Annotated in this window: 124 protein-coding genes, 1 tRNA gene, 1 pseudogene and 1 riboswitch (2 of these 127 only partly in view); of the genes and pseudogenes, 98 read left to right on the forward strand and 28 right to left on the reverse strand. The window is 44.4% G+C overall.

The window, feature by feature from the left end; all coding sequences use genetic code 11:
• A protein-coding gene (locus BMW45_RS07025) for a cache domain-containing sensor histidine kinase (protein ID WP_092241647.1) crosses the window boundary here: on the reverse strand, positions 1-1,483 show its 5' portion. The gene continues 278 nt to the left of window position 1, outside the view; only the first 1,483 of its 1,761 coding nucleotides appear in the window; it begins with the start codon at positions 1,481-1,483; its stop codon lies off the left edge, out of view.
• 187 nt (positions 1,484-1,670) lie between these two features.
• Here BMW45_RS07025 and BMW45_RS07030 point away from each other — a divergent pair, with 187 nt between their 5' ends.
• From BMW45_RS07030 to BMW45_RS07045, 4 genes are all read left to right on the forward strand, one after another.
• A complete protein-coding gene (locus tag BMW45_RS07030) occupies positions 1,671-2,993 on the forward strand; it encodes an ABC transporter substrate-binding protein (protein WP_092241649.1) in 1,323 nt (440 codons plus the stop codon).
• A 2-nt stretch (positions 2,994-2,995) separates the two neighbouring features.
• Positions 2,996-3,868, forward strand: coding sequence for a carbohydrate ABC transporter permease (locus BMW45_RS07035; protein ID WP_092241651.1), 873 nt, complete (start codon positions 2,996-2,998; stop codon positions 3,866-3,868).
• On the forward strand, positions 3,868-4,689 hold the full coding sequence (locus BMW45_RS07040) for a carbohydrate ABC transporter permease (RefSeq protein ID WP_092241653.1): 822 nt from the start codon (positions 3,868-3,870) through the stop codon (positions 4,687-4,689). The genes BMW45_RS07035 and BMW45_RS07040 overlap by 1 nt, the downstream gene beginning before the upstream one ends.
• Before the next feature lie 96 nt (positions 4,690-4,785).
• Positions 4,786-6,975 (forward strand): alpha-galactosidase, encoded by a 2,190-nt coding sequence (locus tag BMW45_RS07045; RefSeq protein ID WP_092241655.1) that lies wholly within the window; start codon positions 4,786-4,788, stop codon positions 6,973-6,975.
• 136 nt (positions 6,976-7,111) lie between these two features.
• Here the strand turns inward: BMW45_RS07045 and BMW45_RS07050 are convergent, their stop codons facing one another.
• The 16 genes from BMW45_RS07050 to BMW45_RS28825 all read right to left on the reverse strand — a co-directional run bounded on the left by BMW45_RS07050 (position 7,112) and on the right by BMW45_RS28825 (position 21,445).
• Positions 7,112-7,765, reverse strand: a complete 654-nt coding sequence (locus BMW45_RS07050) for a hypothetical protein (RefSeq protein WP_092241657.1) — start codon at positions 7,763-7,765, stop codon at positions 7,112-7,114.
• A 124-nt stretch (positions 7,766-7,889) separates the two neighbouring features.
• The gene (locus tag BMW45_RS07055; RefSeq protein ID WP_092241660.1) at positions 7,890-8,507 is read right to left on the reverse strand and encodes an RNA polymerase sigma factor; all 618 of its coding nucleotides are present in this window, start codon (positions 8,505-8,507) and stop codon (positions 7,890-7,892) included.
• 205 nt (positions 8,508-8,712) lie between these two features.
• Positions 8,713-9,333, reverse strand: coding sequence for a V-type ATP synthase subunit D (locus BMW45_RS07060; protein ID WP_025230567.1), 621 nt, complete (start codon positions 9,331-9,333; stop codon positions 8,713-8,715).
• A gap of 11 nt (positions 9,334-9,344) precedes the next feature.
• Entirely contained in the window at positions 9,345-10,748 is a 1,404-nt protein-coding gene (locus BMW45_RS07065; RefSeq protein ID WP_025230566.1) for a V-type ATP synthase subunit B, read from the reverse strand.
• Between the two features lie 14 nt (positions 10,749-10,762).
• Positions 10,763-12,529, reverse strand: a complete 1,767-nt coding sequence (locus tag BMW45_RS07070; protein WP_092241663.1) for a V-type ATP synthase subunit A — start codon at positions 12,527-12,529, stop codon at positions 10,763-10,765.
• A complete protein-coding gene (locus BMW45_RS07075; protein ID WP_025230564.1) occupies positions 12,522-13,124 on the reverse strand; it encodes a V-type ATP synthase subunit E in 603 nt (200 codons plus the stop codon). Before BMW45_RS07075 ends, BMW45_RS07070 begins: the two co-directional genes overlap by 8 nt.
• A 16-nt stretch (positions 13,125-13,140) precedes the next feature.
• The gene (locus BMW45_RS07080; protein ID WP_025230563.1) at positions 13,141-13,449 is read right to left on the reverse strand and encodes a V-type ATP synthase subunit F; all 309 of its coding nucleotides are present in this window, start codon (positions 13,447-13,449) and stop codon (positions 13,141-13,143) included.
• A 3-nt stretch (positions 13,450-13,452) separates the two neighbouring features.
• On the reverse strand, positions 13,453-13,884 hold the full coding sequence (locus BMW45_RS07085) for an ATP synthase subunit C (protein WP_025230562.1): 432 nt from the start codon (positions 13,882-13,884) through the stop codon (positions 13,453-13,455).
• Positions 13,885-13,906: 22 nt separating this feature from the next.
• Entirely contained in the window at positions 13,907-15,835 is a 1,929-nt protein-coding gene (locus tag BMW45_RS07090) for a V-type ATP synthase subunit I (protein WP_092241665.1), read from the reverse strand.
• Between the two features lie 16 nt (positions 15,836-15,851).
• Positions 15,852-16,898, reverse strand: a complete 1,047-nt coding sequence (locus tag BMW45_RS07095; protein WP_092241667.1) for a V0D/AC39 family V-type ATPase subunit — start codon at positions 16,896-16,898, stop codon at positions 15,852-15,854.
• A 4-nt stretch (positions 16,899-16,902) separates the two neighbouring features.
• The gene (locus tag BMW45_RS07100; protein WP_092241669.1) at positions 16,903-17,214 is read right to left on the reverse strand and encodes an ATPase; all 312 of its coding nucleotides are present in this window, start codon (positions 17,212-17,214) and stop codon (positions 16,903-16,905) included.
• Positions 17,215-17,446: 232 nt separating this feature from the next.
• Positions 17,447-18,577 (reverse strand): SH3 domain-containing protein, encoded by a 1,131-nt coding sequence (locus tag BMW45_RS07105; RefSeq protein WP_092241671.1) that lies wholly within the window; start codon positions 18,575-18,577, stop codon positions 17,447-17,449.
• A gap of 174 nt (positions 18,578-18,751) precedes the next feature.
• Positions 18,752-19,804 (reverse strand): site-specific integrase, encoded by a 1,053-nt coding sequence (locus tag BMW45_RS07110; RefSeq protein ID WP_092241673.1) that lies wholly within the window; start codon positions 19,802-19,804, stop codon positions 18,752-18,754.
• A 175-nt stretch (positions 19,805-19,979) separates the two neighbouring features.
• A complete protein-coding gene (locus BMW45_RS07115) occupies positions 19,980-20,546 on the reverse strand; it encodes an OB-fold protein (RefSeq protein WP_092241675.1) in 567 nt (188 codons plus the stop codon).
• A 69-nt stretch (positions 20,547-20,615) separates the two neighbouring features.
• Positions 20,616-21,095 carry an ImmA/IrrE family metallo-endopeptidase gene (locus BMW45_RS07120; RefSeq protein ID WP_092246258.1) on the reverse strand — a complete coding sequence of 160 codons (480 nt, stop codon included), beginning with the start codon at positions 21,093-21,095 and terminating at the stop codon, positions 20,616-20,618.
• A 23-nt stretch (positions 21,096-21,118) separates the two neighbouring features.
• Entirely contained in the window at positions 21,119-21,445 is a 327-nt protein-coding gene (locus BMW45_RS28825; protein WP_092241677.1) for a helix-turn-helix domain-containing protein, read from the reverse strand.
• A 225-nt stretch (positions 21,446-21,670) separates the two neighbouring features.
• Between BMW45_RS28825 and BMW45_RS07130 the strand changes: the two genes are divergently transcribed.
• From BMW45_RS07130 to BMW45_RS07325, 43 genes are all read left to right on the forward strand, one after another.
• Positions 21,671-21,874, forward strand: coding sequence for a helix-turn-helix domain-containing protein (locus BMW45_RS07130; protein WP_092241679.1), 204 nt, complete (start codon positions 21,671-21,673; stop codon positions 21,872-21,874).
• Between the two features lie 126 nt (positions 21,875-22,000).
• Entirely contained in the window at positions 22,001-22,204 is a 204-nt protein-coding gene (locus tag BMW45_RS07135; RefSeq protein WP_092241681.1) for a hypothetical protein, read from the forward strand.
• Positions 22,188-22,337 carry a hypothetical protein gene (locus BMW45_RS27740; protein ID WP_166433292.1) on the forward strand — a complete coding sequence of 50 codons (150 nt, stop codon included), beginning with the start codon at positions 22,188-22,190 and terminating at the stop codon, positions 22,335-22,337. Before BMW45_RS07135 ends, BMW45_RS27740 begins: the two co-directional genes overlap by 17 nt.
• 14 nt (positions 22,338-22,351) lie before the next feature.
• A complete protein-coding gene (locus BMW45_RS27745) occupies positions 22,352-22,519 on the forward strand; it encodes a hypothetical protein (RefSeq protein WP_166433293.1) in 168 nt (55 codons plus the stop codon).
• A gap of 53 nt (positions 22,520-22,572) precedes the next feature.
• Positions 22,573-23,847: an AAA family ATPase gene (locus tag BMW45_RS07140; protein ID WP_092241683.1), complete on the forward strand. Its 1,275-nt coding sequence runs from the start codon at positions 22,573-22,575 to the stop codon at positions 23,845-23,847.
• A complete protein-coding gene (locus BMW45_RS07145) occupies positions 23,847-24,974 on the forward strand; it encodes an AAA family ATPase (RefSeq protein WP_092241685.1) in 1,128 nt (375 codons plus the stop codon). The genes BMW45_RS07140 and BMW45_RS07145 overlap by 1 nt, the downstream gene beginning before the upstream one ends.
• Before the next feature lie 14 nt (positions 24,975-24,988).
• On the forward strand, positions 24,989-25,441 hold the full coding sequence (locus tag BMW45_RS07150; protein WP_092241687.1) for a DUF669 domain-containing protein: 453 nt from the start codon (positions 24,989-24,991) through the stop codon (positions 25,439-25,441).
• A gap of 2 nt (positions 25,442-25,443) precedes the next feature.
• Positions 25,444-27,027 carry a DEAD/DEAH box helicase gene (locus BMW45_RS07155; RefSeq protein ID WP_092241689.1) on the forward strand — a complete coding sequence of 528 codons (1,584 nt, stop codon included), beginning with the start codon at positions 25,444-25,446 and terminating at the stop codon, positions 27,025-27,027.
• A 13-nt stretch (positions 27,028-27,040) separates the two neighbouring features.
• Positions 27,041-29,257: an AAA family ATPase gene (locus BMW45_RS07160; RefSeq protein ID WP_092241691.1), complete on the forward strand. Its 2,217-nt coding sequence runs from the start codon at positions 27,041-27,043 to the stop codon at positions 29,255-29,257.
• A 314-nt stretch (positions 29,258-29,571) separates the two neighbouring features.
• Positions 29,572-29,733: a hypothetical protein gene (locus BMW45_RS27750; protein WP_166433294.1), complete on the forward strand. Its 162-nt coding sequence runs from the start codon at positions 29,572-29,574 to the stop codon at positions 29,731-29,733.
• Positions 29,723-30,121 (forward strand): RusA family crossover junction endodeoxyribonuclease, encoded by a 399-nt coding sequence (locus BMW45_RS07165; protein ID WP_092241693.1) that lies wholly within the window; start codon positions 29,723-29,725, stop codon positions 30,119-30,121. Before BMW45_RS27750 ends, BMW45_RS07165 begins: the two co-directional genes overlap by 11 nt.
• The gene (locus tag BMW45_RS07170) at positions 30,118-30,333 is read left to right on the forward strand and encodes a hypothetical protein (RefSeq protein WP_092241695.1); all 216 of its coding nucleotides are present in this window, start codon (positions 30,118-30,120) and stop codon (positions 30,331-30,333) included. The genes BMW45_RS07165 and BMW45_RS07170 overlap by 4 nt, the downstream gene beginning before the upstream one ends.
• Before the next feature lie 178 nt (positions 30,334-30,511).
• Positions 30,512-31,009 carry a DNA adenine methylase gene (locus BMW45_RS28380; protein WP_242882937.1) on the forward strand — a complete coding sequence of 166 codons (498 nt, stop codon included), beginning with the start codon at positions 30,512-30,514 and terminating at the stop codon, positions 31,007-31,009.
• Positions 31,010-31,045: 36 nt separating this feature from the next.
• Positions 31,046-31,357 carry a hypothetical protein gene (locus tag BMW45_RS28385; RefSeq protein WP_465220283.1) on the forward strand — a complete coding sequence of 104 codons (312 nt, stop codon included), beginning with the start codon at positions 31,046-31,048 and terminating at the stop codon, positions 31,355-31,357.
• A 23-nt stretch (positions 31,358-31,380) separates the two neighbouring features.
• On the forward strand, positions 31,381-31,647 hold the full coding sequence (locus BMW45_RS07180; protein WP_092241697.1) for a hypothetical protein: 267 nt from the start codon (positions 31,381-31,383) through the stop codon (positions 31,645-31,647).
• A 34-nt stretch (positions 31,648-31,681) separates the two neighbouring features.
• Complete coding sequence (locus BMW45_RS07185; protein ID WP_092241699.1) at positions 31,682-31,927, forward strand: hypothetical protein; 246 nt, start codon at positions 31,682-31,684, stop codon at positions 31,925-31,927.
• A 107-nt stretch (positions 31,928-32,034) separates the two neighbouring features.
• Positions 32,035-33,003, forward strand: coding sequence for a DNA cytosine methyltransferase (locus BMW45_RS07190; protein ID WP_092246261.1), 969 nt, complete (start codon positions 32,035-32,037; stop codon positions 33,001-33,003).
• Positions 33,004-33,224: 221 nt separating this feature from the next.
• Positions 33,225-33,404 (forward strand): hypothetical protein, encoded by a 180-nt coding sequence (locus BMW45_RS07200; RefSeq protein WP_092241703.1) that lies wholly within the window; start codon positions 33,225-33,227, stop codon positions 33,402-33,404.
• Complete coding sequence (locus BMW45_RS07205; protein WP_092241705.1) at positions 33,397-33,894, forward strand: helix-turn-helix domain-containing protein; 498 nt, start codon at positions 33,397-33,399, stop codon at positions 33,892-33,894. The genes BMW45_RS07200 and BMW45_RS07205 overlap by 8 nt, the downstream gene beginning before the upstream one ends.
• Before the next feature lie 270 nt (positions 33,895-34,164).
• Positions 34,165-34,599 (forward strand): hypothetical protein, encoded by a 435-nt coding sequence (locus BMW45_RS07210; protein ID WP_092241707.1) that lies wholly within the window; start codon positions 34,165-34,167, stop codon positions 34,597-34,599.
• A 112-nt stretch (positions 34,600-34,711) separates the two neighbouring features.
• Positions 34,712-35,290 (forward strand): phage tail protein, encoded by a 579-nt coding sequence (locus BMW45_RS07215; RefSeq protein ID WP_092241709.1) that lies wholly within the window; start codon positions 34,712-34,714, stop codon positions 35,288-35,290.
• A 290-nt stretch (positions 35,291-35,580) separates the two neighbouring features.
• Positions 35,581-36,528 (forward strand): hypothetical protein, encoded by a 948-nt coding sequence (locus BMW45_RS07220; protein ID WP_092241711.1) that lies wholly within the window; start codon positions 35,581-35,583, stop codon positions 36,526-36,528.
• A gap of 459 nt (positions 36,529-36,987) precedes the next feature.
• Positions 36,988-37,173: a hypothetical protein gene (locus BMW45_RS07225; protein ID WP_092241713.1), complete on the forward strand. Its 186-nt coding sequence runs from the start codon at positions 36,988-36,990 to the stop codon at positions 37,171-37,173.
• Between the two features lie 91 nt (positions 37,174-37,264).
• Positions 37,265-37,765, forward strand: a complete 501-nt coding sequence (locus BMW45_RS07230) for a terminase small subunit (protein WP_092246264.1) — start codon at positions 37,265-37,267, stop codon at positions 37,763-37,765.
• The gene (locus BMW45_RS07235) at positions 37,746-39,116 is read left to right on the forward strand and encodes a terminase (protein ID WP_416388661.1); all 1,371 of its coding nucleotides are present in this window, start codon (positions 37,746-37,748) and stop codon (positions 39,114-39,116) included. Before BMW45_RS07230 ends, BMW45_RS07235 begins: the two co-directional genes overlap by 20 nt.
• Complete coding sequence (locus tag BMW45_RS07240; RefSeq protein ID WP_092241717.1) at positions 39,113-40,636, forward strand: phage portal protein; 1,524 nt, start codon at positions 39,113-39,115, stop codon at positions 40,634-40,636. Before BMW45_RS07235 ends, BMW45_RS07240 begins: the two co-directional genes overlap by 4 nt.
• Complete coding sequence (locus tag BMW45_RS07245) at positions 40,608-41,861, forward strand: phage minor capsid protein (protein WP_092241719.1); 1,254 nt, start codon at positions 40,608-40,610, stop codon at positions 41,859-41,861. The genes BMW45_RS07240 and BMW45_RS07245 overlap by 29 nt, the downstream gene beginning before the upstream one ends.
• Positions 41,862-42,048: 187 nt before the next feature.
• Positions 42,049-42,678: a hypothetical protein gene (locus tag BMW45_RS07250; protein ID WP_242882941.1), complete on the forward strand. Its 630-nt coding sequence runs from the start codon at positions 42,049-42,051 to the stop codon at positions 42,676-42,678.
• Between the two features lie 20 nt (positions 42,679-42,698).
• Positions 42,699-43,583, forward strand: a complete 885-nt coding sequence (locus BMW45_RS07255; RefSeq protein ID WP_092241721.1) for a capsid protein — start codon at positions 42,699-42,701, stop codon at positions 43,581-43,583.
• 17 nt (positions 43,584-43,600) lie between these two features.
• Positions 43,601-43,924, forward strand: coding sequence for a hypothetical protein (locus tag BMW45_RS07260; RefSeq protein WP_207649060.1), 324 nt, complete (start codon positions 43,601-43,603; stop codon positions 43,922-43,924).
• Between the two features lies 1 nt (position 43,925).
• Complete coding sequence (locus tag BMW45_RS07265) at positions 43,926-44,312, forward strand: head-tail connector protein (protein WP_092241723.1); 387 nt, start codon at positions 43,926-43,928, stop codon at positions 44,310-44,312.
• Positions 44,313-44,316: 4 nt separating this feature from the next.
• Positions 44,317-44,655, forward strand: coding sequence for a hypothetical protein (locus tag BMW45_RS07270; RefSeq protein ID WP_092241725.1), 339 nt, complete (start codon positions 44,317-44,319; stop codon positions 44,653-44,655).
• The gene (locus BMW45_RS07275; RefSeq protein ID WP_092241726.1) at positions 44,655-45,032 is read left to right on the forward strand and encodes a hypothetical protein; all 378 of its coding nucleotides are present in this window, start codon (positions 44,655-44,657) and stop codon (positions 45,030-45,032) included. The genes BMW45_RS07270 and BMW45_RS07275 overlap by 1 nt, the downstream gene beginning before the upstream one ends.
• Positions 45,029-45,418 (forward strand): minor capsid protein, encoded by a 390-nt coding sequence (locus BMW45_RS07280; RefSeq protein WP_092241729.1) that lies wholly within the window; start codon positions 45,029-45,031, stop codon positions 45,416-45,418. Before BMW45_RS07275 ends, BMW45_RS07280 begins: the two co-directional genes overlap by 4 nt.
• A 4-nt stretch (positions 45,419-45,422) precedes the next feature.
• A complete protein-coding gene (locus tag BMW45_RS07285; protein WP_092241731.1) occupies positions 45,423-45,890 on the forward strand; it encodes a phage tail tube protein in 468 nt (155 codons plus the stop codon).
• A gap of 13 nt (positions 45,891-45,903) precedes the next feature.
• Positions 45,904-46,251 (forward strand): hypothetical protein, encoded by a 348-nt coding sequence (locus BMW45_RS07290; RefSeq protein WP_025230473.1) that lies wholly within the window; start codon positions 45,904-45,906, stop codon positions 46,249-46,251.
• 34 nt (positions 46,252-46,285) lie between these two features.
• The gene (locus BMW45_RS07295; RefSeq protein WP_465220284.1) at positions 46,286-46,579 is read left to right on the forward strand and encodes a Gp15 family bacteriophage protein; all 294 of its coding nucleotides are present in this window, start codon (positions 46,286-46,288) and stop codon (positions 46,577-46,579) included.
• 31 nt (positions 46,580-46,610) lie between these two features.
• Entirely contained in the window at positions 46,611-50,519 is a 3,909-nt protein-coding gene (locus tag BMW45_RS07300) for a phage tail family protein (RefSeq protein ID WP_143057015.1), read from the forward strand.
• A 13-nt stretch (positions 50,520-50,532) separates the two neighbouring features.
• Positions 50,533-50,910: a hypothetical protein gene (locus BMW45_RS07305; RefSeq protein ID WP_092241737.1), complete on the forward strand. Its 378-nt coding sequence runs from the start codon at positions 50,533-50,535 to the stop codon at positions 50,908-50,910.
• Positions 50,910-53,153: a hypothetical protein gene (locus tag BMW45_RS07310; RefSeq protein ID WP_092241739.1), complete on the forward strand. Its 2,244-nt coding sequence runs from the start codon at positions 50,910-50,912 to the stop codon at positions 53,151-53,153. Before BMW45_RS07305 ends, BMW45_RS07310 begins: the two co-directional genes overlap by 1 nt.
• Positions 53,131-53,529, forward strand: a complete 399-nt coding sequence (locus BMW45_RS07315) for a hypothetical protein (protein ID WP_092241741.1) — start codon at positions 53,131-53,133, stop codon at positions 53,527-53,529. Before BMW45_RS07310 ends, BMW45_RS07315 begins: the two co-directional genes overlap by 23 nt.
• On the forward strand, positions 53,530-53,979 hold the full coding sequence (locus tag BMW45_RS07320; protein WP_092241743.1) for a hypothetical protein: 450 nt from the start codon (positions 53,530-53,532) through the stop codon (positions 53,977-53,979).
• Positions 53,980-53,982: 3 nt separating this feature from the next.
• Complete coding sequence (locus BMW45_RS07325; RefSeq protein ID WP_092241745.1) at positions 53,983-54,834, forward strand: hypothetical protein; 852 nt, start codon at positions 53,983-53,985, stop codon at positions 54,832-54,834.
• A 36-nt stretch (positions 54,835-54,870) separates the two neighbouring features.
• Here the strand turns inward: BMW45_RS07325 and BMW45_RS07330 are convergent, their stop codons facing one another.
• Complete coding sequence (locus BMW45_RS07330) at positions 54,871-55,887, reverse strand: acyltransferase (RefSeq protein WP_092241747.1); 1,017 nt, start codon at positions 55,885-55,887, stop codon at positions 54,871-54,873.
• A 78-nt stretch (positions 55,888-55,965) separates the two neighbouring features.
• Here BMW45_RS07330 and BMW45_RS07335 point away from each other — a divergent pair, with 78 nt between their 5' ends.
• The 5 genes from BMW45_RS07335 to BMW45_RS27755 all read left to right on the forward strand — a co-directional run bounded on the left by BMW45_RS07335 (position 55,966) and on the right by BMW45_RS27755 (position 58,226).
• Entirely contained in the window at positions 55,966-56,262 is a 297-nt protein-coding gene (locus tag BMW45_RS07335) for a hypothetical protein (protein WP_092241749.1), read from the forward strand.
• A gap of 4 nt (positions 56,263-56,266) precedes the next feature.
• Complete coding sequence (locus BMW45_RS07340; RefSeq protein WP_092241751.1) at positions 56,267-56,404, forward strand: XkdX family protein; 138 nt, start codon at positions 56,267-56,269, stop codon at positions 56,402-56,404.
• 11 nt (positions 56,405-56,415) lie between these two features.
• Positions 56,416-56,838, forward strand: a complete 423-nt coding sequence (locus tag BMW45_RS07345; RefSeq protein WP_416388662.1) for a phage holin family protein — start codon at positions 56,416-56,418, stop codon at positions 56,836-56,838.
• A 69-nt stretch (positions 56,839-56,907) separates the two neighbouring features.
• Positions 56,908-57,741, forward strand: coding sequence for a peptidoglycan recognition protein family protein (locus tag BMW45_RS07350; protein WP_092241755.1), 834 nt, complete (start codon positions 56,908-56,910; stop codon positions 57,739-57,741).
• 344 nt (positions 57,742-58,085) lie between these two features.
• The gene (locus tag BMW45_RS27755; RefSeq protein WP_166433296.1) at positions 58,086-58,226 is read left to right on the forward strand and encodes a hypothetical protein; all 141 of its coding nucleotides are present in this window, start codon (positions 58,086-58,088) and stop codon (positions 58,224-58,226) included.
• A 17-nt stretch (positions 58,227-58,243) separates the two neighbouring features.
• On the opposite strand, the gene BMW45_RS07355 is transcribed toward BMW45_RS27755, so the two are convergent.
• Both BMW45_RS07355 and BMW45_RS07360 read right to left on the reverse strand, forming a co-directional pair.
• Positions 58,244-59,041, reverse strand: a complete 798-nt coding sequence (locus BMW45_RS07355; protein ID WP_092241757.1) for a DUF4760 domain-containing protein — start codon at positions 59,039-59,041, stop codon at positions 58,244-58,246.
• A gap of 655 nt (positions 59,042-59,696) precedes the next feature.
• On the reverse strand, positions 59,697-60,392 hold the full coding sequence (locus tag BMW45_RS07360; RefSeq protein ID WP_092241759.1) for an alpha/beta hydrolase: 696 nt from the start codon (positions 60,390-60,392) through the stop codon (positions 59,697-59,699).
• 896 nt (positions 60,393-61,288) lie between these two features.
• Here BMW45_RS07360 and BMW45_RS07365 point away from each other — a divergent pair.
• The 5 genes from BMW45_RS07365 (at position 61,289) to BMW45_RS07380 (ending at position 64,196) form a co-directional block, all read left to right on the forward strand.
• Positions 61,289-62,134, forward strand: a complete 846-nt coding sequence (locus BMW45_RS07365) for a DUF4886 domain-containing protein (RefSeq protein WP_092241761.1) — start codon at positions 61,289-61,291, stop codon at positions 62,132-62,134.
• 55 nt (positions 62,135-62,189) lie between these two features.
• A complete protein-coding gene (locus BMW45_RS07370) occupies positions 62,190-62,672 on the forward strand; it encodes a hypothetical protein (RefSeq protein ID WP_092241765.1) in 483 nt (160 codons plus the stop codon).
• A 458-nt stretch (positions 62,673-63,130) separates the two neighbouring features.
• Positions 63,131-63,769, forward strand: a complete 639-nt coding sequence (gene trmB, locus BMW45_RS07375; protein WP_092241767.1) for a tRNA (guanosine(46)-N7)-methyltransferase TrmB — start codon at positions 63,131-63,133, stop codon at positions 63,767-63,769.
• 87 nt (positions 63,770-63,856) lie between these two features.
• Complete coding sequence (locus tag BMW45_RS27760) at positions 63,857-64,009, forward strand: hypothetical protein (protein ID WP_166433297.1); 153 nt, start codon at positions 63,857-63,859, stop codon at positions 64,007-64,009.
• Between the two features lie 114 nt (positions 64,010-64,123).
• A tRNA-Lys gene (locus BMW45_RS07380) sits at positions 64,124-64,196 on the forward strand.
• A gap of 420 nt (positions 64,197-64,616) precedes the next feature.
• Here BMW45_RS07380 and BMW45_RS07385 read toward each other — a convergent pair.
• Positions 64,617-65,090, reverse strand: a complete 474-nt coding sequence (locus tag BMW45_RS07385; RefSeq protein ID WP_166433298.1) for a LysE family transporter — start codon at positions 65,088-65,090, stop codon at positions 64,617-64,619.
• Between the two features lie 109 nt (positions 65,091-65,199).
• Between BMW45_RS07385 and BMW45_RS07390 the strand changes: the two genes are divergently transcribed.
• From BMW45_RS07390 to BMW45_RS07400, 3 genes are all read left to right on the forward strand, one after another.
• Positions 65,200-66,099 (forward strand): LysR family transcriptional regulator, encoded by a 900-nt coding sequence (locus BMW45_RS07390; protein ID WP_092241771.1) that lies wholly within the window; start codon positions 65,200-65,202, stop codon positions 66,097-66,099.
• 233 nt (positions 66,100-66,332) lie between these two features.
• On the forward strand, positions 66,333-67,121 hold the full coding sequence (locus BMW45_RS07395) for an AAC(3) family N-acetyltransferase (RefSeq protein ID WP_092241777.1): 789 nt from the start codon (positions 66,333-66,335) through the stop codon (positions 67,119-67,121).
• A gap of 136 nt (positions 67,122-67,257) precedes the next feature.
• Positions 67,258-69,276, forward strand: a complete 2,019-nt coding sequence (locus BMW45_RS07400; protein WP_092241780.1) for an alginate lyase family protein — start codon at positions 67,258-67,260, stop codon at positions 69,274-69,276.
• A 101-nt stretch (positions 69,277-69,377) separates the two neighbouring features.
• On the opposite strand, the gene BMW45_RS07405 is transcribed toward BMW45_RS07400, so the two are convergent.
• Entirely contained in the window at positions 69,378-70,187 is an 810-nt protein-coding gene (locus BMW45_RS07405; protein WP_092241783.1) for an alpha/beta hydrolase, read from the reverse strand.
• Positions 70,188-70,739: 552 nt separating this feature from the next.
• On the opposite strand from BMW45_RS07405, the gene BMW45_RS07410 reads away from it, so the two are divergent.
• The 8 genes from BMW45_RS07410 to atpC all read left to right on the forward strand — a co-directional run bounded on the left by BMW45_RS07410 (position 70,740) and on the right by atpC (position 77,027).
• On the forward strand, positions 70,740-71,435 hold the full coding sequence (locus tag BMW45_RS07410) for a F0F1 ATP synthase subunit A (protein ID WP_025230541.1): 696 nt from the start codon (positions 70,740-70,742) through the stop codon (positions 71,433-71,435).
• 29 nt (positions 71,436-71,464) lie between these two features.
• Positions 71,465-71,683: an ATP synthase F0 subunit C gene (gene atpE / locus BMW45_RS07415; protein WP_025230540.1), complete on the forward strand. Its 219-nt coding sequence runs from the start codon at positions 71,465-71,467 to the stop codon at positions 71,681-71,683.
• Positions 71,684-71,737: 54 nt separating this feature from the next.
• Positions 71,738-72,238, forward strand: a complete 501-nt coding sequence (gene atpF / locus BMW45_RS07420; RefSeq protein WP_092241786.1) for a F0F1 ATP synthase subunit B — start codon at positions 71,738-71,740, stop codon at positions 72,236-72,238.
• The gene (gene atpH, locus BMW45_RS07425) at positions 72,219-72,722 is read left to right on the forward strand and encodes an ATP synthase F1 subunit delta (protein WP_092241789.1); all 504 of its coding nucleotides are present in this window, start codon (positions 72,219-72,221) and stop codon (positions 72,720-72,722) included. Before atpF ends, atpH begins: the two co-directional genes overlap by 20 nt.
• Before the next feature lie 5 nt (positions 72,723-72,727).
• On the forward strand, positions 72,728-74,236 hold the full coding sequence (gene atpA, locus BMW45_RS07430; RefSeq protein WP_207649061.1) for a F0F1 ATP synthase subunit alpha: 1,509 nt from the start codon (positions 72,728-72,730) through the stop codon (positions 74,234-74,236).
• 3 nt (positions 74,237-74,239) lie between these two features.
• Positions 74,240-75,136 (forward strand): ATP synthase F1 subunit gamma, encoded by an 897-nt coding sequence (atpG, locus tag BMW45_RS07435; RefSeq protein ID WP_092241794.1) that lies wholly within the window; start codon positions 74,240-74,242, stop codon positions 75,134-75,136.
• A 63-nt stretch (positions 75,137-75,199) separates the two neighbouring features.
• On the forward strand, positions 75,200-76,594 hold the full coding sequence (atpD, locus tag BMW45_RS07440; RefSeq protein WP_025230535.1) for a F0F1 ATP synthase subunit beta: 1,395 nt from the start codon (positions 75,200-75,202) through the stop codon (positions 76,592-76,594).
• 16 nt (positions 76,595-76,610) lie between these two features.
• Entirely contained in the window at positions 76,611-77,027 is a 417-nt protein-coding gene (gene atpC, locus BMW45_RS07445; RefSeq protein WP_025230534.1) for an ATP synthase F1 subunit epsilon, read from the forward strand.
• Positions 77,028-77,096: 69 nt separating this feature from the next.
• Here atpC and BMW45_RS07450 read toward each other — a convergent pair whose 3' ends face one another.
• A complete protein-coding gene (locus tag BMW45_RS07450; protein WP_029701331.1) occupies positions 77,097-77,903 on the reverse strand; it encodes a ZIP family metal transporter in 807 nt (268 codons plus the stop codon).
• 270 nt (positions 77,904-78,173) lie between these two features.
• Here BMW45_RS07450 and BMW45_RS07455 point away from each other — a divergent pair, with 270 nt between their 5' ends.
• Positions 78,174-79,703 (forward strand): C40 family peptidase, encoded by a 1,530-nt coding sequence (locus BMW45_RS07455; RefSeq protein WP_092241796.1) that lies wholly within the window; start codon positions 78,174-78,176, stop codon positions 79,701-79,703.
• Positions 79,704-79,718: 15 nt separating this feature from the next.
• Entirely contained in the window at positions 79,719-81,080 is a 1,362-nt protein-coding gene (locus tag BMW45_RS07460) for an MATE family efflux transporter (protein WP_092241798.1), read from the forward strand.
• Here BMW45_RS07460 and BMW45_RS07465 read toward each other — a convergent pair.
• Both BMW45_RS07465 and BMW45_RS07470 read right to left on the reverse strand, forming a co-directional pair.
• Positions 81,070-83,337, reverse strand: coding sequence for a sensor histidine kinase (locus tag BMW45_RS07465; protein ID WP_092241803.1), 2,268 nt, complete (start codon positions 83,335-83,337; stop codon positions 81,070-81,072). The genes BMW45_RS07460 and BMW45_RS07465 overlap by 11 nt on opposite strands.
• 8 nt (positions 83,338-83,345) lie before the next feature.
• A complete protein-coding gene (locus tag BMW45_RS07470) occupies positions 83,346-84,041 on the reverse strand; it encodes a response regulator transcription factor (RefSeq protein WP_025230529.1) in 696 nt (231 codons plus the stop codon).
• A gap of 149 nt (positions 84,042-84,190) precedes the next feature.
• Here BMW45_RS07470 and BMW45_RS07475 point away from each other — a divergent pair, with 149 nt between their 5' ends.
• A complete protein-coding gene (locus BMW45_RS07475; RefSeq protein WP_242882944.1) occupies positions 84,191-84,931 on the forward strand; it encodes a LysM peptidoglycan-binding domain-containing protein in 741 nt (246 codons plus the stop codon).
• 27 nt (positions 84,932-84,958) lie between these two features.
• Here the strand turns inward: BMW45_RS07475 and BMW45_RS07480 are convergent, their stop codons facing one another.
• Positions 84,959-86,542: a recombinase family protein gene (locus tag BMW45_RS07480; RefSeq protein WP_092241806.1), complete on the reverse strand. Its 1,584-nt coding sequence runs from the start codon at positions 86,540-86,542 to the stop codon at positions 84,959-84,961.
• A gap of 203 nt (positions 86,543-86,745) precedes the next feature.
• Between BMW45_RS07480 and BMW45_RS27765 the strand changes: the two genes are divergently transcribed.
• Together BMW45_RS27765 and BMW45_RS07485 are read left to right on the forward strand one after the other, a co-directional pair.
• Positions 86,746-86,913 carry a hypothetical protein gene (locus tag BMW45_RS27765; RefSeq protein WP_166433299.1) on the forward strand — a complete coding sequence of 56 codons (168 nt, stop codon included), beginning with the start codon at positions 86,746-86,748 and terminating at the stop codon, positions 86,911-86,913.
• Positions 86,914-87,084: 171 nt separating this feature from the next.
• Complete coding sequence (locus BMW45_RS07485; RefSeq protein WP_092241808.1) at positions 87,085-88,755, forward strand: S8 family peptidase; 1,671 nt, start codon at positions 87,085-87,087, stop codon at positions 88,753-88,755.
• A 312-nt stretch (positions 88,756-89,067) separates the two neighbouring features.
• Here the strand turns inward: BMW45_RS07485 and BMW45_RS07490 are convergent, their stop codons facing one another.
• Positions 89,068-90,351, reverse strand: coding sequence for a LysM peptidoglycan-binding domain-containing protein (locus tag BMW45_RS07490; RefSeq protein ID WP_092241812.1), 1,284 nt, complete (start codon positions 90,349-90,351; stop codon positions 89,068-89,070).
• Between the two features lie 145 nt (positions 90,352-90,496).
• Between BMW45_RS07490 and BMW45_RS07495 the strand changes: the two are divergent.
• The 6 genes and pseudogenes from BMW45_RS07495 to BMW45_RS07520 all read left to right on the forward strand — a co-directional run.
• Positions 90,497-90,931 (forward strand): annotated as a pseudogene (locus BMW45_RS07495) (glycosyl hydrolase family 18 protein); the annotation flags it as partial.
• 89 nt (positions 90,932-91,020) lie between these two features.
• Positions 91,021-92,001, forward strand: a complete 981-nt coding sequence (locus tag BMW45_RS07500; protein ID WP_092241815.1) for a leucine-rich repeat protein — start codon at positions 91,021-91,023, stop codon at positions 91,999-92,001.
• Between the two features lie 62 nt (positions 92,002-92,063).
• Entirely contained in the window at positions 92,064-93,383 is a 1,320-nt protein-coding gene (locus tag BMW45_RS07505) for a vWA domain-containing protein (protein ID WP_092241819.1), read from the forward strand.
• Between the two features lie 14 nt (positions 93,384-93,397).
• Entirely contained in the window at positions 93,398-94,909 is a 1,512-nt protein-coding gene (locus BMW45_RS07510; protein ID WP_092241823.1) for an ATP-binding protein, read from the forward strand.
• Positions 94,910-94,963: 54 nt separating this feature from the next.
• Positions 94,964-95,182 carry a DUF378 domain-containing protein gene (locus BMW45_RS07515; RefSeq protein ID WP_025230450.1) on the forward strand — a complete coding sequence of 73 codons (219 nt, stop codon included), beginning with the start codon at positions 94,964-94,966 and terminating at the stop codon, positions 95,180-95,182.
• Between the two features lie 280 nt (positions 95,183-95,462).
• The gene (locus BMW45_RS07520; protein ID WP_092241826.1) at positions 95,463-95,843 is read left to right on the forward strand and encodes a zinc ribbon domain-containing protein; all 381 of its coding nucleotides are present in this window, start codon (positions 95,463-95,465) and stop codon (positions 95,841-95,843) included.
• A gap of 69 nt (positions 95,844-95,912) precedes the next feature.
• Here BMW45_RS07520 and BMW45_RS07525 read toward each other — a convergent pair whose 3' ends face one another.
• The gene (locus BMW45_RS07525) at positions 95,913-96,482 is read right to left on the reverse strand and encodes a nitroreductase family protein (RefSeq protein WP_092241830.1); all 570 of its coding nucleotides are present in this window, start codon (positions 96,480-96,482) and stop codon (positions 95,913-95,915) included.
• Positions 96,483-96,590: 108 nt separating this feature from the next.
• On the opposite strand from BMW45_RS07525, the gene BMW45_RS07530 reads away from it, so the two are divergent.
• The 19 genes from BMW45_RS07530 to BMW45_RS27770 form a co-directional block, all read left to right on the forward strand.
• Positions 96,591-96,917 (forward strand): MmcQ/YjbR family DNA-binding protein, encoded by a 327-nt coding sequence (locus BMW45_RS07530; RefSeq protein WP_092241836.1) that lies wholly within the window; start codon positions 96,591-96,593, stop codon positions 96,915-96,917.
• A 343-nt stretch (positions 96,918-97,260) separates the two neighbouring features.
• The gene (locus BMW45_RS07535; RefSeq protein WP_025230446.1) at positions 97,261-97,563 is read left to right on the forward strand and encodes a hypothetical protein; all 303 of its coding nucleotides are present in this window, start codon (positions 97,261-97,263) and stop codon (positions 97,561-97,563) included.
• Between the two features lie 147 nt (positions 97,564-97,710).
• Positions 97,711-98,457 carry an MBL fold metallo-hydrolase gene (locus tag BMW45_RS07540; RefSeq protein ID WP_092241838.1) on the forward strand — a complete coding sequence of 249 codons (747 nt, stop codon included), beginning with the start codon at positions 97,711-97,713 and terminating at the stop codon, positions 98,455-98,457.
• A gap of 13 nt (positions 98,458-98,470) precedes the next feature.
• Positions 98,471-99,283 carry a threonine/serine exporter family protein gene (locus BMW45_RS07545; RefSeq protein ID WP_092241841.1) on the forward strand — a complete coding sequence of 271 codons (813 nt, stop codon included), beginning with the start codon at positions 98,471-98,473 and terminating at the stop codon, positions 99,281-99,283.
• Positions 99,280-99,735, forward strand: a complete 456-nt coding sequence (locus BMW45_RS07550; RefSeq protein ID WP_092241844.1) for a threonine/serine exporter family protein — start codon at positions 99,280-99,282, stop codon at positions 99,733-99,735. Before BMW45_RS07545 ends, BMW45_RS07550 begins: the two co-directional genes overlap by 4 nt.
• A gap of 22 nt (positions 99,736-99,757) precedes the next feature.
• The gene (locus BMW45_RS07555; protein WP_092241846.1) at positions 99,758-101,047 is read left to right on the forward strand and encodes a dihydroorotase; all 1,290 of its coding nucleotides are present in this window, start codon (positions 99,758-99,760) and stop codon (positions 101,045-101,047) included.
• A gap of 33 nt (positions 101,048-101,080) precedes the next feature.
• The gene (locus tag BMW45_RS07560; RefSeq protein ID WP_092241849.1) at positions 101,081-102,688 is read left to right on the forward strand and encodes a hypothetical protein; all 1,608 of its coding nucleotides are present in this window, start codon (positions 101,081-101,083) and stop codon (positions 102,686-102,688) included.
• A gap of 91 nt (positions 102,689-102,779) precedes the next feature.
• On the forward strand, positions 102,780-103,622 hold the full coding sequence (locus BMW45_RS07565; RefSeq protein ID WP_092241851.1) for an amino acid ABC transporter substrate-binding protein: 843 nt from the start codon (positions 102,780-102,782) through the stop codon (positions 103,620-103,622).
• 173 nt (positions 103,623-103,795) lie between these two features.
• Positions 103,796-104,446 (forward strand): amino acid ABC transporter permease, encoded by a 651-nt coding sequence (locus tag BMW45_RS07570; RefSeq protein WP_092241853.1) that lies wholly within the window; start codon positions 103,796-103,798, stop codon positions 104,444-104,446.
• Positions 104,447-104,458: 12 nt separating this feature from the next.
• The gene (locus BMW45_RS07575; RefSeq protein WP_025230438.1) at positions 104,459-105,220 is read left to right on the forward strand and encodes an amino acid ABC transporter ATP-binding protein; all 762 of its coding nucleotides are present in this window, start codon (positions 104,459-104,461) and stop codon (positions 105,218-105,220) included.
• A gap of 121 nt (positions 105,221-105,341) precedes the next feature.
• Positions 105,342-105,989: a hypothetical protein gene (locus BMW45_RS07580; RefSeq protein WP_092241856.1), complete on the forward strand. Its 648-nt coding sequence runs from the start codon at positions 105,342-105,344 to the stop codon at positions 105,987-105,989.
• A 218-nt stretch (positions 105,990-106,207) separates the two neighbouring features.
• Positions 106,208-107,848 carry an ABC-F family ATP-binding cassette domain-containing protein gene (locus tag BMW45_RS07585; RefSeq protein WP_092241859.1) on the forward strand — a complete coding sequence of 547 codons (1,641 nt, stop codon included), beginning with the start codon at positions 106,208-106,210 and terminating at the stop codon, positions 107,846-107,848.
• Between the two features lie 103 nt (positions 107,849-107,951).
• Positions 107,952-109,022 (forward strand): LacI family DNA-binding transcriptional regulator, encoded by a 1,071-nt coding sequence (locus BMW45_RS07590; RefSeq protein WP_092241862.1) that lies wholly within the window; start codon positions 107,952-107,954, stop codon positions 109,020-109,022.
• 117 nt (positions 109,023-109,139) lie between these two features.
• Positions 109,140-110,507, forward strand: coding sequence for a PTS transporter subunit EIIC (locus BMW45_RS07595; RefSeq protein ID WP_092241865.1), 1,368 nt, complete (start codon positions 109,140-109,142; stop codon positions 110,505-110,507).
• Positions 110,508-110,530: 23 nt separating this feature from the next.
• Complete coding sequence (locus tag BMW45_RS07600; protein ID WP_092241867.1) at positions 110,531-112,162, forward strand: hypothetical protein; 1,632 nt, start codon at positions 110,531-110,533, stop codon at positions 112,160-112,162.
• Positions 112,163-112,217: 55 nt separating this feature from the next.
• Positions 112,218-113,219, forward strand: a complete 1,002-nt coding sequence (gene yiaK / locus BMW45_RS07605; protein WP_025230432.1) for a 3-dehydro-L-gulonate 2-dehydrogenase — start codon at positions 112,218-112,220, stop codon at positions 113,217-113,219.
• Between the two features lie 128 nt (positions 113,220-113,347).
• Complete coding sequence (gene cbiQ / locus BMW45_RS07610; protein WP_242882946.1) at positions 113,348-114,118, forward strand: cobalt ECF transporter T component CbiQ; 771 nt, start codon at positions 113,348-113,350, stop codon at positions 114,116-114,118.
• Positions 114,119-114,161: 43 nt separating this feature from the next.
• Entirely contained in the window at positions 114,162-114,998 is an 837-nt protein-coding gene (locus BMW45_RS07615; protein ID WP_092241869.1) for an energy-coupling factor ABC transporter ATP-binding protein, read from the forward strand.
• 25 nt (positions 114,999-115,023) lie between these two features.
• Positions 115,024-115,209: riboswitch (cobalamin riboswitch) on the forward strand.
• A 120-nt stretch (positions 115,210-115,329) separates the two neighbouring features.
• On the forward strand, positions 115,330-115,343 hold the beginning of the coding sequence (locus BMW45_RS27770) for a hypothetical protein (RefSeq protein WP_166433300.1). 154 nt of this gene lie beyond the right edge of the window; 14 of the gene's 168 nt are visible here — the first part of the coding sequence; it begins with the start codon at positions 115,330-115,332; its stop codon lies beyond the right edge, outside the window.

Genomic DNA, 115,343 nt, shown 5'->3' on the forward strand with positions numbered 1-115,343 from the left:
CAAGAGGCTGTATGAGAAGTCTTGGAATGGAAATATTCTTTGCATCTTCCTCCATGGAGCTTAGAAAGGTCAGGCGTTCATCATAGCGTATTTTAAGGAGATTGCAGTACTGGATGCAGAATTCAAACTCTTCCTGTACGGTAGTCAGCTTTGCATTGCTGCAGGTATAGCGGAATATTCTGGTCAGCTGAATGATGCTGTCCTCCAGCTCTTTTTTCATCCCGATCCGGTTCATGGACAGGAAGCAGTTTAAGGTATTATAGAGAAAGTGAGGGTTAACCTGGCTTTGAAGGGCACGGTATTCTGCCTCTTGCCGATCAATCTCATATTTATAGGACTGATCAATGTATAGCTGCAGCTTTTGGATCATCTCGTTTAGATTCTCCGCAATCAGGGACAATTCTTCCGTGTTAAAGGAGTCGTTCTGCAACAGGTCTGTGTCAGGAACGGAAGCCTCCAAGTCTCCCTTTGCCACCTTTTTCATGGTATTTAAGATGGAATTTAAAGCAAGGGCAGTCTTCTTTGAATTGGAACGGAAGATTGAGAATGCAGCCAGAATGGAGGAAAGGCTTAAAACAGCAGCCAGACTCCAGACAATGGATACCTCCTTAAATATATCCTTTTGGGAGGATACAAAAATAAGCTGCCATGGCATTCCCGAAATATCACTTTTATACAGGCGGTAAGTATCTGAGTCCGTACGGATCATATTTTCTGCAGAAGAAAGCTTTTTAAGGACACCTTCCTCCACCTTTCCTACCTGGTAGACAGGGGTTCCATCCTGACCCGCGATGACAAAGCCTGAATTTTCACTTAAGGTTACGCTGCTGAAAATATCCTTGATGATTTTATCGGAGGCATCGATCCGGATGACGCCCAGCTTCCGTTTGGTGTACACGTTGCGGACCAAATGAAGGGCAGAGATGACCGTTGTCTCAGTGCGGATATAAGGGGGAGCCTCTGAAACCATAAAGTGATATGGCTCGGCTGTATTTAAAGCCTCCTGATACCAGGGTTCCTTCTGGTAAGGGTAGTCTGTGGTGTTTATGAGGTCGCTGGTTTTTGTTGCAGTAACGATGATGTGGTTGTCCGGGTTTACAGGCATGAAAGAAACGGCCAGGATATCCTCCCTGGCGGTGTTTAATATACGCTGTATGGAAGTGGTATAGTTTTGCCGGTGAAGCTCGATCCGGTAATCGAAAGAACCATTTTTTGTGTATTTCCCATTCTCAACGGCTGCAAAAAAGTTTAGAATATCATCGTAAATATAAGGAGTCAGAGCCAGCCTTTTTAAGTCAGATACATAGGTGCTTAAATTGGTTGAAATGGAGTAAAGGGAGGTTGAAAAGTATTTTTCATTGTCCCTGTAAATTCTTTTTTGGAAGTAAAAGGCAAGTATGGTGGCCATGATAATAATGGGCAAAACAATACTTACGAGAAACAGGGCCAAAAACCGGTTTTGAAAGCTTTGGCGTTTTTTCATATGGGGTCACCTCCTGGGCCTATATTGTATACATATTATATACATTTTTCAATCCCCAAGATGGAAAATGATAGAAAAGAGCCTGAAAGTGTAGATTTGGGTATCTTACGGAACCCAGGGGACTGTGATAGACTAAAGATACAAAATAGCCGGCTAAAAACTAATATAAATGTAAGGGAGAATTATTATGAAGAAGTTAGCACTTGCCTCACTGGCAGGTCTCATTGCGATCAGCGTAATAGGCTGTTCCAAGGCACCCCAGGAACCTGTGGAGACTACCACAGCGACAGAAACGGTAAAAGAGAAAGAAACCAAGGAAAATGCAGTAGCCTCCACAGGCGTTACCATTGAATTTTTATATAACTTAAACGGCGAGTCAGTCAGCGATGCCATTCAGGATGTCTGCAAACAGTTTACAGAAGAAACCGGAATCGGCGTGGAAGCAGTCATGCCAGGCAGCAATTTTTCCGATATCTTGAAAACCAGAATGGCTTCCAATCAGCTTCCGGATGCGTGGACAACCCATGGCTGGGCAGTTGCAAGATATGCGGAGTATTTATCTCCATTAAATGATTTTGAGTTTGCATCTCATATATCCCCAAGCATTAAGGAACAGATCACAGATGGGGAAGGAAACTTATACACACTTCCAATTGATATGGATTTAACCGGAATGATCTATAACGAAAATGTGCTGGAAGAAGCCGGTGTGAATGTAGATGACATCAAAAACTGGGCTGATTTTGAGGCAGCCTGCGAGAAGATCAAGGCAGCAGGACTGACCCCCATCCAGCTTGGCGGAAAAGACAGCTACACCATGGGAAATATGATGGATTTTGTGGCACCTACCCTGATTACAAATGAGGATGAAGCCAATCAGGCAGCCCTTTTAGACGGCAGCTTTGACTGGAGCAAATGGAATACGGTTGTAAATCAGATTGATTCCTGGAGACAAAAGGGATATTTCAATACAGATGCCGTTACAGCAGATTTCATGACCGGTATTAAGGCTCTTGCGGCCGATAAGGCAGCTTTCATGTTTACCGCAGCCAGCGGAATCACAGAAACCTACGTTCAGAATCAGGATACAAAAATGGGCTTTATGCCTCTTCCTGCCAGAGAAGAAGGGTTAAAACAGTCCCTGATGACAGGGGAGCACTTTGCAGTGGGCATGTCAAAGACCACAAAGCATCCCGAGGAAGTAAAACAGTTTATGGAATTCCTTGCCCGTGAGGACATCAGCTCTTACCTTGCAACCAAATGCGGTATGCCTTCCGGACTTGACAATGTGGTAAGTGATACGGGAAGACTGGCTCCTTACTATGATAAATATGCAAATGACAGTTCCATTTTAAATATTCCGTATTTTGACAGAAAATATCTGCCAAGCGGTATGTGGAACGACCTCTGCGTAACAGGAGCAGCCATTGTTTCAGGACAGGCAGATTCCCTTACCGTTGCAGTGGATCAGATGAAAACAAGCTATGAGGAAAAGAAAGCACAGGAGTAAACATGAAGATTCAAAATAAATCAGTAATCAATCTGTTTTATATTCCGGCAGTGATATTGTTTCTTGTTTTTGTGATATATCCGTTTATCCAGGGTATCCGGCTGTCCTTTACCAACTGGAATGGGTATTCCCAGACGATGAAATTTGTTGGAATTAAGAATTACACCAGATTGTTTCAGGATGCAAATGTAAAGACAGCACTGGTCAATACCCTTATTTACGGTGTAATGAGTACCGTGATCCAGAACATCTTAGGCCTTGGCTACGCGTTATTTTTAAATACAAAGTTTAAGGGACGTTCCATTGTCAGAACGATTATCTACATGCCGGTTATGATTGCTCCGCTGATTATGGGTTACATCATGTATTTCTTCTTTCAGTATGACGGAGGCGCGGTCAATGATATTTTGATCGCCCTCCATATGGAGCCGGTGGATTTACTGGTCCATTCAGGAACCGCCATCCGGATCATTGTTTTGGTAAACTCCCTGCAGTTTGTGGGCGTTGCCATGGTCATCTATCTGGCAGGGCTACAGAATGTGCCCACCATGTATTATGAAGCTGCTATGATTGACGGAGCCACCTTCTGGGAGCGGTTTAAGCACATTACCATTCCGCTGCTGATGCCAGCCATTTCTTCCTCTACCATCTTAAACCTGATCGGAGGATTAAAGCTATTTGACCTGGTTATGGCGCTTACAAGCGGCGGACCGGGATTCAGTACCCATTCCCTTTCCACCCTGGTCACAAACCAGTATTTTTCGGCCCAGTCCGCAGGATATGCTTCTGCAATCGGAATTTTCACATTCCTGCTGATTATGATCATCAGCAATGTGGTCATGGGGTATTTTGACAAGAAGGAGGTGGATGTGTAATGAAAGAATCAAGGGTTTCCAATGCCTGGAAATATGTACTGGCTCTCATCATCATTGCAATCCACTTTGTTCCCATTTATATGGTGGTTGCCATTGCGTTTAAATCCCCTTATGATCATTCCTCAAGGTGGGTCTTTCCAGGATACCTTTACTTAAAAAATATTTACACCGCACTGGAGCGGGGAGGAATGCTTTTGGCCCTTAAAAATACTGTGATCATAAGCGGTATGTCAATTCTTTTTATTGTGGTCATCGGAGCTATGGCGGCTTATCCTCTCGCGAGAAATAAGAGCAGGCTTAACAACCTGGTAAAAGGGTTCATTATGGGTGTCATGATGATTCCCCCCTTAAGCATTCTGGTTCCCTTATATTCCTTTATGGCTAAAATTCAGGGAATCAATTCCTACTGGGGCATGATCGTGACTTTGATCACCTTCCAGCTTCCCACCAGCATCTTTTTGTTTTCAAGCTTTATAACCAGCATACCGGTGGCTCTTGAGGAAGCAGCGGCAATTGACGGCTGCGGACCGTTCCAGACATTTTTCAGGATCATTATGCCTCAGCTAAAGCCGGTAACAGCTTCTGTTATCATAATCACCGGTGTGAACTGCTGGAATAATTACCAGTTTGCTTTGTATCTGCTTCAGTCCCCCAGGATTAAGACCATTACACTGGCCATTGCAGGCTTCTTTTCTGCAGACTCAGCCAATGTCAATGGAGCGGCTGCTGCGGCCTTTATTGGAATCCTTCCCATGGTTGCGGTATTCCTGTTTTTACAGAAATACTTTATCCAGGGTATGGTGGACAGCGCGATCAAGTAATTGAAGATTAACTAAATATGGTTCAGATAAGAAAAGCGGGAATCGGATGAGACTTCCGCTTTCTTTCTAAAATTTTTTGAAAGATTGAGGTTTATAATGAGTGTAAAATATATTGAGGACAAAAAGGTATTCTTATTAAATACGAAGAATTCAAGCTACCAGTTCCGGGTGGCGGAATATGGATTTTTAGAGCATCTTTACTATGGAAAAAAGATATCCGATGCAGCGGATTATCTTCCTGTGAGAATCCGTCATGGGTTTGAAGCCAATCCCTATGAGTCGGAAAAGGACAGGACCATCTGCCTGGATGTACTGGAACAGGAATATCCGGGGTTTGGAGTTTCAGACTTCCGGGTTTCTGCAGTCAGCGTGATCAATGGGGATGGCTCTAACTGCATTGATTTAAGGTATGTATCACATAAGGTATCAGAAGGAAAATACCGCTTACATGAAATGCCATCCTTGCGGAATAACGGCGGTACCTGGCAGACTCTGGAGGTTCTGATGAGGGACCCTTATTCCCAGGTGGAGGTGACTCTTGTTTACGGCGTTCTGGAAGAGTATGACATCATTACCAGGTGCGCCAGGATTAAGAATGCAGGAGAAAAGACCGTGTTTGCCAATGCTGCTCATTCCACCTGTATTTCTTTCCCTACGGATCAGATGGATATGATCAGTTTCTATGGAAGTTGGGGCCATGAGCGGTGTGCGGAGAGAACTTCCGTAAGACATGGGAAGATCACAGTGGACAGCGCCAGAGGCATCTCCAGCCATTATCAGAACCCTTCGGCCATTCTCTGCAGCCCTGAGGCAACAGAGGATGGAGGAGATTGTTATGGAGTTGCCCTGGTTTACAGCGGAAACTTTGCAATCACGACAGAGGTCAACGATTTTAAGCAGACCAGACTTGTGGCAGGTATCAACCCGGAAACTTTTTACTGGGAGCTTACAAAAGGCAGCGTATTTGAAACACCGGAAGCAGTCATGACCTATAGTTCCCAGGGCCTGTCCAAAATGAGCCACAATTTCCACCGGGCAGTAAAGCATCATCTGATTCCCGGCCAGTTTGTCAATGAGAGGTGCCCGGTTCTCATCAATAACTGGGAGGCTACCATGATTGATTTTGACGAAGAAATGCTGGTGAACATTGCTGGAAAAGCAAAGGAACTGGGGGTTGAGATGTTTGTCATGGATGACGGCTGGTTTGGAAGAAGGACCGATGAATACAGGGGCCTTGGAGACTGGCAGTGCAACTTAAGTAAGCTGCCAAGCGGAATATCCGGATTTTCTGCAAGAATTCACAATATGGGGTTAAAGTTCGGCATTTGGATCGAACCGGAAATGGTCAATGAGGATTCCAGGCTTTATGAGGAGCATCCGGACTGGTGTATCCGGATTCCAGGAAGAAAACCAACCCGCCAGAGATATCAGCTGATCCTGGATTTCAGCAGGGATGAAGTGGTGGAGGCTATTTTTCATCAGCTTTATGAGGAATTTAAGGATGCACAGATTGACTACATCAAGTGGGATATGAACCGAAGCATGACGGACCGTTTTTCTCAGGCCCTACCGGCACATAGGCAGGGAGAGGTTTGCCACAGGTATGTGCTGGGCCTTTACAAGCTGATGGATAAGATGACAAAGGCTTTTCCAAACGTGCGGTTTGAAGGCTGCAGCGGAGGCGGAGGAAGGTTTGATATGGGAGTTCTTTACTACATGCCCCAGATCTGGTGCTCCGATGATACGGATGCGGTAGAAAGGATTCACATTCAGTACGGAACTTCCATGATCTATCCGCCTTTTGCCATGGGCTCCCATGTTTCAGAGTGTCCCAACCAGCAGACGGGAAGAACGGTTTCCATTGATACTAGAGCGGCTCTTGCCTATTTCGGGACCTTTGGGTATGAGCTGGATTTAAATGACATATCAGAGGAAGAACAGGAAGCGGTCCGCAGACAGGTAAAATACTATCAGGAACACGGACTTGTATCCGCCCATGGAGACTATTACCGGCTGACGAACCCGGAAAGAGAGCGGGAGTATGGGGCGTTTATGTCGGTCTCCCAAGATAAAAAAGAGGCGGTCGTAGGATATGTACAGAGAGTTTCCGGAGCGAATAAGGGAATCATTTACTTAAAGCTGAGGGGGCTTGAAGAACAGACGGTGTATGAAATTCAGGAGCTTGGCATAAAGCTTTCCGGGGCAGCACTGATGTATGCGGGACTGCCTATGCCAGTGATCAAGGCGGACAATGAAGCAAGGGTGTTTACCTTGATGGCGCGGTAGGGAAGTGTTTTGACAGTATTGAAGCTTATCAAAGGGAGTTGGAAAGAAAGGATCGGAGACGGGAAACAACACAGTTGTGTTTCCGTCTCCGATCCTTATGGTTTCTAAGTGCGTTTAATGTACTGGTTGTTACGGGCTACTTTACGTCTATAACTTCCTTCGCCATACCAATTAAATCATCACAGCTCAAATCATCAGAGGAACTGAGAGTATACTTCATACCGTTTTCACTCCAGTTTACATAACGGTATACCTTGCGCTCTTCTTCGCTGCTTCCATAGCTGATCATCAGCTTTCCCTCTTCCTCCAGCTTTGAATCTTCCTCTGATGGTTTTGCATCTGGCGGTAAAAACAGATAGTCATCTTCATGAGCTTCTAATGTGATATCCTGATAAACTTCATGCTTTATCACCGTAGAGGATCCCTGAGGAATCATATCCTGATTTTCATGAATGTCAAGTCCCACGCGATTGTTTTCCCCATAGCCGGCATAGAGTTCCGGGTAGGTAATCAATGGATTCTGATTCTCATCCCTTCCTTCCACCTTAGTAATAGAGCCTTCATTAAAGGAAATACCATTTGAAAAGGTATCTACTATCTTTGGAGTGGTCCCCATCTGGCGTTCAGCTAATTGAATCAGCTCAGCTTTTGAATGGACCATTTCGTCCCGGGAAGTAGAGCTAAACAAGCCTGTAATTTTACCGCCTGCAATCGCCGTGACAGTTCCCATTACCGTTATTGTACACACTGCGGCCAACGCGGCCACCATTCTCTTTTTATTAAATTTCATAATTCTACTCCTCATTTCTATTTTTTTATAAATTTCTCTTAGACAACGATTCTCTGCCTGCGCATCCGGCGTTACCCGATCCAGCTCGGACTTTATTATTTGCTTTAATTTGTCATCCCTAAAGCTATCCATGGCAAATGCCCCTTTCCATTTCTGTTTTTTCAGTGCCGTCAGCTTTCAATAAATCCTTCAGCAGTTTTCGTGCTTTATGCAGACGGGATTTTACCGTCCCTTCGATGGTTCCTGTAATGTGGGCAATCTCTCTGGTGCTCAATTCATTATAATAGTACAGAAGAACCACAGTACGGTATTTTATATCCAGATGGATGAGTGCTGCCTGGATTTCTTTTGCTGTCTCTGCCTCTAAAACGGATTCTAATGGTCCATCTGCTTTCTTGTCTTCCCGGATGTACTCCGCACTCTTTTTCTCCTCCTCATTTTCTAAAATACCTTCATAAGATATTTCAGACCTCCCTTTTTTCCTTCGTTCAAGCCGCCAGGCTGTCCTGACCAGAATTTGATACAGCCACGGCTCAAAGCGCTCCGCTTGTTTCAGTTTTGACTTATGAAGAAAGCATTTAACAAAGGTCTCCTGTAAAATGTCCTCACTGTCACTTTGGTTGCCGGTAATAAAATACGCCATACGGTATAGCTTTCCGGAATAGGAACGGTATAGTTCGTCAAATGCTGCTTCGCTGCCATCTATCATGCTTTCCACCAAAGCCTTTTTTCCTTCCATCATAACCTGTTTCCTTTCCTTTTTTAGATGCATCTGATAATAAGAGTCATAGAATTACCATTTGGTTCATTTTTTATGGTTTTTTTATGAAAAAAATTAAAAATGGATCGGAGACGGGAAACTAACATCTGTTATTCCCGTCTTCGATCCTTATGGCTAATAAAACTTTCTGATTTCAGATACATACCTCGTTCGTTGTAACCAGCCGCTAAATTCCATTCTTATTCCTCTTAATCACCTTAAGCCTGGTAAACTCTTCCCTGTCCTTTTCTTCCAGTGAATTGGTAATATTCCTGGTCAGCGTCTCATACCTGGGAATCGTAATATTCTTTAAGGCGTTGGCCCGTTTCTGGGTCCTTTTGATGCTGTTTGCCAGACGGTAGGCGGAATTCTCTACCATGGAAAGCTTTACCGTCAGCTTCTTCACCTTCTCAAACTGGCAACGGGCTTCGTCCAGAGATTCCCTGGTGTTATAATAGGCATAAGTCAGGTTTAAAGGCATTTCATCATGCTCTACCAGTGGGATTTCCGTTCCCATGATACTCCTGGTCTTAATTCGTACTGAACTGTCCACAGGAACCGCCATGGCAATATCCTGCACATAGTTGATTCCCAGCTCTATGTTGGCCTTTTGCAGGGCCTTGTAAGCGGAAGTGAAGGTGACATCGATTTCCGACTGAATGCCTTTTGCTTCATCAATCAGGCTCATCAATTCCTTGATGAGGATGTTCCGTTTTTTATCCATCAGTTCATAGCCCTGTCTGGCTAACGCCAGGGAGCTTTTCGCAAGGATTAAATTCCCCTTGGTGGGAAATGTATTGGGATTCATGGATATCCCTCCTATTCTTCCGATCCGTCAAGGGTGGTAGGCTTGTAATACTGGTCTAATACCTTGGTGTCGATACGGTCCAGCTCGGCTCTTGGAAGAAGCCCTAAAAGCTCCCAGCCGATGCTCAGGGTTTCGATGATATTCCGGTTGGCATGATTTCCCTGCCCAACAAACCGGCCTTCAAATTCCTTGCCGAAAACCAGATACATTTTATCAATAGGGGATAGTTCATCTTCTCCGATGACCGATGCCAGAGCTCTGGCATCTCCTACTTTAGCATAACAGGAGAATAGCTGGTTTGCCAGGCCCTGATGATCTGCTCTTGTAAAGCCTTCACCAATTCCGTCCTTCATCAGACGGCTTAAGGAAGGAAGGACGTTAATAGGAGGATAAACGGACTGGCCGTACAAACTGCGGTCCAGAACGATCTGCCCTTCCGTAATATATCCCGTAAGGTCTGGGATGGGGTGGGTGATGTCATCGTTTGGCATGGTCAGTATGGGAATCTGGGTCACGGAGCCATGCCGCCCCTTTACGATGCCGGCCCGTTCATAAAGGGATGCCAGCTCGCTGTATAAATATCCGGGATAGCCTTTTCTGGAAGGAATTTCCCCCTTTGAGGAAGAAACCTCACGGAGAGCCTCCGCATAGGCTGTCATATCGGTCAAAATAACAAGTATGTGCATTCCCTTTTCAAAAGCCAGGTATTCCGCCAGTGTAAGAGCCACCTTTGGTGTGATCAGACGTTCCACCACAGGGTCGTTTGCCAGGTTGATGAACATGGCCACGTGGTCGGAAACGCCGCTTTCCTCAAAGGTACGGCGGAAGAAGTCGGCCACATCGTATTTTACACCCATGGCAGCAAATACCACAGCGAATTTTTCGCTGGAAAGTGCGTCATCTCCCAGGGAGGCCTGCTGTACGATCTGGGCTGCCAGTTCGTCATGAGGAAGGCCGTTTCCGGAGAAGATGGGGAGCTTTTGGCCCCGGATCAGAGTCATCAGCCCGTCGATGGCTGAGATTCCGGTACGGATATAATCTCTTGGGTATTCTCTGGTAACAGGATTTAAGGGTTTTCCGTTAATGTCCAGCCAGATATCGGAGTTGATGTCTCCAAGCCCGTCAATAGGCTCTCCGATGCCATTAAAGGTGCGTCCCAGCATGTCTTCGGACACCGCAAGCTCCATAGGGTGTCCGGTGAGGCGGGTGTGAACATTTCTTAAGGCAAGCCCATCGGTTCCTTCAAACACCTGGATGATCGCCTTATCCTCGTAAACCTCAATGATACGTCCCAGCTTCTTTGTCTTTTTTTCTACGGTCATTTCCACGATTTCGTCGAAAGCAGCATTCTGGACGCCTTCTAAAACAACTAATGGACCGTTGATTGCACTAAGTCCTAAATATTCGATTGCCATAGCCTGCCTCCTCCCTATGCATTGCGTTCGATGACGGAATCATAGAAGGCATCTACCTGCTTTTTATAGTCATCAAACATATCAAGTCTGTCGTTAGGTACATCATATTTAATGGAAATGATCTTATCAAAGATCGGATCCTCTTTTAATACGGACATAGGCATTCCCATGGAAACGAGGGAACGGGATTTCTTGTATAAATAAAGAATTAGATCCATCATTTTAAACTGTTTTTCCATTGGGACACAGGTATCGTCCTTATGGAATGCGTTCTGCTGTAAAAATCCGATCCTGATCACCTTTGATATTTCCAGTATGAGCTTCTGGTCATCGGGAAGCATGTCTCCGCCGATCAGCTTTACGATCTCCATCAGGCTGCTTTCCTGGGTCAGCAGGAAGACCAGACGGTTTCTGTAGTCCACGAACTTCTTATCCACGTTTTCCACGTACCAGGGCGCCAGATCAGTCAGATATTCAGAATAACTGCTGAGCCAGTGAATGGCCGGGAAGTGGCGTTCGTTTGCAAGGTTTCTGTCCAGGCCCCAGAAGCAGCGGACAAAACGCTTGGTGTTCTGGGTTACCGGCTCGGAGAAGTCGCCTCCCTGAGGGGATACAGCACCGATGATGGTAACGGAGCCTTCGGTTCCGTTCATGTTCTGAATCATCCCGGCCCTTTCATAGAAGGCTGATAGACGGGAGGCCAAATAAGCCGGGAAACCTTCTTCCGCAGGCATCTCTTCCAGACGACCGGACAACTCTCTTAAGGCCTCGGCCCACCTAGAGGTGGAGTCCGCCATGATTGCCACATGATATCCCATATCCCGGTAGTATTCCGCCAGGGTAAGGCCGGAGTAAAGGCTGGCTTCACGGGCGGCTACGGGCATGTTTGAAGTATTGGCGATCAGTGTGGTCCGGTCCATCAGAGGATTACCGGAACGGGGGTCAACAAGCTCAGAGAACTCCTCAAGCACCTGGGTCATCTCGTTGCCACGTTCCCCGCAGCCAATATATATGATAATATCCGCATCAGACCACTTGGCGATCTGGTGCTGGGTCATGGTTTTTCCTGTACCAAAACCGCCGGGGATACATGCGGTACCTCCCTTAGCAAGAGGAAACAGGGTATCAATGATCCTCTGCCCGGTGATAAGAGGCTTTCCAGCCGGATATCTCTTTAATATAGGCCTTGGTACTCGGATGGGCCACTTCTGGGTCATGGTGATTTTCTTTTCGGACCCGTCTAAAAGCTGTAGGGTCAGCAGGGGATCGGATATGGTATAGGTACCATCCTCCACTACGTCAAGAACATAGCCTTCCAAATCAGGGGGAATCATAACCTTATGGACGATGGCCGGGGTTTCAGGAACTTCGGCAATGATGGTACCTGGTAAGAGATGATCTCCTTTTTTAACTGTTATGTGGGTCTTCCAGAGCTTCTCGCCGTCAAGGGAATCCACATGAATTCCCCGGTCAATATATGCCCCTCCGGTCTTTGCGATCTCGCTTAAAGGGCGCTCAATTCCGTCAAAGATATTATTTAAAATGCCTGGGGCCAGTGTGACGGATACGGGGAAGCCGGAGGAAGTGACCGTCCCTCCCGGTTTTAAGCCGCTGGTTTCCTCATATACCTGGACAATGGTGCGGCGGTCTGTAAGGCCGATGACCTCACCGACTAAGTGGTCTTCGCCTACATAGACCATTTCATTCATTCGGAATCCGGAATCACCCTTTAAATAAATGACAGGGCCGTTAATGCCGGAAATGGTGCCTGTATTAGTCATTAGCCGTACCTCCCATCAGATCCTTTACATCAAAGCGGAAGTCGCGTTTTGCCTCCGCCAGCTTGGTTTGAAATGAATTGTCGATTAAAATGTGCCTGGAAGGGATAACAGCCCGTGTTCCTCCCAGAAAGGAGTATTCGCTCACCTGGATGTCAGAGCTGCCTGAAATTGCCAGTTCATTGATCTTCTCTTCATCTGCAGGATCGATGTAAATGGTGATGAATTCCTTTCCTGCCAGGGCCTTGGCTTCCCGTATCTGCTTTTCCAAAAGCTTTGTATATTCGGGGGATCCCATAAATGTGGCCAGTTTATCCCGAAGCTCCGAAAACAGCTTATCTTTCAGCTCATCCTGTTTTTTTCCAAAAACCCGTTTCATGCCGATCTGTTCCAGGGAAAGCTTTTTGTTGATTTCCCGCTCGATTCGTTCGCTTTCCAAAGCTACCTGGTGTGCAGCCCTTCGCTTTGCATCTTCCTGATGCTCTAAAAAGGTCTGCTCCAAGGCAGCTGTATATTCATCAAGCATCTTTGCACTGCGGGTTCTGGCATCTTCCATGCAAAATCCCAGGAAATGCTGTAATTTTTCCTCAGTCGTCAAGATGACCACCTCTTTCTTATAGTTTTAATCCGATGGCTTCATTAACATAATCTGTGATAAAGTTCGGCTTGCGGCCGGTACCATGGCGGTCAGGGATTTCTATGATCAATGGAAGTTTGCGGTTTAACTTCACATCATTGATGATGTCCGGAAACTCTTTTCCGAACTTTTCCGTCAGGAGAATGATCCCAATCTCCTTATCGGCCAGGACTTTATCCAGTTCACGTTTCAGTTCAGCCTTTTCATGAACGACAGCGCCCTCAACTCCGGCTAATCTCATGCCGGTCCAAGTGTCCACGTTGTCGCTGATCAAATACATTTTCATGGATTAGAGCTTACCTAAGATCATGAAAGATATGATCAAGCCATACAGACAAACGCCTTCGGCAAGCCCTACGAAGATCAGTGATTTACCAAGTATGGAACCATCCTCGCTGATGGCACCGAGAGCGGCGCTGGCAGCAGCGGAAACGGCAATACCGCCGCCGATGCAGGCAAGACCTGTGGAAAGGGCAGCTGCTAAGTAACCCATTCCGGCAATGCTTCCAGTGCTGGCAGCGGCGCTTTCCGCAGCAGCAGCCTGGCCGTTAAACATCAATACACTGGATACGATTAAGGTTCCGAAAAATAAAAGGGTGTTGATACCAAGAGCAGTTTTATAGCGGCCCTTTGTTTTTGCGCCCATGGCAAAGGCTCCGAAGGGCAGGGCGATACTTAAGGTTAATGCAATTGCTAATGTAATTTTTACTAAGGTTGACATAATATTACCTCCGTTTTGGTTTTTAAATTTTCTTCCCGTATGGTTTAAATGCACGGCCGGTTCCACGATAGAAACGGCTGAATAATTCGTAATATTCCAGACGCAGAACCTGGATTCCAACGATCAGGCCTTCCATGCCGCAGACGAATAAGTTGCCAAGAATAACGACCAGCCAGTTAGGGTTTCCTGCTTCCACACCGGACAGCATAAGGACAACCTCCATCATGGCCGCGTGGCTGACAGCAAAAGCCCCTACACGGACAAAGGAAAGGGTGTTGGAAAAATAGCTTAAAAGCACTTCAAACAGTTCAAAGAAACCCTGAACCACAAACATGCCCTTTTCCTTTGGCATGATCTGCGCTTTCTTTTCCACCAGGTTGGTGAGAGGTTCCTTAAAGAACATGACGATCAGCGGGATGCCAAACATGATAACAAGGAGTATGGCAGCCGGAATGGGATTATTTGTCATGTATAGGACGATGGTGAGCACAAGGCTTGCATAGAAGATAAGTCCTGCCGCACCGTTTGTGTCAAACAGAGTCTTTTCCGGATCATGAAAGCGGATGCTGTTTATGATGTTTAGGACCATGGTCAACAAAATAATTCCCATACCAATGGAAACCGCTACGATAAATACGGTATTCAGTCTCCCTATAAACGGCAGGTTAGTCATATGCTCCAGAGGACGGAGCCAGACGGCCTGTATGATATTTTCAAATCCAAAAACACTGCCGAACAGGAAACCAAAAATGGTTGAAAAAATACCGCAACAGGATATAATCGCCGCCAGATTTATCTTTTTCAGCTGGTAGAGGAGCAGCCCTCCAAGCAGAAGGCATATTCCCTGTCCCACATCCCCGAACATAAAGCCAAAGAGGAAGGAATAGGTGATGCCAATCAATATGGTGGGATCGATCTCATTGTATTCCGGCAGGCCGTACATCTGTATAAACATCTCAAAGGGCTTAAAAAGCCTGGGATTATGAAGCTTGGTGGGAGGTTTGCTCAAAATTTTGTTATGATCATCCTCCACGATACAGAAAGTTTTTTCATCGTTAGAGATTTCTTTCTGAAAGGCGGCCGCATCCCGGTTGCTCATCCAGCCGCAAAGGATATAAAAGGTGTTTACTTTCTGTTTGGTGCATGCGGCCAATTTTCTCACGTTAAAGTTGGTAGAAAATACCTCAAGCTTATCCAGTGCCGTCAATAACTCCTCCTGCCTGGATTCCAGCAATTCGGACATCTGCTTTCGTATGCCGTCAATATCAGACTGGAGAGCGCTTATCTTATCTTCCAGAAAATGAATGGCGTCTAAAGGCGTGCCCTTGTATTCGTCTGGTAAAAAGTAGCGTTCAAAACGCATGGAGGCATAAATAGCGTCAATCTGGTTAGAGATGCTTTCCGGCACAAAATAAACCAGCCAGACATATTCGTTATCCTCACGGCATTTATAAAGGACCGTATCAATGGTATCATATACATAGCTTACAAATTTGTTGTAATACTCATGGGATATTCGTCCAAAACGAAATTTAATGTACTTAAACTGAAGGATGGAGCTTAAATCATAGTTAAGTCCGGTAAATGGAAGGATTCGATCCAGGGACTGCTGATAGGAATTTAGCTCGGATATAATGGCCTCTTCCTTTGCCGTAAGCTCCTTTACCTGCTCCCCAATCTCTTTGACAATTCCGGCTGCCTGTTGAATGGGAATCTTTTTTCGGCTGCCAGTCTGACCACCCGGCGGAAGTAATTCCGCCAGTTCTATGGCACATTGGTAGGCGTCTTTGTATGGATTTGTTTCAATATATGGCCTCAAGTCTTTCACCGTTTTTAATTCTGACAGGGCATTTTCCAAATGAATTTCATATTTGGATAAATACGTATCGATGACCCGGTCAATATCGTCCTTAGGTCCGGTGATACTTAAGAATTTCATCTTTTCTATCACGAAAAAACAACCCCCTTTACATTTTTACTACATAGGAGATGATTTCATCCGGGCTTACGCGGTAACGGATGCTCTCTATGAGGGTGATAATCTTTTGAATTTCTTCCTCCTTAAAATAAAGATAAGAATTCAGCGTAGCAATGGAATACGGATTCTGCCGGCTGGAAGAACGGTATATTTTGTCCAGTATTTCCAGTGTAATGTGTTCCAAGTCCGGCATGTCTGCGGCTTCCAGATCTGATTTCCGTCCATAAAAGGTATTCTTTAGTACAGAATAGAACTCTTCCAGTGTAGCTGTTTCTGCCAGTTTACCAATCTGCTCCTTATTCAAATGATAATTGAAGGGGATAAGAAGGGTATAAATATCGGCAGGCTGCAGATGATAATATTTTTTTGATCGGTAAATCCATTGGATATTAAGTAAATCCAGCTTGCAGCCAAAGCAGCGTTTGAGAAGGTCCTGTTCCTTACTTGTAAGATATTTTCCCATGACCTTCCAAATGGTCTTAAAGTACAGAAGATCTAAGTGGACCTCATAATCAAACAAGGTAGGCTGTTCCCTGTCGTCTAAGTGAGACAGCAGGTCATAATAGATCGAACCTTCCAGGTTGGCTATAAACTCTTTTAAGTCCGTGGTTGATGACAGCTTAATTAAATCCAGCCGGGAATGCTTCTCAAAAAAGTCCTGGAATACAGAGAGATCGATATCTAATCGGTTCTTACCCATAGCATTGCGGAAGCATTTCTTCAGGATATCAATTTCAAAGTGCATAAAATACAGGTCAAGGAACTTACGTTGGGTTAAATTGGCGAACCGGTAGAGCTTTGCATAATCCTGGTACAGAGAAAGGATCAGACGCTGTTCGATGGCCCCCCGGTGGAGCACTACACCCTCCAGGTTAGCAAACAGTCCTTCATAGGCCGGAAGACGTCTTAAATATTCCTCTGCATCAGAAACGGTTTCAAGGGCAGCCATTTCGCGGAACTGACTGTCGGTGATCAGATGGCTCTCCATGGCTCTTACTTTGGTTGTAATGCCGCTATAGGATAGTAAGTCTCCCATTGGATCACTCCTTTATCATAGTATTGAATAGTTTCTCCACATATTGAGTATGATGATCTTCGTAACGCTGTTCCATGGCTTTAAGGACCTTTTCGGAATCGCTTCGCTGTTTTTCCAGACGATTATTCATACTGATTTCCATGCCAGCCTGCAGTTCTTCAATCTTTTTACTGGTTTCTTCTTCCAGCTGTGCATCAAATTCAGCGGTCTGTTCTTCCAAATCTTCGGCAAACGCCTTTTTGCGCTCATTGGCATCATTCATAATAGATGCCGCTGCCGATTCAATCTCGGATATCTTCTCGATTACAGTATCCATACCGAGCCCTCCTTTTTGTAATAATTTTTAAAAAAAATATAGTGCTTGATTTATAATGATACTACAATTTTAAAAAAATTCCATAGGATGTTAGTAAAAAACCCAATATTAATATAGTTTTAACATAAATATAGATTACGACAATAGGGCTGTAGCTATGCATGGTCAATAGAAAAAAGCGAAGATCAGGGAAAATTTTCCCTGGTTTCTTCGCTATTTCTTAACGGTTTCTTTACGGGGTTGCGGCTGTTGTTGTTGCTGTATTCTCCGCGGCGGAGGTAGACTCCCCAGCGTCCGTTCCTGTCTCGCTTTCCGATTCGGTCAGGAATTCGGTGGCAACATAAGCCTCTGTTCCTTCAAACATAATAACCGTCCATTTGTCGTCATAAGTTTTGACATATTCCACTACTGTACCGGAAGCAAGGCTTCCAAGCTTGGCACCGTCGGTAGAAGGCTCTGAGCGGACATTAAGCTTGCTTTTGGTGGTATAAATTTTAGGCGCTTCTGTCTCTGGTTCCGTAGGCTCTGCGGAAGTTTCGGCACTTGTCATGGCTTCGGTAGTTACCTCAGCAGTCGTTTCGGTAGTTGTTGGCTCTTTTTTTGAATTCTTTCCTGGGATCACCTTTACGATGATCAGGACAAGTACAAGAAGAACCAAAAAGATGAGGGCTGGTTTCAGCAGTTCGTACGGATCAAAACCTTTCTTCTTGGAACGCCTCCGGCTTCTGCTGTTTGAAGCGGGCCTCTGGCCGCTTCTGGAAACGTTTCTCTGGGCCGGCCTTTGTCCGGGCCTTGTCCCGTCCGGTCTTGATCCAGTGCGCCCGGTGCTGCCAGAATGCTCCTGGGTACTTAAAGGCGCAGTCCTTGCGCCGCTGCTTCTTTGATTTCCTGTTCCCTGGAATTCATTTCTTGGAGCGCTGGTTCGAGGAGGATTATTCCGGGGAGTGGAGGACATGGTCCTAACGTCCGTAGGACGTTTATTGATTGGGGTTCCCCCCTGGCTTCCTCTATTATGAGAGTTTGCAAAGGTATTGACTTCCTGAGACAGAAGCTGAAAGGCCTCGTTGGCATCATAGGGACTGTCATCTCCTTCGTGAACTGCCTTGTTTCCCAGCACGCGGATCCTGTGATAGTGGTCTTTGGCAGACTGAGAAATAAAGCGTCCTTCAAATAGCTGGTCTATGCTGTCCGCCAGATCGCCTTCCACAATCAGAGCCCTTTCTCCAAGATAATTTACCATATATTCCAGGGTTTGCCGGGCTTTGATCATAGCCATGTTATACTGCTTCTGGCTCATGAGCTTTTCCGTTTCCCTTTGACCCTGCTGGATTCTAAGCAAGAAACTGTTGTCTGTAGTTCCCATATATTTCCTCCTTTGCAAAAGCGGTTGTATTCCAATATACAGATATTATACTAGATTAATGCAAATTGTGCACCTGTTATTTTGTCGTTTTTTGATTTGTAAGAGAAAAGTAAAAAACTTATTGGGAATCATTATAAATAAAGGAAAACTTGGACTTATAAATCTTCCGTGATACTAATTTGATACTAAATCCTGCAATTTACTTGCGACCTCACTATGCTTATTAGGGTATAAGTGTCCGTAAATATTGTTTACCATATCGACAGAGTCCCCTATACGCTCTGCTATAAGATAGGGAGAGAATCCCATATCAATTAGTAGGGAAACATGGCTGTGGCGGATGTCGTGAATGCGTATTTGTTTGATACCGGAAGAAGCGCAGGCTTCTTTTAGACAGATCCCTAATTTGTATCTTGTAATTTGAAAAAGCCTATCCTCAGGTCCTATCCCATAATTCTTGTCTATAAATTCCTTCAGGCAATCCGTAAGAAAAGGAGGTATAGTTACAAGTCGGGTACTGCCCGCTGTTTTAGGTGAGGTTATAACATCACTTTGATTATGCCGATGGTAGGTCTTTGATATTGAAATGGTACCTGTTTTTAAGTCTATATCCTTTATGCTTAGAGCTAACAACTCGCCACAACGCATTCCAGTATAGTATAAAGTGTTAAATGCTACCGTGAGTGTAATATCATTGATTTTTGCTATGAATGAGTTAAAATCTTCCGGTGTCCAGAAATCTACTCTGCCGGCCTTCGCTTTACCTATTGAGCCTGTAACTTTGCAAGGATTTTTCGGTAAGTCATAATATTTAACTGCATAATTAAGTATAGCATTTAGCTGATTGTTTATTTGCCGCTGCGATGTTTCCTTCAAACCGGCCTTCATGACTTTGTTTTGCCACTTCCTAATGTCCGCAGGTGTAATTTGATTAATAGGCTTATCCTTGAAGAACGGGACTATATGGTGCATAAATAGATACTGCTTAGGCTTCATTGTGGAAACTTTAAGGCGGTGACCCATATCATCTATATAAATATCATATAATGACTGAAAAGTCATTTCCGGCGTTCCTTGCTGCTTATCTAAAAACTCACGTTCCCAGGCTTTGGCTTCCCTGCTTTTTTCAAATCCCCTTTTAAGTTTCTGGCGGCGCTGACCTGTCCAGTCAGTATAATATAGCTTAACATAATACGTTTTGCGTAATTCATCTTTAAATACTGGCATTATTATATCATTCCTTTCTAAAAATTGGTATAAAAAATACGCCCCTTGCCAGGACGTTTCGAAAATGATATAATTCTACTGACTAGGTAGTTATATCTTTCCGGAATTCCGGTAAGAGAAAATCTATGTGAAGCCGTTCGGTGTTTCCAGCACCGGGCGGTTTTGTATTTCATATTTAATTTATTTCTGTAATTTCAAGTGAATAACCTAATACTTCGCCTACTTGGGTTACCTTTCCTTTTAAAGTAACGGCCTCGCCTTTTGTCATTCCCGCGACCTTACTTTTCTGATCATCATTCTTTATATAACACTGAACGCCGATAATTGCAAAAGTTTCATCTGAAGGTGTTAAAGATATATATTTTCCATCTGAGTCTATATTGCTAAGTTCACCTGTGATTTCCACATACTGGCCCTTATATTTTTCACTTGCATTCAGGGCGTTAGCTTTTAAATCACTCATCATATCGCCCACACTATATGCAGTATATTCAATTGCCGCTTCCGTAACTTCTGCGGTTGTAACTTTAGCCCCCGCTTCTGCGGCAGGTCCGGCTTGGGTCTTATTAGAGCCACCTCCTGATGCCGCGCCAATAATTCCGATCACGACAACAGCAGCTATTGCAATTAAGCCTCCTTTTCCTTTTTGCTTTTTGCGGCACTGCGGACATATTTTTGCACCATAAGGTATCTCTGTTTTGCAATGCTTACAAATTTTTGTTGTTGGTTTTTCTTTTCCCATACTCATTTCCTTCTTTCTTAATAATATTATTAAAAAGCCTATGGCTATTTTAATCTTAATGTAAAACTTCTACTTCGCTACACTCCCCGTCATTCTATAGATATTAAAGGGTTCAAAGAATATTATATATTCACCCTTTTGAAAGCCTAGGCCATACTTTGAATGGTAACAATCTATTGCTTCTTGGAGAAAAGACTCTGTTACGCAAAGATGTTCGGCAATCTCATATCGATTACGGCAACCAGCTTCCTTGGCAGAAATTAATTTTTCTATTGTAACCATTTTATTATAGGCCCACAGCCTTGCAGAATTTTCCTGTTTCTGATTGGCAGCGCTTTCCATATTTAAAATTATACCAGAAGACGTATGATAATGTCCTAATTCTTCTGCAAGTATACATGCCCTTTCAGCACATGTTTCGACGTTACTGTTAATTGCTATAGATCCATCACAATATAATCCTTTTATGCTCTTACACTTAAAAGGAATGTAATCAACATGTATACCGGCGTCTATCGCTTCTTGCTCTTCTTTTTCCAAATCGTTCATCGTGTAGTAAACCCCATACAATATTATTTCTTCCGTCTGCTTTTTACAAACCTGACATAGTTCATGATTTCTTCCATCTCTTCATCCGTGATTTCTTCCCCCTCAAAATGAGCGGCAAGGGTTTCAATCCGAGAAGCTTCTGGAGTGATATCTTTTGCTTCTTCCCCCGTCATTAAGTAATCAACTGTAACGCCGAAATAATCCGCTATCTTTTTCATATTATCCGTTTTTGGTGTGCTTCTGCCACGTTTCCAATCGCTAAGAGTAGATTGAGTGACCCCGGTTTCCTTAGACACTTTGTAGGCTGTGACGCCACACTTTTGTAGAAGTTGCTCAAAAATTTCATACATAATTTGTCCACCTTTCACAAACCGCAGACAGTACTATGCAAAACCGAAAAAAATCTGTTGACTTTATCGAAAATGCGTAGTATGATAAGAGCATACAAAGGAAATGCGTATTACTTTCTTTGTATGCTGCGGAAATGTTATTTACTTCGTCTGATAAACCGAGTATATCACATTTCCGTAGTAATTGCAATATATATTTTATTATAGAAAGGCGGTGAAAATAACTTGTATAAAAAATTTGCGGAGTTGTTAGACGTAAACAACGAAACAGCATATCAAGTCTCAAAAGAAACGGGTATTGCTCAGTCAGTTTTGTCAGATTGGAAGACCGGACGTAGTAAGCCAAAGTTTGACAAGCTCATGACATTGGCAAAGCACTTTGGAGTGCCTGTAGAGTATTTCGCCGAGGAAGACACCCAGGATACATAATAGAACATTGAAAAGAGGAGGTGGACACGGTTACATATTCATGCAAATCATGCCGTTACCGCAACCATTGCTTTGAACGTAGCAGAAGGTACCCGTGCAAATATTATGAAAGGGGGAAGCGTAAAAGTGAGTAATCTGATGATGACAGCTGCAGAAGTAGCAGAGGTTATGGATTGCTGTGAGAGTCTTGGCTACAAAATGATAAGAGAACTTAATGCAGAACTTAAAGCCAAGGGCTACATAACTAGGAATGCAAGGATCCCGCGAAAGTATTTTTTTGAAAGAACCGGATTAGATCCGAAGGAGGAATCCCATGCAAAAGTACTATGAAAACTTAGATGATTACACCGACACTCGCCCATCAAAGCTGATGGAGTTTACCAAGCGGTTTCTGCCGGCCGTGATCTTTGTAGCCAGCATGATCGTGATTTTGGGAACATGCGGGGCGTTGGAAGTGATGTGAGAGGAGGCGAGAAGGTGGCAAAAGTAGATAGAGCTATCGCATTTATTGAGAGTAATCGCTGCATGATGGAAAGCCTAATAAGCCAAGAAGATGATCCGGATATTGTGTCATACGTCCTTAACATCCTTAAGCAGCATAAAAAAGAAACCCCAGGAGCGGCAACTCCCAGGGAATCAAAGTAGCAAGAAAATATTTTACACCCCTATTATAAGGGATTTACAGGAGGATTGCAACAATGTCTATGAAAATCAATCAGTTAGAGATTGAAAATGTAAAGCGTATTAAAGCCGTTAAGATCGAACCATCAGCAAATGGCCTGACGATCATTGGAGGAAGAAATAACCAGGGGAAGACCTCTGTATTGGATTCCATTGCCTGGGTACTGGGTGGGGATAAGTTCCGGCCTTCACAGGCCCAGCGGGAACAGTCCGTGATTCCTCCGAACCTCCGCATCATCATGAGTAACGGTCTTGTGGTGGAACGGAAAGGAAAGAACAGCGCACTTAAGGTCACTGATCCAAACGGAGAGAAGGGAGGCCAGCAGCTCCTTAATGACTTTGTGGAGCAGTTCGCCCTTAACCTTCCCAAGTTCATGGAATCAACCTCAAAGGAAAAGGCTCAGATCCTTCTTAAGATTATTGGTGTAGGGGACACGCTGGTGACACTGGAGAAGGAAGAACAGGAGCATTATAATGAACGGCTTGCCATTGGTCGCATTGCAGATCAGAAAGAAAAGTATGCCAAAGAACAGCCCTATTATAATGATGCTCCGGCGGAACTTGTATCTGCGTCAGAGCTCATTAAGAAACAGCAGGACATTCTGGTACAGAACGGGGAGAACCGGAGAAAACGGGAACGTCTCCATCAGCTGGAACAGGAAGACCAGAGGCTTATGGAGCAGATCCAGGTGTTACTAAAGAAACAGGAAGCGGTGCGGTCCGATCTTGCCATTGCCAGAATGGATGCCAAGGATTTAGAGGATCAATCTACCGCGGAGCTGGAGCAGAACATTTCTGATATTGAAGAGATCAACAGGAAGGTCCGAGCGAACCTTGACAAAGAAAAGGCCGAGGACGACGCCAAAGAGTACCGCAGGCAGTACGACCAGCTTACCAAACAGATTGATAGTACACGTGACGCAAAGAATAAACTTCTTAACTCAGCAGCGCTTCCCCTCCCGGAACTTTCCATCAAAGACGGAGAACTTGTTTATAAGGGTCAGCAGTGGGACAACATGTCTGGATCTGATCGGCTAAAGGTATCCACTGCTATTGTAAGGAAGCTAAATCCAGAGTGTGGTTTCGTTCTTCTGGACAAGCTGGAACAGATGGACCTTGAAATACTTAAGGAGTTTGGGGAGTGGCTGGAAGCAGAGGGCCTGCAGGCCATTGCAACCCGGGTAGGTACCGGGGAAGAATGTTCCATCATTATTGAGGACGGATATGTTGCCGGCCAGGAGCACCCACTCATGGAAGATAAGAAAACAGAATGGAAGAAAGGAGTATTTTAATGCAGATTATCAGAGGAAAATTACCGGGTGCTAAGAAAATTGTTGCGTATGGCCCGGAAGGAATCGGCAAATCAACGTTTGCTGCACAGTTTCCGGATCCGGTATTTATTGATACTGAGGGAAGCACTAAGGATATGGATGTGGCAAGGTTTCCGGAGCCCAGTAGCTGGACCATGATTTTAGAACAGGTTTCAGCGGTAATCCGGACACCAAGCCTTTGTAAGACTTTGATTATTGATACGGCAGACTGGGCGGAAATGCTTTGTATTACTCATGTCTGCGCTACGAATCGCAAGAGCAGCATTGAAGAGTTCGGCTACGGAAAAGGTTATACATACATACAGGAAGAGTTTGGAAAACTTTTGAACCTTCTTACTGATGTAATAAAAGTCGGAATCAATGTTGTACTTACAGCTCATGCAAAAATGAGGAAGTTTGAGCAACCGGATGAGTTAGGTGCTTATGACCGATGGGAAATGAAGCTGAGTAAAGGCGTAGCTCCTATGGTAAAGGAATGGGCGGATATGGTCCTCTTCTGTAATTATAAGACGATGGTTGTCAACGTGGATGGACAAGGCGCCCAGAAGGGCAAGAACAAAGCTCAGGGCGGCAGACGTGTTATGTACACGACCCATCACTCCTGCTGGGATGCTAAGAACCGGTATGGGCTCCCTGATGAAGTTCCATTTGAATATGATGCCATTCGTCACATTGTTGAAGAATCGACAGGTCCGGCAACACCTGCAAAGGAAGAGCGAAAAGCAGCCCCATCCACTTCACAGACGAGGCAGGAAGAATCCGGGAGTACAGTCAGTAAAAGCATTCAGGAGCCTCCAAAGGAAGAGAAGACAGCTCCGCCGGTGGATACAAAGTCAGAACCTATGAATCCCCCAGATGTAAAAGTGGATGAGAAGATTCCTAAAGCCCTCCGGGATCTGATGATACACAATCAGGTTGACGAGTGGGATATCCAAAACGTAGTGGCTGCCAGAGGATACTTCCCCGCAGATATGGCGGTCGCTGATTATCCGCCGGACTTTATCTCTGGTGTGTTGGTAGGAGCCTGGGATCAGGTATATCCCATGATTAAGGAAATGAAAGAAACTGACAGCTTGGTATTTAATTAAGGAGGTAACGATTTATGAGTGAAGAAATTGGAAGAGAAATAGGCTGGGACGATCAGATCGAAAACGAAGGTCAGGAGTACGAGCCCTTACCAGAAGGAATATATGAGTTTACTGTGGCCTCTATGGATCGGGGCAGATTCGCAGGAAGCGCCAAGATGGCAGCCTGCAACATGGCTAACATTGATTTACTGATTAAGGATGCAGATGGCAATGATCGTCATATGTTTGATAGCCTGTATCTTAATTCAAAGGCTGAATGGAAGTTAAGTCAGTTCTTCCTTTGCATTGGCCAGAAGAAGAAAGGGGAACCATTAAAGCCTAACTGGAATACCGTTCCCGGATCCACAGGAAAACTGGAACTGTACATAGATGAGTATAAGGACAAGGAGGGAAAGATCAGGAAGAATAATAAAGTTTCCAAATACCTTCCTTATGAGCCTAAACAATTTAAAGCGGGGACATTTTAACTATGGAACTTAGACCATATCAGTCAGAGGCAAAGGCTGCTATTTTTGAAGAATGGGACAAGGGCGTCAAACGGACGCTCCTGGTCCTCCCTACTGGGTGCGGTAAGACAATCGTATTTGCCAAGGTTACAGAGGATTGTGTCCGTAGGGGGAACCGGGTGTTAATTCTGGCCCATCGTGGAGAACTTCTGGATCAGGCAGCCGATAAGATCGGAAAAGCAACGGGCCTAGGGTGCGCTACCGAGAAGGCAGAGGAAACCTGCTTAGGGAGTTGGTTCCGGGTTGTAGTCGGATCCGTCCAGAGCCTAATGAGAGATAAGAGACTAAAACAATTCCCGGTGGATTATTTCGACACCATCATTATCGACGAAGCACATCATTGTTTATCTGACAGTTACCAAAAGATTCTAGATTATTTCAAAGGGGCCAATATTTTAGGCGTAACAGCAACACCGGACCGTGGTGACATGCGGAACCTGGGTGAATGCTTTGACAGTCTGGCCTATGAATATACGCTTCCCAAAGCAATTAAGGCTGGGTTTTTATCCCCAATCAAAGCCCTCACCATTCCCCTGCAGCTTGATCTTTCAGGAGTTGGTATGCAGTCCGGGGACTTCAAATCCGGAGATCTGGCAACGGCCCTGGATCCATACCTATATCAGATCGCAGATGAAATGGAAAAGCATTGCAGGGATCGGAAGACCGTTGTATTCCTTCCTTTGGTAAAAACAAGCCAGAAATTCCGGGATATCTTGAATGAAAAGGGTTTTAAGGCTGCTGAGGTAAACGGGGATAGTAAGGACCGTTCGGAGGTCCTGGCAGCCTATGAGCGAGGCGATTATAACGTACTCTGCAACTCTATGCTTCTTACGGAAGGCTGGGACTGTCCAAGTGTAGATTGCATTGTGGTCCTACGGCCGACGAAGGTCCGTAGCCTTTACAGCCAGATGGTAGGGCGTGGTACCAGATTATTCCCAGGGAAAGACCATTTATTATTATTAGACTTTCTATGGCACACGGAACGCCATGAACTATGCCATCCTGCAAGCCTGATCTGTCAGGATGAGGAAGTGGCCCGGAAAATGACTGAGAACATCGAAAAGGCCGGCTGCCCTATGGATATTGAAGAGGCAGAAAAACAGGCGGCAGAAGATGTTGTCGCTCAAAGAGAGGAAGCCCTTGCAAAGCAGCTTAAGGAAATGAGAAACCGCAAAAAGAAGCTGGTGGATCCTCTGCAGTTTGAAATGAGTATCCAGGCGGAGGATCTGTCAGGATATGTTCCGGCCTTTGGTTGGGAAATGGCACCACCATCAGATAGCCAGAAAAGAGAGCTTGAAAAGCGTGGGATCCTCCCTGATCAGATCGACAATGCAGGAAAGGCCAGTCTCATCCTGGATCGTTTACACAAGCGTCAGGAAGAAAATTTGAGTACACCAAAGCAGATCCGCTGCCTGGAAAAATACGGATTTCAGCATGTTGGAACGTGGAACTTTGTTTCTGCTAAAAACATGATTGACCGTATAGCAGCGGCAGGTTGGAGGGGCGCACCCTCTGGCGTGAATCCGCAGGAATATATACCGGAATAAGGAGACTTGAAACATGGATAGTACATACGACCTCATGGAGGTCCTAAATCATATAGACCCCTCAGAGCTTTCATATCAGGACTGGATTAATGTCGGCATGGCTCTGCAGCATGAAGGGTATACCGTTGATGTGTGGGACCGTTGGAGCATGAATGACCGGCGCTATCACGCAGGGGAATGTGAGAAGAAATGGCGAGGCTTCCACGGGGCCGGTACTCCGGTTACAGGTGGAACCATTGTCCAGTATGCCAGGGATCAGGGGTGGACACCTCCCTATGATCCCGGCACTGCCCTTGACTGGAACGACACTATTTCCGTTGAAGGTGTTGTTGTTGATAAGAATTGGGTGGAGGGCCGTGAAGTTATAGAACCGAAACAATGGGATCCGGCCAGGGAGCTTATTAAGTACCTGGAAGCCCTCTTTGAAGCAGGGGAAAATGTCGGCTATGTAGTAAAGAGCTGGAAAAAGGAAGAAGAAAACAAATGGGTACCGGCAGACAGTGGAACCTGTGACAGAACCGCAGGGCAGCTTGTTGAACTCTTGTCACAGTGCAATGGGGATATAGGCAGCGTGCTTGGAGACTATGACCCGGAGGGTGGAGCCTGGATCCGATTTAATCCCATGGACGGAAAAGGTGCTAAAAACGAAAACGTAACTGATTTTAAATATGCTTTGGTGGAATCGGATTCCATGGATATTGAGAAGCAGCACGCCATTATAAGGGAATTGGAATTACCGGTCGCCTGTCTGGTGCACAGCGGAGGAAAGAGTCTCCACGCCATTGTAAGGGTTGACGCCGTAGACTACACAGAGTACCGAAAGCGAGTAGATTATCTCTACGATATCTGCAAGAAAAATGGGCTTGCCATTGATCAACAGAACCGGAATCCTTCCAGGTTATCCAGAATGCCCGGTGTCATGCGAGGCGGTCAGAAGCAGTTTATCGTTGATACTAATATAGGTAAAGAGAGCTGGACGGAATGGAAAGAATGGATCGAGTCCATCAACGATGATCTTCCTGATCCGGAAAGCCTTGATGATGTATGGGAGAACCTTCCGGAGCTGGCACCGACCCTGATTGACGGATTGTTACGACAAGGACATAAGATGCTGATTGCTGGCCCATCAAAGGCCGGGAAATCGTTTTTACAGATAGAAATGTGTATTGCTATAGCTGAGGGAAAACATTGGCTTAACTGGGCTTGTACGCAGGGGAAAATCATGTATGTGAATCTGGAGCTTGACCGGGCCAGCTGCCTTCACCGATTCAAAGACGTGTATCAGGCTCTTGGGTGGCAACCTAAGAACCTTAAAAACATAGATATCTGGAACTTAAGAGGTAAGTCACGACCCATGGACAAGCTGGCTCCCATGCTGATCCGTAGAGCTGCGAAAAAGAATTACATAGTTATTGTTATTGATCCGATCTACAAGGTTATCACTGGTGATGAAAACAGCGCGGATCAGATGTCTAATTTCTGCAACCAGTTCGACAAGGTGTGCACAGAGCTTGGCGTGGCAGTGATCTACTGCCACCATCACAGCAAGGGAAGCCAGGGCGGAAAGAAGTCCATGGACCGGGCCAGCGGATCCGGTGTATTCGCCAGGGATCCTGATGCGCTTATTGACCTCATAGAACTAGAAACGACCGAAGAGCTTATGAAGCAACAGGAGAACCGGGCAGTCTGTGACGCCTGCAGGCAGTACCTTGATGCTAATACTAAGTGGGAGGACGACCTCTCCCAGGACGATTTATGTAGTAGCTTCCAGATGATGGAGTACTGTAAAGAGAAGCTGGAAAAGTGGCAGATGGCGGTCCTGGAGCGCAATATCGAAGCAGCCAAGGCCAAGGTAAAAGGAATGACCGCATGGCGTATTGAAGGGACCCTCAGAGAGTTTTCCAAGTTTGAACCGCAGAACCTCTGGTTTAATTATCCGGTACATGAGTTGGATAAGTCCGGAGTCCTGGAAGATATTCAGCCAGAGGCGGATGCACCTTCATGGAAGAAGAATTTCAGCAAAAAGAAGAATCCGGAAGAGGCCAAGAAGGAACGTAAGGAGAGTTTGGAAACTAATTATGAATCTATCCTAAGTTTCAATAATGGTGAAAAAGTGACGGTAAAAGAACTGTGTGAAGCCATGGGGAAATCCGAAGATACGATCAGGAGACACATAAAAGAGCATGGCGGTTTCTGGATTACTGATGGAGAAGTCGGCAAAAAGCAGTAGCCGCAAAGTCGAAGCCGCAAGTGCGGGAGCCGCACGCAAAAAGGAAAAATGCGTCTTGCGTTTTATATACTCAAAATCGAAGTATTTTCGAAAATGCGGGAGACGCACGCAAAGTCGGTAAAAATCGAGTTTGAGGGAGACGCACGCAAACCTATGTATATACATACATAGAAATGCGGCTTGCGCCTCAGTGGTACGGGGGTGTGTGGGAGTGGGCTAAAGCACAGCCCGCTCCACATCCCACCCCTGCCCCGTACAAGTCGCGTGAATGAAAGTGAAAAAATAAAATCAATGCGTTAAAGGAGTGAAGTGAAATGTTTTGTCCGATTTTAAAAGTTGATTGCATGGAAAAATCATGTGCATGGTACAGCGGGAGTTATGAAGCGTGCGCTGTTCAATTGACTGGAGAGAGCTTGTCAGAAATTTCTGTCACAACAGAAGATAAAGGGGTAAAGGTGATTGTGGATGACGATTGATTTCTTTATGCCGATGAAAAAGGTCCCCACTGTGACGCACCAGGAGAAGCAAGTGCATGTGGTAAATGGGAAGCCGATCTTTTATGAACCGGAAGAACTAAAAGCGGCCAGGGCGAAGTTTTTAGCGCACTTGGGGCAGCACGTCCCGGAAAAAAGGTTCACTGGTCCTGTGAGGCTGACAACGTGGTGGTGCTTCCCTGTTACTGGCAAGCATAAGAACGGGGAGTATAAGACCAGCAAGCCTGACACAGACAATCTGGTAAAGCTTCTTAAGGACGTTATGACGGAGCTACACTATTGGAAAGATGATGCACAGGTGGCGTCGGAAGTGATTGAAAAGTACTGGGCGGATCTCCCTGGCATTTACGTAAAGGTGGAAAGCCTATGACGGATCAGGAAGTACAGAAAGCCTTTGATGAGGTGTATAACAAGTTCTGGCTTAATTATCGCAACAAGCCTATTCCGAACGATTCTGAGGAATGGGAACGAGTTCATACATGGGCAGTAGTCCTGATGAAGAAGTATCCCTTCATGGAGCAGCTGGTGGCGGAAATGATGGCAGAGATTGACCAGAGAATGAGAAAAAGAGAAAACGTTTAAAGGAGTGCAATGAAAGAAGATTGTGGAAATTGTAGATATAAAAACCGGGGCAGTTTACGGTACCCGTGCAGTACCGGAGTGTACCAGCTTTATCATTCAAATAGATGTTTCATGTGGAGAAAGAGAACATGGTGGCAGCATTTTGTTGAGAAGATTATGAGTGGAAAAGGGTGAACAAATGAAATCATTATTGCATTATCCCGGAGGTAAGAAACGGATCGCTCCCTGGATAATTGGGAATATGCCTAAACACCACAGTTATTTGGATCCATTCTTTGGGGGAGGGGCTATCCTTTTCGCAAAGCCCCCTTCCAGGATTGAGACGGTGAATGATCTTGACGGTGATGTGGTGAATTTCTTCCGAGTTATTCAGAATCCGGAAAGCTGTCAGAAGTTGCAGGACTGGCTTACATATACGCCGTATTCCAGACAGATCTATGAGGATACCTTTACAAGAGAGCCTCAGTCACCGGTGGAGCGAGCCGGATACTTTGCAGTAAGATCCATGCAGAGTCATGGATTCCGACTAAATGGGAATTGCGGTTGGAAGAAAGATGTTTATGGCAGGGAAGCAGCCTATGCGGTCCGGTATTGGAATCAGCTTCCGGAAGCACTGGCAGAAATGGCCGTCCGGCTGAAAGGCGTACAGATCGAGAACAGACCGGCGCTGGAGTAGATCAGAGCCTTTGACCATGAAAACGTCCTGATCTACCTGGATCCACCTTATGTACTATCCACACGAGGCCGGAAGCAGTACCGGTATGAAATGTCTGATCAGGATCATGAGGAGCTGCTGGACGTAAGTGTCCACAGCCGGGCGAAGATTATGCTTTCCGGATATGACTGTGAGTTGTATGAACGTTATTTGAAGAACTGGTACAAACTGCAGATGCCGGCCAGGGCGCAGAATAATCTTAGACGGGTGGAAACGCTGTGGTTAAACTTTGAGCCGGTGGAGCAGATGAGATTAGAATCAGAGGTAGGCAAGGAAGCGGGAAGATCAGTGATTATGTCAGCTACGTAAACCCGAATTTTCAGGAGGAGAATATGAGCCGTTGCGATGAATGTAAAAAATATGCTGGTTTGCATAAGCCCAGGAAAGTTGACGAACAAAACTATATTTATGGATTTTGCTTTAAGGATTTCCACGGCAGTTATGGCAGCACATATCCGGTGTATATCCCGGATGGAGGAGTATGCAAGGCTTTTGATAAGTCTTCAGAAGAAAAATATGAATATGAAATAGATCCTGCATTTAAGTGTGAGTGTTGCAAGAAAGAGATGTTGGGCAAGATCGCTAAATGCTTAAATTAGGATTTCCCGGAGCACCGGGGGAAAGAATGTAATTATGAAAAAATTGGTTCTTTTTTACGAAAAAGTAGTACATACACATGCGGTTGAGGTGGAAGTAGAAAACGATGAAGAACTTGAGCAATTCATTGAAGATGTAAATGACGGTGATTATGATAATGCCGATGAAGCAATCACTGAATTATCATCATTAGGGAGCGTGAAGGTAAACGGCATTGAAAAGGATTATGACACAGATATTGATGAAGTGGAATGTGATTCTAAGGATGCTGATGAAAACTGATATTTGATTGATTAAGAAAGGAGGCCGGAGCCGTCCGGACGAAAAGGTACCTGGCTCCTTTAAAAATGGGATTTGAAGTATTTGAAAATTATAAATGTGATGGTCAGATGGAATTGACCGATTGCACCGGAAACAGGCAGCTCACGCACTTATCCCTCTTTTCGGGAATCGGAGGTCTTGATTTGGCAGCTGAATGGGCCGGATTTGAAAGTGTAGGGCAGTGTGAATGGGCTGATTATCCGACACAGGTATTAGAAAAGCACTGGCCTGATGTACCACGATGGAGAGATATCAGGACATTGAATGGAGAGAGTTTTTATGAAAGGACAAACAGAAGGACAGTTGACATTATCTCAGGTGGATTCCCGTGTCAGCCTTTCAGTGTTGCCGGGAAGCAAAGAGGCAAGGACGATGACCGTTACCTCTGGCCAGAAATGGTTAGGGTTATCAAAGAATTGCGGCCAGCTTGGGTTGTTGGAGAAAATGTTGCTGGAATCATCAATATGGCACTCGACACGGTGTTATCTGACTTGGAAGCCGCAGGCTACACCGTCAGGACGTTTGTATTACCAGCTTGCGGTGTCAACGCCCCGCACCAGCGATATAGAACCGCCATTGTGGCCTACACCAAAGGCAACAATACGGGGAGATTGTCCATCAGAGAGAGCGAGGAGAAGCCCAGATTTAGCAAGTGTAGTAAAGATGTGGCCGACACCTCAGGCATCAGATACAGCGGAACACAAAGTGATAGGGAACCCGGTAATTACCAAAAACGGAACGATCAGGCATATGAACAGGGAGGGAGGACAAAGCCTGATGCAGTTATCAAAGGTAGTGTTGTATGCAACACCACAAGCCAGGGATTACAGAACGGGTCAGAAAAGTCGCTGGGAAAGCAAAGAGAGAAGCAGGAATCTAAACGATCAGATTGGTGGGCAGCTGAACCCGGAGTGGGTAGAGTGGCTAATGGGGTTCCCCATCGGGTGGACAGAATTAAATGCCTCGGAAATGCAGTAGTACCAGCACAGTTTTACCCAATATTCCAGGCAATAGCTGATATAGAGTTACATAGGTAAACGAATATTTTCATGAGGAGGGTACAGATTGAGAAAATCACCAAAAGAGCGCCGGAATCAGTATGTGCAAGCGCAGAGGATCACCACGGCAGAGGCTGCTATAGCAGTAAAAGGACCGCCGGCCACGACCTTCTCTGCAACACATCCGGCTTATACATATACGAGTTCGTGTTTGGATCCGAGGCGGAGGGAGCCGCCAAGGCTGAGAAAGAAGGTAGAGTGTGAAACTAGAAGATAAAAAGAAAATCGTTGTCCAGGTTTATCCTGGCAGGAAGTTTGGGACTGTGATCGGCAGCAATGATGGCCTGATCGGGATCCTGCAGGACAATGGGGAGTATATGGATGTACCTCAGGAGAGGTTGAGGATTATTTCAGAGGGAGAGGAGGAAGTTAATGAATAAAGAGACAGCAGAGCAGTTAGCAAGGACGGCGGCACTCGAGGCAGTGAAGGAATTTGAAAAATCCCAGAAAAAAAATAAACAGGTCAAGGTGTTTCAGAATGCCAAGAAGCTTATGGAGAATTATAATCGGATTTGTCAGAGCGTCCAGGAGGGTGTGTCGGAGTTGTCGGACGTGGACGATGGGGAAGAGCTGGTGGAGTTATCGGCAGAGGATATTTACATAAACAGCATCATAAAAAGTAAGCTCCGGAGCATTGTTATGATCGCGCATATTGACAAGTGCCTGAAGCTTCTGGAAGAAGAACAGATCAGGAAGGAGTCACCAGAGAAGTATGATGCGTTCAAAAGCTTCTACTTGGACAGAGAAAACCAGGAAGACATTGCGGAAAGATTTGATACTACGGATAGAACCATAAGGCGATGGATTTCTGAATTGACTGACATTCTAAGTGTATATTTATTTGGAGCAGATGCCATCGTACTGGATTAGAGGACTTGACAAGCCGTGTCAAAATCGTGTCCTTGTAAAGTCCACATGGCCGATCTATAATGATAGTATCCAAAATTAGATAAATTAGGAAATCCTCCTTTAGCGGCTTCTGAGCGCATCAGCTCAGGGGCCGTATTGATTAATAGCTGACCGGAAACAATATAAGAACATATGTTCGAAAAAAGGTTGACGTTTCACATTTGGTGCATTATTATAGTTATATCATGATTGTGTTAACGAAACATACGATATCGGTTAATATGTGAAACAATGAAAACAAATGAAAGCGAGGATTTATTTATGACAGATAAAAAATATTGCATTCAACTTGCAGAATGTGATGGTAATTCTAAAGAAGTTTATTCCTTTGATGAGGTTGAGATTGGCACTTGGGTGGATGGTAAGCCAATTTATCGGAAAGTGATTTCTGGGAAGATTGCTAACGAAAGTGGTAATGCCCTTGTCTTTGCAAATGTTTCTGAACTTATGGTTGATCGGGTAATTAATTTTTACGGAAACATGATTGACAAGAATAATAGAGCTCAAATCACGTTGCAGACATCCTATAATGCAACAGCTGGATTAGATGCTGCAGTAAATATGTATTACCGTAATGATGATGGCAATATATACTATCATTTTCATGACAATGGATACTATCCAGGCTGTACAGCCTACGTGGTTTTTGAATACACAAAGAAATAATGCCCCCTACGGCTGTCGGCTGTAAGCTGTGATGGTTGTAATCTTCTGGAATTGGCATTTATATGGATTTTGAAAAGAAGGCTATTAAAAAAACAAAAGCGAGGTAAATTATATGTGCGAAGATAAAAAGAGTTGTATTACAATTAATTGTGGTTGTTGTAGTAATGGTAATGGCAATGATAGCACACCAGTTGGAACCGTAATTTCGTATATGGGAACAACGGCTCCCAAGCATTACTTAATATGCGATGGGACTATATATAATATTGACGATTATAAAGATTTTTCACAATTCATTAAAGTTCAATTTGGTTCTTATAATTATTTTGGAGGAGACGGAACTACAACCTTTGCCGTACCTGATTTGAGAGGTGAATTTTTAAGAGGTACGGGAGCTGGTATTAGAAATACAGGAAGTGGTGCGGCTGTAGGTGTACATCAAAATGCAACAATATCCCCCGGCTGGTATAATAATGATTATGGAACAGGCGTAGCTATCGGATTAAATGATTCAGATATCGATAGAGTAAATAATACCGTTTTAAGTGCGGAAAATACTGACTTTCTAGAAATGGGAAATTACGGGTATATGCAATTAAATGGAACAATAAAAACATCAGCTAAGCCAATAAGGTCATTTACCTCTCGTCCTACAAATACAGCGGTTCTTTATTGTATTAAATACGAATAAAGCATTACTGATAGTGTACCAAGCAAGACATTACAGTAATGGCTTAACTTTGACGGCTGCCAGGTGTAATAGCTTTGCAGTCGATTTGCCCGGTTTATACTCTCCCAAGACATTTTCCGGGTGTTAAGGCTCTTAGCTTATAGCTAGGGGCCTTTTATAATATTTTCTAATTTTACATATACGAACATATGTTCTATGCTGATTATACAAAATGAGCTCTTGTTTTTTGGAATATCTTTCCAATAAACATGTGATATAATATAGAAAAATGTCGAAATGGGGAAAATAGTATGAGATTAAAGCGTATTAATTATATCTGCAAAAGAAATGTTGTTGAACTAGAAGCTACAAAATTAGATGAAACTCAAAATAATATTCAGTATTATAAAATAGATAACTGGATCACATTGAGAGAAAGGTTAGAAAATTTAAAAGAAGTTGATTCACTTAAGCCATATGTCGATTATCTATATGAAATCTCAGGCTTTCTTATGTTTACAGATAATGTTATGTTAGACGAACAGCAAATCCGTATGTTCGAATTAAGATTAGATATTATAAGAACAAGAGCAGATAGCATTGTGGAGTTATGCAAAAGCATAGGATATGATTATAATGATGAAGTTGAATTTGATGTAAAACTTCCAGAGGAAGCAGATATTTGTGATTTTTCAGCAAACATTGATGATCTATCTAAAGTATTGTCGCAATGTCCTTTTTTTCAAATAAAGGACACCCAAATAAAAATACAAAAAATTGATGTTGGTAGCACTTGGCTGGAGATGGCTATAAAAGGAGCTGCTGCTTTGGGGCTTTTGGAAAAATTAACTATTATTGTTGAGAGAACATTGGCTATTTGGTCGTATATAAAGACAAATAAATTACAGGAAGAACAATATAGGAAAGCTAAAATCGATACCGCTCAATTGGATATAATAGCAGAAGCTAATGAAACTGTGATTAAATCTCTAGTAAAGAACTTAGTGAAAGAATTGGATAATGCAAACGAAAAAAAATTAGATCCTGAAGAAGAAAGCAAGGCGGAAATGTGTTTTGATATGCTTATTAAGTTATATGATAAAGGATTGGAATTTCATAATTCAATAAGGGACCAAGAGGAACCCAAGGTTCTATTTCCGACAAGTAGAGAGTGGAAGCAGATATCTGAAAATCCCATAAAACTATTGACCGGAAACGGTAATTTAAAAGAAGACATTGAAGACGATAATGAACAATAAGTGTTTTAGAGGCGCTCTCTCGGTACCTCTTTTCTTCAGAGGCGGTCAACCCCGTCTCTTTTTTATAGCCAAAACAAACGAATGAATGAGAAAAAGCAACAAAATAAAAACTTTCTTGTGGATAGTTATTGACATACGGTGCACCGTATGATATGATAGTAACATAAGGAGGTGAGATACAGATGAGAGGCAGAAGCCGAAAGAAAAAGCCCGATAGCAAACTCAAGACTTGGCTGGTCGGAGTGCTAACGGACTTAATAGTAGGAATAATCCTTCTATTCATTTCAAAGCTACTCAAGTAGCGGAGAGGGGCGAAAGCCCTTCTCTTACAACTATTATAACACACTCATCTGTATAAAATCAATATGTCTGATAATTTAAGATTTTTAGGTATCTTCTTCATCGCCTTGGCATGTGCGAGACTGGCAATAGGCTTGTATTGTATGTGGAGGGATAGCCGTGGAAGAAAAGAAGATTAGGTCACAGGACAAATGGAACGCAAAAGCCGGTCTGATCAGTAAATCCTATAAACTGAAACGGGAATTGACAGAACAGTTCGCAGAGGCCTGTGAGAAGGCAGGAGTTAGCCAGGCAGGACAGATTACCAAAATGATGAAAGAGTTTATTGCTGAACAGAACAAGTAGTGCAGGGAAGCATTCGGGAAACCGGGTGCTTTTTCTATTGCATGAAAATGTTTTGATATCTAAAACAACGAAAGGAGTGAGCCTGATGGCATTGACCAAGAAACAGAAATTTTTTATAGAAGAATACTTGATTGATCTTAATGCCACGCAGGCAGCCATAAGAGCAGGATATTCCTCAGATACGGCAAAAGAAATTGGTTGTGAGAACTTAACAAAACCTAACATTCGTACGCATATAGACAAAGCCATGGCGGAGCGATCCCGTCGCACTGGGGTGAATGCCGATCGGGTAGTTCAGGAGCTTGCAAAGATCGCCTTTGTAAATGCTGTGGACGTAATTGATCCAGACACCGCTACCGTGAAAGAAGATGCTCTTCCGGAAGACACGGCTGCGATCCAGTCCGTAAAGGTTAAGACCTTTGGCGAAGATGGTCTTGAAAGAGAAATCAAGATGGCAGATAAGATTAAGGCTCTAGAGCTGTTGGGCAAGCACATGGGAATGTTCAAGGAAAAAGTGGATTTGACTGTTCAGACTTCTGAGAAGTTGGATGATATCATGTCCCAGATGGGCGGTGAGGGCCTTGAAGAGTAGTAGCTTTCCTCTGTCTCAGAAATACATTGATTTCATAAACACGGTGGACGGAGTAGACGCAGACTTCTTGGAGGGGACTACTGCCAGCGGAAAAACTACCGTAGGGGCTGGTGTTAAGTTCATGCGCATGGTGAGCCGTAGCAATAAGAAACTGCACATCATAGCATCAAAGACAACCGGTACTGCAGAGAAGAACGTTATTCAGCAGGATAATGGGATTCTGGATCTACACCAGAGCGCAAGGTATTACGGCAACGGGGATAAGGATTATAAAATACCTCATATCGTATTTGAGGGAAAGATCATCTTTGTCCTGGGATATGATAACCGTGATAAGTGGGAGCTGGTTCTGGGTTCTCAGTTCGGCTGTGTTTATATTGATGAAATCAACACGGCCAACATTGATTTTGTACGAGAGGTAGCCACCAGAAACGATTATCTCATGGCAACACTCAACCCAGATGATCCTAACCTCCCGATCTACAAGGAATTTATAAACCGATCTCGACCATATAAAAAATACGCTGCAGATGTGCCAGCAGAGATCATGGCAGAGCTTACGGAAGCGCCAGTATCCAAGTGGAGGTACTGGTTTTTTACGTTCAGGGATAATCTCTCCCTGACAGAGGAAGCCATACAGAAAAAGATCCGATCAGCTCCACCAGGCACTAAGCTTTACAAGAATAAGATCCAGGGTCTAAGAGGAAAAGCAACCGGTCTGATTTTTCCGAACTTTGACCGTAAAAAACACGTGGTCAGCAAAACCTGGGTAAAGCAGCAGATCGAATCCGGAAAGATTAAGGTCAAGAAGTTCTCAGCTGCCCTGGACACATCTTATTCCAGCAAAAGCCCGGATACCATTGCAATGATCTTCCAGGCAATTACCATGGACCGGAAGGTGATTGTCCTTGATGAGAAGGTGTACAGCAACGCTGATCTGTCCATTCCTCTGGCTCCATCGGATACTACTCTAAAGTTTGTGGACTTCCTGGAACGGAACCGTAAGGAGTGGGGCCTTGCAAAAGATGTATTTATAGATTGTGCCGATCAGGCAACGATCACGGAACTTAAAAAGTATAAGAGGCTCAAAGGCTGCCTGTATAATTTCCATGACTCATACAAAAAGGTAACGATTCTTGACCGTATCAACCTCATGTTGGGCTGGATCACACAGGGCTGCTATCTGGTCGTGGATACCTGCACAGAGCACATGGGAGAGCTGGACCGGTATTCTTGGCAGGAAGATAAGGACGAACCGGAGGACCGCAACGATCATACAATCAACGCCAGCCAGTATGGGTGGATCCCGTACCGAAATTTGATAGGATTTGAGGAGGAAGAAAAGAAATGAGGTGGGTATCAGCATTGAGTGATAACATAAAACGGGGTATCCGCAGCTGGCTCCAGATACAGCCAAGCGGAGGAACTGCCATACAGATCAATGAGATTATGGACTTTGAACTTCATGCCATCCGCAACCGAATCTGGTACCGTGGTGATGGAAATGAACTGGAGCAGCTTTACCAGCAGACCGCCGAGTTTGCAGATCAGTATAAATTTTGGGCATCCAAGTGCACCCCAGGAATGGAAATGAGAAAGATCCATACCGGCTTGCCTGGCTTAATCGTTCGTGTTTTGACAGGGATTGTCTTATCGGACATGAATGACTTTGACTTTGATAACGAGGCGCAGGCTGGCTTGTGGAAGGATATAGAGAAAAAGAACCGTTTTCGAAAGAAGCTGGAAGGGTGCTTAAAAGAAGTATTGTATATCGGTGATGGTGCATGGAAAGTGACATTCAACACAAAGAAAAGTAAATTTCCTATCCTTCAATGGTATCCAGGGGAACGGGTAGAGTTAGTCTATGATGCCGATGAGCTGGAAGAGGTGGTGTTTAAAACGCCATACACAGAAAAACATAAGCGTTACGTCTTATATGAGCATTACGGCTATGGATACATACGGAATGAGTTGTTTGTGGAAGATCGTCAGGTAGATCTAAAATCTATTGATAAGACGAAGAACCTGTGTGATTACCAGTTTGATAGCAGTACCATACTTGCAGTGCCACTAAAGATATACGAGAGCACGAAATACGAAGGCCGGGGCGGATCCATTTTTGATGGGAAGCTGGATAGTTTCGATGCTTTTGACGAAGCCTGGAGCCAATGGATGGACGCACTGCGGGCCGGCAGGGCCAGAACCTTTATACCGGAATCTTACATACCAAGAAATCCAGAAACGGGTGAGCTGATAAGGCCCAATCCATTCGATAATCGTTTCATTTCCGGTGATGACAACATGGGTGAGGACGGCAAGAATATGATTAACACGGAACAGCCGAATATCCCCCATGAAAGCTATCTTGCCAGTTATGTGACCGCCTTGGATCTCTGCCTGCAGGGAATCATATCACCCAGTACTCTTGGTATTGATATGAAGAAGCTGGATAATGCGGAAGCCCAGCGGGAGAAGGAAAAGGCTACGCTTTATACCCGTAATGCTGTGGTAGAGGCTTTACAGGAATCTTTGCCGGAGATTATCGCCACTTGCATCAACGCCTATCACATCCTTCTTATGCAGCCAGTGGAAGAGGTAAAGGTGCAAATTCCGTTCGGAGAATATGCCAACCCGTCCTTTGAAAGCCAGGTGGAAACAATGTCAAAAGCCCGGCCGGGATCCCCAGTCATGAGTATTGAGGCCCAGGTGGAGGAAATGTGGGGCGATAGCAAGGACGATAAATGGAAGGCGGGGGAGGTGAGCCGACTAAAACATGAGCTTGGGATCATGGAAACAGAGGAACCAAACGTAGCCGGCTATGATGGAATGGAGGGTGCAGCCAATGCGCCAGAAACAGGAATTACCGAGTGATAGTGCCTATAACCTTCGAAAGATCTTTGAGGATATAGAGCTTGACCTTATCAAAAACCTTAAGCGCAACCTCACACGCCATGAGAAGGAAGAAGAGAGAGAAGGATTCCGGTGGGAAATGTGGCAGAAAGCGAAGCTTCGGAACCTTTTCAATTTTAGGAAGGAAAATCTGAATATCGTAAAGGATCGTAGCTCCGAGATTGCGGAAACTGTTGACAGTACACTGCAAGGAAGCTTTGATAAGGCCAAAAAGGCGTTATACCGCATAATAAGATCTGCTGGCAAGTCATTGAGCTTTCCGATTCCGGTAGCCCAAAATGAGTTAGATACTCCAGCGAGGACAGAGGAAAGTTTCTTCGGCATAAACGAAGATAAGGTAAATGCTATGCAGGAAACTGCAGAAGGCACATTCCGGCCAGAAGGGGAAGAAAAGACCTTAACTGGAAAAGATAACGATCAAAAGCTGGCTGATTTAAAGGCACAGGTTACCAAGGATATGCAAAAGGCACAAGGAACTGTTTGGAGATACATGGACGATATCTACAGGCAGACCATCTATAAGACCGGAATGTTCATGGCTGCGGGCACAAAAACGTTAGATCAGGCAATTGATATGGCCACAAAGGATTTCCTAAATGCCGGAATTAATTGTATTGAGTATAAAACCGGAAGGCGGGTAAATATCGCCAGTTATGCGGAAATGGCTCTGCGTACCGCCTCCCAGCGCGCAACATTTCTAGCTGAGGGGAAGTTAAGGGATCAATGGGGGATCCATACCGTAATGGTATCGGCCCACGCCAATACATGCTCTAAGTGTGCACCGTGGCAAGGAAAGGTTCTGGTCGATGATGTGTTCAGCCACGGAACAGCAGAGGAAGCGAAAGAATTAGGAGTCCCCCTCTTGTCAGAAGCGATGAAAGCTGGACTGCTGCACCCGAACTGCCGCCATACCCTGACAACGTATTTCCCGGATATAACGGTACTCCCTGCTGTGCCGGACGAAAAAAAGGCCAAAGAAAACTACGAAGCAGAACAGATGCAGCGTGCGATCGAGAGGAAGATACGAAAATGGAAGCGAATAGCTGAGGGGGCAGCACAAGGGGCCACAGTAAAATTGGCGAACGATAAACTGTTCGAGTTACATAAGATGATGAAAGAACACCTGGAACATCACCCAGAGCTACGGAGGGCACCAGGTCGGGAAAAAACACGTGGATTGACGTAGTATCTTACTCTCAAAATTTCAATACTTCATTAAGGCGGTGATCCAACTATCTCCCTTTGAGGCGCAGGGTTATGCGTCTTATTTTTATGCCCGAAGGCGCTATAAACTACGGTGAGACACACTGTTACCAACTGTTCGTGCATACAGCACATGGAGACACCATTTAACTGTGAAAGGAGATTATAATATGAGATTTGGAAGATTTATGCCTATGTTTGATGCTGATGGAGGACAGAACGGATCTGGTGGAGCTGCCCCCGGAGCGGCCCAGACACCATCGATCGGAACTACCCAGCAGACGTCACAGACCACTGCTCCTGCTATTGATTACGATAAGATCGCTCAGCTGATAGCCGGCAAACAGGCAGCCACCGAGGATAGCGTCCTGAAAGGGTACCTCAAACAACAGGGGCTGAGTCAGGAAGAAATGAGTCAGGCCATAGCAGCATTTAAACAGCAGAAGGCAGCCTCCCAGCCGGATGTGAATGCAATGCAGACGCAGCTTGCACAGGCACAGGCAGCGGCCCAGAAAGCAATGCTTGACAATGTAGCCACAATGGCAGCAATCGGCCTGGGACTGGACGCTAAGACGATCCCCTATGTACTTAAAATTGCCGATCTCAGTCAAGCCATGGGGCAGGACGGAAAGATCAATGAAGAGACAATGAAAAATGCCTTAAACAAGGTTCTGGAAGATGTACCAGCGTTGAAACCACAACCGGCCCAGGCTTCCGGGTTTGTCCAGGTAGGAACTACCGGAATTGGCCAGCAGCAAACAGCAACTGATGATGCCTTAAAACAGGCATTTGGACTTTAATGAAAGAGAGGAATTAACACATGGCAGTATATGATTATGCAACAACCTTCACTCAGCTCCTTCAGCAGAAGTATGCAAAGGAACTTTGTTCTGATGCCCTTGCACAGAGCAATCAGCAGGTGAAATTTTTAAACGCACAAACGATTAAATTACCCAGAATGACAGTATCTGGATATAAGGATCACACCAGGACCCCTGGCTTTAATTCTGGTACGCTTTCCAATGATTGGGAGCCTAAAAAACTGGAACATGACCGGGATATTGAATTTTTCGTGGATCCTATGGATATCGATGAAACGAATCTTACTTTGTCCGTTGCGAATATCCAGAACACCTTTGAAACGGAGCAGGCTATTCCCGAAAAGGATTCTTATCGCTTTTCGAAGCTTCATGCAGAACTGACAAAATACTCCGGTCGTATTGATTCCACAGTGATTACGGCAGCTAATTTCCTGGAGGCATTTGATACTGAAATGGCGATCATGGACGAGGCAGGAGTGCCAGAGGAAGGGCGGGTTCTGTATGTTACCCCTTCTATGCGAAAGATCGTTAAGGAAGCGGAGGGCATTCAGCGAATGATGACCGTTACCACTCCCTCTACCATTAACCGTAAGGTGCACTCCCTCGATGACGTCGCGATCAAGATGGTACCAGCCGCCAGAATGAAAACAAAGTATGATTTTACGGACGGTTGCGTGGCGGCTACTGATGCTAAGCAGATCAACTGGATCCTGATTCATACTTCTTGCGTAGTGGCTAGGGATAAATACAGCTATATTAAATTGTTTACTCCGGGTACTGATAGCAGAACGGCAGATGGATACCTGTATCAAAATCGTAATTACGGGGATCTGTTCCTGCTTGAAAAGAAAGTACCCGGCTGCTCTATAAATGTGACAGCTTAATAAGGAGGGATTAGTGCATGAAAGCATCAAAAGGAAATAAAGAGTATGCCATTGACAAGAGTCAGCAGAAAGCTTATCAGGACAGAGGTTTTGATATCATAGACGATGACGGAAGTATCATTGCTTATGGAAGAGGTAAAATGGTGCCTTATGGGGATTACATGACTCTTAAAGAGGAATTGGAAGAGCTGAAAGCACATGGAGAGAATGCAGATGATCAGGATATCATTGATATTCTGAAAGCATTTGCTCATGAAAAGGGAATTGATCTGGGAAAGGCTGCCACCGTTCCTGGAATCATTAAGAAAATCAAGGAGTTTAATCCGGAAGGCGGTGCCTAAGATGTCTTACGTCCCCTATGTCACACCAGAGTATTACAAAGGAACCTATAAAGGCAGCACAGTACCGGAGGGAGAGCTGGAAAGGCACCTTCGACAAGCCAGCCGTCACATTGATTCCCTGACCTACAATCGCATTGTGGGCCGGGGATTTTCCAATTTGACCGAGTTTCAGCAGGAAGTCATACAGGAAGTGATCTGCCAGCAGGCCGATTTTGAATATGAGAATGCCGATGAGATTGGCACGATCCTATCCAGTTACAGCCTTAATGGTGCATCGGTTCAGTTTGGGAGCTCCTGGAATGTATTTACCGATAAAGGCGTGGCCATGAAGCGAGATGTATACGCCCAGCTGTCCCAGACGGGCTTATGCTGCAGGTTAGCGAGGTGAGCCTATGAAATATCCATGTTTGGTGCCGAAACGGCTGTGTAAGACAGATATTGCGTTAGTCCTATATGAAGAAGGACTATCTGAATCAGGCGGTCCTTTGGAGGCGGCGGAACTGTCTTTAAAATGCAACTACCAGGATTCTGCTAAAATGATTATGGATACAGATCAGAAATTAGTGCAGATATCAGGGATTGCTTTATTTCCCGGTGATATCTGCCCTGTTCTGCCTGTAATTAGCGGGGGAGAAGTTACTATCTTTGGGAAAGAGAGAACTATCATGCAGGCCCTTAAAGCTAGGAACCCGGACGGGACAGTTAATTACACGGAATTAAGGTTGATCTAATGAAGGTGAATGTCACTGTCAAACTGGATCCGGGAAAGCTTAAGGAGATCCAGGAGGCTATTGAACCATCGATTCAACAGGCGGTTGCTGCTGTAAAATCCGACATTGTAAGCAGTCAGGTGGTTCCGAAGGAGACCGGTGAGCTGGAGCGTAGTTCCTTCATGAAAAAGAAGTCCAGGACCAAGTATCAAATTGTTTATGATACCCCTTATGCAAGGCGGCTTTATTGGCACCCGGAATACAACTTTCGGACTGATAAAAATCAGAACGCCGGGGGACTTTGGCTTCAGGAATATATTGATGGTGCTAAGAAAGACTTCTTTAAAAATGCTTTTAAGGCCCGGCTGAAAGCAAATGCGAAAGGGTTGATAACATGACGCTGACAGATGTAAAGGATTTTCTGAAATCCAAAGTAGAGTGTCCCTGCTGGTACATAGGAAAGATCAACGGAAATGATAAACAGTGTATCGGAATATATCCCACGCAGGGGCCAGACCGCCCTATCCCAATAGGTGGTTTAAAAAATAAGTCCTATGATACCAAGGCAGTATCCGTCCTGGTCCATTGGGGAGTAGATGCAGTTTGCGCGGAAGCAAAAGCACAGGAGTTGTATGATCTCTTATATGGGAAATGCGGTATCATAGGTGACAACGAGGTGTTTCTATTCGATATGCGAACAGATTCCCCTGTGAGTGTCGGGACGGATAGCAAAGGTATCTATGAACATGTAATTAATTTTGTAATCTATTACAAGAAAGGATGATATTATGTCAGATTCAAGCTTAGGAGTATTTCCGGTTTATGATTTGGTGTTTAAGATTGGAACGAAAGGAAAAAAGAGCACAGAAAGTGATATGAAAGAAATTGCTGACATGGAAAGTTTTGAGATCAGCATCGATGGGGGTGTCCAGGATTGGACTCCCATGACAACAAAAGGTTGGGCAAGATCCTTGATGACCGCCAAGAAATTCAAGGTTAGCTTAAAGGGAAAACGTAACGTTGGAGACCCGGGAAACGATTATGTGGCGAGCGTTGCATGGAAAGATGGCCTGGATTGTAGTACGAAGGCTTCCGTTGACTTTCCTGATGGTGCAGCTCTGGTATTTGATTGTGTATTAGATGTTAAATCAATTTATGGTGGTGATTCCACCAATGTTGCACCGTTAGAGTTCGACATGGTGGGAGATGGAAGACCAGTTTATACGCCTGCGGGTGGTACTGTGGCGGGAGAATAAGGAGGAGATAGATATGGCAAGAGCTTATGATATTGTTGCAAGACTGCAGAGCGGGAAGGAACGGCCTACGGTCAAAATTGATGCAGACCACGAGTTCAAAATCAACACAAGTAAAAGCGCTGTACTCTTTATCCGGGCATCTACGGAGGATCCGGAAAAGGATGAATTTGACAAGATCGATGATATTATCAAGATCACTTTGGGAGAAGAAGCCTTCGAATACATTATGTCTCAGGATCCCACAATGGATAACCTGAGCCTTATTGTCAATGTTATCATGGCAGCGATTGCCAATGAGGACTTAGAAAAAGTAGAGGCTGAAGCCGGGGAGGAAAGACAGGCAGGGAAGAAAAGAAGTTAGTTCCTGGTATGATATCTTCGAAGATTGGGAGCTGATAGAATCCTCCTTTGCCATGCAATACAATATTCGCCTTGTCGAAGCGGAGGACATGGACTGGAAAGAGTTCTGCACTTTATTGTCCGGGATTATGCCTAAGACCCCGTTAGGACAGATTGTGAGTATCCGCAGTGAAGAGGATAAGGACATGCTGAAACAGTTTACAAAGGCGCAGCATGAGATCCGGAATAGCTGGAGAAGCCGTCATAATCCTACTGAGGGCATGACAGAAGCAGAAAAAGCAAAAGCAGTAAATGAAATACAGGAATTATTCGCGCGGGCGTTCGGGTAGAATGCCCGTTTTTCTATGAAAGGCAGGTGAGATGATGAGCGACAGTATAGGAAGAATCGGGCTAGATTTAGAGGTGCAATCCGATATTGGAAGGCAGATATCAGACGCCGCCCAGAAGATTGGTACCGGGTTAAAGGGTAGTCTTGAGAAAGCAACGGTGGGTGTCAACACTGAAAAAATGTTTAAGGACATGGACGATCAGGTAAAGGGAACAATGCAAAACGTTACCAGCACAATTAACGCCGCCCTGGATAAGTGTTTCGGGAAAGCGGGGGCTGAGATTGATAACTTAGGAGAACGTCTGGGCGCTGCTATTGAAAAGGCGCTTTCCCGGTTTACTGACGTCAATGCTGCCCCTCATGCCGCAGACAACGCAGCTTTATCCGGTAAAAGCGTTAGCCCTGCAAAGCCGAGAGGACCGCCCGTTAAAATGCCTACAATCAAGGTGGATGCCACTTCTGATATTCTTCAAAAACAGGCAGAGCAAACAGAAGCAGTCATCAATAATTTAGGTAAGCAGATTGATGTCCTGGATGAGAAGCTTGCAGGCTTAAAGGAATCGCATGAACGTACCTTTAATGAATCTAAAAAATTAAAGATCCAGGAGCAGATTGTAAAAACAGAAGGAAGTATCATTAATCTTCAGGGGAAAGTCGAGGGCCTGGGCGTACAGTGGGATGCAATCAACGGGAAGATTGATGAAATGGCAACTAAGGCAGCTGAGGCGGCTAAGGCCACTGCGGCTGCAGCCACCAAGGCTGCTAAAAGCCAGCAGGTAAGAAACTCCCCGGGATACAATGTGAAAGTACCACAGGTAAACCTAGCCCCTAAAGTAACCGGCCTGCATGACGTATCCGGCAGCATTGAGGCAGCCAAAGTAAAAACCATGGCATCTGTAGATCAGATCAATCAGATGTTTGCTCTGATTGGCACCAGAAACGCATTAAACGGAGTTAATTTCTTAAAAAGGGGCTTCACTGATCTGTTCAGAATCCTTGGCGGCGGGATTACTGGATCTGCAAGAAAGTTGACAAGTTCTCTTGATAATCTATTCCGAACAGCAGGTAGTGGCGGCATGAAGCTACTAAAGGCTGCGGGGCAGATTACTCTTTTCGGAAGAACTTTAAAAAAGAGTGGCAACGATGCTTCCAGTGCTCAAAGCGGAATGCAGAAGATGCTAAAAACGTTGATGATCTATCGTCTGATTATCCCTATGGTGGTAAGTGCAATCCGCTCCATGGGTAAACATTTGATGGATTCCATGAAGGCCAACGATCAATTTAACAACTCTCTGAAACAGATTCGCTCAAATCTGAATGTGGCGTTTACTCCAATTTTACAGTCAATCATGCCCGCCTTAAATGCACTTATGGCTGCACTGGCACGTGTAACTGGCTATGTAGCAGCATTTGTAAGCCTGTTGTTTGGTAAGACACTAGCGGGGAGCGTAGCGGCCACAAAGAGCCTTGTGGCGGCAAAATCGGCTATGGGGGCTTATGGGAATAGTGCGAAGAAAGCGGCAAAGGACGCACAAGGCGTAAGTACCGGAATTGATGAACTTAATATTCTGAAAGATGATAGCAACGCTGATGGTGGCGGTGGAGCAGGGGCACCTGAAATAACCACTCCTGATATTGATACAAGTCAGATGGATGCCATTGACTCTGTTGCTGAGAAAGTAAAGAGCGTACTAAGCCAGCTATTCAAACCCTTAAAGGATTCATGGGATTTGGAAGGCAAAAGCGTAATGGATGCGGCTGATTATGCTTTTAATAATATCATAGGCCTGGCTAAATCTATGGGAGAGAGCTTCCTGGAAGTATGGACAAACGGAACCGGGGAGCAGTTCTGCACGAATATCCTGCGTTTGGTAGAATTGATTTTAAATATAGTTGGTGATATAGCCGGTGCATTTAAAAACGCCTGGGATGAAAACGAAAGGGGAACTGCCCTTTTGCAAAGCATCTTTGATCGGTTAAATTCCTGGCTGGCTCTGATCCTTACCATCGGAGAATCCTTCCGTACTGTATGGAACAACGGAACCGGAGAGTCCATAATAGGTCATATCCTCGAGATTTTAACGAATATTAACAATATGATTACTAATATTCGCGATAATTTTCGGACGGCGTGGGAACTTGATGGAACCGGAACGGCAGTTATTCAGAACCTAATGGATCTGTTTGACGGTCTATTAGGTTCGATCGATAGAATTACGCAGTCTCTATCGGAATGGAGTAAGAACCTTGATTTCACCCCCCTTATCAAGGCATTTGAGCGCATTACCGCTGCCGTAAAGCCTCTGGGCGATAAATTAGGTTCAGGGCTAGAATGGCTATTTAAAAATATACTGGAGCCACTTGGAAAATGGGCGCTGGAGCAGGCGATTCCCGCAGCACTGGATGTCATAAAGGGCGCATTCGAAGTTTTAAATAGCGTCTTGGATAATTTAAAGCCTGTAGGTGAATGGCTGTGGGATTCATTTTTAAAGCCGATTGCCGATTGGACGGGTGGAGTTATTACCGATGTATTAAACGGCATAGCGGAAGCGTTAGACTGGATAGCGGGGAATGAAATTGCAGTAACAATACTGTCTTCTTTGGCAATAGCAATAGGGTTAGTATCTGCGGCGATAGGAGTTTATAATATTGTTGGAGCAGTGGCAGCCGCTGTTACAACTGGATTTGGTGTTGCAATTGCTGTTTTAACAAGTCCGATTACATTAGTAATTGCGGCGATTGCCGCACTTATTGCAATCGGGGTTTTATTATATAAGCACTGGGATGAGGTTAAGGAAAAAGCCGCAGAAATATGGGAACGTATCAAAACCATAATAACAGATGTCTGGCAGAATGTGAGTGACTTTACCGGTTCTATCTGGGACGGGATTAAAACTTTTGTTTCAGGTCTGTGGAATGGTATAAAAGAAGTGGCTTCTGCTGTTTTTGATGCGATCAAAAACAAACTAAAAGAGATATGGGAATCAATTAAGCAGACCATTGAGACCGTTTGGAATGGTATAAAAACCTTTGTCTCCGATCTGTGGGATAACGTTAAGAATAAGGCGGATGAAAGCTTCTCTGCAATCAGGGATAAGCTATCCGAAATCTGGGACAGTGTAAAGGCCACCATTGAGGAAAAGTGGACTGCCATAAAGGACTGGTTTGGAGAAATTTGGCAGAAGATTAAGGACGTATTCAAGCTGGATGAGATGACTCAGATCGGCAAAGATATGATGAATAATTTCTGGGACGGTATGCAGGAAATTTGGAGAAGCATTACTGGCTGGCTGAGTGGGGTTGCGGCTGAGGTAGGAAAGACATTCAATTCGGTTATTGACGGGGCAAAGAATCTTTTCAATAAAGCAAAAGATGATGCAGAAGAAAAAGAAGATAAAAAAGATAAAAAAGGATCCTCCGGTCCAGGAAGCAGTAAAGGTTATGTAAGTGGTGGTCCAGGGGACATAAAAGGTCATGCAACAGGTGGTTTTCCCGCTTCCGGTAGTTTGTTTGTTGCTAATGAAAACGGCAATCCTGAGATGGTAGGAAACTGGGGAGGCAAGGCTGCGGTTGCCAATAACATGCAGATTACAGAGGGTATCACTAGGGCGGTGCAGTATGGTATGAAGTCGGCAATTGCACCACTTGCCGCAAGCATGAGTTCCATCGCCAGTAATTCAACCCCGCAGCTGTCCCTGGTTGGCACATCTGGACGAAGTACCGACACGGCTGATCTGGTACAGGCTATGGCAAGTCAAGCAATGTCTACGCCAACCGAGAACATGTCAGATCACTACCTGTCCCTCATGGTGGACCTTCTCCGGAAGATCATAGAACTGATTGAGGCCATGGATTTGACTGTTAATATTGATATCAGGGAGATTAAAAAGAAACTGTCCGATCTGGACAAGAGAAGCGGTTTCTCTCTAAGAACAACGTAAGGAGGCGGTAAATATGGCAGTAATAACAATCAATGGCCGGGAGTTTCCGTCTCCCGACATTGGAGGGAATTTGGTGGTGGCTACGAATGTGAGTGATGGAAAAAATGCTCTGGGGGAGTTTATAGGCCAGAGAGTGGGAAGAGATCAATATAAATTTGAAAACCTACAATGGAAGTTTTTAGATGCTGTTACCTGGGCGGCCATGCTGCAGGAGTTTGATAAATTTGTGGTGACGGCAAGGATCCCGGATATGGTACATAATCGCATGATGACAATCCGCATGTATCCAGGAAATCGGACGGCTACACCGATTGAATTTGACAAAGACGGGCTTCCCACTGGCTATATGGACTGTAAGGTGAATATTGTTGATTGTGGGGTGATTGAGTAGTGCAGCCAGCAAGTCAGAAATATAAAGAACTGATGCGCCGTGAGTTCAGGGATCCGTTTTCATATATCCGCGTAACCATTGGCCTGATTAACCAAGAAGCCCAGGCAAGCGCCTATGTTCCTGAAAGAGAAAAATATACCTATTACAGCAGTTTTAAAATGCCCCTGGACAATTATGAGGTCAAGGAGCTTTACGCCACCTGCGACCAGAACTACACGGCAGTGGACGGCAGCATGTACTTTCTTCCAAGGGAGAGAGCGGATGTGGTGCTCAATCAGGGAATTGTGTCAGAGGAACTTCCTGGCCCCATAGAGATCCGGTTTCCAATTGAGTACGACATCAAAGGCTTAACGATTGAGTTTGGAAAAGCCTACCCAGTGGATTTTGTCATAGAATCCGATAACAACACGGTGGAAATCAAGGGTAATACAGACGGGCATTTCGTTACGGAGGAGATTTTCAACGGGGCAACGTTCCTGCGCCTCACCCCTTCGGCCATGATAAATAGCCAAAGCCGGTTCCGGATCCACAAGATCACAATGGGGATCGGCATTTACTTTGATAACCGGAAGATACTGTCCGCCACTAAGAAAGAACATATCAGCCCGATCATGGAGGAGCTGCCCGCCATCGACTTTTCCTTGACCGTCAACAACAAGGACCGGGCCTTTGATATAGAAAATCAGGAAAGCTCTGTAAACTTCTTAGAGATTGGCCAGGACATTTCTGTCTTATACGGCCAAGAACTTGATGATGGATCCGTGGAATGGTTGCCGGGCGCAACGGTGCAATTAAAGGAATGGTCCGCTGATGATGAGCAGATGGAGTTTTCGGCTACGGATCGTTTTGACGGTATGGACGGAACCTATTATAAGGGCCTGTACAGGCCAGAAGGGATAAGCCTGTACGATCTGGCGGTTGACGTGTTTTCCGATGCCGGAGTGGACTACCGGTCCTACTGGATTGATCCTTATTTAAAGTCCGTGAAGGTTGTAAATCCGATGCCGGTAGTCTCTCACAAGGAAGCCCTGCAGCTGATTGCCAACGCTGGGAGGTGTATCCTCTATCAGGATCGGGAAGGGAACATCTTATTAAAATCCAGTTTTATCCCGGACATGGAGGCAAGTTCCAACAATGAGACTTATTTCAGTAATGCCGGTGCGGTCCTCGATAAGACGATGAAGAAACCTTATGCTATGACAGCTCAGGACTATACGGACGTGACCCCTACACGGTATTTTCTGCCAAGACAGGAAGAGGGCGCGACCTATCTGAATGCCGGATATGTCTCAGAGGCGGTGGCAAAAAGTGATGGATCCTTTATGGTCAATCCAACGGTGGAGATCGGCCTAGAAGCCTCTTTCAAGTGCTTTGGGTTAACGCTGGAGTTCGGGGACAATAGTCCTGCTGCCATGGTCTTCCATGCTTACAGGGACGGATCACAGGTGGAGGACTACATAGTAACCAGCCTTACCGCTACAACGGTCATAGGTCATGAATTTGAGGAGTTTGACAAGCTGATTTTGGAATTTACGAAAGGCCATCCTAATAATCGGGTGGTATTAAACAATATCACCTTCGGAGACAGTACGGATTATATTTTTGAGTATGGTCATGAGCTGACTAAGACGCCCAGGGGTACCCAGCTTGCAAAGGTAAGAGAACTGCAGGTGATCCGGACGCTCTACAACCAAACAAACGAGGTAAAGGAGCTGGCGAAAGAAACAATAGCCGTTACCTCTGCGGATAATCGGTATACCTTTTATTTCAGCAACCCTGTTTATGACTTGTCCTGTTCTTTGACAGAGCCGCAGGGGGGCCAGACAGTAGCTATAGTAGAGAGTAGCAGCTATTGTGCCACCGTGGAGATCACAGGGGCTATGGGGGCCGTTGAAGTCTCTGTGAGTGGCCGGGAATACCTCACAAGTCAGACCAAAGTAGGCCGGCAGCTTAATCCAACAGGCAGCTTAGAGACCTGGGAAAATCCCCTAGTATCCGATATGGTCCACGCCGCTGACTTAACTGACTGGATCGGTGACTATATGAAATCGGATCGGGAGTACGATTTACAGTATCGTGGGGAGCCAAGGATCGATGCAAATGATATAGCATTCCTGGAAAATAAGTATGTCCCGGATCTACTCCTCCGGGTGCATGAACATACCTTGAAATTCAATGGCGCCTTAAGCGGCACCGTAAAGGCAAGGAGGGACATGAGTAATGTGGCAACAACCAAAAACTAATTGGAAAGAAACTGATTTCTTTAATATAGAAGATTACAACCGCATAAAGGGAAACTTAAATGAAATCCGGTCGCAGGCACTGCTCCTCTGGCCGGATTTTGTATATGAAGAAATGGGAGCGGATAAGACCTATCAGGATTACGGCTTCTATGCAGATGAGATCAACCGGTTTGAGTCTAACGTGGAAAATATCCGCTCTGGGACCTATCCCTTTAAGACAGGATCCCGCCAGACTTTTTATGATAATCAGCCTTTTATAGATTGGAAGGAACTGAACCGGATTGAAGAAGCATGCAGGCTGATTTATAGCAATATTCAAAGCCGATATAACGGCAGAAGAACGCTATCATTTACATTGAATGGAGGTACATTTTAAATGGGATTGAAAACGGATTATAAGGATGCCATGTTTGATGGTCAGCGCAGGTACCGCTTGATCCCCAATGAGGACGGCACGTACAGCCTGCCGGATGAGACGACCTACACCCAAAAAGGGGATCGTTTCGGAGCTAATGATATAAATGCAACCAACAAAGCAATCAATCAGATCAACCATGTAACAGAGGTAACCTTGACCGTCGCAGGCTGGGAGGGAAGTGCTCCCCCCTATACGCAAATGGTGGCCGCTCCTGGAGCTGCAGAAAACTCAGAAGCAATAGCAGTAAGCGCCTTGGCAGATGGAGCCACAGAGGCCACTCAAAAGGCGTATATCAAAGCCTATGGTATTGTGACAAGTGGTACGGCCTTCTTGGGGGATGGGGCAGCCACTTTCAAGGTTTATAAAAAGCCGGCAACCGATATTAAGATCGGCTTGAAAGGAGTGTAAGATATGGGAAAGATATGGATGCCGGGAGGTGGTGGCGGAGCCGATCTGGATGTCATAACAGCGGGGGCCGGTGATGTACTGGAAAGCAAGGTGATTGTGGATAAAGACGGGAATCCTCTTTATGGAACTATGCCTCATCTTACAAATCGGTCCACTCTCTATCATGAGTTAGGCAATCCAACGAAGGTGATTCTTGGTGATAATGCATATGTTGTTAAAAATACGGACAATGTTACCAGGGCAGAAATTCGATATAACGGTGCTGCTGGATATATTACTCCCAACACTCTAATTGCTATCGACCAAACAAAAATGGCCGCTGCTGGTGGCCTGACTGCTGGAAAAATGATATCCGGACAGTCTGCTTTCGGAATTGCGGGCAGTATCCCCGTTCTTGGCGGTCAGACCATTAATCCCGGAACGTCACAGCAGACGGTTAGCAGCTCTGGAAAGTACATGACTGGGAATGTGGTGGTGAACGGAGATGCAGATCTAATATCTGGCAATATTCTAAGAGGAAAAAATATATTTAATGTTGCTGGAAGTGATAATGTATTGCGGTTTATTAGCGGAAATACTACTTCTGGAACCTCTTCTATATCATTAGGTAATGGGACTTATTGGTATTATTGTACAATTAATCCAGGGTTTATACCTGTGTTCGCACTTGCCATTTGCGGTTCCATTACTTGGAGAAATAGCGGAGCTAGCATCAATTACGAATCTAAGAGCGGTGGTGTGGATGGTTATTTTGGCTCAGTATCTACATCGGTTTGGAACTGGACATCGTCTTCTGTGATGCTGCCGTGTGTGGCACGTAGCAGCGCTTGTTATTATTGGATATTTGGATATTGATGCGTTTCAGATGTTAAAATCACAAAAAGTTAATTCCTAGAGTGTTATGAAACTTTTGCAAAAGGGGATTTTTTGAGCAGTATACGTAATAATCAATGAACCTAAAAAAAGAAAAGGAACATTGATATACCATAATGAATAATCAAAAAATCCAATAGCATTTAACAAGATTATCAGCATTCCATGAACAATATATATTCCTAATGTGTATGGCGCAAGTTTAGCAATTACAGACAAAACTTTATTTTTATTTAGCGAAGTAAAGAAAAACATTATCGTTGAATTCCACAGAATAACGATAAGATTGTCAAAAGCGTATTCAGGTGAATAATATTGATACCAGCGGTATACAAGCAAGTACTGCAGTGGTCCGGCGATAATACTTGTAACAATTAACATGGCTGTATAAGATGGAAAATGCGAAGATCTAATAAAGGTTGAGTATTTAAGAATTGCGCCGCCAAGACAAAAATAAAAAAGCCAGGTCCATAGTCTTAGAATCTGCGGAACCATTTTTGAAATAGTATCCTTGCCTAATAAAAACCGATGAATTGATATGGCATCAATTGATATACAAATAAGGCCAAGGACTAAAGTTACCTTGAGTGCTGAATATTTGTTTTGATTGAATAGCTTGTAAAGTATAGGAAGAAGCAAGTAAAGTAAAACAAGTGCGCCAAGAAACCAGAAGTTTCCAAAACCACTTTTTTGAAGAAAACTATCTATTAAAAAAGTAATTGGGTTACTCCATTTATGCTTAAAAAAAAGCAGAGAAATAGTATATAAAACTGACCAGAGAGAAGTTAGGAGCATTATTCTGGCTATTTTTCTGCCCGCGTATTTCCATGAAATAGATGCTCTATTTAAAATAAATCCCCCATTTATCATAAAGAATATGGGAACAGCACATCCAGCTAAATAATAGGTGTAAGCGGGACATTCAGAGCCTATTCCAGAATGGAGGCGTATAACAAGGATAGTTGCAATTACTTTTAAAAAATCAATAGAAACGTTATGTTTTGAATGTGGAAAAATATCGTTGCGTAATGACATGTAGATTCTCCTAAAGAATTATTTTGAAGTCATTATATCATAGCTTTAAACAATAAGAAATCGAGGAGGCAATAAAAAATGAAAGCATTAGTAATCTATGACTTAACAGGCCGTATCTGGAACATCATTTATGACACAGAAACTATTCCGCAGGGCCTTACCTGCATGTGGGTTGATATTCCTGATGGGGCCCAGCTGAAATGCGTTGATGTAACTGATCCGGAGAATCCCAAGGCCGTATTTACATACCTTCCGGAAAGCGACATGAGCAAGCTTCAGAATCAGGTGAGGGAACTCCGGGAACAGAACGGGCTCCTTATCGCCCAGGTAGCATATTTATCTATGATGTCCGGTTTTGATGTAGAGGAGGTATAAAACGATGAATAAATTTGAAAAGGTGAAAGGATTTTATGAAGCAGGTCTATGGTCCGTTGGTATGGTGTGGAATGCCGTAGACCGCTGGATCACAGAAAAAGAGTACCTGGATATCACCGGGAAAGAGTATGAGAAAGAGTGAGGAATATGAGAATGAAAAAAGAAGCACTTTGTATGGTAGTGGGAACTGTGGGTAGCTTTATAGCATCATTATTTGGGGGCTGGGATACCGGGATCGGTACTCTGGTCCTTTTTATGGCCATTGATTTTCTTTCCGGATTGGCCGTGGCGGGAGTCTTCAAGAGGAGCACCAAAACCGAAACGGGAGCCCTAGAGTCGAAAGCTGGCTTTAAAGGATTATGTCGGAAGGGCATGACGCTCTTATTTGTTCTGATTGCGTACCGGTTGGATTTAGTCATCGGGACCAGCTACATAAGAGATACCGTTATTATCGGCTTTCTTGCAAACGAACTGATCTCCATCGTGGAGAATGCCGGAATCATGGGTCTGCCACTTCCTGCAGCTCTGATCAAAGCCATTGATGTGTTAAAAAAGAAAGCAGAAGTAACAGAATAACAAGTTGTAACATCACAACTTTTAGGCCTGGGATTATCCTGGGCCTTTTCTCATGAAATGGAGGAGAATATGCAGATTAAGAAATTACTTACACCTTATAATTACTCCGCGGGTACCGCGGATCGCATTAAGTACATTGTAATTCATTATGTAGGAGCCTTGGGAGGAGCAGAAGCAAACTGTAAGTATTACGCCTCCCAGTATATTGGTGCCAGTGCACATTATTACGTTGGATTCAGCGGAGAAGTTTGGCAGTCCGTTGAGGAAAAGGACATTGCATGGCATTGTGGGGCTAAATCGTACGTTCACCCGGAATGCAGGAATCAAAACAGTATTGGTATTGAAATGTGTGTTAGAAATAGTAGTGGAAATCTGGCAGAAACAAGCCGGGACTGGTACTTTGAGGATGCTACGGTAAAAGCAGCGATCGAGCTGACAAAGGAGCTGATGGCGAAATATAATATACCTGCGGACCGGGTGATCCGTCATCATGATGTAACAGGAAAGATTTGCCCGAACCCTTATGTATGGAATCACACCCGGCATACCTGGGACGGCTTTAAGGCTGCTCTTGCAATGGTGCCTGTGAAGAAATCAAGATGGATCCATGAGGACAATGGGTGGAGGTTTTACTTGGGAGATACCGGCCTGCCGATCCGGAATGATTGGCTTCAGGATCAAGACAAATGGTATTGGTTCGATGGCGCCGGAATGATGGCCACAAGCACATGGTATCAGTACAAGGGCGGTTGGTACTATCTGGGATCAGATGGAGCTATGGTCAAGGGCCTGCAGGCGTCTGGTGGCAAGTGGTATTACCTGGATGAGGACGGTAAAATGGCAATAGAGCCAGTGACGCTCACACCGGATCAGAATGGGGCGTTGCAGTATTCTGGACGATGATGTAGAACATAGGAAAGGTATAAACTGGAGTGTACGCTATATGTATTAGATATCAATAATACGCAGCGTATTGTTCTATTTAAAACTTATATACGTTTCGATAAAGCAGTTATCCTATACCGGTGGCAAAATATAGAAAGTAAAAGCGCATAACTATCTATATATAGTATATTAATTATAAAAAAATCTATATATAGAAAGTATATGAATTTTTTGTAAATTTCTTTATTAGCTTCTTGTTTTTATCGAACAAATAAGGTAGTATATAATTACAAATACAATTTTTAATATGATGCTAAAAAACTAAGGATAGTTTAATTTGTCGAAAAAAGGGGAGATTCATTATGTATTTCGAGATTATTGATAACGTACAAAAAAATAAATATTCACAAGAAGAACTGGATACTTTAAAAGCAAAATTGGAAAATAAAATACTAAATATTTTTTTCAAAAACGATTGTACAGAAAAACCTCGAGTAGAATAACTCGAGGTTTTTTGCTTTTATGTAGTTGGAGTTTTAATTACAGACCTTTTATTCATAAATTCTTTTATTCTTTTTCCCCATCTATTATAACGTTCTTCTTTTCTTATTAATCTGTTTCTTACTTTAATCCATCTTCCGTATAATTCACACGTGTTACAATAATATTTGTCTACATTATTTACATTTATTGATGAGATAAATATATAAGAATACGGAATAAGCGTAAATAATGCTTGATGAAGACTTTGATATACTACTTTATCATCTGCTAATTTACTATTAAAACTCATACTAAAGTGTTCAATTCTGTTAAGAGTATGTAAAATAATGTCTCTTTTTGTTTCAATAAAAATGTCTTTTTGTAATCTACCTTTATCTATTGGGCCTCCAATTAATTTTAGGTATTTATTGATTTCATTTTTATTAAATAAATTATTTAATTCTTCTAGATTAAAATGTCTTGCATTCTCAACAGCCTTTATTTTATTATCTATAATATTTTTTATTTCTTCATCCGCACTTAATGAAATCATTGTATATGAAATTAAATCAACTACTTCTTTTGAAAATTGATTAGCAATTTCAACAGCATTTGCTATTCGTAATAATTTTTTTTGCTTCCAGTATTCATAGGCTGCAAATAACACGCCAAAAGTTGTAAAAATATTTGATATTAACTCAATCCATGTTTTAATTAAATCACTATTAGATTTATTAAAAATACCAAGCATAATTTCGCTATTAGTAATAATAGGGTTTAATATAGTACACTTAAATAGGAAAAGTAATATAAGTACAATAGCTGCTTTTTTCATTCTACCCCCTCGGTAACTGATTATAAATAAGATTGTATAACATTTGTCATGTTTTATCAATATATGTTGTAATAAATTTTACAAAGTTAACAGGTAATATATATTAAATAGTAATTTTAAACATATAAATCTTGCTCAGAATTCCAAGTAAAAAGGCGGGTTCCGGTATTCCGGGCCCGCCTATTACATACAAAACGTGATACTATTATGATACTAAAAATTGTTATAATAGTATAAATCATTTGTTTTCATGCTAATTATCTTTAGAATTGCTGAAAAAACAGGAGATTACAGCGTGTAGAAAACAATGGTCTTTGTAAGAGAAAAGTAAAAAACTTATTGAGAATCATTATAAATAAAGGATTCCCTGTATTAAAAAGCTGCAGGATAAAATCACAATTACCTTACGCATTGTTTTCTTGCTTTAAATGTTGAGTTGACTAAAGATATTAGTTTAGATGAAACAGAGCAAATAAGAGTTGTATTAAAACCCTTGGATGAGGTAATCAAAAGTCTCAAAAATAATGATTTTTTACAAGCATTACACGTTTCATCTTTATTTCATGCTTTCATGTATATGGATATAATAAAGATTTAGAGCACGAAAGATGGACCTCTGGAAGGTGCATGCTGCGCACCTCTGCCCCTAAAATCTCTATATCTGTTTATCAAGCCATTTATCTAAAATGGTTAATTGCTTCTCCGTATGAAACCAGTGTTCACCACCATCTAATACGGTTAAATCACAGGCAAACCGTTTTGCAAATTCTTCAACTATTTCACGCTCAGTTAGATTATCCTCTGAACCGAATAAAATTGCCGTTGATACATTCCATCTGTCAATGGGATTGTTTCTCACATAACAATAATAATCCCAGTTTAGCATATCTCCTATTGGCGTTTGAATTTCTTGTTTTTCCTTCAGCACTTCTTCGCTGACGCTAAACCACTTCATCATATTTTGTATTAAGCGTTCCATGTTAAGTATAGGAGAAAGAAACAGGCACTTTTTAAGCGGCATATCTTTGTACGCAAGCAGACTAAAATATGCGCCTAAGCTACTGGCGTACAAGTAAATGTCAACCCAACTCTGTTGGACATATGCTCCAATTATATTCAAATCGTGAATCCCATTCCAGATCACACAAGGATAGTTTTCATTTATTCGTTCACCGTGTTCGGGCAAGTCAAAACTAAGAACTTGAAAGCCTTTTTTAACTGCCTTTTCCGCAAAACTATTTGCTTCTTCCTTATTTGCGTTCTTACCATGAACATATATGTAGATGCTGTCCGATTTTGTTCCCCACAAAATCACAGGGATATTCTCTATTTTTATAAATTCTTTATCCATATATACTCCTTAAATCTTATAGCTGACAATGCGTCTGATTCTCCCTATTGCGTATTGAGGTACAAATGCGAATCTGGTTAATATCCTTTGTGTTTATACTTTTTCTCTTGTAGCCACAATTCAAATTTGTATTTGTTTTTCTTTTCCCTTTGCTCTCTGATTTTGTCTTACGGGTAAATTTGTTTTTACGCGTTGCAAAGTCAAAACGTTGAAAAAATATAGCAGTATCATAGATTGAGAAAATGGGTTATTAGCCAGAACGATGAACTTAAAGCCTATACCGGATCAGGATAGCGCTGTGAAATACTAAGGCTACTTACGTCCCTTGAATACCCAGGAGATGATACGCGAAATAAGGGTACTAGCTCTTATTTTTTTTAATAAACTTTATAACCAAAATAATAACTGAAATCAATAATAAATAATTTACAGCAGACCAAAGATAATTAATTATTTCCATTTTTAACTCCTACTTGATGGTGGCTAAATTATAGCTGCATTATCGGATGTACTCATCATTAATTAATCAACAATTTACTTATATGATTTCTATTATATATATTTAAAGAAGGCTTGTAAATGTTGTTTCATTGACAATGGCGGATATCCGGTATTAGAAAATTATTATAAATAAAGAAAAATAGGAATTTTTATATTGCAGTGGCTATTTCTCGTCGGTATGAGTGTGGAGATCTGGTATGCTTTTATCCTACAGCCACTTTCTAAAAGTATTGGAAAGATTAGAATTGTGAGTGTCAAGATTATACCATAAAGCTTAAAAATAAGACTGTTAATTGTATATAGTTACTAAATTTTGATAAAAAAGTGATAACGAACTATTTTATTACCAATTTCAACCGATATAGTTTATGAATAACATGGGGAAAGGCGGAAGTATGAAGCGTTCAGGATTAGTAAAGGCAGCAATAGGAATTTTGGCATTTTTGGTTATTGCTTTTTTGACCGTATTTTTTTTAATCTCCAGTGCATTAAAGGATTTCAAGGTTCAGGTGATGGATTTTGACCAGGAGTTAAATTTAAGAAAACCGGTACAGGTGAAAATGGAACCGACCATTTTGTTTCTTGGAAACAGCATGACATATTATAATGATCTTCCGACGGTATTTTTAAATTTAAGCCGGAGCGGAGGATTTGCCGCAGAGGTATATGAATTGACGGAAGGCTCGTATCGTCTTGAATATTTTGCGGATGAAGCGGATGAGGTTGGGGAACAGGCGTATGATGCACTGAAAAATTATGATTGGGATTATGTAATTTTGCAGGAACAAAGCGGTATTTCCACAATGGGAGCAGAAGAGCACATGTATCCTGCCGCAAGGACGCTTGACAGTATGATCCGGGAAGCAAATGGCGAATCGGTGTTTCTTATGACGTGGGCTTATAAAGAGGGTTTCTCTTTACCGCTATTAGGTTTGGAATTTAATAATACAAGAGAAGAAATGCAGACTCAAATGGCTCAAAACTATATAAACATTGCAACTGAACTGGATGCGCTGCTGGCACCTGCTGGTATCGCATTTATGCGGTGTTCTTCCAATTATCCGGAAATTGAACTCTGGGATGAAGACGGAAATCACCCGTCACAGGCTGGGACATATCTGGCTGCATGTGTTTTGTATCAGGTGTTATACGATCAGTCACCCGGAGAGCTTGGCTACACAGCTGATCTGGATAGGCAGACGGCTTCGAAGCTGCAACTGGTTGCTGCGGGGATCCGATAACGGGATCCGGGTTTCTGTTCTATAAAAATATAAATAGTCTTTGGAGGACATAAGTATGAAAAAGAAATGGAATGTTATAATTGACGGAAATGAGCATGAGATTGCTTTTAGACCCGGCGCTTTTCGTGGAAAGAAGATCGTGGATGGTGTTTCTACCCCTATTAAAAGTACAAGTATGTTTATCAGGGTTTTTGATGAGCCAATCGAGCTGGAGGGAAAAACACTTCACCTTACGGCAATTGGTTCCAAAGTGGATCTGGCTGTGGATGACGTTTACTTAAATTCTAAGAAACCATACGTACCGCTTAATGAAATACCCCGCTGGGCTTATGGATTTACCGCTGCCATTATCATAATCGGCTGGATCCTTAGCGGCCTGTTCGGAATATTAGTTGGCACCATAGGAGGTGTGTTTGTTATTAAAAGATCGATTTCTCCAAAACACAAGAGTCCGATGCCGTCTTGCCTGGGCGTATCAGCCCTGTGTGTTGTCATACAGTTTTTATTCTTGTACATGAGAATTGCGGTAGCTTTATAGGTGTTATCATTAAAAGTGAAATGATTACAAAAACAATGACTATCAACCTTAGGTTGATAGTTTTTTTGTCCTAAAGTTAGAATAAACTGAAATAATCATCAAAGGAGCACCATAAGCAACATCCCTTTAAAGGAGAGGAGCCGGCAAGATTGGAGGAATCCTGCCGGCTGTATGAAAAAAGTTTATCTAATAAGGATATTACCTGTAACAAGTATTAATATATCGGTTGGTTGTGTAGAAAAGTTGTGGAAGATGTGAACAGTTTGTGAAAGAAACTGCACCTTTCGCCAGGGATGATCCTGGGTTTATATTCATATTTTTATACTGGCAGCTCAGTTATGCTGAAAATTATCGAAAACTTACAAACTGCAAACTTGCGTTCCCTGCACCATATATGATACAATCGATCAGTTGATGCATGTTTTCATTAAGATGAATTTATTTGGAGGAATTTTAATATGAGGTTACGTCATATACCAGGCTCGGAGGAGGAAATTGCGGGCAGTCCCTATGTTGTACAGAATCCTTTTGAAAAAAAGGGCTGCTGGAAGGAAGTGTTTGGCAATGAAAATCCCATAGAGATAGAAGTTGGAATGGGAAAGGGCCGTTTTATCATGGAACTGGCTGCCATTCATCCGGAAATCAATTATGTTGGTATTGAGAGGTATCCCAGTGTCCTTTTGAGAGGCTTACAGAAAAGGTCTCAGATGGAACTTGATAATATATTCTTTATGTGTGTGGATGCAAAAAATCTGGCCGATATATTCGCTCCGGGAGAGGTCCAGAAGGTCTACTTAAACTTTTCCGATCCCTGGCCAAAGGACCGCCATGCAAAGCGCAGGCTTACATCAGAGGATTTTATGGCGGTTTATGACCAGATTTTAAAGCCTGACGGTGCTGTGGAATTTAAAACTGACAACAGGGGCCTGTTTGATTATTCCCTGGAAGCAATCCCGAGAGCTGGGTGGCTGGTTAAGGAATTCACCTATGACCTTCACCACAATCAGATGGGAAAGGGAAATGTGATGACAGAGTATGAAGAGAAGTTTTCCTCTCAGGGGAACCCAATTTATAAACTGATCGCAGGAAGAAAATAATGTTTTTAAAAACCGGCATCCGGATTTAATAACCGTGATGCCGGTTTTGCATATAATAAAGCAAAAGCAGAGGCGGGAGCAGCAGTTATGGGAATGAAAGACAAGGTTACAAGCAAGCTTCTTCAGGCGACCAGTGATAAAACGGAATTAAATAAGAAAATGCTGTCTTGGAACAAATCTTTTGTAGAAGTGAACAAAACATTAGGCGGAAATGTACAAAAAAATAAGAATAATAAATAAATTCGAAAAAGTTGTAAATTATTTGTAAAAAAGGTGTTGACTTTTGTAGGATACAGTTATATAATTACACACGTGCTCAAGACGAAAGCACAGTGAAAGAAAAACAAAAGACATGCGCCTTTAGCTCAGTTGGTAGAGCAGTAGACTCTTAATCTATTTGTCCGGGGTTCGAGCCCCCGAAGGCGCACTAAAAAGTTCCGGTTTTGCAGACAGAGAGCTGCGGGGTTGGGGCTTTTATTTTGTCTGGATTTATGCGGGACTACAAGGTGGCGGTTAATTCTGAGGGTGCATCTAGAAAATGGAATGAACGCAAGCTGTAACAGGCACCCGGTCACAGGTTTGTCAACTTGCAATACTTAATCAACAGAATAGTTTTGATTACGGTTAATTTAATTAGTTGCTACATACACAAATGGTTAGACCGAGATGAGAGTGATAGTCAGCCCAAATAACCCCCTAGAGAAGTCCATCTCTAGGGGGTTACTTGATCTCCTTATATATCGAAAGCCAGCGATAAGGCACACCAGAGCAATAACAGTGCCATGATGATATTAAATGGACGGTAGTACTTCTTTAAGAGCTTCTGGAATACTCCCCCAGCTGCAGCCTATGTGATGGTTCCGGCTATGCCTATGGCTGTCAGGCAAAAAGCGTGGATGAGCAAAGAGCCAAAGCTGCTTTCATACGGCAGTACATATCCTGTATAGACCGTTATGGCATACAGGATAATCTTCACATTGACAAACTCAAGCAGAAAGCCTTTCATAAACGACATTTGATTGTTTTCATCGTCATCCGGTTTACTACGTGCCACATGGATTGCCAGATACGCGATGTAGGCAGCGCCCACATACTTGAGTACGTTTGCCACTGATGGCACATACTTGGCCAGTTCATAGCAGAATAGTGCGCAGATGATCATCACACAGAGGAAACCGGCGGCGATACCCAGAAGAATATCCTTTCCTTTTCGCCAACCATGCTGGCTGACCGCGTGAAGTGCGACGATATTATTTGGTCCCGGTGTAAAAGCCGTGACCAATGTGTATAGCAAATACGAAACAATAATTGAAAAAAACACTTGTATTTCACCTCCCTAGCGTCTATGATACAACCAGAAGATCGTTAAAACAAATTGAAATAATTAATAATATAATACAATTCCATTGAAGTATAAGGGAGGCTTCGTTATGGACTTGAAATATTTAAACACTTTCCGTGTGATCGTTGAGGAGGGCAGTTTCTCAAAGGCTGCCGAAAGATTAAACTATACACAGTCCACAATCACCTTTCAGATCGGCCAGTTGGAGCAGGAGCTTTCAAGCAGCCTTTTTGAAAAGATCGGAAGAAAGATGGTGTTGAGCAAGGCCGGAGAGCAATTGATTCCGTATGTAGACGAAGTGCTCTCCTCTGTTGAAAGGCTTCGCTGCTTTGAAGATGATCTCGCCGAGTGCCAGGGGGATCTGCGCATCGGCGTTGGAGAAACGCTTTTGTGTTACCAACTGCCGGCAATTCTAAAAGAGTTTCATAAGCAAGCCCCAAAAGCCCGTCTGTTTCTTCGCTCCATGAACTGTTACGATATCCGTGATGATCTGAAGAGCGGAGCGTTGGACTTGGGCGTATTCTACGAGGATGTGGGCGGTTTCGGTTCCAGTCTCACCACTCATCCGTTCGGGACCTATCCGCTTGCACTGGTGGCATCACCAGAACTAAGAAGTTGTTACCCTGATTTCATCACCCCAGATCAGCAGATACCTGTTCCCTTTATCATCAACGAACCGAACTGTGTATTCCGGCAGATATTTGAGCGGTATCTACGGGAAAAGTCAATCATGCTTGACCACACCATAGAACTGTGGAGCATCCCAACCATTAAAAACCTAGTAAAAAATGATGTTGGGATTTCCTTTTTGCCAAGGTTTGCAGTACAGGCTGAGTTGGATGAAAGAGTACTAGCTGAAATTCCAACAGGGCTTACAGACACAATAATTTCTGCAGTATGCGGCTATCACAAAAACAAGTGGATAAGCCCTCTGATGAAATTATTTATTGGCTTATGTTCGGCAAAGGATCAACCATTCCTCATATAATGACTTCTTTCCTGAATTAATTATGTAATTTTGAGAAATGCCAAATGGAATGGGGTTTAAGATATGGATTAAATGGAAAACAACACGCCCATCCGGACATCATGTATGTGGAGCTGATGCATGGGAACCAAATTATTTTCATTTAAATTAGACTAACTGGAAAAATCATGTCATAATTTTTATAATAATAGACAGGATGATATTAATCTATTTGGAAATAGAAAGGCGTTATTATGTATACAAAACAAGATCTAAAGCAGAATTTAAAGGAAATGGGAATTATGCCCCATGACACTTTGCTTCTGCACTCATCCATGAAGGCAATTGGAGAGGTTGAAGGTGGGGCGGATACTGTACTTGATGCTTTTATGGAATATATGTCTGACGGTCTGCTTATACTGCCCACTCATACATGGGCTGCCATGTCAGAATACCACAATGTATATGATCCACGAATAGAGCCGGCTTGCGTAGGAATTTTACCCAATCTTTTTATGAGACGGAAAGGAATACTTCGATCTTTACATCCAACCCATAGTGTAGCCGTGTATGGAAAGGATAGCAAGGCATTTATTGAGGGGGAAGAAAACCGGACAACGCCCTGCCCGCCAGGTGGCTGCTATGATCGTTTAAAAGATAGAAATGGTAAAATCCTGCTTCTTGGGGTTGGTCACGAGCGAAATACTTTTATACATTGCGTGGAAGAGCATTTAGATGTACCGGAGCGCCTGACCAAGGAACCCACTTATTTTAAGATAGTCATGCCAGGCAATCAGATTAAGCCCTCCTTTATGCACTGTCATTACAATCCTGTTACGGATTATATTTCTGATAATTACACAAAACTGGAACAGGCTTTTTACGACAGAAATGCAGCAGTTAAGACCTGTTTTGGCGATGCCGCCTGCATTCTGTGTGATGCTAATGCAGTATATGAGGTGACAAAAGATGTGTTGTCCCACCAGATTAATTGTATCATAGAATTGGAAACAATTCCTAAGGAGTGGTGGCTGAACGTATAAGATTTCACCCAATTCTATAGTTTTATAAATCTAAAAAAAGAATATGAATCTGAAAATCGTTTATTCCATTTATCCGTTTCTTCCATTATAATTATAGTAACTATAAAATAATCTATTACGGAAGAGGTGGAACCAGATGTCAAAGGAACAGTATTTTGAAAACCGGAATAATTATATTAGCGGCGAGGATAAGGCATGGGTCACGGATTACTGCCAAAGGAATTGGCCGGAGGAAGTGAATCATATCCTTCGAATTGCAGATGATGCAATAGAGCATACGTTTTTGTTTGATTTGCGGTGGGATATGGAGCGGACCTATGAGCCGGTTCATTTTGATCAGGAAGTAGTTTGGGACTACATGCCGGGAGATGACCCGGAATTTATCTTTCAGTTCAACCGCCACCAGTTCTTTATATGCCTGGGACAGGCATATGCCATGACTGGTGATGAAAAGTATGCAAAGACTTTTGCAGAGCTATTAGATTCCTGGATAAAAAACAATCCTCTTACTGAAGAAACCAAACAAACTACATGGAGGAGCATTGAAGCCGGTATAAGGGCTGAAACCTGGGTAAAGGCCATGGGCTATTTTAAGGACAGCCCCTCTGTAGATGACAGGCTTGTGAAAGCATATATGGACTGTCTCACCGTTCATGCAGAATACCTTATGACTACCTATAAACATTTCCAGATCAAGAGCAACTGGGGAGTTATTGAAAACCGGGGCCTTATGGAGATCGCACTGGCACTTCCTTTAAGCGACCGGACAAGAGAATATCTGGACGCAGCGCTTATGCGCCTTAGTGAAGAGATAGAGGTGCAGATCGCCGATGACGGAGTGCACTGGGAGCAATCCCCTATGTATCATAATGAGGTGTTTCATTGTTATCTGGAAGTGATGCGGTTGGCTAAGCGCTACGGAATTAAGCTTTCAAGGAAAAGGATGGAGAAAGTACGGCAGATGGCCTATGCAAATGCTGCTTGGAAAAAGCCCAACCATTGCCAGCCCATGCAGGGAGACAGTGATGAAACCGATATCAGGGACTTACTGACTCAAAGCGCCTGGCTGTTTTCAGATCCGATGCTGAAATTCTGTGCTTATGACAAAATGGATTATGACGGTGCATGGGACTTTATAAAAGAAGGAATCGAGGGCTATGGAAAGCTAATTGCAAAGGAACCGGATTTTTTAGACAGGGTTATGGAAAGCACCGGAAATCTTTTTGTCCGGTCCGGCTGGGATGAAAATGCGGATTATTTCCACTTCCGCTGCGGATTCCTGGGAGGAGGCCACGGCCATTCTGACAAGCTGCATGTGGACCTTGTGATCAACGGAGAAGATATCCTCATGGACACAGGGCGTTATCATTATGTGCCTGGCGAAGCAAGAACCTGGTTTAAAAGCGCCTTAGGCCACAATGTTCCCCTGATTGACGGCCGTGACTATTTAAAGTGCCGGGATGCCTGGGGCGTGGATCAGATGTCTGCTGCATATTTTGGCGGTTATAAGAAAAAGGACGGGTACCGCTATATCCAGGGAAGCCACGGTGGATATTTAAATGGAGAAGAGGGAAATGTGTGGATCACCAGAAAAGTGCTGGCAATTGATACGGATCTTTATCTGATCGCTGACGAGTTTTTCTCAAGGGAAAAGCACACATACCAGCAGCTCTTTCATTTTAACAACCAGGGAAAGGTTTCCAGGTCCGGATGCACCGTTCGTTATTGTGGCATCAGGACAGACGGGGAATTGACAGTTCTTACGCAGGGATGTGAGATGAAGCTGTCAGATGGCCGGATATCAAGAAATTATAACCAGATGGAAACGGGAAGGCAGCTTTTGACCGGTAAAGAAGCAGATGGTTTTTCTTCTATTATTACTGTTGTATCAGGAGGGGAAAAGAAGAACTACAAATCTCCGGAGCTTTCCCTTCTTCCTGTATTTGGCGCGGACCCATCGGTTCCCTTAGATCCTTCTGATGCGGAGGCGGTATCTATTGGCTGGAAAGGAAAGAACTATGTGGTTATTTTGGCCCACCGAGATATCGGAGATTCCACAGACCTGCTTACAGCTGGAGGCGTGAAGGGACTTGGAACGGTGATGGTATTTGATACGGAAAAGCAGAAAGTGGGAGGCACGGTACTTCACTGGTAGAGAACAGAAAAGGAATATATGAGAGAAAGCAGCGTTATCCGATTAGGAAAAACGCTGCTTTTTTGCAATGGTCTAAGGCTAAAAATGATGGTATACTTATCTTAAAGGGCAATCCGTGCCTCAATCCAGTGCAGGACATCATTAATGACTTCATCCCTGCAGTATTCATTAAAGATCTCGTGGAACAATCCTCCATAGATCTTCATCTGCTTATCTTTTGATGGTGCGGCTGCGAAGAATTCATAAGTGTCCTGAACGCTTACCAATCCATCCTTTTCCCCATGAAGCATGAGGATGGGATACTCAAACCTTTTCACTGCCTCTTCAAACCAGGCAATTCCCTGGCAGAGGGCGTAGCATAAGCCGGTAGTAAAAGTTTTTGAGTTATAGGGATCCTTGCCGTACCAGTCAACGACTTCGGCTACGGAGCATACGCCTGCTCCCAGTTCATTGGGAAGCATGGTGTGAGGGTCCAGGCCTCCTGGAACACCGCTTATCAGCCCCATATTATCTTTTGTCAATGCGCCGCTGGTGATGATGCCCCGAAGTTTCTTGTCCGGATATTTTGCGCCGTATAAGGAAACGGTGAAGCCTCCCATGCTGTGACCGATTAAAAACACCGGGATATCCGGATGTTCCATGATTGCCATGTCCACCACTATATTAGTGTCATCAAGCAGTTCATGGAAGTCTTCATAGTGGGTCCGTTCCCCCTCAGAACGTCCGTGACCCCTGTGATCGAAGCGGTAGGTTGCGATCCCGGCTTTGTGAAGCAGCTCAGCAACGTAATCATATCTTCCCTGATGTTCACATAATCCGTGGACAATGACGGCTGCTCCCCGGACTGCCTCTGGAACTTCCCTATTTAAAAACAGTTTGGTTCCGTCAAATGAAGAAATCATTTCTCCCATAGAAATACCTCCTTTGATACATTGGTTTTGCATTTCCCTTATTATACCAGAATTATTCCTATTTTAATAGGAAGAAAGCCATGAAAAGCAGGAAAATAATTTTACAAGATATTTGTAGGATTTGATAGCCACATTAGATGGAATGGTTGGGAGCATATCTTTTTTTCCTATCGATCCTTATCAATTTTTGATTGTGTTAGGTACTAATGACGGTTAAATATAAAAAAGTAAAAAAAACATAGTCAAATTACACAAATTATTAGAAAAAAATTATACATAAAACCTAGAAAAATGCGCTAAAAATAAATATATTTAGGATTTAGACATAAATTTAGTTAAAAAATTAATAATAATTTTAGAAATTCAAGCGAAAAATTGTCTCAAATGTTCAAACAATAAGGGCATTAATAAGATGTTATGAAATTTGCAAAAAGTTGACAATTTCCGCATATGAAAGTATGATACACGGTAGACCTCTTCTATATTGTATATTTAGGAGTACAATCTGTAAATCTGGTAATATATAAAGGGGAAGACAGTTTAAGAAAGGAAGTGAGCATTACGGAGGATTTGGCAGAGAAGTTATTAGAGGAACTGAACTGCGAAACGGTTTTTACCATTCCGATATTCGGAGGCATTCCCATTGCTGAATCAGTAGTGGTGACATGGATTATCATGGCAGCACTGACACTCCTTTCCATCATTCTGGTGAGAAATCTTAAGGTTGAGAATCCTGGAAAGAAGCAACTGGCGCTTGAAATGGCAATCGGTGGAATTTACAATTTCTTTGAAGATTTAGTGGGGGAAGAAGGGAAGAGGTATATTCCTTATCTCATATCGGTGGGAATTTATCTCGGAGTGGCTAATTTGATTGGTTTGGCAGGTTTTAAGCCGCCTACCAAGGATTTAAATACCACTGCAGCGCTTGCTGTCATGAGCATACTTCTGATAGAATATTCAGGCCTTCACAAAAAAGGGGTAAAAGGTTTTATAAAAGGCTTTGCAGAGCCGTCACCGATTATAGCCCCTATTAACATCCTGGAATTATTTATTAAACCGCTTTCTTTGTGTATGCGGCTTTTTGGTAATATCCTGGCGTCATTTGTGGTTATGGAATTGCTTAAGCAGTTTGCAGCACTCCTTGTACCAATTCCGTTCAGTTTTTATTTTGATATTTTTGACGGATTGATTCAGGCATATGTATTTGTATTTTTGACTGCCCTTTTCATTAAGGAATCGGTAGAATAAACAATAGTAAATTAAAAGGAGAGATTATTATGTTAATAGCAATTGGAGCAGGAATCGCAGTATTTACAGGTATTGGAGCAGGAATCGGAATTGGAATAGCAACCTCAAAAGCAGTGGATTCCATTGCAAGACAGCCTGAGGCAGAAAGCAAAATCAGCAAGGCCCTGCTGTTAGGTTGTGCGCTTGCAGAGGCAACTGCCATCTATGGTTTCGTTATTGCCCTTCTCATCATTTTATTCCTTAAATAATTAACAAGGTCAGGATTAAGATGGAAAAATTGAAAAGAAAGGCAGGCGATACAGATGCTTAGACTGGATATGAACTTTGTATGGACTATCGTGAATCTCATCGTCCTGTATCTTTTGCTTAGGCATTTCCTCATAGGGCCGGTTTTGGAAGTGATGAATAAACGGCGGGGAATGATTGAACAGAGCATTTCAGATGCCAGGAATAAGGAAGTTCAGGCAGCGGATCTTAAAAAGCAGTATGAAGAAAAGCTGGCTGTCTCCTCGGATGAGGGTTCAAAGCTTATTGAAGAAGCGAAAAACCAGGCAAAGGCCCAGTATGACCGGATCTTAAAGGATGCGGAGGAAGATGCAGGCCGTTTGATGGTCGAGGCCAGGAAACAAGCTGAGGCTGATCAGGAAAAGGCATTGCGTGAGGCCAAGGCGCAGATTGCGGGCATAGTTATCGCAGCAGCGGCCAAGGTGGTTAATCAGGAGGTGAGCGCCAGGGCAAATCAGGCGCTTTATGATTCATTTATAGCAGAAGCAGGTGATTTTCATGATGCAGGCAGCAATTAATTACGGGCAGGTGCTTTATGAGCTCTCTGTTCCTGAAACAGCCATTGAGGAAACGGCTCTGGCACTAAAGACTGTGCCGGAGCTTAAGCGTGCTCTTAACAGCCCTGTGGTTGCAAGGAGCAGCAAGCACCGGATTATTGACCGCGTATTTCCTGCTGAGATCAGAACCTTTTTAAAGGTTCTGGTGGATCGCCGGGATGTAGATCTTGCAGATGATATTTTTAATGCATGGCGTGCCTGCGTTTGCAGACAGGAAGGAGTCCTGGAGGCTTCCCTTTTCTACGTGACAGAACCGGAGGAAGAGCAGCTTCGCGAAATCAAAGCAATGCTGTGTAAAAAATATGATAAACGTGATGTAAGGCTTCGCCTGATTCAGGACCCCGGTTTGATCGGTGGATTCATCATCCGCGTAGGAGATGTGGAAACTGACTGGAGCTTAAGGGGACGCCTTAGAGAATTGGAACAAAAAATAATGCGGAGGTGAAAAACGTGGCTTCCATCAATTCAGATGAAATAATTTCTATATTGAGAAGTGAAATTGAAGATTATGACGCTCATGCCAGGGACCAGGAAGTTGGAACTGTTATAAGCGTTGGCGACGGCATTGCAACGGTTTATGGAATTGACCGTGCGATGTACGGCGAAATCGTTATTTTTGATAGTGGAATCAAGGGAATGGTACAGGACATCAGAAAAGAAGATATCGGATGCATCCTGTTCGGTTCCGACCGGGACGTCAGGGAAGGTTCCAAGGTAACAAGAACGAAAAAGCGTGCCGGAATCCCGGTAGGCGAAAAGTTTGTGGGAAGAGTTGTCAATGCTCTTGGTGCTCCCATTGACGGGAAGGGAGAGATCATCTCTGACGATTACCGTCCCATTGAACATGAAGCACCAGGCATTATTGATCGTAAGAGCGTGTCCGTTCCAATGGAAACAGGTATTCTTGCCATTGACTCCATGTTTCCTATCGGACGGGGACAAAGAGAGCTGATCATCGGCGACCGTCAGACCGGTAAGACTTCCATCGCTATTGATGCTATCTTAAACCAGAAGGGTAAGGGCGTGATCTGCGTTTATGTAGCAGTGGGGCAGAAGGCATCTACCGTTGCAAAGCTGGTGAATACCCTGTCACATTACGGCGCTATGGATTATACCATTGTGGTATCTTCTTCAGCCAGCGAACCCGCACCCTTACAGTATATCGCACCTTATTCCGGTACTGCTCTTGCAGAGTATTTCATGTACCAGGGAAAAGATGTGCTGATCGTTTATGATGATCTGTCAAAGCATGCGGTAGCATACCGGTCCTTATCCCTGCTATTAGAGCGTTCTCCTGGACGTGAGGCTTATCCAGGCGACGTATTTTATCTTCATTCCAGGCTTTTGGAGCGTTCCAGCCGGTTGAGTGAGGAAGCAGGAGGCGGTTCCATTACCGCACTGCCTATCATTGAAACCCAGGCCGGTGATGTATCGGCTTATATTCCGACCAATGTTATTTCTATTACAGACGGTCAGATATTCTTAGAAAGTGACCTCTTCTTCTCCGGTATGAGACCGGCAGTAAACGTAGGCCTTTCCGTATCCCGAGTTGGTGGAGCGGCCCAGACTAAGGCCATGAAAAAGGCTGCGGGGAGCATCCGTATCGACCTGGCACAGTGCCGGGAGATGGAAGTGTTCACCCAGTTCAGCTCAGATCTTGATCCGGCTACCAAGGAACAGATTCAATATGGTAAGGGACTTACAGAGCTGTTAAAACAGCCTTTATGCCATCCTTTGAGCCTTCATGCCCAGGTGATCAGTCTGATTGTAGCCAATAACCGCCTGCTCTTAGATGTGGAAGTTACAAAGATAAAAGAGTTTCAGAGAGAATTGCTGGCATTCTTTGATGAGCGCTATCCGAAAATCGGAAAGGAAATTGAAGAAAGCAGAGCGCTGTCTGACGAGCTGAAGCAGAAGATTGTTGATGTGACAGCCGAATTTAAACAGAAACGGGTGTAGGATATGGCAAATGCGAGAGAGATACAAAGCAGGATGAACAGCATCAAAAGTACCATGAAGATAACCAATGCGATGTATACCATTTCCTCGTCAAAGCTGAAAAGAGCAAGGAAAGTCCTGACTGATACGGAGCCTTACTTTTATGCACTGCAAAGGACTATTGCCAGAATCATAAGGCACACGCCCGAAATTGACGACCCGTATCTGGATACCAGGCCGCATATTAAGAAAGAAGATCGTAAGATCGGATACATTGTGGTAACGGCTGACAAGGGGCTGGCCGGTTCTTATAATCATAACATTTTTAAACTGGCTCAGGAGCAGATTGACAAGGGCGGAAATCCCATGCTGTTCGTAGTTGGTGATCTGGGACAGCAGTATTTTATGAAAAAGGGAATACCGGTGGAACAGGATTTCCGGTATACCGTTCAAAAGCCAAATATGAGCCGGGCCAGAATCATTGAGGAAAAGATCGTGGATTACTTCCTGACAGGAAAGCTTGATGAAGTATATATGATCTACACCAGAATGGTGAATGCCATGAAAATGGAGGCTGAGATCGAACAGCTTCTTCCCATTCCTAAGCACCGGTTAAGCCAGAGTGTACCAATTAATGTACATTTGGAAGAGATCACCATGAAGCCATCTCCACAGGCAGTGATCGATGCCATCGTGCCCAATTACATTGCAGGCTTTATCTATGGAGGTTTGGTGGAGTCTTATTCCAGCGAACAGAATTCCAGAATGATGGCTATGCAGGCTGCAACAAAGAGTGCTCAGGAGATGCTTGACGAGCTGGCGATAACCTATAACAGAGTGCGCCAGGCGGCCATTACCCAGGAGATCACCGAGGTAATCAGCGGTGCAAAGGCCCAAAAGAAAAAAAGGAAGAAAGCATAGTATCATCGGATGTTCCGGTTAACTTTAGAGAGGAGGAGTCCTCACGACTGTGAGTAACAGAATATGAATATAGGAAAGATCGTTCAGGTCCTTGGACCTGTAGTAGATGTTGAGTTTTTTGAGGGCAGCGAACTTCCCCGCATTAAGGACGCCCTTGAGGTGAATAATGAAGGGAAACGCTGCGTAATGGAAGTTGCACAGCATATGGGAAACAGCACAGTCCGCTGCATAATGCTGGCTTCCAGTGAAGGGCTGTATAAAGGTATGGAGGTGACCGCTACCGGGGAAGGCATTAAGGTTCCGGTAGGTGAGCAGACTCTGGGACGCCTTTTTAATGTACTTGGAGAGACCATTGATAACGGCGGTTCCTTAAATGGAGGTCCGGAGTGGGTCATTCACAGAGATCCTCCGGCCTTTGAGGAGCAAAGCCCTGTGGCAGAGATCCTGGAAACGGGAATCAAAGTCATTGATCTTCTGGCCCCTTATGCAAAAGGCGGAAAGATCGGTTTGTTCGGCGGCGCCGGTGTTGGTAAGACGGTTCTGATCCAGGAGCTGATCCATAACATTGCCACGGAGCATGGCGGATATTCTATTTTTACCGGTGTTGGAGAGCGTTCCCGTGAGGGTAATGACCTTTGGACCGAAATGGGAGAGTCCGGCGTTATTTCAAAAACTGCCCTGGTATTCGGTCAGATGAATGAGCCGCCTGGTGCACGTATGCGTGTGGCTGAAACTGGACTTACCATGGCGGAATACTTCCGTGACGAAGAGCATAAGAATGTGCTTTTATTTATTGATAATATTTTCCGATTCACCCAGGCGGGTTCTGAGGTTTCTGCACTTCTTGGACGTATGCCGTCTGCGGTTGGTTACCAGCCTACCCTGGCTACGGAAATGGGCGAGCTTCAGGAGAGAATTACTTCAACGAAAAATGGTTCCGTTACTTCTGTACAGGCAGTATATGTACCTGCCGATGACTTGACGGATCCGGCACCTGCAACTACTTTTGCCCATTTGGATGCTACCACCGTACTATCCAGAAAGATCGTAGAACAGGGTATTTATCCGGCGGTTGATCCTCTTGCCTCAAACTCCCGTATCCTTGAACCGGATGTGGTTGGGGAAGAGCATTATGAGGTAGCCCGTAAGGTACAGGAATTGCTACAAAAATATAAGGAGCTTCAGGATATTATCGCTATCTTAGGTATGGAAGAATTGGGAGATGACGATAAGATCACGGTTTACCGGGCAAGAAAGATCCAGAAATTCTTATCCCAGCCTTTCTCAGTGGCTGAGAACTTTACAGGCGTTGCAGGTAAATACGTTCCCCTTAAGGAAACAGTCCGGGGCTTTAAGGCAATTGTGAATGGAGATATGGATCAGTATCCTGAGGCTGCATTCTTTAATGTGGGAACTATTGATGAGGTGATTGAAAAGGCCAGGACATTAGAGGCTTAGCTTGGAGGTGCTGCCTGTGAGTAAAAATACATTTTTCCTTCAGGTTCTTGCTAGTGATAAGGTGTTTTACAGAGGTTTGTGCCAGGAGCTTGTGATTCCTCTTTCAGATGGAGAAAAGGCGATCCTTCCTCATCATGAGGATATGGTCATAGCAGTATCCATAGGGGAAATGCGTTTGTTGGATGAAAAAGGCCAGTGGATTCATGCAGTTGTTGGAAATGGTTTCATTCAGATTATCAACAATCGTATCACGCTTCTTGTTGACACTGCCGAGCATCCGGAAGATATTGACGAACGCCGAGCGGAAGAAGCAATGGAGAGAGCGGCAGAGCAGCTAAGGCAGAGTAAGAGCCTTCAGGAGCATTCTCATTTTGAGGCTTCTATGGCCAGATCACTGGCCAGGCTGCGTACAAAACACAAATATGAGCTTTGACAGGAAATGATGATAAAAAAAGAAGGATATCCGGGAGGAAGAAATCTGCCTCCCGGATATCCTTTTTTCTTAACCTAAAGCCACGTCTAAAATCATCATGATCAGAAATCCCACCATAACGCCAAGGGTTCCAACATTGGAATGTTCTCCTAAATGCGCCTCGGGAATCAGTTCTTCCACCACCACATACATCATGGCGCCGGCCGCAAAGGACAGAAGCCAGGGCATGAGCGGCTGGATACTGCCTGCCACGAGCACGGTAAGGATTCCGAATATAGGCTCTACAATGCCGGACATGCTGCCCCGTATAAATGCCTTTCCCGTGGAAAGACCTTCCTGTCTTAAGGGCAGGGAGATGGCAGCACCTTCCGGGAAGTTCTGGATGCCGATACCGATAGCAAGTGCCATGGCAGACGTATAAAGAGCCGGATCGCCTCCATGCTGTGCAGCCAGGGCAAAAGCCAGTCCAACGGCCATACCCTCCGGAATGTTATGAAGCGTCACAGCCATGACAAGCAGGGTGGTCCGTTTCCAGGTGGAAGAGATTCCTTCCGCCTCATTCGTTTTATTGCTGTTCAAATCTGGATGAAGGTGAGGAAGAAGGGTGTCTAACAATATGAGAAATAGTACTCCCAGGACAAATCCTCCTGCAGCGGGTATCCAGCCCGCAATTCCGCTTGCCTCAGCCTCCTCGATGGCTGGAATGAGAAGCGACCATACCGAGGCCGCGATCATGACACCGGCAGCAAAGCCAAGGAAGATCCTCTGGACAGACTGGTTTACATCCTTTCGGAAGAAGAATACAACCGAAGCCCCCAGGGTGGTCATGAGAAATGTAAAGCCGGTACCGCCGGCAGCCCACAGAACAGGCGTCATAATAAGCCCTCCTTTATCTCTTTAAAGTCAGGGGTTCTGACTGTGTTTTCACTCCCTTAACTATACCATAACCTCTGTTTTGACGCAATGAGATAAATTCCCTTTCCATTTCCGACAGTTTTATGCTAAAATAGACCTAATTTTACATAGTAAACACCCTTTGGGCGTCCCTTTATGCCCAGAGAGCATGGGCAACACATAGGAAACACCCTTCGGGTATCCCTTTATGCCCAGAAAGCGTGGGCAATACATAGGAAAGGAATTTGATTTATGAATATAAAAATAAGATGGAAAAGGCGTTCTGCCTATTCTGTATTTCTGGCAGCAACGGCGGTTTCTTTATTAGCAGGCTGCAATAAAACAGAAGCAGTCAAAGGACCTGGAAAGGATGCAACGCCATCCATTGCCATAGTAACGGAACAAAAAAATGAACTGCAGCCTATTGATGTACTTACTCCAGGTGGAGACTTGATGCCAAGACTTTTTAAGGTGCCGGAACAAAAAGAAAATCCTATCCCGGAGTATTTGCGGAACGGGGTAGAGCATCCGGTGGTGGCCAGCCTTCAGGAGCGTTTGATGAATTTAGGCTTTATGGATAACGATGAGCCCACCCAGTATTTTGGTAATGTGACGGAGGCTGCAATTAAGACTTTCCAGCGACAGAATGGCCTGGCTCAGGATGGAATAGTAGGGCCAGAGACATTAAACTCCATTATGTCACCATCTGCCAAATATTATGCTGTGTCAAAGGGTGTGGAGGGTGACGACATATTACGGATCCAGAGCCGCCTTTATGAACTGGGGTATCTTGCCAGTTCGGGTCAGGTATCCGGCAGCTTTGGGGATGAAACAGAGGCCGCGGTTGAGAAGCTTCAGGAGGTAAACGGATTAAACATAGATGGAAAAGTAGGACGTCAGACCATAAACCTGCTTTACAGCGAAGAGATCAAGCCCAACTTTCTGTCCTATGGAGAAAAAAGCGATTTGGTTTTATCCAGTCAGCAGCGCCTTAAGGAGTTGGGATATTTAACGACCACTCCGGATGGGGCATACGGAAATGATACGGTGATAGCGGTAAAACAGTTCCAGTCCCGCAATGACCTGGTTGTGGATGGATATTTAGGGCCGTCCACCCGGATCGCCTTAGCGAGCGCTGAGGCGCAGCCAAATGGCTTGACCCTGGGTGAACAGGGGGATTCGGTTACCAGGATCCAGCAGCTGTTAAATAAATACGGGTACCTGGCTTCCGCCAATGTGACAGGATATTACGGGGAAGTGACGGAAAAGGCGGTTAAGGCATTCCAAAACAACAATGGTCTGAAAGCGGATGGTTCTGTAGGGCAGCTTACCATGAGTAAGCTTACGGGAAGCGGTATAAAATCTGCAGGTTCTTCCGGCTCCTCAGGCGGTTCCTCAGGAGGTACCGTTAAGGGAGGCTCCGGCGTAAGCGGACTGCTTTCTATTGCAAGATCAAAGCTGGGACGTCCCTATGTATGGGGTGCCAAGGGTTCGGAATCCTTTGACTGCTCTGGATTTGTCTACTGGTCTCTCAACCAGGCTGGCGTCAGACAGAGCTATCTAACCTCATCCGGTTGGAGAAACGTAGGTAAATATACAAAGATCACCAGCTTTGGAAGCCTGCAGGCAGGCGATATCATCGTGGTGAGTGGCCACGTGGGAATCGTAGCCGGAGGCGGAAAAGTTATTGATGCTTCCTCCAGTAACGGACGTGTAGTGGAACGTGCCTTAAGCTCCTGGTGGAAGAAGAACTTTATCTGTGGCTGGCGTATATTTGGATAGAAATGGTTCAGAATAATGAGTATGAAAACGCAGAAAAAAGCAATTAATATGGTAACAGATTCACCGGGAAGGGCCCTTTTGCTCTTTGCCCTTCCCTTGATTCTTGGAAATTTATTTCAGCAGTTTTATAACATTATAGACTCTGTCGTGGTCGGACGATTTGTGGGGGAGGAGGCCCTGGCATCAGTAGGTGCTTCCTATTCCGTCACAAATGTGTTTATCGCCATTGCGGTAGGAGGCGGAATCGGAAGCTCAGTGGTGGTGTCCCAGTTTTTAGGGGCAAAACAGACTGGAAATATGAAAACCGCCATATCCACCACTCTTATAAACTTTTTATCCATAGGAGTGATATTGGGCGGTCTTGGGCTTCTTTTCAATCACCGGATTTTAAGCTTCATGAACACTCCGGAGAATGTATTTTATGATGCCTCGGTGTATCTTGGGATTTATTTTATAGGGCTGCCCTTTTTATTCATGTATAATGTACAGGCTTCTGTTTTCCAGGCCCTGGGAGATTCTAAGACTCCCTTATATCTGCTGGTCTTTTCTTCTCTTTTAAACGTTGTACTGGATCTTTTGTTTGTAACCCAGTTTTACATGGGGGTAGCCGGTGTGGCGATTGCCACCTTGATCGCGCAGGGATTTTCAGCGGTCCTTTCCTTTCTCGTTTTGATAAAACGGTTAAAGGGGTATGAGACAACAGAACCCTTTCGGCTTTATGACTGGAATATGATGCTTCATATGATGCGGGTTGCCATTCCCTCCACCCTACAGCAGTCCATAGTCCATATCGGAATGCTCCTCGTGCAGTCCGTGGTCAATGGCTTTGGTTCTGCGGTCATGGCGGGCTTTGCTGCGGGAACCAGGATCGAATCTATCTGTATTGTTCCCATGCTAGCTCTTGGTAATGCCATGTCCACCTATACGGCTCAGAACATAGGCGCTGGAAAGACAGACCGGGTAAAAACGGGCTACCGTTACTGCTATCTCATGGCAGGGGTTTTTGCGATTATCATCTGTGTCGTTATGGAAACATGGGGAGATTTGTTTATACGAAGCTTTTTAAACGAAGGCAGTGCGGAAACCGCGTTTCAGACAGGCATGGATTATGTCCGGTTCATTTCCTTCTTCTATATTTTCATTGGCTGTAAGGCGACCACAGACGGGCTTTTGCGTGGCGCTGGAGATGTGGTGGTATTTACTGTAGCCAATCTGGTAAATCTGGCGATTCGGGTGTCGGTTGCGGCTGTGCTCGCTCCCGTTATTGGCGTCCAGGCCGTATGGTTTGCGGTTCCAATGGGCTGGACGGCCAATTATATTATATCATTCTTCCGATATCTGACGGGAAAGTGGGAGAAGATACAGCTTATCTCTTGACGGGGAAGGCGACGCCTGCTTTAAAAAGATCTCCATCAATGTAAAGCCTTAATTCCCCGCCCTGAAGCTCGGCCAGGCTTTTTGCGATAGAGATTCCCAGCCCGCTTCCTTCCGTGGTCCGGGCAACATCTCCCCGGACAAAGCGTTCGGTCAGCTCATCCGCGCGGATGTTCAACGAGTTTTGAGATATATTCTTCATAGTGAAAACTACCATATTCTCTTCCAGAGTAATGTCTACGTATACCCGGCTGTGCTCCATGGCATACTTGAACGCATTGTTATAAAGGTTCTCAAGCACTCTCCACAAATACCTGCCGTCCGCTTCGATCAGGATGGAATCGGCCGGCAGGGTGGAAACCAGTTCCAGGTGACGGAGGGCAAATTTTTCTTCAAATTCTCCATTGGTCTGGTGAATGAGTTCTACAAAATCAATGCTGGTGATATCCAGCTTTAAATTTCCTGAGCTTGCCTTTGAGGCCTCTACCAGGTCTTCTGTCAAAGTCTTTAATCGCTGGGACTTCTGTTCCAGGACTTCTAAATAACCCTGAATCTTCGGGTCTTGAATCTTTTCCCTTTTTATAAGGTCCACATAATTTATGATGGATGTCAGGGGCGTCTTAATATCATGGGATACATTGGTGATTAGGTCTGCCTTTAAGCGTTCACTTCGTACCTTTTCCTGGAGTGCCGTTTCAAGTCCGGTGCTGATGTGATTGATGTGCTCAGCAAGTTCCCTCTCTTTTCCGTTAAATTTCAAGGTACTGATCTTATAAGTGGTATCTCCTCTGGAAATATTTAAGAGGGCCTCATTGATTTGATCAGTTTCCCATGCATTTTTGTACATCTGATGGAATATCCAGAAATCCAGGCAGAAAAGCAGTAAAGCAACTGCCCCCATAAGGATCCGGGATTCCAGGCTGTTATAGGTAAATAAAAGGAAAGCAAAAGCCATTGCCATGGCAATGTTAAAGACCAGGAACAAGGAATAAGAAAGCATAATCCGTGTGGTAAAGCGTCGGTTTTTAAAGTATAAGGACAAGTTTTTAAGTCCCCGGTGCATAAGACTTCCGGACCAGAGATTTCCTGCCTTAAAACGTTTTAACAGACTTAATGCAGCTGATAGTCCGACTGCATAATAAATGAGGACCCGAAGGGCCAGCTCCCCGTAATCCCATTGGTCAACGGCAAAGAAGAGGTGAATAATCTTATATGCAAGCCGGTTTGCCAGAAACAGGGTGAGGATGGCAGCCACAGAATACAGAAGGAGACAGCTCTCTGCAGGGAGCCGGTCAATCCGTTCCATTGGTCCGTGGCTCTGTTTCCTGTCTGGCTGCCCAGTCATGTTTACCAGGGTATACAGGGTCGCGATACAACCCAGGATTCCCAGGCACAGGCTGATCATTCCGGTAATGAATAACAAACGCATCTGGTCATAGGAAGCAGCAGCCCTGGCATAAGCATCGCCGTAGGGATAGTTAGTATCCACAGCTATTGTCATATGATAATTGCCGTTGTTATAGGGATTCATCTTTTCCAGCTGGGAAGAAACATTCTTTGGGACAGTGGTTAAGTTGGAGTCCACATAAAGCGCTTCTCCTGTTACGTAAAGGTATCTTCCCATTGCTTTAAAGTCATTGATGGTTTTGCCTGTAACGTTGCTGTATAGCTTATAATCTTCAGCCGTGTTCTGATAGAGGACTTCAAACTTTAAGTTACTTGGATTCTGGATAAAGCGGTAATAAAATGAATAGTAGTTGCCCAGGTGGGTCAGCACTTCATAGGCCAGCTGGTCCATGGTAATAAATGCTTCTCCAGGCTCCGTGATCTTAAAGTCCGGTTCATAGGCCCGGTAATCTACCCGTACATACGAGTCTGAGTCATCTGCAGCCGGCTGCCCTCCGCTCACTTTAAACTGTTCATTCAGATAATAGCCCAGGGATTTGGCCCTCCGTATCATCTCATCTACCGTATATTCCGTTGTGGTTCCCGGACCGTCTATGACCCGGACAATGGGCTTTGAATAGTCAAGTTTTCCGTTGGTCTCAAATACTTCCTTATATTTTACATAATTAAAAATATCGTCAATATCAGATTTTAACTGACGGGTGAAATCAGGGGTGTCCTCATAAGTCTCATGGTTGATCCAGTGGATTCCCTCCCCGTAATGGGAATTGCTGTACATGATGGAGACACCTACGACAACAAGGAGGGAGAAGAGCATATGCATGAGGACTGCAAAATCTTTTCTTTTTTTCATAAACGCACCTATTGTTTCTCAATCTTATAGCCTACACCCCATACCACTTTTAAATAGCGAGGTTCTCTTGGGTTGATTTCGATTTTTTCCCGGATGTGCCGGATGTGTACGGCCACGGTATTATCTGCGCCGATGGCTTCTTCATTCCAGATCTGCTCATAGATTTCGTCAATGGAAAATACTTTTCCCGCATTCTTTACCAGAAGCAGCAGGATGTTGTACTCAATGGGAGTCAGCTTGATCAGTTCTCCCTCTACGGCAACTTCCTTGTTATCATCATTAATGGCCAGGCCTCCGCATTTATACACCTGTCCGGCTGGCTGTTGGTTCATATTTCCAAGCTGGGTATAACGGCGCAGCTGTGACTTTACCCTGGCTACCAGCTCCAGCGGATTAAAGGGCTTGGTAATATAATCATCTGCCCCGATGTTTAGACCCAGGATCTTATCGGTATCCTCGGATTTGGCAGAGAGGATGATGATGGGGATGCTGCTTGTCTCACGGACCTTTAAAGTGGTCCGGATTCCGTCAAGACCCGGCATCATCACATCCAGTATCATTAAATCCACTTCGTTTTCTTCCAAAAGCTTTAGGGCATCATAGCCATCATAGGCCTTAATCACATGAAACCCTTCTCCTGTTAAATATATATCAATAGCTTCCACGATTTGTTTGTCATCATCACATACTAAAATATTCTGCATACGAAAACCTCCTTTTTCAATATTATACAACGAAGGCAGTAAAAAAGCACATTACATTTTTCTAAAGAAGCCTGAAAAGATGTCTGTTTCTGTCATGTTACAGATTTTTTCATCATATGCTTTACCAATTCTGGTAAAAGGATGCTGCTATGAGAATATATGTGGTAGAGCGGGGAGACAGTGTGGACACCATTGCCGAATCCCAGGGCATTCCGGTACAAAACCTTATATTTGATAACCAGATAGGTTATCCATACCGCCTGGCTGTAGGCCAGGCACTTTATATTAGGGATGAAACCCCTTCGGAAGAAAGGGTGCCTCTTTATGTGTTTGGTTATGCATACCCGATCATCACTCCGGATAATCTTGAAAATACTCTTCCATTTCTGACGGATCTGTATGTTTTCTCTTATGGATTTACCATGGAGGGAGAGCTGGTTCCGCCCATAAGCCCGGATGACTGGATGATAGAAAGGGCGTGGCAGCTTGGAGTGCGCCCGATTTTGACCCTCACTCCTCTCGGCCCTGACGGGCATTTTAACAACAATCTGGTATCTGAGGCTGTACATAATATGGAGGTCCAGCAGCGGCTGATCTGGAATCTGGGCCTTAAGATGCTGGAAAAGGGGTTCGGAGGCCTGGATTTTGATTTTGAGTACATTATGGCGGATGACCGAGTGGCTTATGCGGACTTTGTAAGACTGACGACCCAGATCATGAACCGGTTCGGTTATCAGGTCACGGTTGCCCTGGCACCTAAGACATCGGCCACACAGCCGGGTCTTTTGTATGAAGGAGTAGATTACGCGCTTTTGGGTGAGGCTGCTAACCGGGTGTTTCTTATGACTTATGAATGGGGATATACATATGGGCCGACAGGGGATATGTAATTATTGATCCTATGAAAATCCAGTGTTTCAGTGACTTTCCGGGATCCTTGGGTAAAACTGCAATGTGAAATTCGCCGTATTTCCGGCGCCTTTTTTATTTCTTTCTGTCTTTAAGTAATCTACATGATCCAAAACATTTCTTAGCATGCTATTTCGGATCATAATGTCATCCACTTCCAAGTACACTTCCACCAGATGCTTTATGGCCGGAATGAAATCCTTCCGGGCCTGTTCTCTTGCTGCAATCCGGTCCCGTTCTTCTTTAATAAGCTTTAACTCTTCCTGTAACTCCTTTTTCTGATTTTCCAAATTTTTGCGGCGCTCCTGAAAGAGATCAAGGGAATATACTCCCTGCTCTAAAAGTTCGAAGGCTTTATTTAGCTGCTTTACTGTCTTGGTATATTTCTCTTCGATGTTATGGAGGGAGTTTTCTAAGACAGCCAGTGTGGTTTCATTTTCCTTTTCTGTTTCCTCCGGCCAGTCTAATTCGTATTCCGGAATCCATTCCTTTAAGCCTTCAATGATCTGCTCTTCAATCAGGGAAAGAGGAGATGAGATATTGCTGCACTTACTGTTTGGACAGCGCAGGATGGCGTAACGAAGTCTGGTATTGCTGGGCTGCCTGGTCATTAAGGTGCCGCATTTGAAACAATATACCAGTCCGGAAAGGGGATTTTGCAAGGCAGTACTGGTGTTGACCGGGAGAGGTTTACCAGACTTGATTTTCTGCACCAGGTCATACTTTTCTTCCGGTATAATTGCTGTGAAACGTCCACGGACCTTTTCGCAGTCAGCATCCTTGGGTCTGGTTTCAATGATTTTTCCATCTATCATTTGCTTTTGAACTTTGCGCCACTGCCACCGCTGATATCCGCAGTAGGTGGGGTTACTTAATATGTCTATTATGGAAGAAGCTGACCAAGGTCTTTCACTTCGAGAAGGTATTTTCAGCTCGTTCAGCCGGTCCCTGATCTGGTAGGAACCAAAAGGAGCATAGCAGCCATCTTCCTTCAGCTCGCCGGCGATATAAAGTTCATAGATGTATTCAACGATTTTTGCCTCTTCCGGAACAATTTCCAGGGTATATCCCTTGTCTCCTTTATGTTTCACCTTCTCATACCCATAAGGAGCTGTTCCAGCTATGTACCAGCCATCCCGAAAGGCAGCGATACGGCCTCTTTGAATTCTCCGGTTGATAGTCTTGTATTCTCTACGGCTCATGAAAAGGCTGAACTCAAAATACTCTTCGTCAAATTCGTCTGAAGGATCATAAGTTTTTAAAGGCGTGACGATTTTAGTGTTGCTGAATTTAAAAGCTTCCGCCACGGTCCCCTGGTCTTTTGTATCACCCCTGGCAAGACGCTCAACCTCCATGACAAGAACGCCCTCCCACATGCCTTGCATGACCTCTAATAACACTTGCTGCATTTTGGGGCGGGCAGAAATGGTCTCTCCAGAAACCAGCTCTTTATATATGGCGCCGACTTCAAGTCCCATTTTTACGGCCAGTTCGGTCAGCAATTGTTCATGGCGGGCGAGTGTCTCGCCTTCGCCGCGGGCTTCCGCTTCTTTGTCAGCCCTGCTTTTTCGTAAATACATGAGATATGACATAGGCGCTCCCTTCTAGATCTATTTTATTTTATGGATATGCTGTGCTCTTAATTCTAATTCATGGCATAAAAAATACGCCCTTGTCAGATTCTAGCCATTTGAGCAGGAATACAACAGGCGCTGTATATATAAAGGTTTTAGTCCAAAAACAAGTAAAGGTGTACAAACTATGTAACATAGAATCAGTTAGAAGGGGTGGTGATATGTCAAAAGTGAAGGAAGTAAAAAGAGGAAACACGACTTTTATTTTTCATAACGATTACTGCAAAGATACAACGCCTGAAGAGGCTAAAGCTATTTCTAAGGAAATTGCAAAAATGGTCTTGCCGGTACTAAGGGCAGCTTATTTACATAAGGAGGGAACCGGCTGAGGCCGGAACTGGTGGACAAGGGGTCTAGCCCTCATATTATTTCTTCTTCTGACATATTAATTAACAAGTATATCACTTAGTTCGTTGCTGGGACATCCAAATTTTAGGCAGCCGACCTCATTCTGTCTATTGTATGATTACTACTTTCAGTGATAGCGAGGAGACTTAACTATGAAAAAAATTTTGGATAACAATTATTTTGATTTAATTATGACTAACCCAGTGGTTTTATTTCCCAGTGATGATTACATTACTTATTTAAACAACCGGCATTCCTTACTGCATATTCCGACGGAAGATATAGATATATGTGATTTGTCAGATTTCCCCGCACACACCTTTCCGTCACTATATACCCTCAATTCTACAGTCAGTCTTGAACGAAGTGGTATTGGAGAGATACAGCGGATTCCGGCCTTAGCTCTGTTCGGTCAGGGCGTAATTGTAGTTGTCATTGATACTGGTATTGATTACCAGCATCCCGCTTTCCGCAACAGCGATGGCTCAACCCGTATCCTTACCATATGGGATCAGACTCAGCAAGAGGGCACTCCTCCAGAGACCTTTACCTTTGGTACGGAATACAGCCGGGAGACAATCAATACCGCGTTAAACTCTGAAGACCCCTTGTCCATTGTACCATCAACAGACACCAACGGACACGGAACGGCCATTGCAAGCGTTATTGCCGGTACTCCCAATGCACTGGAAGCCTTTAGCGGTGTAGTCCCACAATCTGATCTGGTGATCGTAAAACTGAAGGAAGCAAAACAGAATCTAAAGAGCTTTTATTTTGTACCAGAAGATGATTTATGTTTTCAAGAATCTGATCTTATGCTTGGTTTTCGTTATTCCCTTACCATTCAGGAAAGGTTTAACCGCCCTGTAGTCACCTGCTTCGCCGTTGGGAGTAACCAGGGAGGTCATGATGGGAATGGCGCCCTAAGCGGTTACTTAAATGACCTGGTATTGCAGACCGGTATCGGCATATCCGTTTCTGCCGGTAACGAGGGAAACGGCCGCAGGCATTATTATAACTTCACCCCGCTAGAACCTTTTTACAATGACTTCGAGTTAAGAATAGGGGAAGATGATAAAACATTTGCTATGGAAATCTGGTCACATTCTCTAGGAAGGGTTTCCATTGACATATCCTCACCAAACAGGGAATCAACACAACAGATTTATCCTACGATCGGCGGTTGCAGAATATTCAACTTTGTATTCTCCCCAACTACCCTTTATGTCAATAATTATGTTTTTGAAGAGGAAACCGGAGATCAGATGATCCTGGTACGCTTTCAGAACACGGTTCCCGGAATCTGGCGTATACGGATCAGAAGCGTTGAAAATGAGCCCTTGTCTTTTCATTCATGGCTTCCTTCGCACGGTCTCATATCTGACCAGACCTATTTCCTTAATTACTCACCGGATACTACGATCACTTCACCTGGAAACGGCAATCGCCAGCTGACTGTGACTGCCTATAATCAAATGAATAACTCAATTCTTGGTGAATCAAGCAGGGGTTATACAAGAACGGGCTTTATCAAGCCGGATATTGCGGCTCCCGGTTATCAGCTTACTTGTGCGGTCCCCGGAGGCGGGTACGGTTCTGTGACCGGAACAGGAGCTGCCGCCGCCCATACAGCCGGAATTATTTCCATGGTCTTTGAGTGGACCATTGTGAGGGGGAATTACAGCACAATGAACGGAATTTCTGTTGACCGGTTGATGGTAAGAGGGGCGACGCGGTCCAGCTCATACACCTATCCCAATAACATATGGGGGTACGGCCAGGTGAATGTGGTCAATTTATTCAGGCTGCTTACTAACTTTTAACCTCATCAAGTAAGTCCCCAATTCAATGCAGGAAAGGCATAAGTGGGGAGTGGGGATTTACCTGCATCAGAAGGGAAAAAAAACCTTCTGACAAGCTGAAATAGCAGCTATGAGGTTATGCCCGGTGAAGCGGGGCATGCTGTGAGCAAGTAGCGAAGCGGATATGAATATCCGATTAACTAAATTATTAAAGCGGGTATCCGGTATTTGATGTGACTCCAATGAGTTAGACCTAAAAATCCAACTTATTGGGGTCAGTTCAATTTCCGGCCCGCTTTTAAAAAGTTCTTTACAAACTGCCTTCATGGATATTTATAACTTCTGGATGTAATATTGATTATTAATAATAAGCCACATTCGGGTATCGAATCTCATTATAGTCCAAATAGATATACCTTGAAGATTGTATTCCTCTATAAGTCCAGTCCTTGCATTAAAGCTTCTTGCATCTTTAAACCATACTACATGCAGAATCCCATCGCTATCAATATAGTAGAAGTATGATGACTGTGCTACTTCATTAAATTGTATTGGGATTTTGTTTTCTGCTGCAATTTGTACCGCACTATTATTAGATATTACAACAGCTTCTGTAGCACCGGGGACATATGGAAGTGTCCAGTCATAACCCAGAGCGGTGACTCCTAGAAAAATTTTCTCCGGGGGAATGATGCTAACCACATAATCTAACAATTCTCTTAAGATATTAACCGGAAATATTGCGCTTGGATAGCTGTAAGACCTTGCCCAGTCATAAGAAGAAAATATAATTCCATCTGCATATTCAGATAATTTTGAATAGTCTAATCTTTCAAAATTGACGCCTGGGATATCTACATTCGTTGCCGGTGTAATGGTAACCAGTACCTTATAACCTTCTGAATGAAATATTGCAGAGGCTTTTTTCAAATATGCTGCAATGCTGTCTATGTTTCCATTGGTTACGTTTTCGGCATATATATTTATACCATAAAAACCTTTCGTTCTTAATATGTAAAGAGCGTTATCAATAAAGCGATCCTGCACAGTAGGGTTATTTATAATATTATAGGTCACTTCACGGCTGACGATTCCCTCTTCCGTCATAGTGGAAATAAACATCATGGGTGCAACATCAAATGCTTTAGCTAGCTGTATAATTTCAGTATCGTCGGAATTTGAGATAATTTCTCCTTCACTTGTAGTCCTATAATTGAATATAGTCAGGTAAGTTAAGAAAGGAAGTGTTTTTATTAAAACAGATCTATCTATATATGAAAAAGTATAACCAATAGTGGCAATTGTACTTTTTCTATTCGTCTGATAGCTTATAACTATAGTTTCACCGGCATACAAAAATTCCATGTCGGAAAGATAGGGATTATTTCTTAATAATTCCATTGTTGTAGTACCATGCTGTTTTGCAATGCTCTCCAAAGAATCACCGGCCTGGATAGTATAAAGCACTTCAGGTTGAACAATCACAATTGTTTGGCCTGTTGCTAAATTTTCAGGGTTTGTAATTCCGTTTTCCAATATTAATCTGTCAACAGGGATATTGTAATATTCTGCTATTGAATTTATGGTTTCACCGGGTTGTACTACGTGTAGGTTCATGGATTCCCTCAATTGATTTTATTAATCTATTATATGCTAATCTTACATGTTCATAACATCATAGTACAGATAATAATGTAGCTCAATAGCTTACGCAATAACTGGTTTAGACTGTTGATGCAATTACATATGAGCTATCGGTCCATATACTTTCGGCCCTCCCATGGCAGTAGCCCCCATCAACATGGTCAGAAAAGTAGTGGAGTATGCCGTGACAGCCATCCCAACGGAGAAGATCAGCCTGGGAATCCCCAATTACGGATACGATTGGCCCCTGCCCTATGAGAGAGGAGTGACAAGGGCAAGGACCATAAATAACTTGGAGGCGATCCAGATTGCCATTGACCATGGTGTGGAGATTCAGTTTGACGAGGTTGCCATGTCCCCATATTTCCGTTATTGGCAATATGGAATTCAGCATGAGGTTTGGTTTGAGGATGTGAGAAGTTATAAGGCCAAGTTTGAATTAATCAAAGAATTCGGCTTAACCGGTGCCGGGTATTGGCAGCTCATGCAGTTTTTCCGGGCAAACTGGCTATTGCTGGAGCAGATGTTTACTATTAAAAAGTTTGGAGAATGATTTTACCTGTTTCCAGAAAAACTCCGTTGCATTTCTTCCGCTTTTCTGTTATATTGAAGTGTTAAACGGTTAGTGGAGAGGATTTCAGGATGTTTTTATATCAGATGAAAGATGACCATGTACAGATTCTGGGTTGTCGGGGATATGACGGTTCCGTGCGGATCCCGGAGAAGATTGGGGGCCTGCCGGTGACAGAGCTGGCTGCCTATGCATTCTCCGATGGTTGGGGGAAAAAAGAAATGCTTTCATTGGCAGGAAAAGAGATACGCCTGTGCGATGAAGAGGGCAACCCAATTGTAATAGAAGAAAAAGATATTCCGCCGGAGATAAGCTGTGAAGGGCTGATTGAGATATATCTGCCGGACACGATTAGGAAAATAGGAAATTATGCATTCTATAACTGTTATGAGTTAAGCCGTGTGGAGTGCTCGAGCTCCATCTTTGATGTAGGATCCGGACTTTTTACCGGCTGCACAGGGGTCCGGTTTTTAGATATTCATATGATCGATGGAGAACGTTCCTGCATGAAGGAACTGCTTGCGGAACTGCGGCAGGAACTTTATGTAAACTATTATAGCAGTAAGGGGAATGCGAGGCTGGTTTTTCCCGAAATGTTTGAGGAGTCTGTGGAGCATACGCCAGCCAGAATCATCCTCCGGGAAATGCATGGCTGCGGCCATATGTACCGTTACTGCTTTGATCAGACGGAGTTTCAGTTTCATAAATACGACGCACTGTTCCCTCATATCCTGGTGCAGGAGCCGGAGCGGGTGACTGCAGCCCTGGTTCTTGGAAGGCTTTATACTCCTTTGGAACTTCTTGCAAAGGATAGGGAGGTATATGAGGCTTACCTGATGGAACATTTTAAGGGAGCGGCGAGACTGGCGCTTGAGGAAAAGGACCCGGCCCTTTTCCTTTGGCTTGCCGGGCAGTACGGCCTTAATCAGGAGGACTTTGACAGGATGGTCGACATGGCGGGAAGTGCTGACAAGCCTGAGATTCTAAGCGTCCTTATGAATCTTCGCCGCCAACGCTTTAAGGCAGGGAAACGAAAGTTTTCCCTGATATAATTTCATTAATGAAGGCAAATCGAACAGCCTTATATAGAATCAAACAGAAAGAGGGTGGAACCATGATCGATCCGGTGAAACAAAGGCAGCTTGATGAACTGGCAGAGGTGGAACTGGGCTATGAGATCCTGACCAATGCCCGCAATGAACTTTATTTAAGCTTCCGGTATCTGGATGTAGCCCTAAACAGCCTTGGATTTACGGCTGACTGGACAGGCCTGGGCTTAGGAACGGATGGGTTTGTGATCTATTATCAGCCGGAACATTTGTTTTCCATATATAAGAGAAGCAGAACCCTGGTAAACCGGGCCTATCTGCATATGCTTTTCCACTGCCTGTTCTGCCATTTGAGTGGGAAAGGGGAACGGGAAAAGGAATACTGGGATCTGGCCTGCGATATCACCATAGAGTCCATTCTGGATGGATTTTATGTGAAACCCGTTTATCGGCACCAGACTCCTTACCGCAGGGAGGTCTACGGCAGACTGGCAGAAAAACGAAAGGTATTTACCGCTGAGGGAATTTATAAAGAGCTTCAGGATATGAGTCTGACCCCGGAGCAATATGGACGGATGGCAGCAGAATTCTACGTGGATAACCATGACCGGTGGGAAGAGGAGGCCCCTTCGGGAGTACAGATGGAGCGGCAGAATAAATGGCAGAACATCCGGGAGACCATGCAGACGGAAATGGAATCCTTTGGAGAAAAGAATGAGGATTCATCAAGAAACCTTTTGGAACAGGTGAAAGTCGAAAACCGGGAAAAATATAATTACAGACAGTTTTTAAGAAAGTTTGCGGTGTTAAGGGAGGAGGCAGAGATCGATCCGGATTCCTTTGACCCTGTGTTTTATACTTACGGCATGTCTCTTTACCGGAATATGCCTCTTATTGAGCCTTTGGAAACAAAGGAGGTTTTTAAAATTGAGGATTTTGTGATCGTGATCGATACATCCATGTCCGTATCCGGGGATCTGGTACGGCATTTCCTTCAGGAAACCTATGGCGTCCTCGGGGAATCGGAAAGCTATTTCCGGAATATCAATATCCATATCATCCAGTGTGATGAGGAAATCCGCTCTGATGTGACCATCACAAGCAGGGAGGAGATGAAAGATTATATGGAGCATTTCACATTATCTGGTTTTGGCGGAACGGATTTCCGACCGGCTTTCGAGTATGTGAACGGTCTTTTAAATAAAGGGGCTTTTAAGAAGCTCCGTGGCCTTTTGTATTTTACCGACGGAAAAGGGATATATCCGGTGAAAATGCCTCCCTATGATACGGCATTTGTCTTTATGGAAGACCAGTATGAGGACATTTCCGTACCAGGCTGGGCCATGAAAGTGATCCTGACAGAAGAGGATCTGGAAGTTACTTGACAGGAGATTTTATTATGAATATTAAACGAGCGAAAGAAGAAATTAAGAATACCATAGAAGCCTATCTGCTAAAGGATGAATACGGCGCATATGAGATACCGGCGGTTCACCAAAGACCGGTGTTTCTCATGGGACCTCCGGGAGTGGGAAAAACCCAGATCATGGAGCAGATAGCAAGAGAATGCGGGATCGGCCTGGTGGCTTATACCATCACCCATCATACCCGCCAGAGTGCGGTGGGACTTCCCTTTATCAATGAAAAGGAATTCGGCGGGAGTACTTACCGTGTAACAGAATACACTATGAGCGAGATCGTGGCCTCAATTTACAATAAGATCGAGAGCTCCGGCCTTAAGGAGGGGATTCTTTTTATCGACGAGATTAACTGTGTGTCCGAAACCCTTGCGCCGACCATGCTCCAGTTTCTCCAGTATAAAACGTTCGGAAACCACAAGATTCCCGAAGGCTGGGTTATTGTGACGGCTGGAAACCCGCCGGAATATAACAAATCGGTCAGAGACTTTGATGTGGTGACCTTAGACCGTATCAAGCTCATTCATGTAGAACCGGACTTTGAGGTATGGAAGGCTTATGCCTATGAGCAGGCTCTGCATCCAGCGGTTATTTCCTATCTGAATGCCAGGACCGAATACTTCTGCCGGATCGAAACTACGGTTGATGGAAAATTCTTCGCTACCCCCAGAGGCTGGGATGACTTATCAAAATTTATTGAAATTTATGAGCGCCTGGGCAAAAAAGTGGACCGGGATGTGGTGGGAGAGTATATCCAGTTTCCTAAAATTTCAAAGGATTTTACCAACTATTTGGATCTTTATTATAAGTACCGGGATGATTACCAGATCGATGAGATCTTGTCAGGCATCATCAAGGAGAGCCTGTGTGACAGGCTGAAACGGGCATCTTTTGATGAGAAGCTGAGTGTCATCGGCCTGCTGCTGTCTAGATTGGGTCAGAGCTTCCGATCTGTGTCTGATCAGGGGGATAAAACCGGCCTTTTGATGGAAGAACTTAAAAAAATAAGTCCGGAATCCGAAAAAGATCAGGATACCTCCATGGTGGCCCGCCTTGCCGAACTAAGGGATCAGTGGAATGGTGATTGGGACAGGAAAAGAAAAGCCGGCCTTTTAAGCAGGAGAGAAGATTATTTACGTCGTGATGTGGAGGCCCTTCTTGTTCAATATGAGGAAACCCTCCGAATGGAAGGAACCGGGAATGAGGCTGCCTGGGACCGAATACGGGAGTTGTTTGAGGAAGAAAACGCCAGATATGAGGCGCTTTTAGAAGAGGGTGGACAATCCCTGGAGCATGCCTTTGATTTTATGGAAGCCGCCTTCGGCGACGGACAGGAAATGGTGGTATTTATAACGGAATTAAATACCGGGTATCATAGCGTTAAATTTTTAAAAGAATACGATTGTGAACGGTATTATCAATATAATGAACGGCTTTTATTCAAGGACAGGGAGAGTGATATAAAAGCCAGGATTGATAGTTTAGGAAAATAATGTATAAAAACCAAAAAACTACTCCATAATAAAGAAAGAAAAGGAGGTAGTGCCATGGGAAATAAAGCATTGAGTTACACTGCTCTGACTATAGCCATTATTGGCGCGGTCAACTGGGGGCTGGTAGGTTTCTTTAACTTCAACCTGGTATCATTTATTTTCGGCAGCATGACATGGATTACAAGAATCGTGTATGCTCTAGTAGGAATTTGCGGGTTGTACCTGATTACTTTTTATGGCCGTTCCGAGGCTGGAACAGAAGATAACCGATAATTTAAAGGGCATTGCAGCATGAGCAGATCACTTACCATGCGGTAATGCCCTCTCTCGTTATTATAAAAACATAGAAAAGGTGCTGCAAAATGGCTATTTACGAATCATTTTGCAGCACCTTTATCTTATGCGTTCCTTTTTGCGAAACAGCTTACGTGAAAATCTTGTTTGCTTGTCCTGAATATGTCCTTGTATGAGTTGTAAGCGATATGGAATTATGATAGAATTCATATAAATATCACATATCATGATAATCCATATTCAAATTCAGGAGGATCTTATGTTTTTTATATGCGGCATGAGCCAGGGAAAGAAAATACTCGATTATACAAAAACAATAATCTGCGGCCTGTGTGGAGGCTACGGCAGATACCAGGTTTTTATGACTTATAGTTATTTCAGTATTTTTTTCATCCCCATTATAAAATGGGACAGACGATATTACGTTCAAATGTCCTGCTGTAATACCCTTTACGAACTGAACCCCGAAAAAGGAAAAAGACTGAATCATAAAGAGTCTGTAGACATTAGTGAGCAGGATTTGACCCTGGTGCAGTCCGGCCACAGGAGTTCAGACTGGAACCGGAAGCAATGTTCCCACTGCGGGTATGAAACCACAGAGGATTTTGAATACTGTCCTAAATGTGGACAGAGGTTTTAAAGAAACATGCATCTGCATGCACTATGTCACCCTATATCAGGTAGAAGTCAGAAACGTAAGCTAGCTGTTCTAAATGATGATATCATCAAGGGTTCTTTTTGGAACGTAGTGTACCTGATTCTCATCCCGGTAATAGCGAATATCCCCGTCCTCTTTAACTGGGACAAGGACCACTTCTTCCTTGGGCTTTCCAAGAGCAAGGACTAAGTCTATGGAGTACCGTGATGGCTCAATGGAAAGAGCTTCTGCCAGTTCACGTCTCCGTACATTTCCCAATATGCATCCGCCATATCCTTTTTCCACAGCCCCAAGCATGATGGTCTGAGCAGCAATTCCATCATCATACAGTTTATTTTTCCCAAGGGAGAGATCGCATAGAATGATGATGTAGGCAGATGGGCGTTCCCCCTTTTCAGGTCCGTCCCGGTCCGGCAGAGCACCGGCCCAGCTCAGGGTATCAAACACCTTGGAGTTTTCTTCCGGGGTGCTGCACAGCCAGAACTTAAGCGCCTGGGAATTGGCTGTTGAAGCGGTGAGCCTGGCTAGATCCACCAGCTCCCTTAAATCTTTCGTGGAAACCGCCTCATCCTCATAAAACCGGCGGAAGGTACGGCATTTTGAAACCAGTTCTTTTAACATAGAATATTCCTCCTGTTTTGTCTGTATTTTATCCGTTTTCTTATTTTAAAAGTATAGCAGGTATTGGTCCGGTCTGCAATGGCATGGGGAAGGAAGGGAGAGATTACGATGAAAACCAGAGCAGAATTGATTGCTTATTGCTTAACCTATCCTGATGTTTATGAAGATTATCCCTTTCGTGACCACCAGTGGGCCGTTATCCGGCACAGAAAAAACAAAAAGGTGTTTGCCTGGATCTATGAGCGGGATGGGATAGTCTGTATTAATCTAAAATGTGATCCGGAGTGGGCGGAGTTTTGGAGAAAAGCATTCTCCGGTGTACTTCCCGGGTATCATTTGAATAAAAAATATTGGAACACGGTCCTTCTTGACGGGACCGTACCGAAGGAAGATATCTGTCGAATGATAGGGGAAAGTTTTGATCTGACTATTTGATTTTCCAGTTTTGCCGGAAAAATAGTGGTTAAAATTAACAAAAAAATATTATAAAAATGAATTATTATTGTAATATTTTCAGAGTTGACAAAATTAAAACTAGTAAAATAAAATAAATTCAAGAGCAAAATTTCATAATTTATTATGAGGCCATCCGGCTCCAGTTGTAATTAATTTTTAGATTTTGCCTGTTTTTGGCTGGAAAAAATAGCGAGTTGGAATCATTGACTTTATTTTCTCAAGGTGCTAAACTGAGACACGGTTTCAAGTACATAGGACAACATGGAACCAAGACAGATTTATGTAACAATATCACCTATGTATCGCAAGGAGGAGAATAATTATGAAATTAACAGCAAAAAAACTGGTACTTACAGGCGTAGCCGTATTAACAATGGCATCTATCTCTGCATGTGGAAGCACAAAGACTGCTGAAACAACAGCAGCTACTGAGGCTACTGTAGAGGCTACAACAGAAGCAGTTACAACAGAGAACGAAACAACAGAAGTTGTAGAAGAATCCGAAACAGAAGAAGTTACCTTAGATGAAGCTTCTGATGAAGAAAGCAGCGAAGATGCAGCAGCAGATGAAGTAGAAACAGAGGATGCAGCAGCAGAAGTTGAATCCACAAAAGCAGCAAACTAATCGTCAGAACGAATGATTCGATCAGGAATGCTAAATTTCCGGAGCGGGGACAATTGTCCCCGCTCTTTTTGCGTTCCCCTGCTATGCAGAGTGATGGCAGTTGTGATATAATTTTTCCAAATAACTTTAAAAAGGAGGCCTTTTCCAATGAAAATCACCTATATCCATCACAGTGCATTTCTGGCGGAGCTTGAGACAGTAACTCTGCTGTTCGATTACACAGAGGGTTCTCTGCCAAAAATCAATGATAAGAAACCTCTGCTTGTTTTTGCAAGCCACCGACACGGGGATCATTATTCTGAAAAAATTCTGGAGCTTATAAAGGAGCATGAGAAGACCAGGTACATTTTCTCCGATGATATCCCAAAGGGACGTCTGCCCAAAGAGCTTCTCGATGAGGTGGTCTTTATGAAGCCCGGGGAAAAGATCTGTTTTTCTAATTCAGAAGGAAATCTCACAGGCCCTATCTCTGCAGAAGAAAGGGCAGATGCAGAGGTTCTGACCCTCCGTTCCACCGATGAAGGCGTTGCGTTTCTTGTGAAAGCGGAAGGAAAGGTCATTTACCATGCCGGAGATCTAAACAACTGGAGATGGGAAGGGGAACCGGACAGCTGGAATGACCAGATGGCAAAGCAGTATTCTGGGGAAGTGGATAAGCTGTCAGATATGCACATAGATGCAGCTTTTCTCCCGCTTGACCCCAGACAGGAGAAGGCCTTTTCTCTCGGCTTTGACGAATTCATGAGAAAGACCCGGGTAAGCCATGCATTTCCCATGCATTTCTGGGGAGATTTTTCTGTGATCGGCAGGTTAAAGGACATGGATATTTCCGCGCCTTACCGGGACCGGATCGTGGAGCTCCATGAAGACGGGGAATGCTTTGAAATCGGGTAGGAGACAGGTTTTTATGGAAAACGAGAAGGAACAGCCAGGGGAACTGACACCTGAGGAGCAGAGAGAGGTTTTAGAGGCCGCCATGCAGGCAGGGCATATTCTGCTGGAAAATGGGGCGGAAATCTTCCGGGTGGAGGAGACTATGGAGCGGATCTGCTGTCACTATGGGATCCGGTCCGGGAATTCCTTTGTTCTAAGCAATGGAATTTTTACGACCTCAGGCAATGAGAGAGAGGAAATATTTGCAAAGGTCCAGCATATTCCTGTGAGCGGAACCCATTTGGACCGGGTTGCGGCGGTAAACCAGCTATCCAGGGAAATTGAGACAGGCTTATTAAGCCCCGGTGATGTAAGGCACCGGCTGGACCAGATTCGGGTCATGCCGGGAAAACCAAGAACCATGCAGATCCTTGCCTCCGGTGTTGGAAGCGCCTGCTTTTGTTATCTGTTTGGAGGAACCCTAAGGGACGGTTTATCGGCCTTTGGCTCCGGGATTCTTCTATATGTATATGTGATTTTTCTAAGCAGACCCCATCTCTCAAAGATAGTAGGAAGCATCGGGGGAGGAGCCCTGGTCACATTTTTGTGTACAGTTCTTTATCTGCTTCATTTTGGAGAGAATTTGAATTTTATGATCATTGGTTCCATTATGCCCCTGATTCCTGGAGTTGCCTTTACCAATGCCATCCGGGATATTGCAGACGGAGATTATATCTCGGGTTCCGTCCGGATGATTGATGCACTGCTGGTATTTTTCTGCATAGCTATGGGTGTTGGGATGGTTTTCAGCCTGTTCCACCGGCTGACGGGAGGTGTGCTTCTATGAGTGTGTTTATGGAAGCCGCCGCTGCGGTTGTTGGTACGGTTGCTTTTTCCCTTTTGTTTGGGGTTCCCGCCAGGTTTTATCCATACTGTGGGCTGATCGGAGGAGCAGGCTGGCTGGTCTATGGAGGGCTTATGAATGGACTATCGGCTCCGTCGGCCGCTTTGGCGGCCACCATTGTGGTGATTTTTCTTTCCAGGACTTTTGCTGTAAGGGAACGATGTCCTGTCACTATATTTTTAATATCCGGTATTTTTCCCCTGGTGCCCGGGGCGGGAATATACTGGACGGCTTATTATATTGTGACGGATGAACTGGCGCTGGCAGTTCGGACCGGTTTTCTTGCATGTAAGGTGGCGGTTGCCATTGTACTTGGCATTGTATTTGTATTTGAGCTGCCCCAGAAATTTTTTACATTTGCTGCAAAGAAACAGGAGGAAGTGGACGATAGATAAGAAAGAAAGGTAGGAATAGAAGATGATATGGATTAAAAATGCTCATGTAGTTGACCCTGGGAATCAGGTGGAAGGAACTATGGATATCTGCATTGCAGATGGGAAGATTGTCGGTATGGGAGAACAGCTTAAGATGGATGCCCTTCCCGTTTCAAAGGAGGATGTAGTAATCGATGCTTCCGGTTTTATCGTTGCCCCTGGGTTTGTAGATGTCCATGTTCATTTCCGGGATCCTGGTCTTACTTATAAAGAGGATATACAGACCGGAGCCAGAGCGGCGGCAAAAGGTGGGTTTACAGCAGTTGTTTGTATGGCAAATACAAAGCCTCCCGTGGATAATGTAGAAACCCTTCAGTATGTGATGAGGGAAGGGAAGAAAACAGGCATCCACGTGCTGCAGGCTGCAGCTGTATCGAAGGGACTTCTTGGCAGAGAACTGACGGATATGGAAGAATTAAAAAATCAGGGGGCGGTGGGATTTACCGATGACGGGATTCCCCTCCTTGATGAGAAGCTGGTAAAAGAAGCTATGGAACGTGCGGTAAAGCTTAACGTTCCATTGAGCTTTCACGAGGAAGACCCTGCTTTTATCACAAACAATGGCATCAACCATGGCAAAGTATCTGAGCATCTTGGAATCTTCGGTTCCCCGGCTTTGGCGGAGGACTGCCTGGTTGCCCGGGACTGTATGATTGCCCTTCACACCGGCGCGGCGGTAGATATCCAGCATATCAGTTCCGCCGCCTCCGTTAAGATGGTAAAGCTTGCAAAGGAGCTGGGGGCTAAAGTGTATGCGGAAGTGACACCCCATCATTTCACCCTGACAGAGGAAGCGGTATTAAAGCATGGGACCCTGGCAAAAATGAATCCTCCCCTTCGGACGGAAGAGGATCGTAAGGCCATAATTCAGGGACTAAAGGACGGAAGTATTGATATCATTGCCACGGATCACGCTCCCCACAGTGCCGAGGAAAAGTCAAAGGAACTGACTGAGGCCCCAAGCGGGATCATCGGGCTGGAAACTGCGCTGGGGCTTGGTGTGACAAACTTAGTCCGGCCCGGGCATCTGACCATGATGGAGCTGATGGAAAAGATGAGTTTAAATCCTTCGAAGCTGTACCGGCTGGATTTTGGCTGTATAAAGGAGGAATCTGCTGCGGATCTGGTGATTTTTGACCCCAATGAGGAATGGACAGTAGGAGAATATGCCTCCAAGTCTTCCAATTCCCCGTTTACAGGAGAACGATTGTTTGGAAAGGTGAAGTATACCATCTGCGGCGGACGGATCGTTTATCAGGATGAAAAAGACTGATGAATGTGAAAGTGGCCAAAAGGGAGTGATAACATGGAGATAAAGGCACAGGATCCGCCGTCTGCTGCGGCTCCCAAAGGCGAACCTGCGGCCGTGGATATTCAGCGGGCTGTAGAGGAAGCAGATATAAAGGGAAGGATCGAGGCCAGTGAGCGGTTTATGGAAGAACTGAGCCGGAGCGTAGAGGAAAACCGTGAGAAAAGGAGTGAGGAAGGCGGGGAAGATAAGAGGGAAACAAGATCTGCCCGGGATACTGCCGCTCTGTCAGATGAAAGCGCCTATTATAAGCTAAGCGCTGATGAGCTTTCTGATCTTGATAAAATGTGGGGAAAGGAAGAGGCTGATTTGGCATGGGAGGATATCCTGTCGTGGAGTCCGTCTGCCTTAAAGCCCTTCCCTGAGGAACTGGAGTATCTTGCATTGATTTATAAGTATCTGCTGCAGGCCATCCTTGAGAATACGACTGCAGGAGTGCAGGAGGATCAGCTTGCCGCACTGGAGACCGCATTATCGGATATCCTTATGAAGGTGCTTGAGTCACGCATGGGGGAACTGAAAGTCCTCTTTGGGAGTTTCGGGTCCCCAAGCTCCATGGCAGCCTTAAAGGCTGCGCTTTACCGCAGTGTCACAGGAAATACTCTAAGCAGCGGAGAACTGCAAAGGGTTTTTGAGGAGCAGGAAAGTGCCGGAGATACGGTTAAATTTAATCCGGGCAGCATTAGAATCCCGGTAAATGAATCCGGAAATGAAGCAGAGCAAGGAATGATCTATCAGCCTGCCGGGGAGGGACGGATAAAGAATGATCCCCGGTATACCTGGCGGATGCGAAGGGAGGTTCCGCTGTCCGTCCTGGAAGGGAGCGGTTTTCCGGGGAATAAGACATATGGTGCCAAGGTCTCCATTTCCTCCATGGGGAAAAATACGGTTTATTCTCCTTCGGATCTTGAATCGGCGGAGGCTTTTGCCGGGTATATAAATCATAAGGGAAATTTGTTAAGGGGCTCCGGGCTTTCAGGAGGAAGCGAGGAGCTTTATGGGTTTCTTGCTGCGCTGATGGCGATTAAATCCCAAACCTTTGGAGCTTATTCCGGGATAAACAAAGGACTGGCTGCTGATCTGCGGGAGGCGGTTGACCGAATGATTGATTATTACATACAGGAAGCGTTTAGGCAGTCTGAGGGCGCCATGAAAAGGCTGGGGGGCAGGAATGTCCTCTTTCAGCCCAGGTCTGCTTATAAAATCTATTATTATATGTTGAACCTCTATCAGACCACCAGAGATCTGCGGGAGACCGCAAATAAGGGGATAAAACATGCATATCAGCAGTTTTTAAAGGATAAGGAATGTCCGGTAGGCAAGGATGATTCCGGATCCTTTTTTACAAAGGACAATAGGGATCCAAGGGAGGACTGGAAAGAGGGCAAGAAAATAGTAGAACGTGACTGGAAGGAATTTCTGTCCTTTATGGGAAGAGAGGATTTGGGCGGGATTCCCTTAGGAATCATGGAATTAAGTCCCTGGGGAATGCTTGCGGAGCCGGAGCTGACTTCCAGAGGAAGGGGAAGTACCATAAGTCCTGTCTTCCTTGGGGGAGCTGCGATTGTTATTTTCATCCTGGTTTTATTTATGTTCTTTTTTTAAAACTAATTTTATAATTGCAAATTTCTTCTTTACAGAAGCACTTTAGTGTGCTACCATGGTAACACATGAAAAGCAAGAGGAGGATGCAATTATGAAAAAAGGAATTATAATAGCAGCAGTGTTAGGAGCGGTAGTCCTGCTTGGCGGCTGTTCCGGGCAAAAGAGCGAAGTTACGGCTTCTGCGTCTTCCGATACCACTGCAGCAACAGCAAAAGAGACTGGAAAAGAAACAGAATCAGGCGCTGATACATTTACCGTTGGATTTGACCAGGATTTTCCGCCGATGGGTTTTGTCGGAGACAATGGAGAATATACTGGTTTTGACTTAGAACTGGCACAGGAGGTTTCAAACCGCCTTGGCAGGAAATTTGTTCCCCAGCCCATTGCCTGGGATGCCAAGGATATGGAGCTGGAGGCAGGAAATATTGACTGCATCTGGAATGGCTTTACCATTACAGGCCGTGAAGACGGCTATACCTGGACAAAGCCCTATATGGAGAACAGTCAGGTGTTTGTAGTGGGAAAGGACTCCGGTATTAAGACCTTAGCTGACTTATCAGGAAAGATCGTTGAGGTTCAAGCGGATTCCTCCGCGGAAAAGGCACTGCAGGCGGATGGAAAGCTGGCGGAAACCTTTGGAACCCTTCAGACAACACCGGATTACAATACCGCATTTATGGACCTGGAGATGGGAGCAGTGGATGCCATTGCAATGGATGTGATTGTGGCAGGATACCAGATCGAGCAGAGGAAGGCGGATTTTATTATACTGGATGAGGCCCTTGCTGCTGAAGAATACGGCGTTGGATTTAAGAAAGGCAATGACGCCTTAAGAGATCAGGTCCAGGAACAGTTAGAGGCTATGGCTGCTGACGGGACTCTTGAGAAGATCTCAGAAAAATGGTTTGGCAAGGATGTAACAACAGTTAAATAATCTAATACTCCGTAAAATGTCAGGAAGTATTTGACCCTTACAGCATTTGCCAGATGTAGAATGCAAGCATTCCTGCACCTGGCTCATTGCTTGCAGAAATAAAGATTTAATAATGGGTTCCGGTCCCCCAGCCATGGGCCGGACCCTATTTTTTAGAACATGGAGGAGAAATCATGGCTTTAACGAAGATATTTTTACAATTGGCAGGGGGAATGTGGGTCAGCATCCAGATATTTGTAGTGACGCTGGTCTTTTCTCTGCCCCTGGGACTTTTGGTATCCTTTGGAAGGATGTCTAAAAACCCTGTTATTCAGGCCATTGTTAAATTCTATATTTCAGTCATGAGGGGAACTCCATTGATGCTGCAGCTGATGGTGGTATATTTCGGACCATACTATTTATTCGGCATAAAGGTAGGGAACGGGTACCGCCTCTGGGCCGCATTTATTGGCTTTGTCATCAACTATGCAGCGTATTTTGCGGAAATATACCGGAGCGGGATCCAATCCATGCCGGTGGGACAGTATGAAGCGGCAAAGCTTTTAGGCTATACAAAGACCCAGACCTTTTTCCGTATCATATTTCCCCAGGTGGTGAAGCGGATCCTGCCGTCTGTGACCAATGAGGTCATTACTCTGGTCAAGGACACCTCCCTGGCTTTTTCTATCAGCGTTTTAGAGATGTTTGCAGTTGCTAAGGCTCTGGCCTCGTCCCAGACAAGCCTTATTCCTTTTGTGGCAGCAGGCCTGTTTTATTATATCTTTAACCTTATCGTGGCAATTGGGATGGAATACATAGAAAAGCGGTTGAACTATTATCAATAGGAGGAAGAAAAGATGTACTTACTGGAAATGAACCATGTAAAAAAAGCGTTTGATGGCCAGGGCGTGCTTCGGGATATTTCCCTGTCGGTAAAGGAGGGCGAGATCGTTTCCATCATCGGTCCATCCGGTTCAGGAAAATCCACCCTGCTTCGGTGCGCTACCATGCTGGAAGAGATGGATGGGGGAGAACTTAATTATCTGGGAGAAAAGGCTGCATGGAACGGGCCCGACGGAAAGGCCATCTATGCCAAAGGGGAAAGACGAAAGGAAATCCAGAAGAATTACGGCCTGGTATTCCAGAACTTCCACTTATTTCCCCATATGACGGTTTTAAAAAACATTACCGATGCGCCGGTTCATGTGCAGAAACGGGATAAGGAAGAGGTTTTTTCCGAGGCCATGAAACTTCTTAAAAAGATGGGACTGGAAGATAAGGCAGAAGCATATCCCTGCCAGCTTTCCGGAGGGCAGTGCCAGCGGGTAGCCATAGCAAGGGCACTTGCCCTCAATCCCAGGATCCTGTTTTTTGATGAACCGACTTCCGCTCTGGATCCGGAGCTTACGGGAGAGGTATTAAAGGTCATTAAATCCCTTGCAGACATGCATATCACAATGGTCATAGTGACTCATGAGATGGCCTTTGCCAGGGATATCTCAGACAGGATCATCTTTATGGCTGACGGCGTGATCGTAGAGGAGGGAACTCCGGAAGAGGTATTTTCCTCCAGCAATGAGCGGACCCAGAGCTTTCTTGGAAGGTATGGAGAGGGTTGAAATTACCAATTATAGGAAATTTGTAAAATTAATTAAGGAAAAAGATAAAGATTTTTCACAATCGGATGATATACTAAATGTGGAATCATAGGTGATTTAGGAAAGAAAGAAGAGGATGCTTATGAAGAAAACATGGATTATGGCAGTAGCTGTCTGTGCGGCAGTTTTATTTACAGCCTGTGGAAAATCTACAAAGAATACAGAAAGTGTGGCAAATACGGTAACGGAGAGTACGGCCCCTAGCTCTGAGAGTACGGGAGATGTAAGCCAGGAAGCGCCGGGCAACGGGGCAGAATTTAAGATACTGGCCGGCACGGTCAAAAAGGTTGGGGACAACTTAGAAAGCATGACCGTGGAGAACGACGGCAAGGAAATGTCCTTTGACTTAAACGGTACGGTGGTGGAGACCTCCTATGCGCTGGAGCCGGAGGTGTCAGTTTCCGTTATCTATAAAGGGGAAATTTCCGGCTCGGATGCTTCTAATGCCAAACCTGTCCTGGTATTGGATGGGCAGGAGAACATGAAGGTGCAGGAAGTGACCGGAAGCGTTATGGACCAGGCCATGAGTACCTTTACCATTAAGACGGAATCCGGTGAAGAGATAGGGTTTATCAAGGACAACTGTGAGGGTCTGGACACTGATGTGCTTGGAGCCGCCACCGATGACAGCAATGGAAGCGGGGCCATGGTAAAGGTGACCTATGTGACCGTTGACTATGACGCAGGAAGCAAATCCAACTTCCCCTTAAGGGTGGAAGCCGCAAAGTAATTGATTAAAATCCCGAATATGCAGGCATAATTTAATCCGTGGAGACAAGCATTTCATAAGCCGAAGGCGTGATGAACTTCTTTTTCCAAGATAAAAAGCTTGCAAATTCGGGATTTTCATGTACAATAATAGAGATGACAGAAGAAGGGGCCAATGGACCCCTATTTTGATGATTTTGGCTAGAGAACGATAACCAGATTGCAGAAAGGGAATTTAAGATGATCAGTGCACATAACGTAACATTAAGACTCGGGAAAAAAGCATTGTTTGAAGAGGTGAACATTAAGTTTACTGAAGGCAACTGCTACGGGATGATTGGCGCCAATGGCGCGGGAAAGTCCACTTTCCTTAAAATACTTTCCGGTGAATTGGAGCCGACAAACGGCGATATCGTCATAACGCCGGGACAGAGACTTTCCTTCTTAAAACAGGACCACTTTAAATATGACGGCTTCCAGGTGCTTGACACCGTTATTATGGGAAATGTCAGGCTTTATGAGATCATGAAAGAAAAAGATGCCATCTACATGAAAGAAGATTTCACCGATGAAGACGGTATCAAGGCAGCGGACTTAGAAGGTGAATTCGCTACCATGAACGGCTGGGAGGCAGAATCCGATGCGGCAAACCTCTTAAACGGCCTGGGAATCGATACAGATCTTCACTACAAATATATGAGTGAATTAAATGGTGCTGAAAAGGTTAAGGTGCTTCTTGCCCAGGCTCTGTTCGGAAACCCGGACATCCTGCTTCTTGACGAGCCTACCAACCATTTGGATCTGGATGCCATTGCATGGCTTGAGGAATTCCTTATTAACTTTGAAAATACGGTAATCGTGGTTTCCCATGACCGTTACTTCTTAAATAAAGTCTGCACCCATATCGCAGACATTGATTACAGTAAAATCCAGCTTTATGCAGGTAACTACGACTTCTGGTATGAGTCCAGCCAGCTGATGGTAAAGCAGATGAAGGAAGCCAACCGGAAAAAGGAAGAAAAGATCAAGGAGCTGCAGGAATTTATCCAGCGTTTCTCCGCCAATGCTTCCAAATCCAAGCAGGCGACTTCCAGAAAGCGTGCGTTGGAGAAAATCGAACTGGATGACATCAAACCTTCCAGCCGTAAATATCCATACATTGATTTCCGTCCGGCTCGTGAAATCGGCAATGAGGTTATAACTGTTAATAATTTATCAAAGACCATTGACGGAGTAAAGATTTTAGACAATATCTCCTTTACCTTAACCCGTGAGGATAAGGTGGCTCTGGTGGGACCCAATGAGATGGCAAAGACCATTCTCTTCAAGATTCTTGCAGGGGAAATGGAGCCTGATGAGGGCGATTACAAATGGGGCCTTACCACCAGCCAGTGCTATTTCCCGAAGGACAACACAGCGGAGTTTGCTAACGATGATACCATCGTTGACTGGCTGACCCAGTATTCTCCGGAAAAGGAAGCCACTTATGTGCGCGGATTCCTTGGCCGTATGCTGTTTGCCGGAGAGGATGGCGTAAAAAAGGTACGGGTATTGTCCGGTGGAGAAAAGGTGCGCTGCATGCTTTCCAAGCTGATGATTTCCGGTGCTAACGTGCTGATGCTTGACGAGCCTACGGACCATTTGGATATGGAGTCTATCACGGCACTCAATAATGGTCTGGTAAAATTCCAGGGAGTTCTGATTTTCTCCTCCCGTGACCACCAGATCGTTGAGACAACGGCTAACCGTATTATGGAGATCGTAAACGGACAGCTGATCGATAAGATTACCACCTACGACGAGTATCTGGCGAGTGATGAAATGGCTCGTAAGAGACAGGTATTTACCTTGACCGAGGAACAGGTAGAAGAGAATAAATAGATTTTATCATGATTCCTGTGAGGGCAGCAGCCTGGCAATTTAAAAATTACCAGGCTGTAATTTTTTACTTAAAAAGAGGTTTCGAAAACAGCAGGATAATAGTATGATAGAAGAAAAGCGGGCAAGAAGAAACGCAATGAAAGGATTTGGTATGACCATGGTTACAATGGAGGAAGTTGCCAAGGCTGCACACGTATCTCGTGCTACCGTATCAAGAGTATTATCGAATCATCCATCTATCACGATGGAAACCCGAAGCAATGTCATGTATTGGGTAAGAAAGCTGGGATATGAACCGAATCAGGTGGCGCAGAGCCTGGCAGGAAACAGGACCAATCTGATCGGTGTGTTATTTTCCGATTTATCCAATCCATTGTATGCCTCATTGATGACATCCATCGTACACGGGGCTGAAATATACGGGTATAATGTTATTCTCGGCGATGCGCAGAGAGAAAAGGCGAGGGAAGCCAGCATCATCAACGGATTTAAAAGGCGGAAGGTAGACGGGATTATTGTAAGACCGATCGGAACTCCTAATAAAAAATTATACAGCGGAATAGGCATTCCCATGGTCAGCCTTTTTAAGCGGACGGAAAAGAAGAATATTATCATCAGTTCAGAAGAAGGGGGCATTCAGGTAGCAAGGCATTTTTGCGAGCTTGGACATAGAAATATCGGTTATATAGGTCCCATAAGATCCCTGGCCGGAAATAACAAATTAGAAGGATTCCGTTCAGAGCTTGAAAAGAACGGGCTGAAATTAAAAGCTGTTCTTGAATGCAATCAGCATGAGACGGTGGAAAATCAAAGGGTCTATGAAATCATCAGCCAGTATTTTAAGGATCATGATCCCGAAAAAGTAACTGCCTGGTTTGCACACAGCGATATCGCTGCCAGTGATGTCATAAAGGCATTAACAGAATATGGCCTGGAGGTGCCGAAAGATGTGATTGTATGTGGTTATAACAATACGCTGTTGGCCAGAAAGATGATTCCAACGCTGTCTTCCGTGGCCTCGCCGATCGAAGAAATTGCAAAGAGTGCGGTAGGCATGCTGCTGAATGGAATAAATGGGAATATGGAAGAGGAATTGATTCAACTTTCTCCAAGGCTGGTAATACGTGAATCAACCTCCAGGGAACTTGTACAATCAGCACAAATAGAAATTTAAAAATAGGGCATTATATATAAAAATCACATGACATCTTGACAGCTGACCACTTCTGTTATATTCTTAATAAATAAATGAACGCGCGTACATTGTTGCATAAAAACCAAGGAGGATCATATGAGTAAAGAAAGACAAACAGCTGAACAGATTCTGGTTCACGTTGGCGGTCAAGAGAATATTTTAAACGTAGAGCATTGCGCTACGAGATTAAGGCTTGTTCTTAAAGATGGAGCAAAGTTTAACAAGAAAGAAATAGAACAAATTGACGGAGTAAAAGGAAGCTTTCTGGCATCCGGGCAACACCAGGTTATTTTGGGGACGGGATTTGTGAACAAGGTATATGCAGAGTTCCTTGAGATCACAAAGCTGGACAGCGCGAACATGATGTCTAAATCAGAAGCTACGGCAGCAAATATGAATGTCTTTCAAAAGGCATCGAGGCTGCTGGGAGATGTATTTTTTCCTATCATACCGATCTTAGTTGCAACAGGTCTTTTCATGGGGCTGCGCAGCTTTATTACTAATCTTGGTGTGGAATTAGACCCTACATTCCTGGCCTTGTCCCAGGTATTGATCGATACTGCATTTGCATTTCTTCCGGCACTGGTGACGTATTCCGTCATGAAACGGTCCGGCGCTTCACCCGCACTGGGGATTGTAATCGGTCTTATGCTGGTGGCCCCGCAGCTTCCCAACGCGAATCAGGTGGCCAGCGGAAAAATTGAGCCTATCTATTTAAGCCTGCTGAACTTAAACATTCCGATCATAGGGTACCAGGGTTCCGTATTGCCGGCATTGATTCTGGGTGTGATTGCGGCCAAAATTGAAAAGGGCCTTCGAAAAATCGTACCGGATGTTCTGGATTTGATTGTTACTCCATTCGTTACACTTTTTTCCAGCATGGTCATAGGTTTAATTATCATAGGGCCTGTCATGCATATAGTCGAAAAGGGACTGGTTGCGGCCATTTCTTTCCTGATGAATATTCCGTTTGGAATAGGAGGGTTTATTGTTGGAGCACTGCAGCAGGCGGTGGTGATCACAGGACTCCATCATACATTTAAAGCATTTGAAATAGAGCTGCTTGCCAATACAGGTGCCAATCCATTTAATGCTCTGGTCTGCGGCGCAATCGTTGCTCAGGGGGCGGCAGGCATTGCGGCGGCACTTAAAACAAAGAACAAAAAACAGAAATCACTGTATCTTACATCTGCGGTGCCTGCATTTTTAGGAATTACAGAGCCGCTTATTTTCGGCGGGAATCTGCCAAGACTGGTGCCATTTGTCTGCGGCTGTATCGGTGGCGGTTTTGCCGGTATATTCGCTTCTGTTTCAGGGCTTGCAGGAACCGGAATGTCGATCACCGCAATACCCGGAATTTTATTGTATTTAAATGGGCAGCTTGGAAAATATCTAATTGCATGTGCCATTGGATTTGCAGTAGCATTTGTATTGACCTATGTGTTTTATAAGTCTGAAGAATAGTTAAACGTATAGTAAGGAGTATCATGGAACGATTATATAATAATATAACGCTGCCGGATTCGTGGCCGCCGCATTACAGAGAAGAAACATTGGATAAGCCGCTACGCGTTCCATATCTGGAGAACAAACCGGATTATATCGATATATCGGTTGGCAGGCAATTGTTTGTGGACGATTTTTTGATTTGTGAGACGGATCTGATCAGAGAGTTCGGGAAACCGCAGGTCTTGGAGAAACCTGTTTTATGGCCACAGACCAGCATGGAACTAAATGACGGATATTGTACATGCGCCTGCCCCTTCAATGGCGGAGTGTTTTATGATGCTCAAAGCCGGAAATTTAAAATGTGGTATCATGCAGGCTGGTTTGATGGCAGCGCTTACGCGGAAAGTGACGATGGGTTCCGGTGGAAACGGCTAAGCCAGATCTCTACCGGGCACTCGGACCGGGTGCTTAAGCACATTCCGGGTTATATGAGAGATGGAGATGCCGTATGGCTGGATGAGTATGCCGGGACCCCGGATGAAAGATATAAGATGCTGGTGTTTTACCGGTGTTTTGAGGAAGATTACAAATATTACCACCGCAAGCCCAAACATGCGCATGATGATCCAGCCTCTGTTCCTCCCAAGGAAATAACGGTATTATATAAGTCCGCAGATGGAATACATTGGGAGGAAGTCGGTACAACAAGCCATTCCGGGGACAATACGACCTTCTTTTATAATCCATTCCGTAAAAAATGGATCTACAGCTTGAGGACCTTTTCTGAGCTGGACAGCAGGGTAAGGGTACGCAGCTATTATGAGACCGACGATTTTTACAAAGGCAGCCGGTGGTCAACAGATGATCTAAGCTTCTGGGCGAGAACAGATATATACGATAAGCCGGATCGGGATCTTGGATATTATACGCAGCTGTATAATCTGGATGCAGTGGCATACGAAAGCGTGATGCTTGGTATTTACTCCGTATTTATGGGACCTCCGAATTTTGTATGTGAAAAAACCGGGCTTCCAAAGATCAATGATTTAAAGATCGCTTTCAGCAGGGATGGGTTCCACTTTGACAGGCCTACTTATGAGGATTTTTTAAGCTCTTCGAGGAAAGAAGGAAGCTGGGATTACGGATACCTGCATCCGGCTAACGGTATTTGCACGGTGGCAGGAGATGAACTTTATTTTTACTATTCTGCATTTTCAGGTCAATCGCCTCATTTCGGCAGCCATAAATACTCAGGCGGAGCCGTGGGGATGGCAAAACTGAGGCGTGACGGGTTCGCCGGCATGAAGGCTTATTCAAAGGGATCATTAACAACAGAGATTTTAAAATATCAGGGAGAGTTCCTGTTTGTAAATGCAGACTGCACAGGAGGGAAACTGTCAGCCGAAATTCTGGATCCGGAGGGAAATGTGATTCCGGGATATTCCGGGCAGGATTGCATTGTGATGACGGAGGATAAGACAAAATACCGGATCACCTGGCAGGATAAAAAAAGTTTAAAGGATGTAAGGCAGGATAAAATCCGAATCAGATTTACGCTGGACCATGCCACAATATATGCTTTTTGGATCACGGAAAGTGAAGAAGGGAAAAGCCATGGTTATCTTGCGGCAGGATCTTTGGAGCTTAAAGCCGGAAATAAAGATGACTAAAGGACTAAACGCATATTTAGCAGTTTATTATATCTGTTAAGGAGAATGATTCAAGATGAGAGTTCCATATGAAACAATGGTAAGAGAGTTTAAAAGAGTGCTTGTAAAAAAAGGCTTTCGTGAAGAGAGAGCAGAGGCTGCGGCCGTAATTTTCGCGCAGAACAGCCTTGCGGGTGTTTATTCCCATGGGCTTAACCGCTTTCCCAGGGTGGTGGAATATCTGGAGAAAGGGGAGATAAATCCGGACCTGGAGGCTGTGTGCGAGCTTAAGATGGGAGCATTTGAACGCTGGAACGGCCTAAGGGGATTCGGCCCGCTGAATGCAAAGCTCGCCATGGACAGGGCCTGTGAACTGGCAAAGCAATATGGGATCGGTATCGTGGCTCTGGGCAACAACAACCATTGGATGCGCGGCGGAAGCTATGGGTTTCAGGCGGCGGACCAGGGCTGTATCGGCATCTGTTGGTCAAATACCTGTCCGAATATGCCGGCGTGGGGAGGAAAAGACCGGAAGATCGGCAACAATCCCATCATTTTTGCAGTTCCCAGAAGCGACGGCCGGCATGTTGTGATTGATTGTGCGGTCTCCCAGTTTTCTTATGGGAAGCTGGAAGAGTATAAGCTGAAGGGGCAAATGCTTCCGGTGCCGGGCGGCTATGACACTAAAGGAAATTTAAGCACTGATCCGGCCGAAATTGAGAAGAGCTGGCGGGTATTGCCTATGGGATACTGGAAAGGCAGCGGTATTTCTATTGCCCTTGATTTAATTGGGACGGTTCTGACCAATGGGAATTCCGTCCATACCATAGCTGGGTTTGGAGATGAGATAGGGCTTTCCCAGGTGATGATCGCCATAGACCCGTCAAAAGCGAACAGTCCGGAGCTTACGGATCAGATCATCGCTGATATCATCGCTGATATCAAGTCCTCTGAGCCGGCAGTGGAAAACGGTGAGGTGCTGTATCCGGGAGAACCGGAGGCGATCGCTATGAGGGATAACATGGCAAACGGAATACCGGTTGCAGAAGAAAAATGGAGCCAGGTGCTTGCGATGTAAGCAGAGTGTGTGATATAAGAAGAGAGGCCTCCCGGGCAGATAGTCGAAAGCTATTTGTCCGGGGGTTTTTTTACATGATTGCACGATCCTTCCGTATAGCGTATAATCAGCTTGTAAAGGAGGTGAGAATGATCGATACCATTGATTATTATGCCTATGCTTCCCGTATGAGGGGATGGAATCCATACCTTAAGGCGGCGGTGGCAGTGGCTGCGCTGTTTATTTGCATTGCAGCACATGATGCATGGGTATCCGGGGCGGTTATTTTATCCATGGGTGGGATTACCATTCTGGTGGGAGGTCTTTCCGGGAGGAAATACCTGGCGTTTTTAAGGATCCCGCTTGCATTTCTTGTTTTGGGGACGGCTGCCGTTATAATGGATATTTCTAAGGCGCCTTACGGACGGGTCCTGGTTTCGGTGCGTGGATATTATCTGTATCTGACGGAAGGTGGGCTGGAACTGGCTTTTTGTCTGGTTTTAAAGGCTATGGCCTCATTAAGTGCCATGTATATGCTGGTGCTTTCCACTCCGGCAAGCGAGGTGATCTGTGTGTTCCGAAGACTCCATGTTCCGAAGATTATTGTTGAACTGATGAATATGATTTACCGGTTTATCTTTGTGATGACGGATACTCAGTGCCGCATGAGGCAGGCGGCTGAGTCAAGGCTGGGATACTGCGACTTTAAGACCTCCTGTTGGTCATTTGGGAGTACGGCCGGCAATTTATTCTTGGTTTCCCTAAAAAAGGCCGGAGTTTATTATGACGCCATGACTGCACGGTGTTATGATGGGGAGCTTTTATTTCTGGAGGAGGAGAAAAAGGTGAAAGGCTGGCAGATCGGGGCTGCAGCCGGTTATTTTGTATTTCTGGTTCTGGTGTGGAGGATGGCAGGGTAGCCTTGCTGCTGGATCAAAGCAGATGATAAGGAGTTGAAGGAAAATGGATGATATCCTTTTGCAAGCGGAAAACCTGTCTTATTCTTATGGGCAGGGAAACCAGGTGCTTAAGAAAATCAATTTTACCGTGAAAAAGGGAGAAAAAATAGCAGTTCTTGGTTCGAACGGAGCTGGGAAATCCACTTGTTTTCTCAATCTGAACGGCGTATTGCGGCCTGAATCCGGCCAGATCCGTTACCGCGGAAAGGAAATTGGGAAAAAGGATTTGAATGAACTGAGGAAAAATGTGGGGATCGTGTTTCAGGATGCGGATAGCCAGATCATTGCTTCCACGGTGTTTGCGGAGGTCTCCTTTGGACCGGTGAATTTAAAGCTTCCTAAGGAGGAAGTGAGAAGGCGGGTGGAGACGGCATTGGACTGTATGAATTTAATGCCCATGAAGGACCGGCCGCCCCACTATTTAAGCGGGGGAGAGAAAAAGCGTGTCAGCATAGCGGATATCATTGCTATGGAATCCGAGGTGGTCATATTTGACGAGCCTACGGCCTCTCTGGATCCGGTCAATGTGGAAATGTTAGAAGGTGTTCTGGATAAGATGAATGAAATGGGGAAAACTCTTTTGATTTCAACCCATGATGTGGATTTTGCCTACCGTTTTGCAGACCGGGCGGTGATTTTTTCCGGGGGGCGCATCATAGCCGACGGTCCGGTGAGGGAAGTGTTCGAGGATGATGAGGTATTAAATCAGGCCAATTTAAAAAGGCCCATCCTTTTGGAGGTTTATAACAGCCTGGTGAGGCACCGCATTTTAGAAGAAGGCGGGGGCTCTCCCAGAGATGCCGGAGAGCTGGAAATGCTCTTACAAACACAAAGAAATTGACAGAAACGTATGAAACAGCTACAATACTACATATCATATGAAAGGTGCCTGTGAAAATTCTCCGCAGGATAATAGGGAAAAGGGTGCAAATCCCTTACGGTCCCGCCGCTGTAAGTGTGGAGCAGGGCTCAATAATTCACTGGGAAACCGGGAAGAAGAGCTGCTGTGAAGATACACGAGTCAGAAGACCTGCCTTTCATAAGGAAGTTCGATTCGCCTTTGGCTCATCGAACGGCTAATTTACTAAATTCAGGCTGCGCCTTCATTAAGTAAATTATGCCTGCGATGCATCTGGTTACGAGCGATGACCAGATGCCGGGAAGTCTTTTTGTTGTATAAAGATTT

The sequence above is a fragment of the Lacrimispora sphenoides genome, assembly GCF_900105215.1.
Classification (GTDB): Bacteria; Bacillota; Clostridia; order Lachnospirales; family Lachnospiraceae; genus Lacrimispora; species Lacrimispora sphenoides_A.

Bases quoted from the DNA above. Each gene is read 5' to 3' on its own strand.
- BMW45_RS07030 (WP_092241649.1), top strand. From the start codon at position 1,671: ATGAAGAAGTTAGCACTTGCCTCACTGGCAGGTCTCATTGCGATCAGC.
- BMW45_RS07035 (WP_092241651.1), top strand. From the start codon at position 2,996: ATGAAGATTCAAAATAAATCAGTAATCAATCTGTTTTATATTCCGGCA.
- BMW45_RS07040 (WP_092241653.1), top strand. From the start codon at position 3,868: ATGAAAGAATCAAGGGTTTCCAATGCCTGGAAATATGTACTGGCTCTC.
- BMW45_RS07045 (WP_092241655.1), top strand. From the start codon at position 4,786: ATGAGTGTAAAATATATTGAGGACAAAAAGGTATTCTTATTAAATACG.
- BMW45_RS07050 (WP_092241657.1), bottom strand. From the start codon at position 7,765: ATGAAATTTAATAAAAAGAGAATGGTGGCCGCGTTGGCCGCAGTGTGT.
- BMW45_RS07055 (WP_092241660.1), bottom strand. From the start codon at position 8,507: ATGATGGAAGGAAAAAAGGCTTTGGTGGAAAGCATGATAGATGGCAGC.
- BMW45_RS07060 (WP_025230567.1), bottom strand. From the start codon at position 9,333: ATGAATCCCAATACATTTCCCACCAAGGGGAATTTAATCCTTGCGAAA.
- BMW45_RS07065 (WP_025230566.1), bottom strand. From the start codon at position 10,748: ATGGCAATCGAATATTTAGGACTTAGTGCAATCAACGGTCCATTAGTT.
- BMW45_RS07070 (WP_092241663.1), bottom strand. From the start codon at position 12,529: ATGACTAATACAGGCACCATTTCCGGCATTAACGGCCCTGTCATTTAT.
- BMW45_RS07080 (WP_025230563.1), bottom strand. From the start codon at position 13,449: ATGAAAATGTATTTGATCAGCGACAACGTGGACACTTGGACCGGCATG.
- BMW45_RS07085 (WP_025230562.1), bottom strand. From the start codon at position 13,884: ATGTCAACCTTAGTAAAAATTACATTAGCAATTGCATTAACCTTAAGT.
- BMW45_RS07095 (WP_092241667.1), bottom strand. From the start codon at position 16,898: ATGGGAGACTTACTATCCTATAGCGGCATTACAACCAAAGTAAGAGCC.
- BMW45_RS07100 (WP_092241669.1), bottom strand. From the start codon at position 17,214: ATGGATACTGTAATCGAGAAGATATCCGAGATTGAATCGGCAGCGGCA.
- BMW45_RS07105 (WP_092241671.1), bottom strand. From the start codon at position 18,577: ATGGGAACTACAGACAACAGTTTCTTGCTTAGAATCCAGCAGGGTCAA.
- BMW45_RS07110 (WP_092241673.1), bottom strand. From the start codon at position 19,804: ATGCCAGTATTTAAAGATGAATTACGCAAAACGTATTATGTTAAGCTA.
- BMW45_RS07115 (WP_092241675.1), bottom strand. From the start codon at position 20,546: ATGGGAAAAGAAAAACCAACAACAAAAATTTGTAAGCATTGCAAAACA.
- BMW45_RS07120 (WP_092246258.1), bottom strand. From the start codon at position 21,095: ATGAACGATTTGGAAAAAGAAGAGCAAGAAGCGATAGACGCCGGTATA.
- BMW45_RS28825 (WP_092241677.1), bottom strand. From the start codon at position 21,445: ATGTATGAAATTTTTGAGCAACTTCTACAAAAGTGTGGCGTCACAGCC.
- BMW45_RS27740 (WP_166433292.1), top strand. From the start codon at position 22,188: ATGCAAAAGTACTATGAAAACTTAGATGATTACACCGACACTCGCCCA.
- BMW45_RS07140 (WP_092241683.1), top strand. From the start codon at position 22,573: ATGTCTATGAAAATCAATCAGTTAGAGATTGAAAATGTAAAGCGTATT.
- BMW45_RS07145 (WP_092241685.1), top strand. From the start codon at position 23,847: ATGCAGATTATCAGAGGAAAATTACCGGGTGCTAAGAAAATTGTTGCG.
- BMW45_RS07150 (WP_092241687.1), top strand. From the start codon at position 24,989: ATGAGTGAAGAAATTGGAAGAGAAATAGGCTGGGACGATCAGATCGAA.
- BMW45_RS07155 (WP_092241689.1), top strand. From the start codon at position 25,444: ATGGAACTTAGACCATATCAGTCAGAGGCAAAGGCTGCTATTTTTGAA.
- BMW45_RS07160 (WP_092241691.1), top strand. From the start codon at position 27,041: ATGGATAGTACATACGACCTCATGGAGGTCCTAAATCATATAGACCCC.
- BMW45_RS27750 (WP_166433294.1), top strand. From the start codon at position 29,572: ATGTTTTGTCCGATTTTAAAAGTTGATTGCATGGAAAAATCATGTGCA.
- BMW45_RS07165 (WP_092241693.1), top strand. From the start codon at position 29,723: ATGACGATTGATTTCTTTATGCCGATGAAAAAGGTCCCCACTGTGACG.
- BMW45_RS07170 (WP_092241695.1), top strand. From the start codon at position 30,118: ATGACGGATCAGGAAGTACAGAAAGCCTTTGATGAGGTGTATAACAAG.
- BMW45_RS28380 (WP_242882937.1), top strand. From the start codon at position 30,512: ATGAAATCATTATTGCATTATCCCGGAGGTAAGAAACGGATCGCTCCC.
- BMW45_RS07180 (WP_092241697.1), top strand. From the start codon at position 31,381: ATGAGCCGTTGCGATGAATGTAAAAAATATGCTGGTTTGCATAAGCCC.
- BMW45_RS07185 (WP_092241699.1), top strand. From the start codon at position 31,682: ATGAAAAAATTGGTTCTTTTTTACGAAAAAGTAGTACATACACATGCG.
- BMW45_RS07190 (WP_092246261.1), top strand. From the start codon at position 32,035: ATGGAATTGACCGATTGCACCGGAAACAGGCAGCTCACGCACTTATCC.
- BMW45_RS07205 (WP_092241705.1), top strand. From the start codon at position 33,397: ATGAATAAAGAGACAGCAGAGCAGTTAGCAAGGACGGCGGCACTCGAG.
- BMW45_RS07210 (WP_092241707.1), top strand. From the start codon at position 34,165: ATGAAAACAAATGAAAGCGAGGATTTATTTATGACAGATAAAAAATAT.
- BMW45_RS07215 (WP_092241709.1), top strand. From the start codon at position 34,712: ATGTGCGAAGATAAAAAGAGTTGTATTACAATTAATTGTGGTTGTTGT.
- BMW45_RS07220 (WP_092241711.1), top strand. From the start codon at position 35,581: ATGAGATTAAAGCGTATTAATTATATCTGCAAAAGAAATGTTGTTGAA.
- BMW45_RS07240 (WP_092241717.1), top strand. From the start codon at position 39,113: ATGAGGTGGGTATCAGCATTGAGTGATAACATAAAACGGGGTATCCGC.
- BMW45_RS07245 (WP_092241719.1), top strand. From the start codon at position 40,608: ATGCGCCAGAAACAGGAATTACCGAGTGATAGTGCCTATAACCTTCGA.
- BMW45_RS07250 (WP_242882941.1), top strand. From the start codon at position 42,049: ATGAGATTTGGAAGATTTATGCCTATGTTTGATGCTGATGGAGGACAG.
- BMW45_RS07255 (WP_092241721.1), top strand. From the start codon at position 42,699: ATGGCAGTATATGATTATGCAACAACCTTCACTCAGCTCCTTCAGCAG.
- BMW45_RS07260 (WP_207649060.1), top strand. From the start codon at position 43,601: ATGAAAGCATCAAAAGGAAATAAAGAGTATGCCATTGACAAGAGTCAG.
- BMW45_RS07265 (WP_092241723.1), top strand. From the start codon at position 43,926: ATGTCTTACGTCCCCTATGTCACACCAGAGTATTACAAAGGAACCTAT.
- BMW45_RS07270 (WP_092241725.1), top strand. From the start codon at position 44,317: ATGAAATATCCATGTTTGGTGCCGAAACGGCTGTGTAAGACAGATATT.
- BMW45_RS07275 (WP_092241726.1), top strand. From the start codon at position 44,655: ATGAAGGTGAATGTCACTGTCAAACTGGATCCGGGAAAGCTTAAGGAG.
- BMW45_RS07280 (WP_092241729.1), top strand. From the start codon at position 45,029: ATGACGCTGACAGATGTAAAGGATTTTCTGAAATCCAAAGTAGAGTGT.
- BMW45_RS07285 (WP_092241731.1), top strand. From the start codon at position 45,423: ATGTCAGATTCAAGCTTAGGAGTATTTCCGGTTTATGATTTGGTGTTT.
- BMW45_RS07290 (WP_025230473.1), top strand. From the start codon at position 45,904: ATGGCAAGAGCTTATGATATTGTTGCAAGACTGCAGAGCGGGAAGGAA.
- BMW45_RS07300 (WP_143057015.1), top strand. From the start codon at position 46,611: ATGATGAGCGACAGTATAGGAAGAATCGGGCTAGATTTAGAGGTGCAA.
- BMW45_RS07305 (WP_092241737.1), top strand. From the start codon at position 50,533: ATGGCAGTAATAACAATCAATGGCCGGGAGTTTCCGTCTCCCGACATT.
- BMW45_RS07315 (WP_092241741.1), top strand. From the start codon at position 53,131: ATGTGGCAACAACCAAAAACTAATTGGAAAGAAACTGATTTCTTTAAT.
- BMW45_RS07320 (WP_092241743.1), top strand. From the start codon at position 53,530: ATGGGATTGAAAACGGATTATAAGGATGCCATGTTTGATGGTCAGCGC.
- BMW45_RS07325 (WP_092241745.1), top strand. From the start codon at position 53,983: ATGGGAAAGATATGGATGCCGGGAGGTGGTGGCGGAGCCGATCTGGAT.
- BMW45_RS07330 (WP_092241747.1), bottom strand. From the start codon at position 55,887: ATGTCATTACGCAACGATATTTTTCCACATTCAAAACATAACGTTTCT.
- BMW45_RS07335 (WP_092241749.1), top strand. From the start codon at position 55,966: ATGAAAGCATTAGTAATCTATGACTTAACAGGCCGTATCTGGAACATC.
- BMW45_RS07340 (WP_092241751.1), top strand. From the start codon at position 56,267: ATGAATAAATTTGAAAAGGTGAAAGGATTTTATGAAGCAGGTCTATGG.
- BMW45_RS07345 (WP_416388662.1), top strand. From the start codon at position 56,416: ATGAAAAAAGAAGCACTTTGTATGGTAGTGGGAACTGTGGGTAGCTTT.
- BMW45_RS07350 (WP_092241755.1), top strand. From the start codon at position 56,908: ATGCAGATTAAGAAATTACTTACACCTTATAATTACTCCGCGGGTACC.
- BMW45_RS27755 (WP_166433296.1), top strand. From the start codon at position 58,086: ATGTATTTCGAGATTATTGATAACGTACAAAAAAATAAATATTCACAA.
- BMW45_RS07355 (WP_092241757.1), bottom strand. From the start codon at position 59,041: ATGAAAAAAGCAGCTATTGTACTTATATTACTTTTCCTATTTAAGTGT.
- BMW45_RS07360 (WP_092241759.1), bottom strand. From the start codon at position 60,392: ATGGATAAAGAATTTATAAAAATAGAGAATATCCCTGTGATTTTGTGG.
- BMW45_RS07365 (WP_092241761.1), top strand. From the start codon at position 61,289: ATGAAGCGTTCAGGATTAGTAAAGGCAGCAATAGGAATTTTGGCATTT.
- BMW45_RS07370 (WP_092241765.1), top strand. From the start codon at position 62,190: ATGAAAAAGAAATGGAATGTTATAATTGACGGAAATGAGCATGAGATT.
- trmB (WP_092241767.1), top strand. From the start codon at position 63,131: ATGAGGTTACGTCATATACCAGGCTCGGAGGAGGAAATTGCGGGCAGT.
- BMW45_RS27760 (WP_166433297.1), top strand. From the start codon at position 63,857: ATGGGAATGAAAGACAAGGTTACAAGCAAGCTTCTTCAGGCGACCAGT.
- BMW45_RS07390 (WP_092241771.1), top strand. From the start codon at position 65,200: ATGGACTTGAAATATTTAAACACTTTCCGTGTGATCGTTGAGGAGGGC.
- BMW45_RS07395 (WP_092241777.1), top strand. From the start codon at position 66,333: ATGTATACAAAACAAGATCTAAAGCAGAATTTAAAGGAAATGGGAATT.
- BMW45_RS07400 (WP_092241780.1), top strand. From the start codon at position 67,258: ATGTCAAAGGAACAGTATTTTGAAAACCGGAATAATTATATTAGCGGC.
- BMW45_RS07405 (WP_092241783.1), bottom strand. From the start codon at position 70,187: ATGGGAGAAATGATTTCTTCATTTGACGGAACCAAACTGTTTTTAAAT.
- atpE (WP_025230540.1), top strand. From the start codon at position 71,465: ATGTTAATAGCAATTGGAGCAGGAATCGCAGTATTTACAGGTATTGGA.
- atpF (WP_092241786.1), top strand. From the start codon at position 71,738: ATGCTTAGACTGGATATGAACTTTGTATGGACTATCGTGAATCTCATC.
- atpH (WP_092241789.1), top strand. From the start codon at position 72,219: ATGATGCAGGCAGCAATTAATTACGGGCAGGTGCTTTATGAGCTCTCT.
- atpG (WP_092241794.1), top strand. From the start codon at position 74,240: ATGGCAAATGCGAGAGAGATACAAAGCAGGATGAACAGCATCAAAAGT.
- atpD (WP_025230535.1), top strand. From the start codon at position 75,200: ATGAATATAGGAAAGATCGTTCAGGTCCTTGGACCTGTAGTAGATGTT.
- BMW45_RS07450 (WP_029701331.1), bottom strand. From the start codon at position 77,903: ATGACGCCTGTTCTGTGGGCTGCCGGCGGTACCGGCTTTACATTTCTC.
- BMW45_RS07455 (WP_092241796.1), top strand. From the start codon at position 78,174: ATGAATATAAAAATAAGATGGAAAAGGCGTTCTGCCTATTCTGTATTT.
- BMW45_RS07460 (WP_092241798.1), top strand. From the start codon at position 79,719: ATGAGTATGAAAACGCAGAAAAAAGCAATTAATATGGTAACAGATTCA.
- BMW45_RS07465 (WP_092241803.1), bottom strand. From the start codon at position 83,337: ATGAAAAAAAGAAAAGATTTTGCAGTCCTCATGCATATGCTCTTCTCC.
- BMW45_RS07470 (WP_025230529.1), bottom strand. From the start codon at position 84,041: ATGCAGAATATTTTAGTATGTGATGATGACAAACAAATCGTGGAAGCT.
- BMW45_RS07475 (WP_242882944.1), top strand. From the start codon at position 84,191: ATGAGAATATATGTGGTAGAGCGGGGAGACAGTGTGGACACCATTGCC.
- BMW45_RS07480 (WP_092241806.1), bottom strand. From the start codon at position 86,542: ATGTCATATCTCATGTATTTACGAAAAAGCAGGGCTGACAAAGAAGCG.
- BMW45_RS27765 (WP_166433299.1), top strand. From the start codon at position 86,746: ATGTCAAAAGTGAAGGAAGTAAAAAGAGGAAACACGACTTTTATTTTT.
- BMW45_RS07485 (WP_092241808.1), top strand. From the start codon at position 87,085: ATGAAAAAAATTTTGGATAACAATTATTTTGATTTAATTATGACTAAC.
- BMW45_RS07490 (WP_092241812.1), bottom strand. From the start codon at position 90,351: ATGAACCTACACGTAGTACAACCCGGTGAAACCATAAATTCAATAGCA.
- BMW45_RS07500 (WP_092241815.1), top strand. From the start codon at position 91,021: ATGTTTTTATATCAGATGAAAGATGACCATGTACAGATTCTGGGTTGT.
- BMW45_RS07505 (WP_092241819.1), top strand. From the start codon at position 92,064: ATGATCGATCCGGTGAAACAAAGGCAGCTTGATGAACTGGCAGAGGTG.
- BMW45_RS07510 (WP_092241823.1), top strand. From the start codon at position 93,398: ATGAATATTAAACGAGCGAAAGAAGAAATTAAGAATACCATAGAAGCC.
- BMW45_RS07515 (WP_025230450.1), top strand. From the start codon at position 94,964: ATGGGAAATAAAGCATTGAGTTACACTGCTCTGACTATAGCCATTATT.
- BMW45_RS07520 (WP_092241826.1), top strand. From the start codon at position 95,463: ATGTTTTTTATATGCGGCATGAGCCAGGGAAAGAAAATACTCGATTAT.
- BMW45_RS07525 (WP_092241830.1), bottom strand. From the start codon at position 96,482: ATGTTAAAAGAACTGGTTTCAAAATGCCGTACCTTCCGCCGGTTTTAT.
- BMW45_RS07530 (WP_092241836.1), top strand. From the start codon at position 96,591: ATGAAAACCAGAGCAGAATTGATTGCTTATTGCTTAACCTATCCTGAT.
- BMW45_RS07535 (WP_025230446.1), top strand. From the start codon at position 97,261: ATGAAATTAACAGCAAAAAAACTGGTACTTACAGGCGTAGCCGTATTA.
- BMW45_RS07540 (WP_092241838.1), top strand. From the start codon at position 97,711: ATGAAAATCACCTATATCCATCACAGTGCATTTCTGGCGGAGCTTGAG.
- BMW45_RS07545 (WP_092241841.1), top strand. From the start codon at position 98,471: ATGGAAAACGAGAAGGAACAGCCAGGGGAACTGACACCTGAGGAGCAG.
- BMW45_RS07550 (WP_092241844.1), top strand. From the start codon at position 99,280: ATGAGTGTGTTTATGGAAGCCGCCGCTGCGGTTGTTGGTACGGTTGCT.
- BMW45_RS07555 (WP_092241846.1), top strand. From the start codon at position 99,758: ATGATATGGATTAAAAATGCTCATGTAGTTGACCCTGGGAATCAGGTG.
- BMW45_RS07560 (WP_092241849.1), top strand. From the start codon at position 101,081: ATGGAGATAAAGGCACAGGATCCGCCGTCTGCTGCGGCTCCCAAAGGC.
- BMW45_RS07565 (WP_092241851.1), top strand. From the start codon at position 102,780: ATGAAAAAAGGAATTATAATAGCAGCAGTGTTAGGAGCGGTAGTCCTG.
- BMW45_RS07570 (WP_092241853.1), top strand. From the start codon at position 103,796: ATGGCTTTAACGAAGATATTTTTACAATTGGCAGGGGGAATGTGGGTC.
- BMW45_RS07575 (WP_025230438.1), top strand. From the start codon at position 104,459: ATGTACTTACTGGAAATGAACCATGTAAAAAAAGCGTTTGATGGCCAG.
- BMW45_RS07580 (WP_092241856.1), top strand. From the start codon at position 105,342: ATGAAGAAAACATGGATTATGGCAGTAGCTGTCTGTGCGGCAGTTTTA.
- BMW45_RS07585 (WP_092241859.1), top strand. From the start codon at position 106,208: ATGATCAGTGCACATAACGTAACATTAAGACTCGGGAAAAAAGCATTG.
- BMW45_RS07590 (WP_092241862.1), top strand. From the start codon at position 107,952: ATGATAGAAGAAAAGCGGGCAAGAAGAAACGCAATGAAAGGATTTGGT.
- BMW45_RS07595 (WP_092241865.1), top strand. From the start codon at position 109,140: ATGAGTAAAGAAAGACAAACAGCTGAACAGATTCTGGTTCACGTTGGC.
- BMW45_RS07600 (WP_092241867.1), top strand. From the start codon at position 110,531: ATGGAACGATTATATAATAATATAACGCTGCCGGATTCGTGGCCGCCG.
- yiaK (WP_025230432.1), top strand. From the start codon at position 112,218: ATGAGAGTTCCATATGAAACAATGGTAAGAGAGTTTAAAAGAGTGCTT.
- cbiQ (WP_242882946.1), top strand. From the start codon at position 113,348: ATGATCGATACCATTGATTATTATGCCTATGCTTCCCGTATGAGGGGA.
- BMW45_RS07615 (WP_092241869.1), top strand. From the start codon at position 114,162: ATGGATGATATCCTTTTGCAAGCGGAAAACCTGTCTTATTCTTATGGG.